The following is a 111932-nucleotide window of genomic DNA, read 5'->3' as shown; positions in this document are numbered from 1 at the left end:
CCATGGCGAGGGAGAGGATCAGCCCGACGACGGTGAGGGCGCGGTGGGTCTTGCGTTCTGAAGCCATGCAGGTGGTTGGGGATGTGGTGTGGACGAGCCGGCGCGGCAAGCGTGACACCGCGCGGCGCCGCTCGTCGAGCCGCGAGGCGCGCGGCGCGCCGCGCGGAGCGCCCGCCTGCCTACGCCGGCATCCGCAGCGCGCGCCGCATCGCGGCCGTGATCTTCTGTCGGACCTCCCCGTAGCCGGCCCACGGGTCCTCCCGCAACGAGGCCAGGCGCTCGGGCAGGCTCCTGAGCGTGAATCGGTCCGAGCGCATCTCGGGGCCGAGCTCATCCCAGGAGAGCGGCGCCGACACCGGCGCCCCCGGCCGGGCGCGCGTCGAGTACGCGGCCACCGACGTCGCGCCCCTCGTGTTGCGCAGGTAGTCGATGAAGATCTTCCCCTTCCGCTGCGCCTTCGACACCGCGATCGTGTACCCCTTCGGATCGTGCCGCGCGATGTCCCCCGCCAGCGCCTTCGTGAAGGCGAGGCACTCGTCCCACCCGCTCGAAGGCGTGAGCGGCACCACGATGTGGAACCCCTTCCCGCCGGTCGTCTTCACGAAGCTCTCGAGGCCGAGCTCGACGAGGCGCTCCCTGAGCAGGAGGGCGGCCGCGATCACGCGCTCCCAGGCCACCGAGGGATCTGGGTCGAGGTCGAACACCACCCGATCCGGCTTCTCCAGCCGCGATGTCGTCGAGTTCCACGTGTGGATCTCCAGGATCCCCATCTGCGCGAGCGACACCAGGGCTTCGGCCGAGTCCGCGACGAGGTACTCGCCCGCCTTCGTCTTCTCCTGGATCGTCACGCGCCGGAGCGCGGACGGCCCCCACACCTTCGCGTGCTTCATGAAGACGCACTCGCTCTCCGCGCCCTCCGGACAGCGCACCAGCGTGAGCGGCCTGCCCTTCACCTGCGGCACCATCCGGCCGGCGACCGACGCGTAGTAAAGCGCGAGCTCGCGCTTCGTGATCCCCTGCGACGGGTACAGCACCCGGTCCGGGTGCGACAGGCGCACCCCCGCGACCGAGGCGCCGTCGCCGTCCTCCGCGTCCCGTGCCTCCCGCGAGCGCGCCCCGGCGCTCTTCCTGGGCGCCGCGCGCTTGTTCGCGCCCCGCGCCGCGCGCCCGCTCGCCCCCGGCGTCGCGCGCTCGCTCGCCTTGGGGGCCGCGCGCTTGTTCGCGCCCCGCGCCGCGCGCCCGCTCGCCCCCGGCGTCGCGCGCTCGCTCGCCTTGGGCGCCGCTGCCTTCGCCTTCTTTCCCTTCTCCCCGACCGGCGCGCTGCTGCACGACGCGCGGACCCAGCCCGGACCGCGGCCGGGCACGTAGGGCGCGTCGACTTGCTTGGACACGATCCCCTTCAGCGACAGCTGGCACCCCTTCTGGACGACCTCCTCCCACGACCCCTCGACGTGATCGCCGTAGCGCAGGGCGCCCCCGCCCTTGCTCGCGTCGCGGAGGAGCCGCTCCAGCGCCTGCTTCCGCGCCGAGAGGGGCGACGCCATGAGATCGTGGCCCTCCAGGTACAGGAGATCGAAGACGAAGTAGACGACCTCGCCCTCCCGGGGCGCGGCCTTGGCGCTGGACGGCGGCGGGGCCGTGGTGCCGTCGCGCCGGAGCACCGCCACCTCGCCGTCGAGCAACGCGCTCGTCAACCCGAGCCCCGCGATCGCCGCGGCGATCTGCTCGAAACGGCCCTTCTGCTCCTTCCCCTTCTCGTCCACGAGCCGCACGCGCCCGTCCTCGACCCAGGCCATGATCCGGCGGCCGTCGACCTGGATCTCGTGCAGCCACCCCTCGCCCTCCGGCGCCCCCCTCGGCTTGCCCTTCGCCTTGCTCGCCGCGAGCCGCTCGGGCAGCTGCGGCCGCACCTTCTGCGGCATCGCCGCCTCGCGCGCGCCCTCCACCCGCCCCGCGACGCGCGCCCAGCCGCCGTCCCCCCGCGCCCCGCGCCCGCCGCCCGCCGCCTTCTTGTTCTTGGTCTCCTTCTCGGCCCGGTTCGAGTGCCACACCCGGTCCTTGGCCGCGGCGATCTCCTCGAGCTGCCGCCCGCTCGCCACGCTCTCGGGCCGGGCGTCCACGACGCTGTACTCCTTCGTCGCGCGCGCCTCCGCGTCGTCCTCCTTGATGAGCAGCCAGCTCCTCCCCTCGTCGTCGTCCCGCCCGCGGGTCTTCACGAGGGTGAAGCCGCCGCGGAGCTTCTCGCCCCGCAGGAGGAACTTCAGCTTTCCGGCGTGATATCCCTTGTGCGGGTTCTCGAGCGGCACCCACGTGCCCCGGTCCCACAGGAGCACTGTCCCACCCCCGTACTGGCCTCGCGGGATGATGCCCTCGAAGTCGCCGTACTCGAGCGGGTGATCCTCGGTGTGCATGGCGAGCCGCTTGACCTCGGGGTCGAGGCTCGGCCCCTTCGGCACCGACCAGCTCTTGAGGACGCCCTCGAGCTCGAGACGGAAATCGTAATGCAGGTGCGAGGCGGCGTGCTTCTGGATGAGGAAGGCCCGCTCCTCGCCCTCGGCGGGCGCGGCGGTGGCCTCTTGTCCCCGCGGCTCGGGTGTGATGGAGAAGTCGCGTTTACGCCAGTACTCGCGCAGTCCCATGCGCTAGGGTTAGCAGAGGCCTGCACCCGCTGCAGCCGAGCTGCTGAGGACGCCGGGGGCTCCGGCCGCACCTCGGGACACGCATTCGAGCGGTCGACGGAGAAAACAAGGAGCATGTCCGGAATGGAACCCCCCTCGAAGGAGGGTAGGTTGATGGCGACCCTCGGGCGACTGCTCGAGCTCCCCGCGGCCGACCTCCGGCAATCGCTGAACCAGGCGAGTGAGCTCCTCGGGAGCGCGCTCGACGCCGAAAAGATCGACATCTTCCTCTTCGATCCCAGCAGGAAGACGCTGTGCGCCGCCGGGACGAGCAACACGCCGATGGGCCGGCTGCAGCAGTCGCTCGGCCTCGATGTCCAGGCGGTGGCCAACGGCGGCTCGATTGTCCAGGTCTTCACGACCGGCGATCCCTACATCACCGGGCACGCGGACCAGACGCCCGGCGAGCTCCCGGGCGTGGTCCACGATCTCGGGGTCCGGTCGCACATCGCGGTCCCGCTCGTCGTCGAGGGCGAGCGGCGAGGGATCGTCTCCGCGCAGTCCGCCCGGCCGGAGTTCTTCACCGAGGAAGATCTCCGCTTCCTGAGCGCGGTGTCGCACTGGATCGGCGCCCTGACGCACCGGGCGGAGCTGGTCGAGCAGGTCACCACGACCGCCGTCGCGCAGGGCCGACGCCAGGCCGCCGAGGAGCTGATCACGGTCGTGGCGCACGATCTGCGGAACCACCTCGGCCCGCTCATGAACCGCCTCGATCTGCTCCACCGGCGCGCCGAGCTCGCCGGCCGGGACGACGACCTGCGCGACCTCGACCGAGCGAGCGACGCGGTCGATCGGCTCGGCCAGCTCGTCTCCGACCTGCTGGACGTCGGGCGCCTCGAGCAGGGGCTGTTCGAGATCGCGCCGGCGCCCGTGGATCTGGTGGCGCTGGCGCAGGACACCGCCAGGGCGCTCGGGTCCCCGAGCGTCGAGGTCCGCGTCGAGGGCCCGCCGGAGCTCGCCGTCGTGGCGGACAAGGCGCGCATCCGGCAGGCGCTGGACAACCTCGTCAGCAACGCGATCAAGCACTCGCCCCGGGGGAAGTGGGTCCTCATCAAGCTCAGCAGCGATCTGCGCGAGGGAAAGGAGCGCGCCCACATCGATGTGGTCGACCACGGCTCCGGCGTGCCGCCGGAGCTCCTCCCGCGGATCTTCGACCGCTTCGTCACCGGCGGGAAGACGCCGGGGATCGGCCTCGGGCTCTACCTGGTCAGCCGGATCGCCGCCGCCCACGGGGCCACGCTGACGGTGAACTCCCCCCTCGGCGAAGGCGCGACGTTCCGGCTCAGCTTGCCCGTGAGCGGACCGCCGGATCACGCGAGAGACGCGTGACCCGGAGGGAGGGGCCACACGCGCGCCGCAGCCGCCTCGCCCGACCGTGCCCTGCGCTGGCCTAGGCGGCCGCGCGGCGCATGGCGGCGCTCTTCGCCCCGGCGCGCAGCCCGATGTCCTTCATGATGCGCGCCGCGAGGCCCGGCGCGATCCGCTGGAGCACGAGCAAGCTGCGGTTGGACGCGCCCGCGAGGAAGCTGCGCCGGTCCCGGCGGAGCGTCTCGACGAGCTGCTCGGCCACCCACTCGGGCGCGAAGATCTGCGGCCCTTCCAGCGGCCAGTCGTCGCCGGCGGCGGTGCTCGTGTGCGGGGGCGCGAACACGGTCACCCGGACGCCGCGCCCCTCGAGCTCGCCGCGCAGCGACTCGGAGAACGCGACGACCGCGGCCTTCGCCGCGGAGTACGCCGCCGCGGCCGGCATGGGCACCCACGCCACCGTCGAGGCGATGTTCACGACCGTGCCCGAGCCCTGCGCCAGCATCGCCGGCAGGACCGCCCGCGTGACGCGCTCCATCCCGAACACGTGCACGTCGAACATCGCGCGCGTGAACGCCCCGTCCGTCGACTCCCAGAGCGACATCTTGCCGCCGTTGCCGGCGTTGTTGATGACGACATCGATCCGGCCGAGCCGCTCCAGGATCGACGCAACCGCCGCCCCGACCGACGCGTCGGAGGTGACATCCATCTCGACGGCCACGGCGCTCCCCCCCTCGCGCGCGATGCGGTCCGCCTCCGCCGACAGCCTGGCCGCCGACCGCGCGGCCAGGACCACGCGCGCGCCCTCGCGGGCGAGCGCCCTCGCGCTCGCGAGCCCGATGCCCGAGGAAGCGCCCGTCACCACGATCACTTTGCCTTTCGGTTCCATCTCCTCTGTCCTCCTCCCTCTGCCGAGAGCTCGCCGCGGGCGCGCTCGATCCACCGGAGCTCCGTGTCGCACCACGCGAGCCCGTGCTCGATGCTCAGCCGCCACAGGTCGCGCTCGCGCGAGGATCGCGCGAGCGCGAAGATCCGCGGGTCCTCCAGCCTCCCCTCGTAATCGCTCTTCGTCGCCTCGAGCTCCCGGGCGTACCTCGCCAGGAGGTCGTCGAGCTTCTTCGGCGGCACCTGCGCCGCGAACACCAGCTTGAGCAAGAGCGGGTGCCGCAGCACCAGCGGCTCGAGCGGCTCCTCGAGCCACGCCTTGAGCGCCGCTCGGCCGGGCTCCGTGAGCGAGTACACCTTCCGGTCGGGCTTGCCGTCCCCAGGCATCGTCGTGACCTCGACGAGCCCCTCGCGCTCCATCGCGTGCAGCTCCCGGTAAATCTGGCTCTGGGTCACGGACCAGAACGAGCGCACCGACCCGTCGAACCGCTGCTTCAGCGTGTAGCCGCTCGTCGGCTCGAGCGAGAGGAAGCCCAGGAGGGCGCCGCGGAGTGACATGACACACTCAACATAAGCCATGAGTGTCATATGTGCAATGTGATTTATGGACGCCCGGGCCGCTCTGGCGCGCCCGCGCGCCGCCCGGTGGCGGCCGGTGGCGCCCGGTGGCGCCCGGTGGCGGCCGCCGCGGGCTCGGCTACACCGCGCGGGTGCTCCGCCGACTCCTCGCCTGGCTCGGTCGCGCGCCCGCGCCCCGGGCGCCCGCGTCCCCCGACCTCGACGGCGTCGCCGGCCCGCCCGAGCCGCCCGAGCCCGAGCCGCCCGGCCCCGACGACGTCGTGGTCATGCCGATCGAGGACGCGATCGACCTGCACACGTTCGCCCCGCGCGACGTCGCCTCGGTCGTCGAGGAGTACCTCCACGAGGCGCAGCGGCGCGGCTTCCGCGAGGTGCGGGTCATCCACGGCCGCGGCAAGGGCGTGCAGCGCCGCGTCGTGCGGGGCGTCCTCGCGCGCCACCCCGCGGTCGAGGGCTTCCGCGACGCGCCGGCCTCGCGCGGCGGGTGGGGCGCGACCGTCGTGTGGCTCAAGCCCGCGGGCAGCGACGCCGCGCCGTGATCCGCCCGCAAGGCCACCTGGAACGGCCAGAGGCTCCCGCGTTAAGATGGCGCGCATGTCGCGTCCCCCCGCCACGCCCGACGACCCGAGCCCGACCAGCATCGCGGCCGCCACCGAGCCCCGCATGAAGGCCGAGGTGCTCGCGGTGCCCCGCCTCGAGCTCTGCGTCGAGCGCGAGGCGGGCAAGCCCGCGAGCCGGACGATGGTGCTCGACGGCGACTTCATCCGCATCGGCTCCCACCAGAGCAACGATCTCGTCCTCGCCGATCGCGCCGTCTCGCGCTTCCACTGCATCCTCGAGCGCGTGAAATCGACGTACCGGCTGACGGACGTCGGCTCGCTCAACGGGACGACCATCGCCGGCGTCCGCGTGCGGGACGCCGACGCCCTGCTGCCCGAGTGTCGCATCGAGCTCGGCGAGTCGGTCGTGCGCATCCGCGACGCCGCCGCCGTCGCCGAGACCGAGCTCGCGCGCGCCGTCAGCTTCGGCGCGCTCCAGGGCGTGTCGGTCCCGATGCGGCGCCTCTTCCCCGTCCTCGATCGCGTGGCGAAGAGCGCGCCCGACGTGCTCATCGAGGGCGAGAACGGCACGGGCAAGGAGGTCATCGCCACCGAGCTCGTCCAGCGCGGCGCCCGCGCCCACAAGCCGCTCGTCATCGTCGATTGCGGCGCCATCTCGCCGAGCCTCATCGAGAGCGAGCTGTTCGGCCACGTGCGCGGCTCCTTCACGGGCGCCTCGCGCGACCGCGCCGGCGCCTTCGAGGAGGCCGACGGCGGCACCGTCTTCCTCGACGAGATCGGCGAGCTGCCGCTGGAGATGCAGCCCAAGCTGCTCCGCGCCCTCGCCTCGCGCGAGGTGCGCCGGCTCGGCGAGAGCCGGGTGCGCAAGGTCGATATCCGGGTGATCGCCGCCACGAACCGGCGCCTCGAGCGCGAGGTGAACAGCGGCCGGTTCCGCGAGGACCTCTATTACCGCCTCTCGGTGCTCACCGTGCGCGTCCCGCCGCTCCGGGAGCGCAAAGAGGACATCGGCCTCCTCGTCCACTGCTTTCTGAACGAGCTCGGCGCCGTCGACAAGGTGCACCTCTTCCCGCCCGACGTCATCGAGGACATGAAGCGCTACGACTGGCCCGGCAACGTGCGAGAGCTGAGGAACTACGTCGAGCGCCGCGTGGTGCTCGGCGAGGGCGCCTCCATGGGGGCGGCGGCGCCGTCGGAGCAGAGCTCCGCGCCCCCGGGCTCCGGGCCGCCGGGCTCCGGGTCCCAGGGCGCCGCGCCGCCGGGCGGCGCGCACGACCTGCCCGCCGCGAACATCGAGATGCCCTTCAAGGAGGCGAAGGAGGCCATCATCGACAGGTTCGAGCGGGACTACCTCGCCGCCCTGCTCGAGTGGTCGAACGGCAACGTGAGCCGCGCCGCGCGCAAGGCGGGGCTCGACCGGATGTACCTCCACCGCCTCCTCCAGCGCCACGGGCTGCGCCGCGCCGCCGCCCTCGACTGAGCGGCGCCGCGCCCGGGGCCGTGCGCGGCCGCGCGCGATCTTGCGCCCGCCCTTGCGATAGGAGAGGGCGCCGCCGCCTCGGCCATGTCACAGTCGCGGCGCAATGGCGCGACCCGTCCGTGTGCGCAACCTCGCAAAATCCCTAAACATTTCTGAAACAGAGATGCTCGTCTGGCTCGCGGAGAACGCGCCCGCGGCGGAAGTCCGTCACCCGGCGGACTTCCTCCCCGCGGAGATCGCGGAGCGCGCGCAGGAGGCGCTCGCCCGATCGCCGGAGCCCGCGCCGGCGCAGGAGCCGGTCGAGCGCCGCTGCGCCGACTGCATGAGGCTCCCCGCGAAGGCGGGGGTCCGCGCGGTGGAGATCGGCACCGACGCAGTTTGCGACATGTGCGGCAGCTCTGCGAACAAGCGGGCGGCGCTCGCGATGATCGAGGCGTTCCGCACGCGGGGGCTCCGGCGGCTGCTCGTGGTCGGCGGGGGGCCGGGCACGGCCGAGGACCTGCGCCGGCTGCTCGCGGGCGAGGTCGACATCCGCATCGTGGACGGCGAGGGCCACCGCAACGCGGCGAAGGCCGACGCCGATCTCCGCTGGGCCGACGTTGTCGCGGTCTGGAGCTCGACCATCCTCTCGCACAAGGTCTCGAAGCTCTACACCGATCGGCGAGACGCGTTCGGCGGCAAGCTCGTCACCGTGCCGAGGCGCGGCGTGGCCGCGCTCTGCATGGCGGTGACCGAAAAGGTGGGCTTGACGACAGGGTAGTCGCCTTTTCCTTCCTTGTCACCGGCGCCCGCTATCCCGCGCCTGCTTCGCCGGTCGCGCCCTCGTCGGGCCAGCTGCTCTTGTGTTCTGCGCTCGACTCCGGATTCAGCGGCTTGCTCCCGTCGAACACGCCGGGGATCGCCTCGTTGCTCGACCCGCCCCCGCGCGGCGTATCCACGGGCCCCGCCCACGCGTCGCCCTCCTCGACGTCCTGGTCGCGGGCCCCTTGCTCCCGCGCGTCCGGGGCGCCCTTGCGCCCCTCGGGCGCCGCCGGCGCTCCCTTCTGCCCCGCTGCGCTCGGGTCGCCCACGGTCCCCTCCGAGAGGCCGCCGTAGCCGGGCGGGCTCGCAGCGGGGCTCTGGGGCGCTCGCCCGTTCATCGTGCGCTCGTCTTGAGCCATGGCGTATCTCCTTTGCGACGAGGTGCAGCAATGGACATGCCACCTTCGGCGCGGAGACGGGCGCGGCGTGGGCGGAGAGGGGCGCGGCGTGGATCGACCGGCGCTCACGCCGGGCGGCTGTTGAGCCGCATGCGGCGGAGGGTGCGCCGCGCGTGGGGCACCCAGCCACGGAAGTGCCAGCGCGCGGACATGGCGAGCCCGCGGACCCACTCGTCGGCGGCGTAGGCCACCCAGACGCCGGCGAGCCCCCAGCCGAGGCGGACGCCGAGCAGCCACGAGAGGCCGACGGCCACGGCGAACATCGAGAAGACGCCGAACCCGACCGGAAAGCGGGCGTCGCCGGCGGCGCGCAGGCCGTTGATCACAACCAGGTTGAGCGTGCGGCCCGGCTCGACAAGGAGGGTGAGCCAGAGCAGCTTGGAGCCGGTGGCGATCACCTCCGGATCGCTCGTGAACAGGCCGAGCAGGCGGGGGCCGAGCAGCGCGGTGGCGAGCACCAGGGTGACGCACACGCCGAACCCGACCGCCAGGCCGCCGCGCACCTGGCGATCGGCGCCGTGCAGCTCGCCCGCGCCGATGTGGTGCCCGACCACGATCTCGGTCCCGAAGCCGATCGCCATGCCGAACAGGAGCAGGAAGTGCACGATCTGCATCGTGTACGTATGCGTGGTGAGCGCCGTCTGCCCCATGTCGGCGACCATGGCGAGGATCATCATGAAGCTGATGCGATAGACCACGTTCTCGCCCGCCCCCGGCAGGCCGATGTGCAGCACCTCGCGGAGCTGCTCGCGGCGAATGCGCCAGAAGTCCTCGAAGGTCGGGCGGATGCCGAGGCGCGCGATCCACAGCTGCCGGTGCATCCAGAAGGAGCACGCGCGCGCGATCACCGCGGCGATCGCGAGCCCGTTCATGCCGAGCCCCGGCCACGCGCCGACACCGAACATGAGCGGCAGGCTGAGCGAGAGCTGCACGACGTACATGACGATGATGAGGCGCAGCGTGTCGCGGCCGTACGTGTGGGCGCGCAGCACCGAGCCCATCGAGAAATTCAGCGCGTCGAAGGCCAGCATCACGCCGACCGCCATCAGGTAAGGCTGCGCGATCGGGAACAGGGACGGCGGCAGGCGCATCAGCTCGAGCAGGGGCCTCGCGCCGACCGCGATGACCGCGCAGCTGGCGAGGCCGAGCCACATGCTGGCCGCGAGCGACGCCCGCGCGACCCGCTCCGCGGCGGCGCGGTCGCGCGCGCCGAGGCACTGAGTGACCACCACGCTCGCGCCGACGCTGACGAAGCGAAAGGTGATCATGAAGGTCAACATGATCTGGTTGGAGAGCCCGTACGCCGCGGCGGCCTCGTCGGACAGGCGGCTGACCAGCCATACGCCGAACACCCCGACGAGCATGTGCAAGAGGTGCTCGCTGAAGATGGGCCAGGTGATCTCGAGCAGGCGGGGGCGAGGAAGAGACGGAGCAGGAATGACCGATTGCAAGGCGCCGCATCCTACTCTGCCGGGCTGCCTCTCGCCATGTCGGAACACGGCTGGGCGAGCGCCGGCCGCCGCGCTGTCGCGCTGCCGCCGAGGGGCGGTCGCCGCGCGATCGCGCGGCGCTGTGGTCCGCGCGAAGGCGGCTGGGTCCGCTGTCGCCTGTCTCCTCACGGTCCGCTCGGGTCGCACCGGCCGAACGGCGCCGGAGGCGCGGGGCGCTGCCGCCGCGCTCTCGCGGCGACGTAAGCGAGAGAGGGCGAGATCGAGGGGAGACGGCGAGGCGTGTCGCCGCTCGCCTTCTTGCAGGGTTATCCCTTCCCGGCTCCCCCTCGCCTCGATTACCCTCGGAATGAGCGGAGCTGGGCGCCCTCGCCCCGCCGCGCCCGGAGGGTTCGAATGGTGAAGCTGCATGACATCGCCGGATGGCTCCTGGCCGCGGCGGCCGTGGCGCCGGCCGTGGCGGCCGGGTGCGCTTGCGGCGATCCGAGCGGGGCGCCCGCGAGCGGCTCCGGCGCCGGCGGCGGCGGGGGCGCGGACCAGGGCGCGGGGAGCGGCCTCGGGGGCGACCCGTTCCCGGGCGGGAGCGGCGTATCCATCGTCGGGAGCGGCGGGTGCGAGGGGCTCGAGTGCCAGAAGATCGCCTGTCCGGGCGGCGGCAAGACCACGGTGAGCGGCACCGTGTATGCGCCTGCGGGCGAGCTCCCGCTGTACAACGTCATCGTGTACGTCCCGAACAGGGAGCTTGATCCGATCGCCGACGGGGCGAGCTGCGAGCCGTGCAACGTGACGCTCTCCGGGGACCCCATCGCGCTCGCGCTGACGGACACGGAGGGGCGGTTCGTGCTGGAGGACGTGCCGGTCGGCGAGGACATCCCGCTCGTCGTCCAGCTCGGCAAATGGCGGCGCCGGATCACGCTGCCGAAGGTCGAGGCGTGCGTCGACAACCCGACCGTCGACGGGGAGGTCCGGCTGCCGCGCAACACGTCGGAGGGCCATCTCCCGAAGATCGCGCTGACGACCGGCGGCGCGGACGTGCTGGAGTGCCTGCTCTACAAGATGGGTATCGACGCGTCGGAGTTCACGCCGGAGACGGGCGACGGGCGGGTGAACCTGTTCGCCGGGCGCGCCATCGAGGGGGACAGCGCGACGAGCCGGTACCGCGACGGGCTGAACGGCGGGGCGGCCTTCTCCCCTGCGCGGGAGTTCTGGGGCTCGCTCGACAACCTGCAGCGATACGACATGGTGATCCTGTCGTGCGAGGGGTCGGCGTTCCTGGCCGACAAGCCCGAGGCGGCGCTGCGGGCGATGTTCGACTACGCGTCGGCGGGAGGTCGCGTGTTCGCCTCGCACTGGCACAACACCTGGCTGCGGCTCGGGCCGGAGCGGTTCCCCGAGACGGCGGACTGGGACGAGGGCAGCGACCCGGACGACGGGCTCCCCGTGATGGTGGACACCACGTTCCCGAAGGGCGCGGCGCTCCGGGACTGGCTCGTCCGCGTGGGGGCGTCGACCGTGCCGGGGCAGATCGAGATCGACGATCCGCAGCACTGGGTCGACTCGGTGAACGAGGAGATCGCGACGCGGTGGCTCTACAACGACGCCGACCCGGCCTTCGACGCGCGGGCGGGGGTCAAGTACTTCACGTTCAACACGCCGATCGGCTCCCCGGAAGAACAGCAATGCGGCCGGTTCGTGTACACGGACATCCACGTGGCGGCGACCGACGTGGCCGGGGCGCCGTTCCCGAGCGGGTGCGAGGACCGCGACGGGGAGATCCATGAGCTGACGGCCCAGGAGAAGGCGCTGCTCTTCATGCTGTTCGACCTGTCGGCGTGCGTCACGCCGGACGACGAGCCGCCGCCGGTGCCTGTCCCGAGGTGACCCGACGTGACGGAGCGCTCGCCGTCGTGGCGAGGTGCTCAGTGGCCAACGTGGGCACCGGTCGGCGGGTGGACCAGGACGGCACAGAGGGCCACGACAGGCGCGCTCGAGGCTTGACATCCCGAGCGCGTTCGTCATCGCTTTCACCAGCGCGATTGACGCTATGCGCATGGATGGGCGGTTGACCAGGGTGGCCGCCCGACCACCGACGAGCGCGCGGTAGCCTGCGCAGATCCTCGAGGGAAAAGCGAGGGAAAGACGGCTCGCGCAGGCCACGGACGCACGGCGACACCGCCCGATTCGCGGGTCCAGCGGACTGGCATGCGTCTTGCGGAAATTTTTAGTTGCCTGCACACCACGGCTCGGGCACATCGACGCCCGTGATGGCCCCGCCTCACACCTCCCCGGTGGCTGACGGCCGCTCGCCCACGAGCGCTTCGCCCGGCAGCATGGTATCATGGCCTACATGCCAAGGCTTAGTTTTCTCTATTAACTTTTACCGCGTAGAGGGCTTGCCACCGGCGCTGAGCTGCCCTTTTAATGCCGCGCCATACGGTTACTTCCCTTGGAGGACATGATGAAGAGCGTTTCGTTTCGCGGTGTGCTTGGCAGGTCGAAGTGGTCATTCGGCCTCGCGGCGGTCGCCCTGCAAGCAGCCGCGCTGATCGGCTGCGGCGACGCGTCGACGGATGATGGCGTGGGCGGCGCCGGCGGCGCCGGCGGCGGCGGCGGGGGGACGACGACCGGGACCACGTCGACCTCGGCCAGCTCGACGACCTCGGTCAGCTCGACGACCTCGGTCAGCTCGACGACCTCGGTCAGCTCCACCACGACGGGGCCCGGGACGACCTCGTCGTCGACGACGAGCACGGGCACCGGGATGGTGCCCACGGACGGAACGCCGGTCGAGCGCCACGGCGTGCTCCGGGTCAAGGACGGCAACATCGTCGGTGAGCACGGGGCCCCGGTCCAGCTCAAAGGCATGAGCCTGTTCTGGAGCCAGTGGAGCAACTACTACAACGCGAACGTCGTCAACTCGATCGCCGACAACTGGAAGGCGACCGTCGTCCGCGCGGCGATGGGCATCGAGAACGAAGGCGGCTACCTCGAAGACGCGGGCGGCCAGAAGGCCAAGGCGAAGGCCATCGCCGACGCGGCGATCGGGAAGGGCATCTACGTGATCCTCGACTGGCACGATCACAACGCGAACAACCACCTCGATCAGGCGAGGAGCTACTTCCGCGAGGTGGCGCAGACCTACAAGAACGTGCCCAACGTGATCTTCGAGGTCTTCAACGAGCCGCTCAACACGCACAACTGGCAGACCGTGAAGTCGTACGCCGAGGCGGTGATCGGCGAGATCCGCGGCCAGGGCGCGAACAACCTCGTCATCGTCGGCTCGCCGAACTGGTCGCAGGACGCGGACATCGCCGCGGACAACCGCATCAACGACCCCAACGTGGCGTACACCCTGCACTTCTACGCCGCGACGCACAAGAACACGCTGCGCGAGAAGGCCCAGCGCGCGATGGACAAGGGCCTGGCGCTGTTCGTGACCGAGTGGGGGACGTGCGACGCCAGCGGCGACGGCGCGCTCGATCTCGGCGAGTCGGGGACCTGGCTCAACTTCCTCGACGCGCACAACATCAGCTGGGCCAACTGGTCGCTGGGCGACAAGGCCGAGGCGTGCTCCGCGCTGAAGCCCAGGGCGAACACCATGGGCAACTGGACCGACAACGACCTCACCGAGTCGGGCAAGTGGGTGAAGGCGAAGATCGCGGAGTGATCCGCGGCCCCGGGCGCTCGCCCCGGGATCATTCGCTGGTTCGCGCCGTGCAATGGCTCAATGACAATGGAAGCGGCCAAGAGCACTGCAGCGCGGACGAGGCTCACCAGGAGACGGCGCGCATCGCTTTGCCCTGACCCTCAGCGAGCGGGGAGCGCGCGCCCGCCGAGCGCGCGTCTCCCCGCATCGCTCACGCGCGCTTCGGCGCCTTCTCCGAGGACAGGGGCCGCCCCGCACAGAAAGGGCACTGGTCGTCCGAGCTCCAGTCGTCGTCCTCGAGGCCGAGCGCCCGGAGCTGCTCGAGCTCCCACGCGCGCGCCTCGGGCGAAAGCGGGGCAGGACAGGTCGAGGCGTGTTCTGTCGGGCGACGCAACATGGACGGTCCCGTTCGGTTGGGCTCCGGAGGGCGGCTCCGGGATCTATCGCGCGCAGCGCTGCAGCGCCCGCGAAATCGGCCGCATCGCGACGAGTTTGTCCATCGTTGAGGCGAACGGAAAAGACCTCTGGAGGACGGTTGAACGGCAAACCGGCAGTTCGACCTGAACCCACAGATGCGCGCTATGGGCGCCCCCCGACTCGCACGGTAGGCCCCCACGGGGGCCGGCGCCCTTCAGCGAGGCCCCCCCGCGCGCAGCCGCTCGGCGACCTCGCGGCGCCGCAGCTTGCCGCTCGTCGTCTTGGGCAGCTCGCCCGGCGGGAGCAGGACGACCTGGTCGACCGTGACCCCGTTCGCCCGCAGCGCCTCGCGCACGCGCTCCGTGAGGCCGGCGTGCTCGGAGGCCTCGGCGCGCGTCTCGGCGACCACGTAGACGGCCTCGGTCTGCCGCTCCTCGAGGAAGAGCCCCACCGCGACCACGCACCCGGCACGGATGCCGTCGACCCGGGACGCGATCTCCTCGATCACCGCGGGGATCATCGTGTGACCGCCCTTGATGATCACCTCCTTCTTCCTGCCGGTGACGAACAGCGTCCCGCGATCGAGGAACCCGAGATCCCCCGTGCGCAGCCAGCCGTCGACGAGCGCCTCGGCGGTCGCCTCGGGCTCGTCGAAATACCCCTCCATCACGGTCTCCGAGCGCACCTCGATCTCCCCCACGGCGCGCTCCGGGACGGGGCTGCGCCCGGCGTCCACGACGCGGATCTCCGTGCGCGGGATCGGCCTGCCGACGCCGACGAGCTCCAGCGACAGCGGCCCCGGCGCGGCCTCCTCGACGCGGCCCTCGCGCTCGAGCAGGCCGCGATCCACCGTGAGCACGCGCGGCGCGGCGAGCAGATCGGGGAAGGTCACGGCGACCGTCGCCTCGGCGAGCCCGTAGACCGGGAAGAACGCCTCGAGGCGGAAGCCGCACGGCGCGAACGCCTCGGCGAAGCGGCGGAGCAAGGCGGGGGCGATCGGCTCGGCGCCGACCATCGCGCACCGCCACGCGCCGAGATCGAGGCCCGCCTCGACGGCGCGGCGGGCGAGCCCGACGCAGATGGCGTAGGCGCTCGGCGGCCCGAGCGAGATGGCGCCCCGGATGCGCGACATCTCCGCGAGCCACGAGAACGGCCGCGTCCGGAACTCGAGCGGCGAGAGCATGTGCACGGGGAAGTCGTTGAAGAGCGGGAAGAGCAGCCCGCCGACGAGCCCCATGTCGTGGTGGAGCGGCAGCCACGACACGCCCCCCGCGCCCTCGCCGCGCACCGGGAGCCGCTGGCTCATCGCGTCGAGGTGCAGCATGAGCCGCTCGTGCGGGATGACCACGCCGCGCGGGTGCCCGGTGCTGCCGCTCGTGAGCTGGATGAGCGCGGGGCCGGGCGCGCGGTCCGGATCGGGCAGCGAGGCGTCGAGCGGCGCGTCGAGCAGCGGCTCGGCGGCGAGCTGCGTGAGGCCGTCCGCGCCGCCCTCGCCCTGCGCGAAGCCGAGCAGCGCCGACGAGACCACGAGCGCGCGGGCGCCGACCCGGGCGGCCGTCCGCCGGAGCTCGCCGAGGAACGCCGCCACGTCGGTGAGCCGGTACGGCACCCCGACCTGGATCGGCACCGCGCCGAGCACCCAGACGCCGAAGAGGCACGGCACCGCCACCTCGACGTCCGTCACGAGCATGAGCACGCGGTCGCCCGGGCGCACGCCCGCCGCGAGCAGCCCCGACGCCGCCGCGCGCGCGCGGCGCCAGTACTCCGCCCACGTCCAGCCGACGAACTCGCCTTGCTGCTTGTGGTAGAAGCCGAACCGATCCGGCGTGGCCTCGGCGCGCGCCCGGAGCAGGCCCGCGACCGTCCGCGCGGCGACTCCACCATTCACGGCGCTCACGGCGCGCGCCCCGGCTCGGGCGAGGGCGCGACGCCGAGGCGCTCGCGGCCGCCGCCCTTCGTCGCCACGATCATGTACTCGAGCGCGGTGCGGCGCGCGAACGAGAGCCGGCCCACGGTCATGTACGTCTGGAGCAGCCGCGAGAAGCCGGGCGCGCGCGCGTCGATCCGGGCGCGGTTCGCGCGCACGTTGTCGATCCACCGGGCGACCGTGTGCACGTACGAGCTCGTGAGGTCCTCGACGCGCCGGACATCGAGGCCGGCCTGCTCGATCATCCCGAGCTCCTCGGCGAGCGAGATCAGGCGGCAGTAGCCGAGCGCCTGGACGAAGATGTACTGCGTGGCGGAGCTCTCCCGGTCGCCGCGGGCGCGCGCCGGGAAATAGCAGTCGGAGATGAGCAGCCTGCCGCCCGGGCGCAGCGCGGCGGCGATCTTCTGGTGGATCCGCTCGCGGTTGTGCATGTGCACGATGCTGCCCACGAAGAGCACCGCGTCGAGCGACTCGGGCTCGAGGTCGACGTCCTCGATATGGGCGAGGTCGATGCGGACCCGCGAGGCGACGCCGGCCCGGTCGGCGCGGCGGAGCGCCTCCTGCCGCTGCTTGTCGCTCAGCGTGACGCCCCGGAAGCTCCCGCCGGTGCGCTCGGCGAGATAGATGAGGTTCGAGCCCCAGCCGCACCCCACGTCGAGGACGCGCTCGCCGGGGTGGATATCGAGCTCGCGGCGGACCCAGTCGTACTTGCGCTCCTGCGCCGCCTCGAGGCTCTCCCCGGGATCGAGGAAGATGCCCGTCGCATAGGCGAGGCGGCTGTCGAGGACCATGGAGAAGATCTCCGGGTCGTTCTGGTAATGGGCGGCGACCTCCCGCCGCTCGTGCTCCCGCTGCTCCTCGGGCGTCCGGCCGGCGGCCTCGCGCTCGGCGCGCGTGCGCGGGGAGATCACGACGCCCCTCCCCGGCCGCCCCGCGCCGCGAGCTGCGCCTCGACGAAGGCGATCACGTCGCCCACCGTGGTGATCTGCGCCTGATCCGGCGCCGCGAAATCGGGCGCCACGATCTGGAATCGCTCTTCCAATGCGACGTTGACCTCGATGAGCGCCAGCGAATCCACGCCGAGGCCGCTCTCGAGCGACAGATCGGGAGTCACGGCATCGACGCTCATCCCACATCGCTCTGCAATGATGGTGCGGACCTCGCGGGCGATCTCCGGATCTCCCCCGCTCGCCGCCTGCGGCTGCTTCTCCAGCGCCGCCTCGCTCTTCTTCATCGCGCTCTCCAGTCCAGGGTTGGGCGCGCGCGACCTTCGATGCGCCGGCGCGAGTGGACTTCCATGCCAGCGCCGGTCACGGCCGGACTGGGCCGTACCATGATCGTCATTCGCCGTCCATGCCCGGACGAGCGCGCTCGCCCGCTGGGACGGCGCGCTGGCGGCGCGGCGGCGCGCCAACGCCAGCGCGCGGCGGGCGTGGCGCGCGCCTGCGACGCCGGCGGCCGCGCCCGCGGCTCCGGCGCGAGCGGCTCAATCGCCGAAATCGCCGAAATCGCCGAGATCGCCGCCGCCGTCGTCGAGCCCGCCGCCGTCATCGCCCCACGGATCGCCGTCGTCCGGCCCGTCACCCTCGTCGCCCGCGCCCTCGTCGCCCGCGCCGTCGTCGCCGCGATCGGCGTCGTTCAAGAGATCGGGATTCGCCGCGGCCTCCTGCGCGGTGCCGAGCGGCATGCCCGCCGGGCTCACGAAGAGCACGTGGGGAGGCGAGAGCATGTGCATGAACGAGGAGATGAGCATCACGTCCAGCACCATGCTGAGCGGGCTCGGAGGGTAATAGACCATGAACGGGTCGTAGCCCGGGTGCGTGGGGCTCGCCGGCTGCGGCCCGGCGGCCGCGCCGTCGCCCGAGGGCGCGTGCACGACGCGCGCCTCGGCGTGGCGCTGCTCCACGCGCGCCTCCGGCATCGCCGCCTTGAGGGCGCCCTCGAGCCGGCCGACGAACGACTCGAACTGCAGCCGCGCCGTCTCGAACAGCGCCGGGTCCTTCGCGAGGGGCTCGACGCGGCGGCGGTAGTCCTCCGCGCCCTCGCCGGCGCGCGGCTCGAGATCGCGCAGGCGCCCGCCCACGGACACGACCCCCGCCGGCTCGTCCTCGGCGTGCTCGGTGCGGGCGCGCGCCTCGATCACGAGGTGCAGCCCCGCCTCCTCGTGCTCGGCGGCGAACTTGAGCTCGGTGAAGCCGCGCCCGAACACGGACGAATGCTCGGACAGCGCGAGGACGAGATCGGGGAGGTCGTCCGGCTTGCCGTCGGTGTCCTGGAAGATGACGGTGTCGTCGATGACCAGCGAGAGCGCGTTGCCGACCCCGAGCTGGACGAGCGCCCGCCGCACCTGGTCGACCACGGCGGTCGCCTCCAGCTCGACGCGCATGCGATCGGTGTCGAGGTCGAGCCTAGCGCCGAAGCCGCGCTTCAGCTTCTCCCAGAGCGTGGGGTCGCGCTGGATGATGCTGCCCTTGAGCGAAACGTGGATCTGTCCGATGAGCCGCATGCGCGCTCCTTAGCACCGGAGCGCCGCCGGAGGGCGGCCGACGCGGGCGCGGCGCCGAGGCGCCGGCCGGGCGCGCTTCGCCGGGGCGCCGCTCGGCGGTCGCGGGCGGGGCTAGCCGAACGTGAGCCGCTGCGCCACGCGCTTGTACGCCTGCTCGACGACGCGGCGCGCGTGGTGGATGGCATTGGAGTGAGGGAACTGCAGCGACGGCGGCTCGCTCTCGTCGGCCTCCGGCGACGCGTCCGCGAGCCGGCGCGCGAGGGCGCCCACGGTGTCGACCTCGAAATCCCTCGAGTTCTCCTTGAGGAAGCGGCAGAGCCCGCGGAGCCGCTCCACGTTGAGCCGGTTCGGGTAGCCGCGGCGCGCCTCCGCCGAGTCGAGGAAGTAGAACTCGAACGAGTGCGTCACCAGCGTGACCTCCTTGACCCCGAGGGCGCGGTAGCGGAGGAGGCAATGCTTGATCTCGTCGAGCGTCACCGCCGTGATCTGGAGGTGCCTGAAGCGCTTCGTCGGCTCGATGAAGTTCGTGACCGGCAGCTCGTACACCCCCTTCTCGGGCGTCTCGAAGAGGCCGAGCCGCGCGCCGGGATACTGCATCTTGCAGTTCTTGTTGAAGTAGCAGGGGTTGTAGTTGCTGCTCAGCACGAGCCCCGCCAGCTTCATCGCCCGCCAGGTGTCGTTGTTCGCGCCGAAGTTGCCGGCGCGGTAGCCGAGCAGCTCGCTCGCCGGGACGCCCGCGCGCACGAGCAGGTCGCGCCCCTCGAGGAGCAGCCGCGCCTGCTCCTCGACCGGGTAGTCGGCGATGTCGTCCGAGACGCGGGCCTCGCCCCGCGTGTGCCAGTCCGCGCGCCGCTGCACCGGGTGCACGTGCAGCTGCACGTCGTGGCCCCGGCTGTGCAGCGCCTGGCACACGTTCGTGAGGCCGTCCATCCCGAAGCTGTACGAGCCGATCGCCTCGACGAAGAACGTCCCCCGCTGACCGTGCGCCTCGAGCTCGCGCATGATGAGCTCGATGCCGAGCGGATCGCGCTGGTTGACGAAGCGGCCCCAGATGCGGAGGTCGTAGCCCATCGCGGGAGATTTGCTGTCGCCCGTGATGCGCTCTTCGGCGCACTCCACGTCCACGGTAATGTATACCCGCGTCCTGCCGTCAGCCATCGCCTGCTCCTCCCTCACCGCGCTTCTGAAGAACCATCGTGATCGTCGGGGCAACGAAGCCCACGTGCATCCCCAGCGGACCGAGCAGCCGGTTCGCCACGGAGAAGGCGAGGAGCCGCGGCCCGGACATGCCCATCTTGGCCTTCAAATCGACGATCAGCCGGCCCCGATCCTGCTGCGAGATGTCCGCATAATCGCCGAACCCGCGCCGGAGCTGCCAGGGAAATACGCTGTAGACCGACGGGCCCGGAAACAAGGGGTGCAGCGGGCGAGGCACGTAGTTCATCAGCGGGCGGCGGCTGTGGAGCTCGACCGGCCAGAGGCGGTTGCTCGTGCCCAGGATCACGATGAACCCCCACGGCCCGAGCACCCGGTCGATCTCGCGCTGGACGGCCGGCAGGCGCTCGGGCGGGATGTACTCGAGCACGCTGTTGCAGGAGACGAGCTCGAACTCCCCGTCCGCGAACGGAAGCGAGGTCGTGTCGGGGACGTGAAGGACGCGCACCTTGTCGGACATCCCATGGCGCTCGACGTTCAGCTGGGTCAGCTCGACGTACGTGGGGTCGACGTCGATCGCCGTCACGTCGGCGCCCAGCGTCGCGAGGACGATCGACGTCCCGCCCAGGTGGCAGCCGAACTCGAGCACCTTCTTGCCCCGGACCGACGTGAAGAGGTCGTCGTAGGCGTGGCGGCTGTGCCGCCACTCCCAGGCGACATAGCCCCCCACGAAGACGTCGTCCGGATCCCAGCCGTGGCGCTGGGCGCACTCGCGGAAGCGGCGGTCGGCGTCTGCGTCCCGGACAGCTGGCGGCGCGTTGACGTTCGGGCTCGGATCGCTCATCGGGAAAGGCTCAAGCGTCAGGCGTACCCCCCGTCTGCGTGGGCGCCCTGTAGATGGCGAACAGGTAGGGGGAAAACCAGGGGTTCGTCTCGCCAGGGACCACCCGGCTGGCGATCGCCCGGAGCGGCGCGACGAGCTTCCAGACGACACGCCGCGCCAAGAGCGGCGCCTCGTCGTCCAGCCAGAAATCGAAGTGGCCGCCCGTGTAACGGGCCTGGACGATCTCGGCGCCGTTGCGGCGGGCGGCGGCCTCGAGGAACGGCAGGTTCATGATGCGGGTGTTGTGGCCGTTCAGGTTCTTGCGGTCGAACAGCCAGTGGAGCGCCTTCTGCCCGCCGGCGAAGTTCGGCATGGCCACGACCACGGTGCCTCCCGGCTTCACCAGCTCGAAGTGCCGATCCACCACCGACCCCGCGTCATCGAAGTGCTCGATGAACCCGAAGGAAGCTACAATATCGAATTTTTCCTCGGGCTTCCAGGAGAAGAAGTCCCCCTTCTCGATCTTGCCGACCTTGACGCCGCGCTTCGTGAGCTCCTGCTCGACGACCGCCGGGTCGCAGGCGAAGTCGAGGCCGTAGGCGGTGTAGCCGAGGCGCCCGCTGAAGTCGGCGAGGATGCGGCCCGGCGCACACCCGATCTCGAGGAACGACAAACCCTCTCCGCGCGGCAGGAAGGGAGCGATGTCGTCGTAGAGCTCGCACCCGCCGCCCATGTCCTCGGCGGCGGCGTTGAGCTTCCAATGGTTCTCCCAGTACTCCTGTGACGTGAGCTTCAACGTCGCCTCCTCGTTGCCGTGACGGAGGGGGCGGCTCCACGGAGAGCCTCCCCGGAGGATCGCATTCGACCCGCCACACCGCGGCTGGTCGCGCTGGTCGAGTTGGTCGAGTTGGTTGAATGCGATCCGCGTGCCATCCAGCGCGACGAATCCTAGAAGACGGGAAGGCCCACACGCAAGCCGGCCCTCCGGCTTCGCCCTGCGCCTCCGGGCCATCGGGCGCGCGGGCCGGCGTCGCGGCGCGCGGGGCGCCGAGGCGTTTTTCCCCGGCGTTCTGCCCCGCGGGCCGCGCCCGCGCCGCCGGCGCTAGGAGGCCGCCACCTTCTGCAGGCGCTCGCGGAGCAGGACCTCGAGCTGGGCGAGCGCCTTCGCGAAGCCGTCGATCCCCTCGCTGAGCTTGTCGCTCGCCATCCGGTCGGCGCCGTGCATCGCGCGGAACGTCGCCTCATCCATCGTGATCTTCTCGATGTGCATGGCGCGCGCCGCTTCCGGGTCGAGCTTCCTCGGCAGCTCGCCGCGCGCGGCGGCGAGCTCGGCGAGCAGCTTCGGCGAGATCGTCAGGAGATCGCAGCCGGCGAGCTCCTTGATCTCGTCGATGTTGCGGAAGCTCGCGCCCATCACCTCGGTCTTGTAGCCGTGCTTCTTGTAGTAGTTGTAGATCTTCGTGACCGAGACGACGCCCGGGTCCTCGGCGGGCGCGTAGCTCGCGCGGCCCGTGTCCTTCAGGTACCAGTCGAGGATGCGGCCGACGAACGGCGAGATGAGCGTCACGCCCGCCTCGGCGCACGCGATCGCCTGGTGCAGCCCGAAGAGCAGCGTGAGGTTGCAGTGGATGCCCTCCTTCTCGAGGACCTCCGCCGCGCGGATGCCCTCCCACGTCGAGGCGATCTTGATGAGCACGCGCTCGCGCGAGACGCCGGCCTCCTCGTAGAGGCGGATGATGCGCCGGCCCTTCTCGATGGTCGCCTGGGTGTCGTAGGAGAGGCGGGCGTCGACCTCGGTCGAGACGCGGCCGGGGATGATCTTCAGGATGCGCAAGCCGAAATCGACGGCGAGCCGGTCGAACGCGAGGCTCACGGCGTCGCCCGGCTCCTTGCTCTGGCCCGCCTCCTTCTGGGCCCACGCGAGCGCGCCGCTCACGATGTCGGTGTACTCGGGCATCTGGGCGGCCGCGGTGATGAGCGACGGGTTCGTCGTCGCGTCTTGCGGGCGGAATTTCTCGATCGAGTTGATGTCGCCGGTGTCGGCGACCACGACGGTGTACGCCTTGAGGCGCTCCAGCAGGTTCTGGTCCATGGCGCCATTGTAGTACGAGCAGCCAGCCAGGACGCTTCAAAGCTTTCGTGGCCTCCGTGCGAAGGGCCTCCGCTGCCGCTGGATGCACGGCCCGCGCTGGCCTATGAACAGCGGCCCGTGGAGCCGCCCCCCAACGCCGCCGCGCAGCCGCCCCCCAACGCCGCCGCGCAGCCGCCCCCCGACGCCGTCGCGCAGCGCGTCCTGTCCGCCTACGACGATCGCTTGGCCGTCCTGCGCGCCGAGGCCGGCGCGCTCGAGCGTCGGTCGAGGACGTTCTCGCTCCTGCGCGGCGTCTCGTTCGTGGCCGCGGCCGTGGCCGGGGGGTACGCGCTCTTCGGCGACGTGCCGCGGTGGGTCGCGTACGCCGCCGGCGCGGTGACCGCGGTGTTCCTCGGGCTGCTCGTGGCGCACGCGCGCCTCGTCACCCGGATGACGGAGCTCGAGCAGCGCATCGGCCTCTACGTGCGCGGCAAGCGGCGCGTCGCCGGCGACTTCGCCGACTTCCCCGAGCGGGGCGAGCGCTTCGCCGCGCCCGACCACGACTACGCGGGCGATCTCGACGTGTTCGGGCAGGCGTCGCTGTTCCAGCTGCTCGACGTGGCCCAGACGGGCGAGGGCGAGGCCACGCTCGCGGCCTGGCTCACCGAGCCCGCCCCGGCGCCCGCCGTGGCGGCGCGGCAGGAGGCGGTGCGCGAGCTCGCCGGCCTCGGCGCGTTCCGGGAGGATCTCGCCGTGGTGGGCATGCAGGCGGGGGCGCGCGGCCGCGAGGCCGGGCCGCTCATCGCGTGGGCCGAGGCGCCCCCGGCGCTGCTCGGCGCCGAGGCGCGCGCCGGCGGCCTGCCGGCGAGCGCGCTGCTGACCGCGGCGAAGGTGCTCGTGCCGCTGACGCTCGCGCTGCTCGCCGCGCCGCAGGTCGTCCCGGCGGAGCAGCTCGGGCTGCTCCGCCACGCCTGGCTCCTGCCGTTCGGGGCCCAGCTGCTCGTGCTGCTCCTCCTGCGGCCCGCGATCGAGCCGATCCTCGCCGCCGCCTCGTCGCGCGAGGCGCCGTTCGCGCGGTACCGGCCGCTCCTCGCGCGCATCGAGCAGCAGGCGTTCTCGTCGGCGCTGCTGAACGAGCTCAAGGCCGAGCTCGCCGGCCCCTCCGGCGCGCTCGCCTCGCGCGAGATGACGGCGCTCGAGACCCGGGTGGGCTACTCGGATCTGCGCCACAGCGGGCTCATCCACCTCATCGCCGACCTCTTCCTGCTCTGGGACGTGTGGTGCGCGCTCGCCCTGGAGCGGTGGAAGCTGCGCGCGGGCCGGCACGTGAAGGCGTGGATGCGGACGCTCGGACACGTCGAGGCGCTCGCGAGCCTCGCGACGTTCGCGCACGAGAACCCCGACTACGCCTACCCCGAGGTGAGCATCGGGGAGCCGCGCTTCGCGGCGACGGGGCTCGGCCACCCGCTCTTGCCGCGCGACCGCCGGGTGACGAACGACGTCTCGCTGGAGGGCGCGGGCGCCGCGCTGCTCGTGACGGGCTCGAACATGTCGGGCAAGAGCACGCTGCTGCGCGCCATCGGGGTGAACGCCGCGCTCGCCCTCGCGGGCGCGCCGGTGTGCGCGTCGTCGCTGTCGCTGTCGCCGGTCCGCGTCCGGACGAGCATGCGGATCAAGGACTCGCTCGAGCAGGGGGTCTCGCACTTCTACGCCGAGCTGACCCGCCTGAAGCGCGTCGTCGACGGCGTGGGCCGCGGCGAGCCGGTGCTGTTCCTGCTCGACGAGATCCTCCACGGCACGAACGCGCGGGAGCGCCAGATCGGGGCCAGGGCGGTGGTGAGGCACCTGGTCGAGCGGGGGGCCATCGGCGCGGTGTCGTCCCACGACATGGGGCTCTCCGTGCTGGAGCAGGAGACCTCGGGCCGCGTGCGCAACATGCACTTCGAGGAGCTCGTGGTCGATGACCGGATGACCTTCGACTACAAGCTGAAGGCCGGCGTCGTGACGAGCGCGAACGCGCTGCGGCTCATGAAGATCGTGGGGATCGACCTCGACTTCTCGGAGGGCGAGCGCGGGCCGGCCGTGGCGGCCGCGTCACCGCCGCCGCCCGCGTCACCGCCGCCGCCCGCGTCACCGCCGCCGCCCGCGTCACCGCCGCCGCCCGCGTCGGAGCGAGCTTCGGCGCCGGAATGAGCGCGACGCGCCGTCCGGGCGGCTCACCCCGCTACGACGCAGCCTGACCCGTGCCCTGCTCGAGCGTCGCGGCGCGCTCCCCGGGGGCGCCTGACGCGGTCGGCGGCGGTGACGCGGCCGCCGCCGCCGGCGCGCCCGCGTCCCTCGCGATCACCTCCCGCGCGAACGCGGCGATCCGCTCGGCGAACCGGCGCGGATCGTCGACGTGCGGGCAGTGGCCGACGCCTTCGGGCTCCTCGATCTCCGCGTGCGGCGGGAGGTGCCGCCGGTAGTACTCGAGGTTGCCGCCCGGCATGAGGCGGTCCGAGCGGCCCCAGATGAGCAGGATCGGCATCGACAGGGACCGCAGCTGCTCGGGCGTGAACGCGTGCTCGCACCGGGCCGAGCTCGTGAAGGAGACGATGGTCTCGCGCGCGAACATCCGCACGATGTCGCCGGCCACCAGCGGGGCGAACCACGGGACGCGGTGGTAGAGCCGCGCGAAGAACGCGTGCGCGTCGGCCCGCGACCGCAGCTTGAAGGCGCCGAGCAGCGCCGCGAGCTCGGCCTGCTCCATGCACGCGCCGGCCGGCGACGCGAGCACCAGCGCGCGCACGCGGTCCGGCGAGCTCAGCGCGTAGCTCACCGCGACCGCGCCGCCGAGGGAGTTGCCGACGACGATGGCCGGCGCGTCGAGCTCGCGGTCGAGCAGCTCGTTCATGGCGGTGGTGAGGCACTCCGGCGTGAACGCCGACGCCGGCGCCGCGCTCCACCCGTGCCCCGGCGCCTCCGCGGCGACGACGCGGCGGGCGTGCCGCCGCAGCCGCTGGAGCACGGGCGCGTACGGGAGCGCCGACGAGCCGATGCCGTGGAGCAGGACCACGGTCGGGAGCGAGCCGGTGCCGGGCGCATCGTAGAGGTGCAGGCGGCAGACCGACGTGTCGACCCAGCGGCTCTGCACCCCGGAGCGGTTCAGCGCCTTCTTGGCGAGGCGCTCGGCGAGCGGGAGGATGCCCATCCGCCGGGCATAGCAGATCGCGAGGGTCTCCGCGCGGACGGAAGCGCGGGCCCGCGCGGCGGGGCTGCTCCGCCGTGCTCCGCCGCGCGGGCCCGATTTCCGTTGAGCGCCAACGAGATCCGCGCCACATCTCCGCCGTGCGCTCGCTGCTCCTCGCTGCCGCCCTCTCCCTGGTCGCGTGCTCGCGCCCCGAGCCGCCGACGCTCAAGCCCGAGGTCGCCGCGGTGACCGCCGTCACCGCCCAGGGCATCGATCTGCGGGTCCAGATCCAGGCGTACAACCCGAACAGCGTCGATCTCTCGACGCGCTCGCTGAAGGCGACCGTGCTGCTCGACGGCAAGATCGACGTCGGCACGGTCACCGTGCCCACGCCGCTCAAGCTGCGGTCGAAGCAGTGGACGCGGATCGACGCGCCGCTCTCGGTGAAATGGCAGGATCTCACCAGCATCGCCGCGCTCGCGGCGCAGGGTCGGGGGGTCCCGTACCAGGTGAACGGCACCGTCGCGATCGGCGGGGAGACGCTCAACGTGGACGTGCCGTTCCGCCTGGCGGGGACGCTCACGCAGGAGCAGCTCGTCACGGTGATCGGGAACTCGCTGCCGGGCCTGCCGCTCCCCGGCCTGCGCTAGGGGCGGCCGTCCCGCGTACGCGGGCTTCAGGTGAGCGGTCCGAAGCGCTTCTCGTAAGCCGCGAGCTTCTCCGCGAGCGCCTGCGCTCGCTCCTCCGCCGCGCGGGCCTGCTCCTCCGCCGTGGGGAGCGTTCGCCCCTCGGCGTCGAGCCACCGGAGCCATTTCCCTTCGCTTCCCAGGTACGAGCCGTCCCGCACACCGAGGCGCAACCCGAGCTGCTGACTGACCAGCTCGCCGCCCGCGCTCGGGTCCATGGGCCTGTAGGCGCGCGAGCCGACGTCGAGCGCGTACCCTTCCAGCAGGTTCTTCATCGGATCGAACAGGAAGTACTCCGGCACGCGCAGCACCTTCGCGTAGATGCGCATCTTCTCCCCGCGGTCGACCGACTCCGTGCTCTCCGACAGGAGCTCGATCACCAGGTCCGGCGTCCTACCGTTCTCCTGCCACACGACCCAGGACTTCCTGTCGCGGCGCACCGTATCGAGCACCACGAAGACGTCCGGCCCGCGGAAGTCGTTCTTCATGGTCTGGAGCTCGCTGAAGTAGATGGCCATGTTGCCGCTGACGTAGACGTCGTCGCGATCCTTCCAGAAGAGATCCAGCGACTCGATGAGCAGCAGCATCTGCTTGCGGTGGCGATCGCTCTCCATGGGCTCGCCGTCGTCGTGGGGGAGCTCGTCCTCTCCGGGCGGCGCGATCGGGACGAGCGAGGTCTCGCTGGCGTACGGCATGGCTTCCTCCGCGCGATCTTACCAGCTTCCCGGAAGGCTGCAGCCGAAGGCGGCTCGACGGCGGACGCGCTCGGCCTGCGTCGGCTTACGCTGGCGACGCGCCGTCGTGCGGAGAACGCGGCGCTCTGTTGTCTCGGGCCCGCAAAGCTTGCAGAATCGCCGCGGAGGAGGCGCCCGTGCCCGTCGACGAGTCCATCCGCTGTCCGTGCTCGCGGTCGCTCGGCGAGCGCTCGCTCACCGCCGGGTAGCGGCCCATGTCCGGCGGCCTGATCTTCCACGACGGCGGCGGCGGGCCCGTCGCGCGCTGCGGGCGCTGCGGCGCGGAGGCGGCGGGGCCGTGCGCGCGCTGCCGTGCGCCCGTGTGCGGCGACTGCTGCGTGCTCACCGAGGGCGGCGCGCGGGTCTGGGCGATCTGCCTCGCGTGCGAGGATCGCGGCGGCCGCTCGCTCCGCCGGGGCTGGGCGATGGTCCTCGGGTGGATCGCGCTGCCGATCGCGGCGCTCGCGCTGCTCGTCGGGTTGCTCGAGTGGCTGCGCAGGTGATGGAGAGAACGGAGGCGTCATGTTCAGCGTGAAGCAGATCGAAGGTGCGATCCCCGCGGTGGAGCTCGTCGACGGCGGCGCCTCGAGCCGCGCCGTGCTCGCCCCGGCCCGCGGCGGGATCCTGACCGAGCTGACCCTCGGCGGGCGCGAGCTGCTCTACCTCGATCGCGCCACCTTCGAGGATCGCAGCGCCAACGTGCGCGGCGGCAACCCCGTGCTCTTCCCTTCCCCGGGCAAGCTCGCCGGCGACGCCTGGTCGTCCTCGGGCGCGCAGGGCCAGATGCGGCAGCACGGCTTCGCTCGCGCCCTGCCCTGGTCGCTCGACGATCGCGGCGCCGCCGCGCCCGACGGCGCCCACGCGCGGCTCGCCCTGCGCTCGAGCGAGGCGACGCGCGCGCAGTACCCCTGGGACTTCCGCGCCGAGCTCACCTACACGCTGCGCGGCAGATCGCTCCGGATCGACATCCGCGTCACCAACGAGACCGGCGAGGGCGCGCCGCCGATGCCCTTCGGGTTCGGGTTCCACCCCTACTTCGCCGTCTCCCAGGCCGACAAGCCCCGGACCTCGATCGAGACGCGGGCGACGCGCGCGTTCGACAACACCACGAAGCAGGAGGTGCCCTTCTCCGGCTTCGACCTGACCCGGCCCGAGGTCGACCTCCACCTGCTCGACCACGGCTCCACCGAGAGCGCGCTCTCGATCGAGGGCCCTCGGGCCGCGCGCATCGCCGTCCGCGGCTCGCCCGAGTTCACCCACTGGGTCGTGTGGACCTTGCAAGGCAAGGACTTCGTGTGTCTCGAGCCCTGGACCTGCCCCGGCAACGCCCTCAACACCGGAGAGCGCCTGATCCACCTGCCGTCGCGAGAGACGCAGGCGCTGTGGATCGAAATCTCTGCCTGAGGCGCAGCGCGCGCGAGGCGGGCCCTCGTGACATGAGGGCTGAAGCGAGGTGCGCACGGGCCGTGTTCGATGCCTGCTTCGCGGTTGACGGCGGGCTGGAAACAGCATGGAATCCAGCCCATGACTTCCAGAACCCACCTTACCGCACATCGTAGCCTTTTTCTCCGCTGCCGTGCGCTGCTCGGGCGGCGGCCGCGATTCCTGCTTTCCGCCTTGCCCGCCGCCGCGCTGGTCGCGACCGTCGCGACGGGCGCCTCGGCGGCGCCGGTCTGGACCGGAGACTTCGAGACGGGCGACCTGTCCCAGTGGAACACCTCGCTCAACGGCGAGCACATCTCGGTGGTGACGTCGCCTGTCCTGCAGGGGACGCGGGCCGGGCAGATCCAGCTCACCAACGACGCCCGCTGGTCCAACGGCATCAAGCGGGTCGAGCTGAACCACAAGCCGGCCGCCGGGCGCACGGCCGAGGGCGCCCAGACGTATTTCGCCTGGAGCTTCTACCTCCCCGAGGCGCTCGCGGCGGACCCGCCGACGCAGATCGGATACTGGGAGTCCGACGGGAGCTACAATCAGATGATGTCCTTCGAGGTCGTGGGACAGAACATCAGCTTCGCCACCCGCAAGCCCGCGAACAAGGTGCACTGGCAGGCGAACGGCGCGGTGACGCCCGGCGTGTGGCACCGCATCGCGCTGCACATCAAGTGGTCGACGAACCCGAGCCAGGGCTCGGTGGACGTGTGGTTCGACGGCGAGCAGGTCGTCACCGCCGGCCAGGCGCAGACCCTCGCCGACGGCAACCCGCACTTCACGCAGCTCGGCCTGCTGCGCAACCCGTCCGAGTTCACGGACAGCCCCATCCTCATCCTCGATGACGCCGTGGAGGGGGACACCCTCGAGGACGTGCGTCCCGCGCTCCCCTCCTCCGGGGAAGGCGGCGCCGGGGGCGCGGGCGGCGGAGGTACCGGCGGGGGCGACAACACCGGCGGCGCGGGCGGCGCGACGAGCGGCAGCGGGGGCGCGGGCGGCGGGACCACGAGCGGCTCGGTCACATCGACGTCCTCGGCCGCGACCTCCGGCGCCGGCACCACCGGCACCGGCGCGGGGACCGGCGGCGCGGACGAGGGCGCCGACGAGGAGGGCGACGAGGGCGGCTGCAGCTTCCGCGCCGCCGGCTCGCCCGCGGCCCCCACGACGCTGGCCCTCGCCGGGCTCGCCGTCGCGCTCGCGTTCGCGCGGCGGCGCGCCCGGCGCTGAGCCGTCGCGAACGGCGCCGCTCGGGCCCCGCGCGGGCGGCGCCGAGCGCATCGTGAGCTCGGCTGGGCCTCACAACAAAATTGATTCATGAATCAATTTTATTAAACCAAACGTTGACGTCGTTGATCCACGGGACATATTAGCTTCGTCCTGTGGCAAAATTTGTCGTTCGATGCCCGAGCTGTGACGGCGAGCTGCGCGCGACGCGGCTCGGCTGCCAGGCGTGCGGAACCAACCTGGACGGCCAGTTCGAGATCCCGGCGCTGCTCCAGCTGTCGCCGGACGATCTCGCCTTCGTGACCGCCTTCGTGCGCTCGTCGGGGAGCCTGAAGGCGATGTCGCAGCTCCTTCAGATCAGCTACCCGACGGTGCGCAACCGGCTCGACGAGATCATCGGCCGGCTGGAAGCGCTGGAGCAGGGCGTTCAGAAGCGCCGGCACGAGATCCTGGATGCGCTCGAGCACGGGCGCCTCTCCGCGAAGGAGGCGGAGGAGGCGCTGAGAAAGGTGGGACTCTGATGAGGATCACGCCCGACGAGAGGGTGCGCGCGCTCGTGCGCGACCACGTGATCGAGCCCGCGGAAGGCGAGCGGCTCCTGGCGACGATGTCGCCGCGGCCCCCCCGGACCGGATGGCGGCTGGCGCTGGACCCGTTCGAGCGCTTCGGCGGGGAGGTCGCGGCTGTGGCAGGGCTCGCGGTCGCCGCGCTGAGCGTCGCCATCACGCGCCTCGGCGTCCGCTTCGACGGCTTCCTCGACCTGCACATGGCGCCGGAGGTCGTCCCGACCACGACCGCGCTCCTCGAGCAGGTCGTCGCGTGGCCCCTGCCCGCCCTGCTCTTCTGGGCGTACGCGCGGCTCCTGCGGTGCCGCGTGCGGTTCGTCGATTTCCTCGGCGTGACCGGGCTCTCGCGCGCGCCGCTCGCGCTCGCGGCGGTCGTGCTCGGCCTGCTCGCCCCTGCGCCGCCAGCGGCGGGCGGGCCGGCGCTCACGCCCGCGGTGGCCGCCTTTGCCGTCCTGGCCGCGCTGTGCCTCGCGTGGTTCCTGACGCTGCTGACCCAGGGCTTCAAGAACGCCTCCGGCCTGCGGGGCGCTCCGCTGATCGCAGGGCTCATCGCCCTCGTGCTCGTCTCGGAGATCGTCTCGAAGGTCGCGCTCGCGCAGCTCGGCTGACTCCATCCGGTCCGCGGCGCACCGCCCGGTTCACGCGGCGCGCGCTCGACGACGCTCGCTCTGCCGCGAGGGCGCACCGGTGCGCCCGGGCGGCGTCGGCTCTCTCCTGCTGCTGGCATCCTGCTGCTGGCATCTCCCCTGCTTCTTCGGAGGATCGTCATGTCATTGCGTTCGAATCACCTGGTCCCGGCGCGCCGCGCCGCGTTCGCTCTCTCGTGTGCGGTCGCGCTCGCGGGGTCGCCCTTCGGCGTGAGCTGCGGCGCCGCAGTGGGTGAGTCGTCCGCCGGCGGCGACGGCGCCCTCCCGGACGAGACGCAGCCGCCCCCGGCGCAGGACACGCCGAACCCGCCGGCGTGTCCGGAGGCGACCAGCGCCGACCTCACCGTCGAGAACGCCTACGGCGCGCTGGCGGGCACGCTCGAGGTGCCGGCCGGGTGCGGGCCGTTCCCCGCGGTGGTGATCCTCCCCGGCTCCGGGCCGACCGATCGGGACGGCAACCAGGCCGCCGCGGGCGTCGCTGCGGACACGTACCGGCTCCTCGCGGAGGGCCTCCGGGACCGGGGAATCGCGTCGATCCGCTACGACAAGGCCGGCATCGGCGGGAGCGCCTCCGCGGCGCCCCGCAGCGAGCAGGAGCTGCGCTTCGAGATGGGCGCCGACGACGCGGTCCTGTGGGTGAAGGCGCTCCGCGACGACGGGCGGTTCGCGACGGTCACGGTGGTCGGCCACAGCGAGGGCTCGCTGCTCGGCATGCTGGCCGCCCAGGCGATCGAGGTCGACGGCTACGTCTCGATCGCCGGCGCGGGCCGGCCCATCGGCGAGGTGCTGCGCGACCAGCTCGCCGGCCTGCCGGACGAGGATCGCGCGAGGGCGTACGAGATCCTGGGCCGGCTCGAGGCGGGCGAGCTCGTGGAGGATGTTCCGCAAACGGAGCTGTTCCTGAGCCTGTTTCGCCCGAGCGTGCAGCCGTACATCATCTCGTGGATGAAGCACGATCCCGCGGTCGAACTCGCGGCCGTGAAGGCGCCGGTCCTCCTGCTGCACGGGACGGCCGATATCCAGGTGGGGGTGCAGGAAGCCGAGCGGCTCGCCGGCGCGCGGCCGGACGCAAGGCTCGTCCTCATCGAGGGGATGAGCCACACGCTCAAGGAGGCGACGCTCTCGAGCGCGTCGCAGCGAGCGGCGTACACCGATCCGAGCCTGCCTGTGGTGCCGCGCGTGCTCGACGAGATCGGGGCGCTCCTCCGCGCGGAGTGACGCCGCGCGCCCGGTCGCTCGGCTATGCGTAATAACGCGCTTCGAGCATGTTTCCGTCCGGATCCTGGAAGTAGAACCAGTGCACGGAGGCGCCGCGCGCGCCGAACGACGGGTCGTTCGCCGTGTGCATCGCCACGCGCGCCGCGCTGAGCCGGGCGGCCAGGGCGTCGAACTCGTCGCGATCCATCGCGAAGCAGACGTGGTTGATGGGCCCGCCGGCGCCGGACGGCCTCGTCTCGCCGGTGGCCTTCCGGACGAACTCGGTGATGGAGACGGGCATCAGGTCGAGGATCGACGTCTCGGAGAGGCGGACGCTCGGAAACGGCGCCTGCCCCGCCCGGAACTCCTCGGCGCGGACGCTGGTGAGGCCGACCACCCGGGTATAAAACTCGAGCGCGCGGAGCGGGTCCTCGACCCACAGGACGACGTGATCGACGTGGAGTGCCATGAGGAGGAGAAGGCTACCGCGGCGGGCCCCGCCCGGGCTACCGTGGGCTCTCGCCATCAGGCACGACCCGGAGGATCTCATGTCGGGTTCACGTTGCACGCGACGCGCCCTCGTCGGGGCGCTCGGTTTCGCCCTCGTCCTGGGGGGCTCCGGCTGCAGCGACGACGCGGCGCGCGCGCCCGGGCAAGCGCAGCCCGGCGCCGGCGGGGCCGGCGGCCAGGGCGGCGAGGAGCAGGAGCCCTCTCCCGCGCCGGCCTACACGATCGCGGCGTTCGAGGAGGTCCGGATCACGAGCGACGCCAGTCAGCCGAACTTCCAGCAGGCGAACGCGGACATCGATCTGCGCGACGGACCGTTCGCGAGCGTGAGGCTCGTCGTGGAGCTGGAGAGCACGTGTTATCCCTTCGAGACGTGGGAGGACAATCCGCCCCCGGAGGGCCAGAGCTGGCCCGCGGACTGCGACGCGTTCGACCGGAACTTCGAGCTGTCCCTGGACGATCCCGTCGATCCTGCGGTGGATCCGCCCGGCATCGAGCTCGTCCGCGCGATCACGCCGTTCGGGGGGCCGCTGCGCCTGGACGTGGACATCACGGACGTGGCGAACGGGCTCCCCGCGGGCCAGCACCGGCTGAGGGTGGTGATCCCGACATGGTCCGACGGGAGCGGTCAGGTGAGCGGCTCGAACGGCGGGTGGAACGTGAGCGCCGTGATCGAGGCGGTGCCCGGGCCGGCGCCGAGGAAGGTGCTGGCGGTGGTCCCGCTGTTCAACGGGTCGCAGACGACCGCGGACGGGCCGGGGCCGCTCGCCGTGGAGGTGCCGGAAGGGACGGTGAGCTCGCGCGTGGAGTACCGGATCACCGGCCACGGCGGCGGCGAGTCCGGGTCGGGGTGCATTGGACCGGCCGAGGAGTTCTGCCGGCGAATACACACCCTCTTCGTGGACGGGAGCGAGCTTGCCCGCATCAGGCCGTGGCGGACCGACTGCGCGGCGCTCTGCACGATCGCGCACCACGGGCCGGAGGACGGCGGGTTCGATTACTGCCTGGAGAACCCGTGCGGAGCGATCGAGAGCGTTCGGGCGCCGCGGGCGAACTGGTGCCCAGGGAGCGAGTCGCCGCCGTTCACGTGGGACGCGGACGCGCTGCGGGTGCCCGGGCAGCACACGCTGGCGTGGGAGATCTCGACGATCGCGGAGGGCGGCTTGTGGCGGGTCTCGGCGACGTACTTCGCGTTCGGCGAGTAGCGGCGCCGCGAGCGGCCGCGCGCGTCGCGCCGGCCTCTCGCGCGCTCCGCCGCGCTACGGCGGCAGCTCCTCGAACTGGGGGAGGCCGTCGGTGATCGGATGCCACGCCGCCTTCGAGCCGACGTAGATGTGATGATCCGGCCGTCGCTCCGGCGCCTCGGAGAGCGCGCCGAGCTGCACGTGAGCGAACGTGTTCCCGCGGACCGTGTCATACAGCGGCGAGAAGCATCGATCGCACAGGCCGCGATACCCCTCCTCGGACTCGTCGGCCTTCAAGAGGTGCTCGCGACCCGCGGAGATTTTGACCTTGTCGATCGCGATCCCGCCGACGGCGGAGCAGGCGGCGCCGGTGCGCCGCCGGCACCTCGAGCAATGACAGTAGAAGGCGTAATCGAACGCATCGTCGACCTCGAAGCGCACGAGGCCGCAATAGCAGCTGCCCGTCAGCATGACTCCTCCACCTCTCTCGATCGCCGCTCCAGGAAGCGCCGCTCCGGCTCCTGCGTCGTGAGCTCGAGCGCGCGACGGTACGCCGCGCGGGCGGCGTCGCGGCGCCCGAGCTTTCGCAAGAGATCCGCGCGCGCCGAATGCAGAAACCGGTAATCGCGGAGCTCGCCGCGCTCGAGGAGCGCGTCCATGAGCGCGAGGCCCGCTTCAGGGCCGCGGTGCTGGCTGATGGCTGCCGCCCGGTTGAGCTCGACGACGGGCGTCCTTTCGGCGATCAGCAGCAGATCGTACAGGCGGACGATCTGGCCCCAGTCCGTCGAGGCGCTGTCCGGCGCGCGGGCGTGCTCGGCGGCAATGGCGGCTTGCAGCGTGTACGTCCCGACAGGGGGGCGGGCCCAGGCGCGGCGCAGGAGGCCGAGCCCCTCCTCGATCTGCGCGCGATTCCAGCGCGTTCGATCCTGGTCGGCGAGCAACACCACGTCACCCGTGATCGAGGCGCGCGCCTCGCGGCGCGCGTCGTGCAAGAGCAGCAAGGCCAGGAGCCCGAGCACGTCCGGCTCGGGCAGGAGCTCGACGAGCATGCGCGCGAGCTCGATCGCCTCGGCGCACAGATCGCCGCGGGTCAGGCGCGCCCCCGAAGACGCCGCATAGCCCTCGTTGAACACGAGATAGATGACGTGCAGGACGACGTCCAGCCGCTCGGGGAGCTCTGCCGCCCCCGGGATCTCGTACGGGATCGCCTCCTCGCGGATCTTCCGCTTCGTGCGCACGATGCGCTGCGCGATCGTCGCCGGCTTGACGAGGAACGCCGACGCGATCTCCTCGGTCGCGAGCCCGCACACCTCGCGCAAGGTGACGGCGACCTGGGCATCGGCGCCGAGCGAGGGGTGGCAGCAGGTGAACACGAGCCGCAAACGATCGTCGTCGATCGCCGGAGCGTCGGTATCGACCTCGCTCTGCATCGATTCCTCCATCTGGCGCGCGAGCTCTCCCTGCAGGCGATCGAACCGCGCGCGCCGGCGCAGGCGGGCCAGGGCCGAGAGCCGGCCGGCCCCGACCAGCCAGGCCCGCGGGTGGTGCGGCAGCCCGTCGCGCGGCCACTGCTCGGCGGCGGCGAGGAAAGCGTCGTGCAGCGCTTCCTCGGCGAGGTCGAAATCCCTGAGCAGGCGGATCAGCGTCGCGAGCACGCGGCGCGACTCCGCCCGGTACAGCGCCCCGAAGTCGATCATGAGCTCGCGCTCTCCGGCGTCGGGATCTCGTAGATGGGGCGCACCTCGATCGTCCCCAGCGCGGCGAGCGGGATGCCCGACGCGATGCGGATTGCCTCGTTCAGGTCGCGCGCGTCGATGAGGATGAAGCCGCCAAGCTGCTCCTTCGTCTCGGCGAAGGGGCCATCCGTCGTCGAGAGCTTGCCGGCCCGAACCCTGACCAGCACGGCGCTGTCGGGCGACTGGAGCGCTTCCGCGGCCACGAGGTGACCGCTGGCGGCCAGCTCCTCGTCGTACGCGAGGGAGCGAGCATCCAGCGTGCGCTTCTCCTCGTCGCTCAACGAGCTCAGCGCTTCAGGCGCGAAATGTACGAGACATACGTACTTCATGGGACCTCCGGCTCTGGGCTGTCTTGGTGGATCGTGCGTCGTCCAGCCCATGGTTGTCCGGCGCGCCCGCCGATCGACAGCGATCGCACGAGCGCTGTTCTTTTTTTGTACCACGGGCCGCCTCGGGCCGGCGCCCGCAGCCGGCGGCCTCTGCGGTCGACCGGGCCGGCCGTCAGCGCCACGGCCGCCGTCGCGCCGGGCGGCGCCCGCATCCGCGGTTCGGCCCGGCGATCGCGGAGCGCGGGCCGCTTCTGCGGAGCCCGTCACAGGGCGGGTCGCGATGGCGGGAGAGCCGGCGCGATGCTTGCAATTGCAAAAGAGCGTGCCTGATCGGAGCCGGGTACGGGTGGGGGATCGGCGGAGGGCGATCCGGCGCGATGCTTGCAAATTGCAAAGGAGCGTGCCTGAGCCGTTCCGATATCAACTCATGTTTGAACCCGTCCTATGGAGAGAATCTTTGTGCGTGATGCGCGCTGGCGACTACAATGCCGTCGCGGCCGGGGATTGACCGGCGAGCACATCTGTGATCAAGAGATCGCTGACAGGGAATCACGAACTCAAACCAGGAAACGGCGGAGCTCGCGGGGCGTCTTTGATTCACTTATTCATCTTGAGCAGAACCCCGTAAAACCGCCGATCTGACATGGAGAACTTAATGCGTACGAATCGCTTACTTGGCTACATCTCCGCTTCGCTTGCATGCAGCCTGCTCGCCTGCGGCGCTGGCTCGAACGGCGATGAGAACAGTGGCACGTTGGGCTCCGCGCTCGTGAGCTCGGATGGCACGATGACGGCGGAGATCACCGTGCCGTCGGACTGGAAGAGCGGGTACTGCGCGAGCGTGACGATCAAGAACACGGGCAGCAGCGCGGCGACCTCCTGGGGGATGGTCATCGGGCTCAACGGCTCGACGTTGAACCACGCGTGGAACACGCGCATCACGCCGTCGGACGGGCAGCTGAGGGCCGTCAACGAGTCGTACAACGGGAGGCTGGACCCGGGCGCCTCGACCATGTGGGGGTTCTGCGGGACCGGCACCGGCAGGCCCACGCTCGTCTCGGTCGACGGCACCGGAGGCCCGGACGTCACCACGAGCACGTCCGTGAGCAGCAGCGTTGGGTCGGGCGGCGCCACAGGGGTCGGCGGCAGCGGCGGCGAGGGCGGCGAGGGCGGCGGCACGACCACCGCGACCACGACGGGCGCCGGCGGCGAGGGCGGCGGCACGACCACCGCGACCACGACGGGCGCCGGCGGCGAGGGCGGCGCTGGCGGCGGCACGACCACCACGACCACGACGGGCGCCGGCGGCGACGGCGGCGGCACGACCACCACGACCACCGCGGGCACCGGCGGCGGCGGCGAGGGCGGCGCTGGCGGCGGCACGACCACCACGACCACGACGGGCACCGGCGGCGACGGCGGCGCTGGCGGCGGCTCCACCACCGCGGGCACCGGCGGCGCACCGCCGCTGGATCCGGCGTGCGGCCCGGATACCGCGACCTTCGCCGATGTGGCGCCCATCCTGGTGAAGAGCTGCGCCAACCAGTTCTGTCACGGCAACCCCACCTCGCCGGCCGGCCGGCTCGACCTCCGCGAGAGCATGGCGGTCGGCGCGCTGGTCAATCAGGACGCCGGCTCGTGCTCCAGCGAGAAGGCGCTCGTCGTGCCGTTCATGCCGAGCAGCAGCTACCTGATGAACAAGCTGAAGGACGTCGACCTGTGCGACCCTGACGAGAGCAGCATGCCCCCGGGCTCGTCGCTGCCCGAGGCCGAGCTCAAGACGATCAACGACTGGATCTGCGCGGGCGCCCCCGACCGCTGATCTCTGCGCGCGCCGGGCTCAACCCGGGTCGGCGCCGACCACCCCAACCCGGGTCGGCGCCCACCTCAACCTGGGTCAGGCTCCGCGGCGCGAGCGACGCTGGTTCCACAGCAGCGCCGTCGCCCGTCATCGCCCTACCCGCGCCGCCCGCCGATCTAGCTCACCTGCTGGCCCGTCCGCCGGGCGGGGATGAACCGGAGCGGCAACGCGATCGGGCCGCGGACCGTCAGCGTGCGGTTGTAGCGGACCTCGTGCGGAACGCGCTCGACCCGCTCGAAGCGCGCCATCACCGCCTCCAGCGCCACCCGCGCCTCCATGCGGGCCAGCGCCGCGCCGATGCAGAAGTGGACGCCGTGCCCGAAATGCAGACCTCCCTGCGAGCCACGGTGCAGGTCGAACCGATCCGGATCCTTGAACCGCGCCTCGTCCCGGTTGGCCGACGCCATGATCGGGAGCACCAGCGCGCCGCGCGGCACGGTCACCCCGGAGAGCACGACGTCCGCGGTGGCGATCCGGGGGAGCGTCTGGACCGGGCCATCGTAGCGGAGCATCTCCTCGACGAAGAGCGAGATCAGGCCGGGCTCGGCGTGCAGCCGCTCCATCATGTCCGGGTGGTCCGCGAGGAACAGGAGCGAATTGCTGAGGAGATGCGTCGTGGTCTCCAGCCCGCCGATCAGGAGCGTGACCAGGAACTCGACGATCTCGGCGTCCGTCAACCGCTGCCCGTCGAGCTCGGCGCGGACGAGATCGCTCACCGTGTCGTCGACCGGCGCGCGGCGCCGCTTCGCGATGACCTCCATCAGGTACCCGGTCAGCTCCGCGAGGGTCGTCTTCACGCGCTGGGCGTCCTCGGGGCTCGGGAGCTCGGGCGTGATCGACACGATGTCGTCGGCCCAGCGCTTGAACCTGGCGTGGAGCGCGTGATCGAGGCCGAGGATCTCGCCGATGGCAAAGGCCGGCAGCGGGTGCGCGAAGGCCTCGACGAAATCGGCCTCCTCCACGAGCCGGTTCGTGAGCTCCGTCGCGACGGCGCGGAGGCGCGGCTCGATCCGCGCCACGGTGGCAGCCCCGAACGCGCGGTGGATCAAGCCGCGCAGCCGCGTGTGCGCCGGCGGATCCATGGCGAGCATCGAGTTGGCGAACGGGTTGTAGCCAACCCAGGGAGGCTGCCACGCCACCTTGAAGCCCTCGGAGGAGAAGAGCCCCGGGTTCTTCATCACGAAGAGCACGTCCTCGTACCGGGTCACCGCCCACATGCCGCCGGGATCGACCTGGCAAACCGGGCTCGTTCGCCGCATCTCGGCATAATAGGGGTGCGGATTCGCACGTAGACCTGGCGCCAACACATCAATCAGAGAACTCATCGCGGCTGCCTCCGGTTCGCCGGTCCAGCGAGGCACGCCCTGGGCTGCCAGCGGGTCGATGGTCGTCCCCCACAGCGACCGAGCGCGTGATCCACGGCACTACGGCACACCACACGTTTGCCATAAAATACGTCTTATACGCAATAGCTCATTCGCGTGTGCGCAGCCGACGAGGCGGCGGGGCCTGCGAGCTCCCCATCGCGGCAGCATGACGAGAGACGATGTATGTCGTTGTAAGGAAGTCCGGCGCCGCTCGTGGTTCGGTCGGCGCGGGTGAGCTCGGCGCATCGCCCGGGCGTAGCAGCGTCGACCCAGGTTGCCGGCGCCGGGCGGCGACCCGACCGCGCTCCCGGAGCGGTCTCCCCCGCGGCCGCGGCTACACCCGCGCCGTCTCCTCGAGCTCCTTGCCGCGCGTCTCGGGCAGGAGCCGCAGGATCAGCGCCAGGGCGATCACCGGGAAGATCGCCGTCGCGGACACCGCAGGTCCCCAGCCCATCCGCTCTGCGGCGACGCCCACGCCGACCGGAGAGAGGATGTAGCCGATCCGGCCGAGCAGGTTGTTGGACCAGGCGAGCGCGTCGCCCCGGAGGTGCGTCGGGAAGAGCTCGGCGTTGTACGCGTTGAGCACGGGCAGCACGCCGCTCGCGCCGAAGATGGCGAAGACCAGCGCGACCGTGAGCCCGGCGCGCGAGCCAAGCGAGTAGGCGCCGAGCACGCCGACCGCCGCCAGCAGATAGATGATCACCGCGCCCGCGCGGCGGCCCATCACGTCGAGCAGCTTGCCCGAGACGAAGATGAGCGGCATCGAGACCAGCGCGGCGAAGGTGATGCTGGCGCCCACCTCGGCGTCGGTGAACCCGCGCTCCCGGAGCGCGAACGTCTTCCAGAACGTCACCGCGTTCTGCGTGCAAACGTACGTCAGGCCCCAGATGAGCGCGAGCTGCAGCATCCGCCCGCGGTACGGCGAGCGCCAGATGCGCATGAACGGCTGCGCGCCCTCCGCCTCCCGCGCGGCGGCCGCCTGCTCGAACCGCGCCGTCTCGCGCAGCCCGCGCCGGGCCACCGCCATGACGAGGAGCGGGATCCCGCCCACGAAATACACGCTGCGCCAGCCGTACGAGGTCGAGAGGAGCAGCGGCACCACCCCGGCGCAGACGATGGAGCCCAGGCTCGAGAACGCCTGGATGACGCCGATCACCATCCCGCGCCGGTCGCTCGGGTACTCCTCGGCCGCGTACACCATGCTGACCGCCCACTCGCCGAGGAGGAAGATGCGCGCGAGGAGCTGGAAGACGGCGAAGACATAGACGTTCGGCGCAAACCCCGTGAGCACGGAGAAGAGCGTGTAGCCCAGGATCGTGATCGTGAGCACCCGCCGCCTGCCCCACTCGTCCGCCTTGCGCACGAGCAGGTACGCGATCATCGTCCCCGCGTTGATGAACCCGACGAGCAGCCCCTCGTGGCGGGCCGCGAGGCCCATCTCCGCGCCGATGTTCGGCAAGATCTGCGTGAGCGCCAGGTAGTCGTAGCCCTCGAAGAACGAGGCCACGCTGAGGAACCAGAACAGCCGCCGCTGGTAGGGCGTGAACGGCGTCTTCCGTTGCGGGGCAGCTGTCGTCATATCACCTCTTCCCTCAGAGCGGGCCCTCGTAGACGCGGTAGCGCCGGTAGACGGAGCACCCGGCCGACTCCACGATGTGCCGCATCGGCGCGTTGTCCTCGTGGATCAACGAGGCCTCGAGCCGGTCGTACCCGGCCGCCCGCAGGCCGTCCACCACGTGCTGCACGAGGAGCGCGTACAGGCCCGTCGACCGGAACGCCGGCACCACGCCGATCAGCTTGAAGCTCGCCGTGCGGACGCGGCGGAGCGCCCAGGCGGCGCGCGCCCACCCGAGCGGCAGGAGCCGCCCGCGCGCCGCCGCGAGCGCCTCGTTCAGGTCGGGGAGGCACACCGCGAACGCCGCGGGCTCGCCGCGCACGGTCGCGATCTGCAAGAGGCGCGGGTTCGAGAGCAGCGCGAACGCGCGCCCCAGGTTCACGAACTCGGCGCGCGACATGGGGACGACCTCCGGTACGCCGCGGTACGCCTCGGTGAAGACCGCGTGGACGATCTCCATGTCGCGCGAGATGCGATGGACCGCCGCGCGGCGCACCTCGAGGCCAGGGATGCTCACCGCCGCGGCCTTCCGGCGCAGCGCCTCGGGGAGCTCCCGGCTGCGCCCAGCGGCGTCGAAGAGCGGGGTGTCGTAGGCGAGCATGTCGTAGCGCTTCGAGAACCCCTCGGCCTCGACGAGCTCGCGGTAATACGGCGGGTGATGGCCGGCGAGCATCGGCGGCCGGGAGCCGTATCCTTCGATGAGCAGCCCGATGTCCTCCACCCGCGTCACGTTGCGCGGGCCCCGCAGCGACGTCGCGCCGAGCGCCCGCGCGCGCTCGCTCACCGCGCCGAAGAGCGCCCGCGCCGCCTCGGGATCGCGCTCGCACTCGAAGAAGCCGAAGAACGCCGTGCGCTCGCCGCTGTGGCGGTCGTGGCGCCCGTCGACGAGGAGCGAGATGCTCCCGACCGTCTCGCGCCCGCGCCGCGCCCGGAACAGGCGGAGGCTCGCCTCGCGGAAGAAGGGGTTCTTCGGGTCGAGCCGCCGGAGGACGAGCGGACGGAAGGGCGGCACGTAGCACGGATCCGCCGCGTGGAGGCGCAGCGGCAGATCGAGGATGTCGGCGAGATCCGCGGCGCTCTTCGCCTCCTCGATCGCGATCGACATCGAGGCGCTCAGTACCCCGCGAGCCGCTTCAACCGGAAATACAGCGGCGTGGGGCTGTTCTCGTGCTTCTCCTTGAGCGGGCCGCACATGAGCGGCAGGTACATCACGCGCCGCTGGCTCGCGTCGCCCGTGGCCGTGGCCTGCGCGACGCGGTGCCAGATCCGGCCGTCGTGGATCGTGAGGTCTCCCGCCTCCGCCTCGAGCGCGTACTCGTCCGGGTCGGGCCTGTGGTCGAGGAAATACGCCTTGCGGGTGATCATCTCGAAGAGGCCCTGGCGGTGCGACGAGGGGATCAGCCGCACGCCGCCCTTGGAGAGGGGGGAGTCGTCGAGATAGAAGCCGACGTTGAGGTAGCGGCGCGGCCGCTCGAGATAGAACACGTCGCGCAGGCTGTCGGTGTGCCAGCCGAGGCGCTGGTACGTCGAGCCCTCCTCGCGGCGATAATGGTTGATCACGAGCCCGTCGCGCTCCCGCTCGGCGATCCGGTAGCCGGGCCCGGCCACATCGAGGATGGCGCCGAAGCGAGGATCGCGCAGGAACGCGCGCAGGCGCTCGCCGAAGAGGGACGCGAACACCATGCGCTGGATGTAGCGCGACCCGTCCTTCCTCGTGCCGAGGATGAGCGGGACGCCGTTGATGTGCGTCCTCCCCTCCCCGACGAGCCGGCGATCGATGGCCTCCACCTCCTCGACGAGCGAGCGCACCGCGTCGCGGCCGGCGAAGCCCCGGAAGCGGATGAAACCGTGGGTGTCGAGGAAGCCTCGCTGCTCGGCCGTGAGCGCGCCGCCGAGCGTGAAGTCCGGGAGCCGGACTCGGCCGTTCGCCGGAGGGAGCCCGGCGGCGGGCTGCGGCTCGCGCGGGGCGGCGGCGGGCTGCGGGGCGCGCGCGGTGTTCATGGGGCGTCTCCTTCCCCGTCACTAGCGCAGCCGGACCGCGGCGGGAACAGCCGTCCCACGCCGACGCGGAATCTGCGCCTCGGCGCACGGTTTGCAGGTTCGTCACCTGCGGTGCCGCCTCACCGCGCCGCTCCCGGCGCTGCGGCCAGCGGTCATGTCGAGTCCGCGCATCGCCCGCGGCGCCGCCGGGCTGCACCACGGGGCTTGTCGACAGCGCCCTGCCGGCGCGGTGGCACCTGCCTTGCAAACCGGCGCCGCGACCGATGAGCGATCCGCCGGGGCCCGTGGTCGAGGAGCAACAGCGCGGTGAACCGCCGATCGCGGCCGTCCGCGGGAGCGCGCGCCGCGCGCGCGGCATCCTCTCGTGGGGCTTGCCGCTCGCGCTGTGCGTCGCGCTCGGCGCGGCGGTCGGGCTCGGCGGCTACACGTTCCTCTACGCGAAGGGCGCCTCGTACCTGCAGAACGATCCTTCGGCGTGCGCCAACTGCCACATCATGAACGAGCAGTTCGACGGGTGGCAGCGCTCCAGTCACCGCGCCGTGGCAGGATGCAATGACTGTCACGCGCCCCACACGTTCCTGGGCAAATATGCCACGAAGGCGTCGAACGGGTTCTGGCACTCCTTCGCCTTCACCACGGGCCGCTTCCCGGACCCGATCCGGATCAAGCCCGGCAATCTGCGCATCACGGAGGAGGCCTGTCGCGGGTGTCACGGCGACGTCGTGCATGCGATCGACAGCGAGCACGGCGGCGCGCCCCGGCTCTCGTGCGTGCGCTGCCATGAATCGGTGGGCCACCTGCACTGAGGCGCGCCCGCCGCTCGAGGGATGGAGACGATGACGGAGCCCAAGGACGAACGATCCACGACCGAGAGCGCGAAGAAGCCGGCGTTCCAGCGCTACCTGCCGCTCCTCACGGTCGCGGCGGCGGCCGCGAGCGCGGGGACCGCGGCGCTGCTCGTGAACATCTTCGAGCACAAGCAGGAGGCGAAGAGCCCGTTCTATCGCGTCGTCGAGCTTGACGACACGATAGAAGACCCCGCGGTCTGGGGGAAGAACTTCCCCATCCAGTACGACGGCTACCGGCGGACGGTCGACCAGAAGCGGACGCGCTACGGCGGGAGCGAGGCCGTGCCGCGCACGCCGACCGAGGCCGATCCGCGCAGCGTGGTCGCGCAGTCGAAGCTCGAGGAGGACGGGCGGCTGAAGACGATGTGGGCCGGATACGCCTTCGCGCGGGACTTCCGCGAGGAGCGCGGGCACGCTTACATGCTCGAGGATCAGGTGTACACCGAGCGGCAGATCGCGACGAAGCAGCCGGGCACCTGCATCCATTGCCACGCGTCCGTGTACGTGCCGTACAAGAAGCTCGGCGGCGGCGACCTCATGCGCGGGTGGGAGGCGATGAACCAGATGCCGTTCCCCGAGGCGCGCAAGCTCGTGACGCACCCGGTGTCGTGCATCGACTGCCACGACCCGGAGTCGATGCAGCTCCGGGTGACGCGGCCCGGGTTCCTCGAGGGCATCCGCGCGCTCAAGGCGTCGATGGGCGAAGAGGGCTACGACGTCAACACGATGGCCACGCGCCAGGAGATGCGCTCGTACGTCTGCGGCCAGTGCCACGTGGAGTATTACTTCAAGGGTCCGGAGAAGCGCCTCGTGTATCCGTGGGCGAAGGGCATCAAGGTCGACGAGATCTACGCCTATTACGAGGAGACGGGCCACGCGGACTGGACGCACGCGGAGTCGGGCGCGAAGGTGCTGAAGGCGCAGCACCCGGAGTTCGAGATGTGGAATCAGGGGGTGCACGCGCGCTCCGGCGTCGCCTGCGCGGACTGCCACATGCCGTACCAGCGGGTGGGGGCGGCGAAGGTCAGCGATCACCACATCCAGAGCCCGCTCCTCAACATCAACCGTGCGTGCCAGACGTGCCACAAGTGGCCCGAGGACGAGCTCCGGCAGCGCGTGGAGACGATCCAGGGGCGCCACGCCGAGGCGCGCGATCGCGCGATGGACGCCGTGACCGAGCTGATCGGCGACATCCGGCGCGCGAAGGAGGCGGGCGCGGCGGACGAGGCGCTCGCGGAGGCGCGCGCGGCGCAGCGGAAGTGCCAGTTCTTCGTCGACTTCGCCGAGGCCGAGAACTCGTCCGGCTTCCACGCGCCCCAGGAGGCGATGCGGATCCTGGCGTCCGCCATCGACACCTGCCGTCGCGGTCAGCTCGCGCTGCGCGACGGTCCCAATCCGCCGAGCGGCCTCGTCGAGCCCCCTGCGAACTGACGAGCTGGGCCGTGACTCCGCAGCTGCGGCGGAGCGTTCCTGTGTCCCTCCCTGCATTTGACTCGATTCAAATGAGGATCTCATCGCGAGATAGTTCTTGGAACTTTCGGATGAGATCCGTAGGGTGGCCCCGAAAGGGGAAGACGCCATGGCAACACGCCGCAACCGCTCCAGCGCCGCCGCCGCTGGATGCGCTGTCTTTGCGCTGATCTCGGCGTCGTGCGCGTCCGGAGATCCGGGCGCGCCGGCAGCGGAGACGATCCACGTCTCGCACGTGGAGAAGGACACCGTCAGCACGTTCCTGAACCGGCTCGCGACGGAGACTGGCCAGGTCGTCGTCACCCGCGCCGCCGCCCCCGGCGCCTGGCAGAGCGCCCCGCTGACGCAAGATCACGAGTCGTCGCTGCACCTCGTCGAAGGGCCCCTGCCCGCCGCGCCCCTGCCGGGCGAACGCGCGCGCGTCGGCGGGATCGCCGTGGTCGCCATCCCCGCTGGCCACGAGCCCCACGGCTGGCTCGGGTCGCACCGCTACCACACCGAGCCGATCGCCGAGACCGAAGTGGCCCTGTCGGGCGCGCGCGGCCGACAGGCAGCCCCCGCTCCGGCGGGGAGGCGCGCGGCGCTCGAGGGCGACGCCGCCGACGTCCGCATCGACGCCGAGTTCCTCGAGGCGCGGCTCAAAGAGCTCTCCGGCGCCGTGCCCGTGACCCTCGGCGGCCGGACGGTCACCCTCCGCGAGCGCGGCTCCGAGAGCGGGCGATCCCTCGCCCGCGCCTGGCTGCGCCAGCAGTACGAGGCGCTGGGGTTCACCGTGCAAGAGCACCCCTATCGAAGCGGCTGGAGCCAGGGCGTCAACGTGACGGCGGACAAGCCCGGGGCCGATCCGTCGCGCGTCCTCATCCTCTCGGCCCACTACGACTCGGTCAGCAACGCCGGCGCCGACGACGACGGCTCCGGCGTCGTGTCGTCGCTCGCCATCGCCCGCGCGCTCAAGGACGCGCGCCTGAGCATCGGCCTCCGCGTCGTCGCCTTCGATCAAGAAGAGACCGGCCTCCTCGGCTCGAAGGCCTACGCGAGCATGCTCGACCGGAACGGGCAGCTCGACCAGGTGGTCGGCGTCCTGGATCTCGAGATGACCGGATACGACTCCAACGACGACGGGCGTTATCACGTCATCCACTGCAACGAGAACACGTCGTCCGAGCTCGGCGCCCTGGTCGAGGCGGCCGCGACGCGCGGCGAGCTCGGCCTGAGCCGGGTCGACGCGTGCACGAACCGCAGCGATCACGCGGCGTTCTGGCGCTACGGCACGCCCTCCGTGGCCGTGTCGCAGAACTTCTTCGGCGACGACGGCAACCCCTGCTACCACGCGCGCTGCGACACGGTAGCTCAGCTCAACTGGGACTACATGCGGCGGCTGACCCAGGCCGTCGCGCTCGCCGCCGCCGATCTCCTGATCGAGTGACGCGCGACGCCCGCGCGACCGCCGCGCGGCGGACGAGCGACCCCGGGTCGCCGCCGGCCCCCTGGCGCGCCGATTGCTGGTCGCCGCGGATCACCGCCAGCACCGGCGCGCGACGAGGAGCCCAGCGGACCCATGCGGAAGCTCGCGATCGGCTATCACGCCTCCCACGAACAGCTCGCCCCCTCGGCCCTGCTCCGGCACGTGCGCCACGCCGAACAGGCCGGGTTCGCGGCGGCCATGTGCTCGGACCACTTCCACCCATGGAGTGAACGACAGGGCGAGAGCGGCTTTGCGTGGGCGTGGCTCGGCGCGGCGCTCGAGGCCACGTCGCTGTCGTTCGGGACGGTGTGCGCCCCCGGATACCGCTACCACCCGGCGGTGATCGCGCAGGCGGCCGCCACGCTGGCCGAGATGTACCCGGGCCGCTTCTGGCTCTCCATCGGGAGCGGGGAGGCGTTGAACGAGCATATCACCGGGGAGAAGTGGCCCGATCACGCCGAGCGGACCGCGCGCCTGGAGGAGTGCGCCGAGATCCTCCGCGCCCTGTGGCGCGGCGAGACCGTGACGCACCGGGGCCGCGTCGTCGTGGAGGGCGCGAAGCTCTACACGCGGCCAGCGGCGCCGCCGCTCCTCCTCGGCGCGGCGATCTCGCCGGCCACCGCGGCGCGGGTGGGCCGGTGGGCCGACGGGCTGATCACCGTCTCGCAGGCCAACGAGCAGATGCGCGAGGTGGTGCGCCGCTTCCGCGAGGGCGGCGGCGAGGGCAAGCCCATGGTGCTGCAAACGAAGATCGCCTACGACGCCGACGAGGGGACCGCGCTCCGCGAGGCCCACGAGCAATGGCGGACCAACGTGCTCCCGCCGAGGCTCCTCGCGAGCCTGATGGCGCCCGAGCATTTCGACGCGGCGGCCTCCTTCGTGCGACCCGAGGACGTGGCCGCGCAGGTGCGCGTCTCCTCCGACGTCGCCCAACACGCCGCGTGGCTGCGCGAGGACGCGGAGCTCGGCTTCGACACCATCTACGTGCACAACGTGGCCCTGGATCAACAGGCCTTCATCGACGCCTTCGGCGCGCGCGTGCTCCCGGCCTTGTCCAGGTAGCGGCGCGGCGAGCTCAGCCCCACGACGCGCTGGCGGCGGGCCGCTCCCGCCGGCGCGACACGAGGCGATCTGCCTCACGTGGCGCGGATCTGCGCGGCGCGCGGAGCTGGAACTGAGCGCCCGTCTGTGATTTCAGTGGATCACGATGAGAGTCCAGGCAGGCGACGTCCGGCTGTTCTTCGAGGTGGAAGGGGCGAAGCTCGTCCCCGACGGGCCCGCGATGCGCGAGCGCCCCACGGTGATCCTGCTGCACGGCGGGCCCGGCGTCGATCACACCGATTTTCGGCCCTTCGGCTCCGCGCTCGCCGACATGGCGCAGGTCGTCTACCTCGACCACCGCGGCTGCGGGCGCAGCGATCGCAGCGGGCCAGAGCGGTGGAACCTCGCGACGTGGGCGGACGACGTGCGGGCGTTCTGCGACGCGCTGGAGATCCAGCGGCCCGTGGTGCTGGGAAACTCGTTCGGCGGCATGGTGGCCCAGGCGTACGCGGCGCGGTATCCCGATCACCCCGGCAAGCTCATCCTGACGAGCACGACCGCGAAGCTGCGCCTCGATCGCATGCTGCCGGTGTTCGAGCGGCTCGGGGGCGCGCGGGCGGCGGACATCGCCCGGCGGTTCTTCGCGGACCCGATGCCCAATTTTCACGACTATATCCGCGTGTGCTTCCCGCTCTACCGACAGACGCCGGAGGAGGAGGGGGCGCTCCAGGGCGCCGTCATCCACCTCGACGTCGGCGGCTACTTCGTCGGGGGCGAGATGCAGACCTACGACCTGCGCGCGGATCTCGCGCGCGTCCGGTGCCCTACCCTCGTGCTGTCCGGCGATCTCGACCCGTTCGCGACCAGCGCGGACGCGCGCGAGCTCGTGGCGGCGCTGCCCGGGGAGCTCGTCCAGGCGAGGCATTTCCCCCACGCCGGGCACGCCGTGCTCGCCGACGCGCGCGCGGAAGCGCTCGCGGCGATCCGAGCGTTCCTGGGCGCGACCTGAGCGACCCGGGCGCGATCGCACGCGCCAGGAAACAGCGCCCCGCGAGCGCCGGGGGGCGGGAGGTCGTCGCTCGTTCCTCCCACCTCCCCGCCTTCCTGCTCGACCGACTGCCATCGTCCGGCAGGGCAAAAAAAACAGAGCGCCTGCTCGACGGCGGGGGGGGGGAAGCCGTCACAGGCGCTCTGCTCTGTCCACACTAGCAGGATGCGGGCCAAGTCCGTCCATGCGAGTTTCGCGGGATCCTGCTCGCGGACGGCGCTCTCTGTCTTTCACTCCTGAGATCGGCGCTTGCAAACCTGGCAGCTCGGCGGCTCCCGGAGAGGGCGCGGCCCCACGGCGTTACCGGGCGCGTGACGCGTCGGTGCGGGCGCGCGCCGCGGGGGCGCCCGGCCGGCTCGCGTAGAGGACGAGGTGCTCGTAGGCGATGGTCGCCCCGGCCAGCGCGGTGATCCCCGCGGTGTCGTAGGCGGGCGCGACCTCGACGACATCCGCGCCGACGATGTCCACGCCCGCGAGCCCGCGCAGGATCTCGATGGCGGTCGCGGTGCTGAGCCCACCGCAGACGGGCGTGCCGGTGCCCGGCGCGAAGCTGGGATCGAGGCAGTCCACGTCGAACGTGACATAGACCTTGCGCCCCTCGACCAGCTCCCGGACACGCTGGACCACGGCCGCGGCGCCGTTCCGGTGCACCCAGGGCGCGTCGAGGATCTGGAATCCGTGCGTGTCCGGATTGAAGGTGCGAATCCCGATCTGCGCCGAGCGGGCCGGATCGACGATGCCCTCTCGCGCGGCGTGGAGGAACATCGTGCCGTGATCGATCCTCCCGTCGTCGTCGCCGACGCTCCACGTGTCCGAGTGGGCGTCGAAGTGGATCAGCGAGAGCGTGCCGTGCTGCTTGGCGACCGCCCTCAGCGCGGGGAGCGTGACGAAGTGGTCGCCGCCGATCGACAGCGGCGCGGCCCCGGCGCGGAGGATCCCCGCGATGTGGGCCTCGATCGCTGAAGGCACCTCGATCGGCCTGCCGAAATCCCACTGGCAGTCGCCGTAATCGACGATCGCCAGCTGATCGAGCGGGCTGACCGCGGCGCCGTAAGGGCGGCCTTCGAACGAGAGCAGGGCCGACGCCTCCCGCACGGCGCGCGGACCGAAGCGCGCGCCGGGCCGGTTCGTCGTCGCCGTGTCGAGCGGTAGCCCCGTCACCGCGACGTCCACGCCCGTCAGATCGCGCGAGTACTTCCGGCGCAGGAACGACAGCGCGCCCGCGAAGGTCAGCTCGAACGACGCGCCGACGAGGCCCTCGGCCGTAAATGCATGATCGCCGCGCATGCTATTCCCCATCTCCACCCGCTCTCACCCCCCCGAGGGACCATCGCCGAGAGATACCATGCGCCGCGCGGCAAACCACGGCATCTTCGCCGGCGGCGCCCGGCAGCGCGGCCCCGTCCGCCCGGTCACCCTCCCGCCCGGGTGAGCTGGCGGATGGCGGCGGCGAGCGACTGGAAGATGGCGATATCGCGCAGCTCGATACCGAGGCTGACCATGCGCTGCGCCATCGTGGGCCCCACGCCGACGAGGCTCACGCGGGCGCCGAGCAGCCGCGTGGCCTGCGCCGTCTGCACCAGGGCCGCCGCGGTCGCCTCGTCGACGAGCGGCACGCCGGTCAGGTCGAGCAGCACCCAGCGCGCGCGCTCTCGCGCGACGCCCGAGAGCACGGCCTCGAGGATCTGCTGCGCCCTCGCCGCGTCGATGGCGCCGATCAGCGAGATGAGCAGCACCCCGGGCAAGAGGGGGATGACGGGACAGCCGAGCTCCCGCACCGTGCTCGCGAGCGCGCGCTCGCGCTCGAAGGCGGCGGCCAGCATGTCGCGCTCCTCCTGCAGCGCGGTCTCGATTTCGTGGCGCTCGAACGTCGCGACGAGGAGCGACACCCACATGGCCAGCGGCTGGAGGTTGTCCGCGAAGCTCTCGGTGTGCAGCCCGCCGAGCACCAGCGTGCCCCAGTCGCGCCGCGCGGTCGCGATCGGGATCATCACGCAATGGCCGCCCGCCTCGTCGGGCTTCGCGGCGTCGAGCAGCTCGGGCGGCGGAAACTGGCCGGCCGGGACGCGGCGCCCCACGAGCGCGGCCACGGCCGGATCGTCGGTGTACACGCTGTCGATGACGACCGCTCGCCCGCCCGGACCCGGGTCGTCGGCCCAGAGCGCGAGGCACCCGACGCGCACGGAGGTCTGCCGCAGCCACGCGAGGCGCTCGTCGGCCCGCGCCTGCTTCGAGGCGAGGAGCCTGCTCATCTCCATGTTGGCGCGGATCAGCCGCTCGAGGCTCTGCACGCTGCTCCGCTCCGACGCCACGACGGCCCGCTGCTGCGCGAGGCGCACGCGGCCGAGGAAGGCCTGCGCTCGCCGCACCGCGCCCGGATCCGGCGCGCCGGCGAGCTGCCGCGCGGCGGCCTCCTCGACCAGCGTCACCGCCGCGAGGAGGACCTCGATCCTGCCGCTGTGCGCGACCGCGGGGGCGAAGGCGCGCTCGAGCGTCCCCACGTCCGGGAGCTCCGCCCCGGCGAGCGCCGCGCCGAGGCCGCGCGCGATCACCTCGGCCTCGGGCCAGACCAGGAAGCGCTGCGACGGCGCCGGCCCCTCGACCAGGCGGCTCAGCTGCCGGGACAGCCCGCGCCGCCAGTCGCCGCCCGCGTCGTCGAGCTCCAGCGCGGGCGGCGCGGCGTCCCACGCGGCGCTGCCGCACGAGCGCCGCACCACCAGCTCGGCCGAGCCGCGGGTCACGGGCTCCGGCGGCGGGATGCCGCGGATGAGGTCGACGATCCGCTCGACGGCGATCCTCCCGAGCAGCGCGGGGTCCTGCCGCATCGTGGTGAGCGGCGGGTCGCAGTGCTGGGCGACGCTGACGTCGTCGAACCCCACCACCGCGATGTCCTCGGGCACGCGGTAGCCGTGCGCCTGGATCGCGTGGATGGCGCCCATCGCCATCTCGTCGTTTCCCGCCACGAGCGCGGTGCAGAACTTGCCGTCGCGCTCGAGGAACTCCCGCAGTCGGCGCTCGGTGTAGAACATGGTGCACTCGTGGAACTCGGAGAGCAGGTTGAGCTCCGCCGAGAGCCCGCGCGCCCTCATCGCCTCATCGAACGCCTTGCCCCGCTCGACGAAGTCGTCCGACGTCGATTTGCCGATGTAGGCGATCCGGCGATGGCCGAGGCCGACGAGGTGGTCGACGAGCCGGTGAATCGAGTCGTGGTTCTCCGCCCGGACGATCGGGTACCCCGGGCCGAACGGGGGCGCGCAGAAGATGACGGCCGGCTTCCCGTCGGAGAGCAGCTCCTCGAGGCCGTCGATGGTGTACATCGAGATCCAGCCGACCACCCGGTCGAGGCCCAGCCCGCGCGCTCGGACCGCCGCAGGAGCCCCGTAGATCATGAGGAGCTCGTAGCCGCGCTCCCGCGCCGCGCGGTGCATGCCGGCGAACACCATGGCGTTGAAGGAGTTGTCGAAGAAGACCGACGCGAGCCCGATCACGTTCCGTGTGCGCTGGTCGACAGGCCTCGTGCTCATCCCGGTCGTGTCCTCCCCCGCATCCAGCGGGAGAGCGTATCACCGACCTCGACGAAATGATTGGGCAACTTCGACGCCGGCGACAGGGACCCCTCGTTCCGGCGCGGTCCTCCCCCGTGCGCGCATGTAGAACATCGTGGACGGCCCTACCAGAGCGGTGGATATCACCGAGGCTCCTCCGCGACGCGGGGGCGCACGCCGGCCGAGGCTCGTTGTTTGTGGGGAGCCCCACGCAGGGCGCGAGACCGGGCGGAGGAGCTCGTCGCGGCGGGGCGCGCCCTCACGCCTCAGGGGGCGTGGCCGACAGGGAGCTCCGGGCCGATGCAGCCGCACCCGCACGCGTTGGTGAAGAGCCTCTCCGGCGGCGAGCACGCGAAGTCGAGGAGCATGCACTCTTCCGGATCGTGAGAGACGTAGAAGACGTTCGTGGTCCCCGGCTCCGGACAGACGACCGTCTCAGGGCTAATGCAGCCGCACCCGCACTCGTCGTAAAAGAGCGTCTGTCCCTCCGCACAGACGAAGTCGATGAGGTGGCACTCCTCGATGTCGTGCGACACGTAGCGGACGCCCGGATCGCTCGGGTCCGGGCAGGTCGCCGGCTCGGGGTCGATGCAGCCGCACCCGCACTCGCCGCCGAAGTACTCCTCCGGCGGCGAGCAAGCGAAGTCGATGAGCGTGCACTCCACCGGATCATGAGAGACATAGCGGACGCCCGGATCGCGCGGATCAGGGCAGGACGCCGGCTCCGGGCCGATGCAGCCGCACCCGCACTCGCCGCCGAAGTACTCCTCCGGCGGCGAGCAGGCGAAGTCGATGAGCGTGCACTCCACCGGATCGTGAGAGACATAGCGGACGCCGGGATCCGCCGGATCAGGGCAGCTCCCGCCGCCGCCGGGCGAGGGGCCGCCGCCGGGCGAGGGGCCGCACCCGAGCTGTCCGACGATCGAAGAGGCCGCAAGGAACAACAAGGCATAAACTCGCATGTTCGTCTCCGTATCTTTCTTCAAGAGGGTTGATCCGTGGAGATGCACCTCCCCTTCGAGGCCCGCCTCGAGCCCCGGGAGGAGATGAGCGTTCAAGCCGGCTCAGGGAGCGTCGCCGACGAAGAGCGTCACCGCCCTCCGGGAGACCTCCGGTGAAGACACCTCGATCAGCAGCACCTCCTCGCGCGCCTCGTCCTCGACCGGCTGGAGCACCACGCGGAGGTCGGCCACCTCCCCGGCCTCGAGGACCACCGGCGCCGTCGCGCCCTCGAGGAGGTACCCGGGCGCCGGCGCGCGCAGGGCGATCGCGTCGATCGCGAGCGGCGCGGCGCAGGTGTGCACGAGCGGGAGGGTCCGGGTGGACACGGCGCCGACGGCGGTCTCGGGCAAGGCGAGCTCCGGCTCGACCCGGAAGCAGTCGGCCAGCGGCCGGGGCGCGGGCTCGAGGACGCCGCTCCGCGCGACGAGGTCCGCCGGCGCGGAGCGGGCCGCGCCGCGCCGCGCCTGGAGGCGCAGCTCGTGCCCGCGGATGGCGTCGATCTGGAGCGCGAAGCTCCCGTCCTCCTCGACCGGCGCGACCACGGGCGCCACGGCCCGGTCGAGGTTCACCGCCCAGACGAGATCGGCGCCCTCCACGCTCCCGGGCCCGCCGGTGACATCCATCAGCGCGCCGTCGCACTCGTCGCACATCGCGCCGACGACGTCCCCCGCGAGCGCAGGCGCGGAGGGCGGCTCCGGGATCGGGTTCACCCCGCACCCGGCGACGCACGCAACGAGAAGAACCGCGAGCCAGCGCATCAAGCCACCATCCTGTCGAACGGTGTCCTGTTCAACCGCCGTGCCAGCGCGCCCCGCGGCGGTTCCCGGGCATCGCGGCTCCCTGTCTGTACCATTCTGTACCATGATGTACCGATGGTACAGGGTGGCCTTGCGCCAGGCGCGATGGTCGACGGCCGCTACGAGGTCGTGCGCGCGCTCGGGCGCGGCGGGCTCGGCTCGGTGGTCGAGGCGCGCGACCGGCTCTTCGAGCGCGACGTCGCGCTGAAGGCGCTGCGCTTCGACTCCGCGGGCGCGGCCGAGGCGTTCCGGCGGGAGTTCTCGCTGCTCTCGGCGTGCGCTCACCCGCGCCTGCCGCGCGCGTACGACTTCGCCCGGACGACGCGCGGGGGCGCGCCGCTCACGTACGCCACGACGGAGCTCATCCGGGGCCGGACGCTCGCCGAGCACGCGCGGGGGCGCGCCCTTCCCGCGGCCCTGCCCGTCCTGCTCGACGCGCTCGACGCGCTCGGGTGGCTCCACGGCGCGGGCATCGTCCACGGCGACTTCAAGCCCGAGAACGTCCTCGTGCGGGACGACGGCGCGGGCGTGCTCATCGATCTCAGCGCGGCGCGGAGGATGCGCGCCGAGGCGGGAGACCTCTCGGGCACGGCGCGGTTCTTCGCGCCGGAGCTCCTCCGGGGGGCCCCGCCGAGCGCGCGCTCGGATCTCTTCGCCGTGGGGCGGACGCTCGAGGCCCTGTTCCCGCTCCTCGCCGGGGCGCCGCCCGCCGCCCTGCGCCGCCTCGCCGAGCGGCTCACCGCGGAGGACCCGGCCAGCCGGCCCTCCGGCGTCGACGAGGTGCTGGAGGCCCTCTCCGCCGGCGGGGCGCCGCGGCGCGCGCCCGCCGTCGTGAGCGAGCCGGGCGAGATCGTCGGCCGGGGGCGCGAGGTCGAGGCGTTCGGCGCGGCGCTCGCGGCGCTGCTGCGCGGCGAGCGCGGGCCGCGCGCCGTGGTGATCACGGGCGAGGAGGGCGCCGGCAAGTCGCGGCTGTTCCGCGAGCTCAAGTGGCGCGCGCAGCTCAGCGCGCCGGTCTTCGAGGGCGCGCCCCGCGGCGAGGATCCGCTCCGCGCGCTGCTGCTCCGCGCGCTCGGCCGCGCCGCGCTCCCGGCCGGCGTCGACGCGCTGCTCGGCGCCCGCGGCGAGCTCGCGGGCGGGCGCGGGCGCCCCGGCGACGCCGCGGGCGCGCCCGAGAGCCCGCGCGGCCCGCTCGCGAGCGACGCGCCGCACCGGCCGCTCGTGCTCGCCATCGACGACGCCGATCGGCTGCGGCCGCACGACCGGGCGTTGCTCGAGGCGCTCGTGCGATCGGCCGCGTCGACCGACGCCCTCCTCTGGCTCATCGCCTCCGCCGAGCGGCTCGACGTGGGCGGCGGCGCGGTCGTCGAGCTCCCGCTCGGCCCGCTCGGCGAGGCGGCGGTCCGGGTGTGGACGGCGCCCCTGGCCACGGCGGCGCGCGTGTCGGATCTCCTCCGCGCGAGCGGGGGCCGCCCGCGCGCGCTCAAGGAGCTCTGCGCCGCGCTCGGGCAGCGCAGGCTGAGCGAGGCGGAGCTCGATCGCTTCGTGACCACGATGACCACGCCGGAGCTCTTTCGCCGGCGCGTGGCCGCGCTCGCCCCCGAGGAGGCGCGCGCCCTCGCCGCGCTCGCCGTGGCGGATCCGCTCGGGCCCGAGGCCGCCGCGGCGCTCGGCGTGGGGCGCGCGGCGCTCGACGCGCTCGAGGCGGCGGGGCTCGCGCGGCTCGACGGCGAGGGGTTCCGCCTCGGCCAGCCCGGGCAGGCGCGGGCGCTCCTGGCCGCGCTCGACGCGGGCGTCGTGCGCGAGGTCGCGGCGGCGATGGCGGCCCACCTCGCCGGCGAGGGCGAGGCGGCGCTCGCCCCGGCGCTCCGCAGCCAGCGCGCCGCGGACCGGGCGAGGGCGCTCGTCTTCGCGGGCGACCACGAGGCCGCGCGGCGGGCGCTCGGCGCGTCCGAGCCGATGTTCGAGTGGGCGCCGCGCGCCTGGGTGCGCGCGGCGGACGCCGCCTGCGCGGTGCAGCCGGCGCCGCGGACGCTCGTGGCCGCAGCGTCCGCGCTCGAGGCGGCCGGCGATCCGAGGCGCGCGCTGTCGCTGCTCGCCCGGGCGAGGCGCGCGCGGCCGCCGCGCGACGTCGTCGCCGAGCTCTCGTACCGGGCGGCGCGCTGCGACGAGAAGCTCGGCAAGGTCGAGCGGGCGCTCGGGCGGCTCGAGCGCGCGCGGGCGCTCGAGCCCGGGCCCGCGGGCGGGCGGCTCGCGAGCCTCTCGGCGCGCTGCCTGCTGCGCCTCGGCCGCTACGACGAGGCGCGGCGCGAGGCGCAGGGCGCGCTCGCGGCGGCCGACGGCGGCGGCGACCTCGCGGCGGGCCGCGCCGACGCCTCGGCCGCGGCGGAGCTCGCCGAGACGCTGGGCCTCGCGCTCGGCTACCTCGGCGACCAGCAGGGCGCCCTCCAGAGCCTCGCGCGCGCCGTCGCGCTGCGGCCCGCGTCGGACTCGCCCCGCGCCCGCGCCCGCACGCTCAGCTACCACGCGCTCCACGCCTACCGCGCCGGGGACGCGGCCCTCGCGGCGCGCGGGTTCCAGGAGGCGCTCGACCTGGCCGAGGCGGAAGGCCTCGGCGACCTGCTCGCGACCGCCGCGCTGAACCTGGGGACGGCGCGGCACCAGCTCGGCGACTGGGGCGCGGCGCTGCGCTGCTACGAGCGCGGGCTGCGGGCGGCGATCGCCTTCGCCAAGGAGCGGACCGAGGCCACCCTGCGCTTCAACCTGGCCAAGATCCACGCGGACGTCGGCCTGCTCGACCGGGCCGAGCTCGGCCTCGCGCGCCTGCGCGCGCCCGAGGGCGCGAAGGTCCCCGAGGAGATCGCCGCGGCGGCGCTCGGGCTCGCCGCGGAGATCGCGGCGGCGCGCGGCGCGCTCGGCGAGGCGGCGCGGCTGCTCGACGAGGCCCGCGCGGGCCACGCGGCGCGCGGCTCGAAGCGCGAGGCGTGCGAGGCGACCCTCCACGCCGCCGAGGTCGCGCTCGCGGCGCGCGACAGCGCCGCGGCCGGCGCCCGGCTGGCCGAGGCCGCGGCGCTGCTCCGGGAGATCGACGCGGCGGACCTCGCGCTGCGCCACGCGACGGCGGGCGCGGAGCTCGCGCTCTCCCTCGGCGACCCGGGCGCGGCCCTGGAGCAGGTGCAGCGGGGCGCGGGCCTCGTGGCGCAGGTCGCGCAGCTCGAGCTCCACGCGAAGCACGAGGAGGTGTCCGCCGAGGCGCTCCGCCAGCGGTCGGCGACGGCGCTGGCCGAGCGGCACCGCACGGCCGCGATCGAGTGCTGGGAGCGCATCGGGAGCACGCTCCCGGCGGAGCTCGCCGAGGTCTTCTGGCGGCACCCCCGGCGGGCCGCGCTCCGCGGCGGTCCCGCGCGGCCGGCGGCCCGCATGGAGCTCGTGATGAAGCTCCTCGAGATCAACCGGCGCCTGAGCTCGACGCTCGACGCCGAGGAGGTGCTCCGCCTCGCCATGGACGCGGCCATCGAGCTGACCGGCGCCGAGCGGGGGTTCGTGATCCTCACGTCGCGCGATCCACGCGATCCGCACGATCCGCGCGATTCACCAGATTCCCCCGGACGGCAGGGGAAGGTCAGGCTCGAGGTCGCGGTCGCGCGGAACCTCGATCGCGAGCGCGTCGGCAAGAGCCAGCTCAAGTTCAGCCACGGGATCGCCAAGCGGGTGGTCGAGCGCGGCGAGGCGGTGCTCACGGTCGACGCGCTGGCCGACGCGCGGTTCCACGGGAGCGCGTCGGTGCACGCCCTGCGGCTCCGGTCGATCGTGTGCGTGCCGATCCGCGCGCACGGCGCGGTGCTCGGCGCCGTCTACCTCGACAACCGGTTCCAGCGCGGCAAGTTCGCGGAGGGCGACGCGGATCTGCTCGGCGCCTTCGCGGACCAGATCGCGGTCGCGCTGCACAACGGCCGGCTGATGGCCGAGCTCAGGGAGCGCACCCGGGCCCTCGAGGAGGAGCAGCGCCGGGTCGCGGAGCTCATGCGCTCGCAGGCGGACGAGATCGAGCGGCTCTCGCACGAGCTCGAGCGGACCCGCGCGGACGCGCGCCGCGACTTCCCGGAGATCGCGGGGAGGAGCGCCCCGATGCGCGCCGTGCTCGCGCTCTGCGAGCGCGTGGCGGAGAGCGACGTGACGGTGACGGTGACGGGCGAGAGCGGCACCGGCAAGGAGCTCGTCGCGCGCGCCATCCACGCGGGCGGACCACGGCGGGGCGGGCCGTTCGTGGCGGTCAACTGCGCCGCGCTGCCCGAGGCGCTGCTCGAGTCGGAGCTCTTCGGCCACGTGAAGGGCGCCTTCACCGGCGCCGTCCGGGACCACGGCGGCCTGTTCCAGTCGGCGCGGGGCGGCACGCTGTTCCTCGACGAGCTCGGGGAGACGCCGGTCGGCGTGCAGGCGAAGCTGCTCCGCGCGCTCCAGGAGCGCTCGATCCGCCCGGTGGGGTCGGACCGGAGCGTCCCCGTCGCCGACGTGCGGGTCGTCTGCGCGACGAACCGGGATCTGCGGGAGGAGGTCGCGCAGGGGCGGTTTCGCGAGGATCTCTACTACCGGGTCAGCGTCATCGAGATCCGCCTGCCGCCGCTCCGCGAGCGCCCGGACGACATCCCGGCGATCGCGCAGGCGATCGTCGAGAAGCTCTCGGCGCGCCAGGGCCGCCCGGCCTTCCGGCTGTCGCGGGGCGCGCTCCGGCGGCTCATGTCGTACGGCTGGCCCGGCAACGTGAGGCAGCTCGAGAACGTCCTCTCGCGCGCGTGCGTGCTCGCGCCGGGCCCGGAGATCGGCCCCGCCGACATCCAGCTGCCGGCGGCTGCGCCCGCGCCGCGGGCCCGGTCGCGCGCGGACTACCGCGGCGCCGAGGCGGAGCGGATCCGCGCCGCGCTCGATCTCGCCCGCTGGAACGTGTGCGAGGTGTCGCGGAGCCTCGGGATCCCGAGGACGACGCTGTACCGGAAGCTCGCCCAGTACGGGCTCTTGCGGAAGGAGTGAGCGCTGGAGCGCGAGCTACGGCGAGCCGATCCCGGATTCGACGGCGAGCCAGGCACTGTACATCCGTTCATTCATCTGCTAGCCGACAGGCATGCGCTCCCGCAAGGCCGCCGCCGCCGTCGTCGTCGAAGACCTGCCGCTCGACGAGGAACCCGTCGACGCGATCCCGCCCGACGACACCGCGGCGGACGAGGCGTTCTCCGCCGCGGGAGGGACGCCCTCGCTCGAGCGGATCTGCGTCGATTGCGGCAGCAGCGGCGGCGCGCACGACGGCTGCGCGCACCGCGAGCGCGCCCGCTTCCACGCGCCGACGCGCGCGGCGCTCGAGCTCGTGGCGCGCCTGCGCCGGGCCGCCGCCGAGCACCGCGCCGCCGCCCGCGCCCTCCGGGCCCTGGTCACCGCCGAGCACGCGCGCGGCCGCGCCGAGATCGAGCGGGAAGAGCCGGAGCCGCTCGCGCCCCCGCAGCCCGCCGCCGCGCCGGAGCCGCCCCCGCCCGCCGCGCCGGAGCCGGACGACGCTCCGCCGGCGCTCTGCCCGCGCTGCGCCGAGCCGATCGAAGCAGCGCCGGCCGAGCCGGAGGCGCCGCAGCGCCGGCCGAAGCGCAAGGGGCGGGTGCCCCTCGAGCAGCAGGCATTCCCGTTCACGGGCGACGCCGAGCAACGATCGCCGCACGGCGCCTGAGCCCCGGCCGGCGCGCGCCGCGGGCACAGCGCAAGAGAGCTCGCAGTCATCTCGAATACCGGCGCGACGGCACACAGCACCTTTCGCGATCGGAGGACCGGGAAGTTGACCGGTAAGCCGACGAACTGACACGCTCCCACCGCGCGCGCCGCCGGGCGTCAGGACGCGCGCGTTCCGTGCTACACGGTCCTGTCGATGACAGCGACGCGGCGGGATGCCGGAGCTCTGGACCACCGAGGATTCTGCCACCATGTCGCTCGATAGAGCCATCGGCCTCACGTGCCACGACATCTGGGGGACGTATTTCTGCGAGGTGCTCGGAGGTATCCAGTCGGCGGCAGGGCACTCTGGATATCGCGTGATCGCCGTCAAATCGCCGCCGCGAGACGTTCACAGGCTCAAGCTCGCGCGCGACCAGATCGACGGGTGGATCGCCCTGATCGAGCCGGCGGACATCGAGCTCTTCCTCGACGACGGCCGGCCGGTCGTGACCCTCAGCGCGCGCTCGGCCGACGGGCGCTGCCCGTACGTCTTGCCCGACAATCACGGCGGCGCCCTGGCGGCCGTGCGCCACCTCATCGATCACGGGCACAGGCGGATCGCCTTCGCGGGCCACATGGCGCACGAGGATATCCGGCAGCGCTTCCAGGCCTACCGGGACGCGCTCGACGAGCGCGCGATTCCGTTCGACCCCGCCCTCGTCGTCGAGCTCCCGAACAACGAGCGGGCCGGCGGGCGGTTCGCCGCGCAACGCCTCTTCGAATCGGGCGTGTCCTGCACCGCGATGTTCATGGCCACCGACCAGGGGGCGCTCGGGATCATCGACGCGCTCGCCGAGGCAGGCCTCCGCGTCCCCGAGGACCTCGCCATCGTCGGATTCGACGACATCGAGGCGGCCCGGTACGCCTCGCCGCCCCTGACGACGGTCCGCCAGCGGTTCGACTGGATCGGCAGGACGGCCGCCCAGCTGCTCATCGATCGCCTCGCCGGACGGGAGGTCCCGAGCGCGGGGCACATCGCGCCGACGCTCCTCGTCGTGCGCCGCTCCTGCGGCTGCTCCCCCGCGCCGGCCGAGCGCGAGGCGGCCGCGCCGGCCGACGGCGACGCGGCCCAGGCCGACGCGCTCGCCCGGGAGCTGGTCGCCCTCGCGACCTTCTCGTCGGCGCCCGACCGGAGCGCGCCGCCGACCGAGTCGTGGCCCGGGGTGACGGACGTGGTCCGCGGGCTCGAGGCGGCCGCCCAGGGAAAGCCCGGCCCCGCGCCGGCGGCGCTGGAGCGGGCGTGGCGCGAGGCCGCGGAGCAGATGCCCCATATCGATCTGCTCCTCGCCATGATCGACCGCCTGGAACGAGCGGGCCAGTCCATGCTCCGCGGCGCGGAGGACGCCGCGGCCCAGCGGCGCGTCACGGCGTACATCCGGAGGGCGCGCCACGACATGATGCAGGGCCGGGTGGCGATCGAGACGGCCCGCGCCGATTACCTGAACAGCCTCCTCGACATCAACCTCGTTGTCCGGGAGACGCTCTTGGAGCACGCGGACAACGGCGGGAGCAAGCTGAGCTGGCTCTCCGCGGTGCAGATGAGCTGGGGCTGCCTCGCCGTGTGGGAAGAGCCGGGAGACGAGGGGCCCACGCTGCGGATCGTCGAGAGCTCCTGCCCCGGCATGGAGGCCGCCGCGCCGGCGGCGGGCACGCGCGTCGCGGCGGCGGAGTTCCCGCGCGGCGACTGGCTGCCTGCAGCCGTTCAATACGACGGCGACCACGTCCTCCGGCTCATCCCGCTCCGCAGCCAGGGCGAGGACCGCGGCGTCCTGGCCATCTGCGCTCCGGTGAGCAGCCCGCTCGGGCTGGATCACCGGGACATGGACATGTGGGTCGCGATGCTGACCGCGGCGTTCGAGCGCGCCTCGCTGATCGAATCGCTGATCGAGCAGGAGAAGCGGTCGCGCGCCGCCTACGAGCGCGAGCGCGCCCTCGCCGACGCCGTGCGCCGGCTCGGGTGCCCGGTCATCCCGCTCGACGAGGGGGTGCTGCTCGTGCCGCTCGTCGGGGCCATCGATCCGGAGCGCGCGAGCCACGTGCTCGAGGTGGTGCTCGCGGAGCTCAGCCGCCAGGAAGCCGAGGTGTTGCTGATGGATATCACCGGCGTGCCCTTCGCCGACATGCAGGTCGCGGCGTCGCTGACGAAGACGGCCCGCGCCGCCGTCCTGCTCGGCGCCGAGGTCATCGTCGTGGGGATGCGGCCGCAGGTCGCGCAGGAGTTCACCCAGCTCGGCATCGACCTCGCGGGGATGACGCTTTATCCGACCCTCGGCAGCGCGCTCTCGTCGCTGCGCCGCAGGCGACAGCCGCTCATCGGGCCGCGGCCGCCCCGCGCCTGAGCCGCCGCCGGCGGGGCCCGGCAAAAGCCGGCGCTCCCCGGAAAGGGTCGCCAGCGCGAGATTGGGCCGACCTCGCCTTGCATGCGTCCACATTGCCGTTGACCTGATCGCGCCGGGTGGACGACGCTGCGCCCGGGAGGAAGAGGAAGCCATGTCGACCCTGGTACGTCTGTCCGCCGCGACGGCGTTCGCGGCCGTCGCGATGCACGTCGGCGTGCTCGTCACCAGCACCAGCGGGTGCGGAGGCGACGAGTGCGACGAGGAGCCCATCGGGTGCAGCACCGTCGAGGACTGCCCTCGCTGGGTGGTCCGGTGCAACGGCGGGTTCGCCGCGATCGCTGGGCAGTGCACCGAGGCCGGCTGTTGCCGGCGCGCCGTCGACGTGTGCTTGGAAGTGTGCGACTCGTTCGAGCAAAAGGTCTCGAGCTGCTCCCAGTACGATTGAGGCCCCGCCGCTCCTCTACCCCTCCACGGCCGGCCCCGCGCCGCCGGCCCCCGGGTCGCGCTCGTCTTCGCCGGGAGCGCGGCGCGCCGCGCGCGGCTTGCTCTTGCTGACGCCCACCCGCCGCACGAACGAGAGGAACTGCCCGAGCGTGGGCGAGGCGTCGTCGGCCCGCCACGCGAGCAGGAGGTCCGTGACCGGCGCGCCCACGATCGGCCGCAGCGCGAGCCCCCCGCGCCGGATGTTCTTGATGGATTCCGGCAGGATCGAGACGCCGAAGCCCGCCGCCACGAGGCTCAGGATGTCGAGGTGCAGCGCCTCCTGCACGACGCGCGGCGTGAAGCCCGCCTCGCGGCACAGCCCCACCACGAGGTCGAAGAAGGCCGATCCGCGCTGGCGCGGGAACACGACGAACGGCTCGTGCGACAGGAGCTCGAGCGGGATGCGCCTGCGCCCGGCGAGCGGGTGATCCGCCGGCAGGGCGACGAGGAGCGGCTCGCGCCGGACGCACTCGGAGGCGAGCCGCGGGTCGTTGAGCGGCGCCCTCACGAAGCCGACGTCGATGCGCCCGTCCTTGAGCGCGTCGATCTGCTCCTGCGGCGGCATCTCGCGCAGCGCGAGCTCCACCGACGGGAAATCGGTGCGGAAGGCGCGGACCAGCTCGGTGATGCCGCTGTAGGCGAGCGACGACAGGTACCCGACCACGAGGCGCCCGGTCTCGCCGACGCTCGCGCGCCTCGCCTCGTGCACCGCGAGGTCGAGCGCGTCGAAGACCCGCCGCACGTGGGCCAGGAAGACCGCGCCCGCGGGCGTCAGCTCGACGCGCCGCCGCGACCTGTCGAAGAGCGAGAACCCGAGCTCGGACTCGAGATCCTGGATCTGCCGGCTCAGCGGGGGCTGGGCGATGCCGAGCCGCTGCGCCGCGCGGCCGAAATGCCGCTCCTCGGCGACGGCCGTGAAGTACCGGAGGTGGCGCAGGTCCATACCTTGAAGGTATCGTCTGATACGAAATAATAGATTGGACGAACGTCAGGGGCACCCTAAATGCGGAGCCTGCCCTCCGGCGGCCCCGTCCGGGGCGCCCGGGAGGGGGACGGGAATTCGCCGCCCATGTGGCTCGTCCGGATCGCGCTGCAACGCACGTACACGTTCATCGTGATGTCGATGCTCATCGTCATCCTGGGCGTGTTCACCATCACCCGGATGCCGACGGACATCTTCCCCGACATCGACATCCCGGTCCTGTCCGTCATCTTCAACTACGGCGGCCTCCCCCCCGAGGAGATGGAGAAGCGCATCGTCAACAACTACGAGCGCTTCCTGACGACCACAGTCAACGACATCGAGCACATCGAGAGCCAGTCGCTCACCGGCATCTCGATCATCAAGATCTTCCTCCAGCCGGGCGCCAGCATCGAGGCCGCCACCGCGCAGGTGACGGCGGTCTCGCAGACCGCCATCCGCATGATGCCGCCCGGCATCAGCCCGCCGCTCGTCATCCGTTACAGCGCCTCCAGCGTGCCCATCCTGCAGGCCGCGCTGGAGAGCGAGTCGCTGAGCGAGCAGCAGCTCTTCGATTACGCGGTCAACTTCATCCGCGCCGACATCGCCACGATCCGGGGCACGCAGATCCCCTGGCCTTACGGCGGCAAGCAGCGCCAGATCATGGTCGACATCGACCCGCAGCGCCTCTTCGCGTGGGGGCTGTCGCCGCGCGACGTGAACGCCGCCCTCGGCCTGCAGAACGTCATCCTGCCCTCCGGCACGGCGAAGATGGGGGAGAACGAGTACCCCGTCATCATGAACAGCAGCCCCGAGGCGTTCGAGGAGCTCGGGAAGCTGCCGCTCAGGACCGTGAACGGGAGGACCGTCTACCTCCGCGACGTCGCGAGCGTGCGCGACGGGAACGCGCCGCAGACGAACATGGTGCACGTCGAGGGCAAGCGCAGCGTGCTCCTCAGCATCCTCAAGAACGGGAGCGCGAGCACGCTCGACGTCACGTCGCGCATCCACGCGATGCTGCCGAGCACGCTGGAGAAGCTCCCGAAGGAGCTCAAGGTCTCGCTGCTCTTCGATCAGTCGGTGTTCGTCCGCGCGGCGGTCGACGGGGTCGTGCACGAGGCGCTCATCGCCGCGGGGCTCACCGCGCTGATGATCCTCCTGTTCCTCGGGAGCTGGCGCAGCACGCTCATCGTCGTCATCAGCATCCCGCTCTCGATCCTCGTCTCGATCATCGCGCTCCACGCCCTCGGCCACACGCTCAACGTGATGACGCTCGGCGGGATGGCGCTCGCGGTCGGCATCCTCGTCGACGACGCGACCGTGGCCATCGAGAACATCCACAGGAATCTCGGGCAGCGGAAGCCGTTCATCCGCGCGATCATCGACGGCGCGCAGGAGATCGCCGTCCCGGCGCTCGTCTCGACGCTCTGCATCTGCATCGTCTTCGTGCCGGTGGCGTTCATCACCGGCGCCGCGAAGTCGCTCTTCGTGCCGATGGCCATGGCGGTCGTCTTCGCCATGCTCATGTCGTACTTCCTGTCGCGGACGCTCGTCCCGACCCTCGTGCGCCTCTTGCTCGAGCGCGAGGCCGCGGAGCACGCCCACGGCCCGGAGGGGACGGCGAAGCCGAAGAGCCTGTTCGGGCGCGTCTTCGCCGCGTTCAACCGCGCCTTCGACCGGCTGCGGGCGGCCTACGGGGGCTGGCTCGCCTGGGCGCTCGCGCACCGCGCCGCGTTCGTGGGCGCGTTCCTCGCCTTCGTCGCCGCCTCGGTCGCGCTGATCCCGCTCCTCGGCCGCGACTTCTTCCCGAGCGTCGACGCCGGGCTCATCAAGCTCCACGTGCGCGGCGCGCCGGGCACCCGCCTCGAGGAGAGCGAGCGCCACTTCGCGCAGATCCAGGAGACCATCCGCCAGGTGATCCCGCCGGGCGAGATCCGCACGATGCTCGACACCATCGGGATCCCGGCGAGCGGCATCAACCTGTCGCTGAGCGAGGGCGCGCAGATCTCCTCGGCCGACGGGCAGATCTTCATCGCGCTCGAGGAGCACCACCAGCCGACCGCCGGCTACGTGCGCAAGCTCCGCGACAAGCTGAACGCGGCGTACCCCGACACGACGTTCTTCTTCCTCGCCCCCGACATCTCGACGCAGGTCCTGAACTTCGGCCTCGCCGCGCCCATCAACGTCCAGGTCGTGGGCCCGATCGGCAAGGAGGACGAGACCTACGCGGTCGCGCGGCGGATCAAAGGCCGCATGGAGCGGATCCCCGGCGCGGTGGACGTGCACCTCGCGCAGGTGCCGGCGCGGCCGCAGCTCCGCATCGACGTCGACCGCACCATGGCCGACCAGATGGGGCTCAGCCAGCGCGACGTCGCGAGCGACGTCCTCGTCTCGCTCTCGTCGAGCGGGCAGACGTCGCCGACCTACTGGCTCGACAAGCGCGGCGTGCAGTACCTCGTCGCCGTGCAGACGCCCCAGTACGCGATCGGCTCGATCGACGACCTGAACGCGACGCCGCTGTCGACCGGCGACAGCCGGCCCCAGCTCCTGTCGAACGTCGCCTCGCTGTCGCGCTCGACCGGGCCGGCGAACATCACCCACTACAACGTCGCGCGGACCTTCGACGTGCAGGCGAACGTCGACGGCACCGACCTCGGCTCGGTCGCGGGCGCGGTCTCGCGCGTGATCGACGAGCTCAGGCCCGAGCTGCCGCGCGGGACGAAGGTGACCGTCAAGGGGCAGGCGGAGAGCATGGACTCGTCGTTCTCCGGCCTCGGCTACGGGCTGCTCTTCGCGGTCGTGCTCGTGTACCTGCTGATGGTCGTGAACTTCCAGTCGTGGCTCGACCCGCTCATCATCCTGATGGCGCTCCCGGGCGCGGTGGCCGGCATCGCGTGGATGCTCTTCGTGACGCACACGACGCTGAGCGTACCCGCGCTCATGGGCTCGATCATGTGCGTCGGCGTCGCCACGGCGAACAGCATCCTCGTCGTGACGTTCGCGAACGACCAGCGCAAGCTGGGCCGCGACGCCCCCACCGCGGCGCTCGCCGCGGGCATGACGCGCCTCCGGCCGGTGCTCATGACCGCGCTCGCGATGATCTTCGGCATGCTGCCGATGTCGCTCGGCCTCGGCGAGGGCGGCGAGCAGAACGCGCCGCTCGGCCGCGCCGTCATCGGCGGCCTGCTCGTCGCCACGCTGAGCACGCTCTTCTTCGTGCCGGTGATGTACAGCCTCCTCCGGAGCAAGGCTCCGGCCCGAGACCCGCTCGCTGAGGACCTATGAGCTCCCCCGAACGCCCCGCCCAGACGCCGCCCCCGGGCCCCCCCGCCGACGATCTCGGCTTCGATCTGCCGCCGCCCGCCGCGATGACGCGCACGCGCGGCCTCGCCCTCGGCGTGGGCCTCGCCGTCGCGCTCGGGGCGGCGTTCGCCGCGGCGTACCTGCCCCGCCGGAGCGCCCGCGCCGCGCTCGAGGAGGGCGTGCGGGCCGCCGAGGGCGCCGCGCCGCGCGTCGTGGTCGTCTCGCCGCAGCCGGTGTCGAGCGACCGGGCGCTCGTCCTGCCGGGGAGCATCCAGCCGCTCGAGGAGACGGTCGTCTACCCGCGCGTGAGCGGCTACGTGCGGAAGTGGAGCGCCGACATCGGCGACAAGGTCGAGGAGGGGCAGGTCCTCGCCGAGATCGACACGCCCGAGCTCGATCAGGAGCTCGCGCAGGCCCGCGCGCAGCTCGTGCAGGCGAACGCCGGCCTCGTGCAGGCCCAGGCGAACCGCGACCTGTCGCGATCGAGCGTGCAGCGCTACCAGCAGCTCGTCCCCGCGGGCGTGGCGCCGCAGGAGGAGCTCGAGCAGCGGCAGGGCCAGGCGCACGTCGCCGAGGCGAGCGTCACCGTGGCGCAGGCGGCGATCGCCGCGCAGCAGGCGAACATCCAGCGCATCCTGGATCTCAAGAAGTTCGCGAAGATCGCCGCGCCGTTCGCGGGGACGGTCACCTCGCGGACGATCGACCGCGGGGCGCTGGTCACGGCGGGCAACGGGACGCCGCTCTTCCGGATCGCGGCGACCGACCCGGTGCGCGTCTTCGTGGGCGTCCCGCAGGACGTGGCGCCCAGCGTGCGGATCGACGCGCCGGCGAAGGTCACGGTGCGCGAGTTCGCGGGGCAGCCGTTCCAGGGCACGATCGCGCGCACGGCCGGCGCGCTCGACGCGGCGACGCGGACGATGAACACCGAGGTGCGGGTGCCGAACCCCGACGGGCGGCTCCTCGCGGGCATGTACGCCGAGGTCGCGCTGACCCTGCCCACGCCGCACCGCGTGCTCGAGATCCCGGCGACGGCGCTCTACAACGACGCCAAGGGGCTCCGCGTGGCCGTCGTGGATCCCGGGGGCAAGATCCGCTTCGCGCCGATCACGGTCGAGCGCGACACGGGCGCGACGATCCACGTGTCGACGGGGCTCGACGGGAGCGAGCGGATCGTGAAGCTCGCGAGCGCGGAGCTGACCGACGGGATGGCGGTCGAGGTCCTCAAGTGACCGGCCGCCGCCGCCCCCGGGCGCCTCGGCGGCTCTTCCGCCAGGGCCGCTGTCGACGCCGGCGCTAGTCTTCGAAATACGCCGGGATGTCGATGAACTCTTGCGTGAACAGCGCCCTGAAGAACTCGGTGTCCGTGCCGGGCGCGAGCTCGAGATACCGGGTGTACTCCAGCACCGTCTGATTGCCGCACTGGGTGAGATCCCCGAGCGCGTAGTACTGCTCCATGCCGAACGCCGGATCCAGGAGGCGGACGAGGATCTGGTGGTGCGCCTCGGAGCGGTAGATGATCTCCTCGTGGAGCGTGACGCCCCCCGAGGTGAACTGGTACGCCGAGGGGATCGTCTCCGGGCCTCCGCCGTTCAGCCACAGGAACGTCGGCGCCACGTCGGGCAGGACCGCCTCCACGAACCACTCGATGTCGCGGAGCACGGGCCAGACCTCGCTGATGGGCGCGTCGATCAGCACCCGCTGGTAGCTCAGATACTGATCCTGTCCGATGCTCTGGAACAGGAACACGCTCTGGTCGTCGCAGCTCGCGCTGGACGCCACGCCGACGTCGTCGCCGAGCGGGCCTTCGGTCGCGGCCGCGCTGCCCGTATAAAGCAGCGCCGCCAGGCAGCCCGCGAAGAAAGTCGACAAACTCGTGGTGATCCTCATGGTAAGTCACCTCTCTTTACAATCGGGAGATGGCGATTCGTGCGCTGGCGTGGCGCCTGCGGCGTCACGTGCGCACTCCGGTCTCGCATGGCCCTCGCGTTCGCGAGCGCTCACAGCGCTCACCGGCCAATTGAAGCAGCCTAGCAAATGGGGCCTTATCCGTCGAGCGGAGACGGACGCGATCCCTCGCCTACAACGTTTGTACATGCGAGCGCGCGCTTCAATCACGTCTCATGTCTCACCTCTCACCTCACCCGATGTGGCGGGGCGATGAAGTGCCTCGGGGTCCGCGTGATGGCCGCCGGATTCGACCGTCGATGGCTCACGTCGGCTCACGTCCTGGCGCAGCGCGGCGTGGCCCTGAGCGGCATCATCCCCTACAGCACCTCGCAGGCGGGCATCGCCGCCGCGATGAGCGCGAGATAGCCGCCCTCGAACGCGCGGCGCTCCGGAAGTTCACGCTCCCGAGCGCTCCACGAAACCTGCGCCCGCCTACGGTGGCGCCATGACGCGCATGGAGCTGGTGGAGCAGATCGTCGCAGCGAAGCTGGAGCGCAAGCTGACCTGGAGCAAGGGCGACCGCGTGCGCGTGGTGATGCACGGCAAATTCCTCCCCTACCGCAAGTGGTAGCGGCAGGGGCGCGCCGGGGCGGCGCCGTCACTGGACCGGTGTCGTCGCGAACGGGTTGAGCTGGTTCGTATACAGGTCCTCGGCCTTGATCTGGCCCGGCTTCAGCTCGCCGTCCTTCACCAGCCAGTCGATCCAGACCTGGTATTCCTTGGACGACAGGAGCCCTCCCTTGCCGGCGACGCCCATGCTGGTCCAGTACTTCACCGCGGACGCGTCCTCGTTGCGGCCCCGCCGCTCGATGATGCGCGTGAGGCGGGCCACCACCTCCTCGCGCGGGGTGCTCCGCGCCCACTCGACGGCGCGCCCCACGGCCTCCACGAACTTGCGGGCGCTGTTCGGGCTCTCCTCGAGGAAGCGCTTCCTCAGCACGTAGCTGCCGGCGGTGAACTCGCCGAACAGCTCGTGATCCGAGAACAGCGCCCGGATGCCGCCGCGCTCGAGCGCCTTGTCGCGCAGGATGTCGCCGAGGACCGCGACGTCGACCTGCTTCTGCCGGAGCGCCTGCTCCGCGCTCACGGGCGGCAGCACCACCAGCGTGACCTGCGCGATCTCGGCGCCCGTCAGCCCGCTGCGCGACAGGTACTCCTTCAGCATGAACTCGTGGTGCGCGCCCAGCGTGTTCATCGCGACCTTCTTGCCCAGGAGGTCGCGCGGCGACCGGATGGCGCTGTCCTCGGTCACGTAGAAGCCGCTCCAGCGCTTCGCGTCGACCCCGTAGCCGCCCACCACCGCCCGGAGCGGCGCCCCGGCGGCGATCAGCTTGATCACCGCGCCGTTGAACGCCTGCCCGAAATCGGTGTCGCCGGTGACCACCGTCTGGATGTCCTGCGGCCCGCTGATCGTGTTGCCGACGTAGCTGAGCTTGAGCGGGGCGAGGTACCCGAGGTCCTCTGCCAGCTCGGGCACCGAGACCACGCCGGCGAACCCCTGATGGCGCAGCTCCAGCACCTCGTAGTCGCCCGCGGCCCTGTCGCCCTGGCCGCCGCCCGGCTCGGCCTTCGAGCAGGCCGCGAGCGAGAGCGCGGCAGAGAGCGCCGCCACGAACGCGCGGCGGGTTACGGTGAACGGAGCAGGCGGTTCGAGTTCGCGCATGGGTGCAAGGCCTCTGTGTGCGCCGTGGGCCGGCGTGTGATCTGGATCGCCCCTCTCCTGCGGGGACATCGTCGACGGCGCGCGCCGTACCTCTCGGCTGACGCTGATCACGCTTACTCGGCGGCCGCCGGCTCGGTCGGGGCGGGGTGCACCGCGGCCACGGCGCTCGACGTCCTGCGCGCCAGCGCGACGAGCAGCCCGAAGAGCACGGACAGGAGCAGGAACATCGACTGGAGCCCGAGGCTCTTGCCCACGAGGCCGCCCACGGTGCTGCCGAACAGGCCTCCCGACGGGCCCACGAGGGCGTGCAAACCGGCCACCTTCCCCCGCCCCACGCGCGCGCCGATGCGGGCGATGCGGGTGAGGTTCGCGATCTGCAAGAGGCCGAGCCCGAGGCCGAGGATCAGGCCGCCGGCGCGGAGCAGGTCGAGCTCGCCCGAGAGGCCGAGCAAAAAGAGCGCGATCGGGACGAGGACGAGGCTCGTGAGGTAGATGCGCTCGTGCCCCACCCGGCCGACCAGGCCGCCCAGCGCGAACAGCGCGAAGATGTAGGTCACGCCCTGCCACGCGAGCAGCCCCGAGGCCTCGGCCGCCGTCAGGTCGGCGACGGCGACGCCGATCGGGATGATGAAGAACATGAAGAACGAGTTGACCGACTGGGCCGCGAACTCGATCATGCACACGCCGCGCAGCTCGACGTCCTGCGCGAGCAGGCCGAGATCGGACCGGACGCCGGAGAGGCGGAGCTCCCTCCGGGGGGTGGACCGCGCCGCATAACGACCGAAGACGATCGGCGACATGAAGACCGTGACGAGGAAGCTCGCCCCGATGAGCCAGTAGGTGCCCTGAAAGCCCAGGGCCTTGGTGAGCGCGGCCGCGAGCATGGGGCCCAGCAGGAACATGCCGACCATATGGGTAGCGCGGTACCAGCCGGCCTTGCCCTCGCCCACCGTCTCGAGCTGCTGCATGAACACGGTGCTCAGCGAGACGAAGCGCATCGGCATGAAGAAGCTGATCGCCGTCGTGCAGACCAGCAGGAACACCGGAGACGGGACCGCCGGCAAGGCCATGTAGAGCGTCCCCGCAACGAGGCTCCCCAGCACGAACAGCCGCGAGGGCCCGAGGTGATCGACGAGCAGCCCGATCGGGATGCTCATGAGCAGCACCCCGACGCTCTGCGATCCGGCGATGAGCCCGAGCAGCGCCTCGTTCGCCTTGAGATCCAGCGCGTAGAGCGTCGTGGTCACCTTGGCGACGCCGACGCTGATGCCCATGACCGAGGACAGCGCCGCGAACACCAGAAGAAAGCGGTTCTTGTCGATGAAGGAACGCAGCTTGACCTCGTGGACGGCGCGAATCACGCCCGTTGATCCGCGCCAGCGATCGGCGGCCGTCACCGCGTGTCCGCGGTGCCCGCGATCGTCGGAGACCGTCAGCAACGAGCAACGCCCGTGCCGCGCCGCCGCGCGCCGCTCGGCGAGGCCGGCCGCGCGCGCGCTGCTGCCCCGGCAGCAACCGGTGGTGATCCGCTGCTCCGGCGCCAGCAGGACCACGCCGTCGCGCGCCCGATCGGCCGCCCGCGACGGCGGGCGCCCGCGCCGGCGCGGCGGTATGCTGGCGCCATGGCCGCCGCCGCTCCCCCCGACGAGCCCGCCTTTCACGAGCCCGCCCTCGGGCCGGTGCCGCTCCGGGATCTCGGCCTCACCATCGCGGGAACGCGCCTCGAGGCGATCATCGCGGAGTTCACGGCGGAGCTCGAGCTCGCCGGGCTCCGCCGGGTCCGCCCGCGATTCTACCTCTCCACGGAGTGGGGAGTCCCGTTCAACACGATCTCGATCGGCATCCCGTTCTACCTGGCGAGGCCCGACCTGACGGCGCTCCACGGCGCGCGCACGGGGCATGTCGAGGGCGTCTCCCGGGCGGATTGCCTGCGTTACCTCCGCCACGAGATGGGGCACGTCGTCAATTACGCGTATCGACTGTACGGCGAGCCGGAGTGGGTGGAGCGCTTCGGCCCGATCGACGCGCCCTACCACGAGGGCTACCGGCCGATCCCGTTCAGCCGCCGGCATGTCGTCCACCTGCCCGGCTGGTACGCGCAGAAGCACCCGGACGAGGACTGGGCAGAGACGTTCGCCGTCTGGATGACGCCCGGGCGCGCGTGGCGGGTCGAGTACGCCGACTGGCCCGAGGCGCTCGCCAAGCTGGAGTACTGCGATCGCGCCATGGCCGCGCTGCGCGAGCGCGACCCGGTCGTGACCGACGACGCGCTCGACGAGGACGTCGCCGAGCTCGGCACGTCGCTCGACGAGTATTACGGCGCGGCGCTCCCCGGCGACGGCGAGCTGCCGCGGGGCTTCGACGGCGCGCTGCGGGCGATCTTCGACGAGCTCGACGCGCCGGACGAGGCGGGCGCGGAGCGGCCGGCCGCGGCGCTCATCCTGGACATGGAGCGGGAGCTCGTCGCCAGCGTCTACCGCTCGACCGGCCATTTCCCCGAGGCGACGCGGCCGCTCGTGCGCCACCTCGCCGGCCGCGCGGGCGAGCTCGGGCTCGCGTACCGCGCCGCGAACGAGCGGACGGCGGTGATCGCCTTCGCGGCGCTGGTCACGGCGCTCGCGATGAACCACGTGCGCACCGGCAGCTACTTCGCGTAGCGCTGCGTCGCGAGGTCGACGATCCGCTGGACGAGCGCGTCGTACCCGATGCCGGCCGCGGCGGCGGCCATGGCGAACTCCCCCGAGGCCTCGAGGTAGCAGCTCGCGTTGACCTCGATCACGTAGATGTCGCCGGCCTCGGTGAGCCGGAGATCGACACGGCCGTAGTCCTTCACGCGGAGCGCCCGGTAGGCGTCGAGCGAGACCTTCTGGAGCCTCGCCCGGAGCTCGTCGGAGAGCTCCGCGACGACGGCCTTCGTGCCCTTGTACTCGGCGCTCTGCTCGTCGAACTTCGCCTTCTGATCGAGGATGTGCGGCCGCCCCTCCGGGAAGCCGGTGAAATCGATCTCGATCGGCGGGAGCGCCGTGGGCTGCGCGTTGCCGAGGATCCCGACGTAGAGCTCCCGCCCCTCGATGAACTCCTCGGCGAGGGCCGAGTCGTCGCACTCCTCGTGGATGGCGAGGACCCGCTTCATGAGGGATCGGGCGTCGTGGACGAGTCCGTTCCTGTCGATGCCGATCGACGCGTCCATGCGGAGCGGCTTGACGAACAGGGGCATGTGCAGGTTGCCCCCGGTCTCGAAATCCGCGTCCTTGGAGAAGACGGCGAACTTTGGATAGAGGATGCCCTCGAAGGCGAGGATCTTCTTGGAGAGGCCTTTGTCCTGCGCGAGCGAGAGCTCCGCGGGGCCGGCGCCCGTGTAGCGGAGGCCGAGCATGTCGAGCAGGCCGACCACGGAGACGTCGCCGAGCACGTTGTCGCCGAACATCTCCATGAGGTTGAAGACGAGATCGGGGCGGGCGCGCGAGAGGGCGGAGACGAGCCGCGCGACGTCGCCGTGCTCGGCGATGACCGACACCTCGTGTCCGCCGTTCCTGAGCGCCCGGGCGACCTGCTCGACCACAACATCCGGCTTCTGGTCCGGGGCCTCGATGTACGTGAGAACGACGATGTTCATGGCAGGGCTCGGCGCCGCGTCGACGCGCTCGACGCCGTCGACGCACTCGACGTCGTCGATGCACTCGACGTCGTTGACGCCGTCGACGCATGAGCATGAAGCGAGCCAGGCTCGATCTGCGGAGAGAACGAGAGGAAACCGCCCCTCGCCGGCGCCTCACCCGCGTGGCGCAACGTCGCAGAGGGGCGATTTGCCGCTCTGGAGCGGAGGCTCTACCGACCTCCGCAGTTCGAAGATCCTCATCGGGGCCTGGCCGCGGTAGAATCGCGAACAGCATGGACGTGAGCCAGCTCATCGAGCGCGCGGCGGCAGCGCCGTCGTTGCTCCTCGCGACGGACTTCGACGGGACCATCTCCGAGATCGCCGCGGTGTCGGGCGGGGCGGTCGCGGAGCGGGGCGCCATCGAGGCGCTCCAGGCGCTCTCCGGCGCGCCGGGGACGACGGTGGCGCTCGTGTCGGGCAGGACGATCCACGACCTCGCGGCGCGCACGGCGGCGCTCGAACCGGCGTGGCGCGTCGGCGAGCACGGGGCCGAGATCGCGGCGCCGGGCGGGGCGCTCGTGTACGAGGCGGAGGCGCCGGCCGAGGCGCTCGACGCGCTGGAGCGGGACGCGGAGGAGATCGCGCGGCGCGTCCCCGCGTTCTGGGTCCAGCGCAAGCGGTGCTCGATCGCGCTCCACTGGCGGCTCGTCTCGGCGGAGGCTCGGCCGGCGGCGTTCGACGCCATCGAGGCGTGGTCGGGCGCGGCGCGGCGGAAGGGGCTCGTGGTCATGAAGGGGCGCAGCATCCACGAGGCCAGGGACGCCGCGCACGACAAGGGCGGCGCCCTGGCCTTCCTGCTGGCGCGGCTGCCGCCGGGGACGCTCGTGGTCTACGCGGGCGACGACACGACCGACGAGCCGGCGATCGCCTACGCGCGAGCGAACGGGGGCGTGGGGGTGTACATCGCCTCCGCCGAGCGGCCGGACGCCGGGGTCGAGCCCGACCTGACGCTCGGCGACCCCGGGGCGTGGATCGCCCTGCTCAAGGAGCTCGCGGCGCGGCGCCGCGGCCTGGCGAGCGCGGCGCTGCGCCCGGCGTGACGGAGCCGCCGCGCGGCGTCGCTCCAGGGGAGGCGCCCGGGCCGGATCGTGTAGGCTCGCGGGCATGCCCATCACGCGACTCACGAAGCCCGATTCGAAGTTTCGCCTCGAGGACGTCTCGACGGACCCGCCCCGCGACGCGACGAAGCAGGAGGCGGCCGAGCGGCTCCACGAGCTCGGCAAGGAGCTGCTCGAGCTCCAGGAGCTCATGTGGGGCGCGCGGACGCACAGCGTGCTCATCGTGCTCCAGGGCCGCGACGCGGCCGGCAAGGACGGCGCGATCAAGAACGTCGTCGGCGCGCTGAACCCGCGCGGCGTGAGCGTGAGCTCGTTCGGCGTGCCGACGAAGGAGGAGCGGGAGCACGATTTCCTGTGGCGGATTCACCGGCACGCGCCCCGCGCGGGGGAGTTCGCCATCTTCAACCGCTCTCATTACGAGGACGTGCTCGTCGTGCGCGTGCACGACCTGGCGCCCAAGTCGCTGTGGGGCGAGCGCTACGACCACATCAACGATTTCGAGGAGCTGCTCGCCGAGCACGGGACCATCGTGATCAAGTTCTTCTTGCACATCAGCAAGAAGGAGCAGGAAAAGCGGCTCCTGGAGCGCGAGGAGAACCCCTCGACCGCCTGGAAGCTCAACGTGAACGACTGGAAGGAGCGGGAGGTCTGGGACGAGTACACGGAGGCCTACGAGGACGTCTTCCGGCGCTGCTCCTCGCGGTACGCGCCCTGGTGCGTCGTCCCGGCCGACGCGAAGTGGTACAGGAACCTCGTCGTCGCCGAGGCCGTGGCCGAGGCGATGCGGGAATACCGCGACGACTGGCTGAAGACGCTCGAGCGGAACGGTAAGGAGGGCCGCGAGGCGCTCGAGGAGTACCGCAGATCGAAGGGCGTGCGGCACAAGGGGTGAGCGGGCAGCTCAGGACGACGCACGGGGCCCGCCCACGTCGTGGGGGAGCGCGAGCGGCCGGCGCCTGAACCACGGTATCGTGCGCCGGCCCACGCCCTCCCAGGCCGCGACATCGGAATAGGCGTGCGTCATCGTCGCGCCGATGAGGAGGTTTGCGACGTTGACGGCCATCTGCAAGAGCCTGGACCGGATCAGCAGGTGGGCCTCGGCGCGCGGGCAGTTCTTCTTCAGCCACTCGGTCATCTGGTCGCGAAAATCGGTGTCCATCCTGGGCGACTCGAGCGCGTCCACCATGTAGATGCACCGCTGGAATTGCCGGATCTGCCGCTCGCCGTCCTCGATGACGTGGGGCGCAAACTCTCCGATCTGGAGATCGCGACAGACGTAGAGCATCAGGCCCTTGCCGAGCTCGTAGCTCCGCATGACGCCGCGGTAGTCGACGTAAAGCCAGCTCTGCTCCTCGATTCTCTGCTTTTTCATGGGGCACCGCCCGTCCCCGCGTACGCGCGGAACCGGCCCACCGCGCCAGTGTAGGCGTTGGATGAGGCTGCGTCATGGACGTTGGCGGCCCGGGGCGCGGGCAGGATGCGTGGCGCTCGGCCGTGGCGAGCCGAGCAGCGCCCTCGCCACGGGCCGTGAACCAGCCGCCTGCGGGTCTGCGGAGGGATCTGCCGAGCTCGCCCGTCACGCGCGGCTGACCCCGAGCGCCGATGGCGTACGGCGCTCTGTTCCCGCGGCGCGGTGGCGCTCCCGGCAGCAGCGGCCGCGCTCGGCGCTCGCGCGGCACGGGGGCGGCTGCCGCACGCGCGCGCCTCTCCGAGGTCACCGCGGCGACCACGCTCGGCGAGCCTCCCTCGGCAAGGCTCTGCCCTCACCTGCGGGACTTTGCATTCCCGAGCAAGACGTTGCCCTCCTCGGCGGGGCTCGAACGGGCGAGCTGGTCACGGCGGCCCGTCACCTCCGCCCCTGGCTCTCCCGCGACGTCCAGCGGTGAGCCCCGCCGATCCAAGCGGTTCCCCGGCCGTTTCACCGCCGCCATCGCCGTGCGTGAGCCACGGCGCCGGGCCGATCCTCGCGGCCCTGCATGCACGCCTGGCACGCCGCTCCTCCAGCGGCACGGCGCTTGATTGGGCTTCTGCGCGGGCGGAACGTCGGTAGGGGTGAAGCGGCGGGCCTCAGTCCGCACGAGGCGCCTTCCGACCTGTCCGTGACCGAGCAGGACGACCTGCGTCGAACGAAGGAGAGAATGAGATGAACACAGACACCAGCGGATTCGATCTCGAGATGATCACACCTGACGACCCCACCGAGCTGGAGGTGAGGGAGGTCTCGTTGTGTTGTCGTTGCTGCTACGGCCGCGTGAGCGACGAGTGACATGAGCGGCAGGGAGGCGCGCCCCCTGCCGCCGGCGCCCAGGCAGCGCTCGCTGCGCTGCCTGGGCGCCTCCTTTTCCCTGCGCGCGAGGATCTGCTCATGAGTGCGAAGCCGAGATTCGACCTGCCGCGCATCGGCGTTGGGCTCGCCTACCGGCCCTGGTTCGTGCGCGGGCTCAAAGAACACCGCGATCGTATCGACTGGATCGAGATCTGCGCGGACCACTACATCGACCGGACAGAGGGGCGGGTCGCGCGCGCCGTCGAGCTGAGCCAGCGTCTCCCCATAGCGCCCCATGGCCTCGAGCTCTCCATCGGCACCGACGCGCCGCTCGACGTGGATTACTGCCGCGACGTCGCGCGCCTCGCGAAGGCGGTCCGCGCCCCCTGGTACAGCGATCACCTCTGCTTCACGCAGGTCTCCCAGATCGAGCTCGGCCAGCTCACGCCGATCGCGTTCTCCGAGCCCGCCGCGGCGCGCTGCGCGGCCAAGGCACGGCAGTTCCAGGACATGCTCGGGGTCCCGTTGCTCCTCGAGAACATCGCCTATTACCTGGCGATCCCCGGGGGCACCATGACAGAGGCGGATTTCATCAGCAAGGTCGTGAACGACGCCGATTGCGGCATCTTGCTCGATCTCACGAACCTGTACATCAACGCCCAGAACCTCCACTATGATCCGTATGAGTTCATCGACCGCATCCCGCTCGAGCGCGTCGTGCAAGTCCACCTTGCCGGCGGAGCTTACGAAGAGGGGATGTGGATCGACACGCACAGCCACCCGGTCGACAGGCACCCCGAGGTCTGGGACCTGCTCGACTATCTCTGCCGGAGAGCGCCCGTGCGCGGCATCCTCATCGAGCGCGACGCGAATCCGCCGGAGAAATTCGACGAGATCCTGGAAGAGGTCGAGCACGCGAGGGCCGTCTGGGCGTGAGGCGAGGCTCGCGCAGCCGCTGGGTGGACGATGGATCGTGCCATGAATGACGTGACAGAGGGGCGGGCGATGGATACGGACCAATCGGCGTTTCAGACGGCGTTCGCGCGGCTGCTCACCGATCCCGAGGCGTTCGAGCGGTTTTACGACGACCCGGCGCGCTTCGCCGAGGAGAGCGCGCTGAGCCCCGGACAGCTGTCCGCGCTCCAGTCCCTCGACAAGGACCGGCTGCGCTGGATCGCGGGTTCGCTGAGCGTCAAGCGCTTCTTCCTCGTCGAGACGTACTTCCCCGCCACGTTCGCGCTGCTCCGGCGCCGCAAGGCGTTGTCGAAGGTGCAGCGGAGCCTCATCGCGACCCACCGCCCGATCAAGTCCGAAAGGCTGATTCGCGCGTTTCGCGACGCCCTCTGGTTCGCCGAGATCGTCGAGCGGCAGCTCGACCGAGGGGAGCTCGATATCCCCTACCTCACCGACGTGATGCGCTGCGAGCGCGCCGAGTTCATGCTGTGGTCCGACGCCGCGAGCGCCGCGAGCGCGGACGATTTCAGGTCGCGGAACGCGTCGAGGCCGAGCGTCACCGACGAGGAGCTGCTCGACGGCGCCGTGCGCGCGGGCCGGCACGTCGAGCTGCACGAGCTCTCGTGCGACGTCTTGCCGTTCATCCAGGCGCTCGTCGATGGCAAGGCGCCGCTCGATCCGGAGCCCGCGCCGACGCTGATCCTGTTCGGGAGGATCGCGGTGGCCGATCGCGTCCAGAAGGCGCGCGTCGGGCGGTTGATCAAGTCGTTCCTGACCCGCGCCGGCGGCGGAAGGCCCACCCGGGAGATCCTCGCGGAGATCCTCGGACCCGAGGCCGATCCCGCCGCGCGGGCCGCCGCCGAGCGAGATTGCTGCCGAGCGCTGCAGAAGCTCTACGCGCTGAACTTCGTGACGATCGAGGAGAGCGCCGGGCCGAGCGCGCGTCGACGATCTCTCGGCTAGCTCCCGCCTGCGAGCGCCTCGAACCAGGCGCGCAGCGGCCGTGTGCCGCGCGCGGGCGCGACCGAGTCGGACGTCATGACGGCCGCCGCGAACTCCAGCAGATCCGACAGCCGCGGATGGATGCCCTCGAGCAGCACGCTCGTGGACCGGAGCACCCCCGCGGGGACGTGCACGATGAGCCCCTTCTTGCCGACCGCGTCGAACGCCAGGCGCATCACCTCGTCGCGCGTCATGACGTCGGGCCCGCCCACGGGCACCACGTCAGGCCCCCCGGCGAGCACCTCGGCGAGCGCCTCGGCGACGTCCGCGGGGTGCACCGGGTTGGTCCTCGCGAGGCCGTCGCCGGGCACCGTGCCGACGCCGGCGCGGGCCATCGCGATCATGTCGTTCAACGCGGAGTAGATGCCGGTCGGGCGCACGAACGAGAACGAGAGGCCGGAGGCGCGAATGCGCTCCTCCATCTGGAGATGGGCGGCCAGATAGCGGGTGTGGGCATAGCCGGGGCCAGGGTGCGCGGAGAGGTAGACGAAGCGCTTCACCCCGGCCCGCTTCGCCGCCTCGAGCAGGTGCGTGTTCGCCACCACGTCGACGTCGTAATAGCTCCTGCGCTCGCGCAGCGTCATCGAGACATTCGCGCCGAGACACGACACGACCGTATCGACGCCATCGAGCGCGCCGGTCACGGCCCCGGGCTCCGCCGCGTCGGCGACGACGACCTCCGAGGCGAGACCGCGGAGGCCCGCGGCGTTGCCCTCGGCGCGAGAGAGCGTGCGCACGAAGTGACCCTGGCCGCGGAGCAAGCGCAAGAGCTCGGAGCCGACCGCGCCCGTGGCGCCGGCGAGGAGGATCCGCTGCACAGTCATCGGGTCACCCGTTCCTTTCGAGCGCGGCGCCCGGGAGCGCCCCGCCCCTCGCCCGCGCGGCCGCGCAGCGACACAAGCCTTGCCAGCATGTCGGCGTCGATGTCAAGGATCGCGCGAGCTGCCGCGGACGGGCGGGTGGTGCTGCACTTTGTCCCAAAGTGCAGCACCCGTGCTCAAAGTGCAGCACCTTGCGCAAGCGAAGTGCAGCACTCACGACCCCTCCGGGGGATCGAACAGGGACAGCTGGACCGGGCTGCGAGGCGGCTCGGAAGGAGGCGGAGGAACGGCCTGGACCGGCGGGACCGGCGCAGGCGGAGGAGGCTCGGAACGGCGCGACGAGCGCTTCAACGCGGGCGTCGGCTCGGTCACGAGGCGCAGGAAGCCCCGGTTGTTCGGGAGCGGCCTCGCAGGCGCGGAGGGCTAGCGATGAGTGAGCGGCTTCCCCTCGGGGGCGGCGGCCTCCTCCTCGGCCAGGAGCGTCTTCAGGAGTTCGTCCAGCGTCCCACACGTGCTCGGTGATGCCGGCCTGCATGGCGGGCGTGACGCGCAGAGTGCGCACGACGCGGCACAGGTTGTAGGCCACGTAGTTGAGCGCCACGGCAGCGCGGTGGTGGTCGGCCTTCTTCGAGAAGGCCAGGCACAGCCGCCGCATCCGCCCGTTGGTGTGGCGCGTGGAGCCGTTCAGGCGCTCGACGTAGGCCGTCGATGCCTTGGCCGGGTCGGGCGCGCCGTAGACCACGGACTTCGTGATGAACGGGTCGCGCGGCGGCTCGTACCGGTGGTCGTCGCGCCGGCCACGGCTGCCGGAGTGGTAGTTCTTCACCGTCTCCATGTAGTCGATGCTCGTCCCAAAGAACGCGCCGACGGCGGGGGTGTACGGAACGAACCCGTCGCTGGTCAGCTGCGGCATGACCATCATGCGGGCCCGCAGGTCAGCGATGAAGGCGTCCGTCGTCGCCTGGTCGCGCTTGCCGACACGCCAGGAGATGACCATGCGGCTCGTCGCATCGACGGCCACGAAGGTGTACGCCTCGCCCACGTCGGGCGGGTCGGCCTCGGTCACGCGAGACTGCTTCTTCTGCACGAAGGACCAGATCTCGTCCACCTGGACCAGGCTGCACTGCACGTCGCGCACGAGGCGGTCGTGCAGGCGCACCGCACCTGCACCCAGCGCCAGCAGGAGACGCGTGATGGTGCGGTGGTTGACCTCGATCATGCGCTCGACGCGCGGATGCTGTTGCCATCCAGCAGGGCAGCCAGAACGCGCACGCGCTTCTCCGCCGGGAGCACGTTCGCCACGGGACCGTTGCCTTTCTCCGGCGGAGGGCCCACGATCCGGTCTGCCAGAACGTCGGGCGGGTCGCTCCGCACGGCTTCTGCCGCCTCGCTTCTGGGTCGCGATCGGAGGCGGGCGTTTTCGTCTAAGGTCCTCCGATTATAGCGATTTTGCCGAGAAAAACCGCTCGGAATGGCGCGAAAGAGGGGGCGCTAGGACAGCTGGTGTCATAGCGGCAAGGCTACATTGTGCTCCAGCGGGGCTGATGAGCGCGGTGCGTCTCATCACCGATGGCTCTGTGACCGTCGGACGGTCTGGAGCGGGCTACGGCAGATCGCTGCAGGAGAAGCGCCTACACTGATCGCTATTCAAGCAAGCCATTCCGTCCAGACCATAAGAAGAATGCACGCACGTCTGAGATCCCTCCGGATATGGTTTTATGGTAGGCTTGCAGTAAGCCCGCCTGTCCTCGACGATGCCATCGTAAGCAAACGACCATCTCGTCGTGCTCAATGATGCGTCGCACTTGGAGCAGGCTCTGCTTCGGCTCACCCAGCCGTCTGGGTACCAAGTGCCATCAATGATACAGCCAGGGCCAGGAGCTGCGCACGCGGCAACTTGCCCATCGCAGACTACGTATCCAGGATGGGCCGAACACGTCACCACCGAATCTGGGCAGCTTACCGCAATCCCATTCCACGTGGGGAGAGGGCAATCTGATTTGCAGAACAGTGATTCTTGCTGTACGAAACCGACTAGACCATCGGTCGAGTCGCCACCTATCGACGCACTCTCTGCCACGCAGCCAGCTATCACAAAGATGAGAGCGAACAATCGCTTCATGCCTAACTCCTCGGTAATACCTGCAGATGCGACGATTTTTCGTCCCAGCAGGCGCGCCCACCTGGAGGCAACCGGGGTTCGGCGTCAATCAGCGGTCACGTGGCAGCGTACGGGTATGCAACGTCCCGGGCGGTCATGCCTGGCTCCGTCTCTGGTGGCTCTGCGCCGTCGACTCCCGCTACGCCGCCGGCGCCCCCCTGCCGCCGCCCGCGCAGGTGCCGCGCAGTATGGTGCAGTTGAGCTTGTTCAGCGGACCCGATATAGTCGCGCGAACCCTGCACGTACAGCTTGTTTATGCAACTCACAATTCGACGCACTGGGTGCGGTGGCATGCTTCACGCACTTGTCTCACAACATGTTACCTTCAGCCGACGGCGACCAGGAAGCGCGACAGTGCATCCAAATCGTGCTCCCAGAAAATCGTTACCCCTTGCCTGTCTTGCGCTTGGACCAAGCAGCCCAAATCAAATACGCCGTCTAGCACGACGGCGGTGATGACCTGGCCAGCGCCGAAGTGCGCGCGCCAGGTTTCAGCTTTTCCACCGGTCTCGCGATTCAGCCGCTTCCACCCATTCTTTGGCCCGATGGACACCTTGCACTCTATAGCGAGTAAACGGCCATCACGAAGACGCACAGGCACGTCACATTTCGCGCTGCCGAGTCGCCGCTCTGGGCTGTAGGAACCGCGGGGCAGATCGTCGATGAAAGCAATGCGAGCGCTTGACAAGTCGCGGAAGTATCCTGCCGCAGCAAGGACCGACGCGACAGCGGCTTCCTGTCGCTTGGAAACATCTCCACGAGCCCCCGTCCCAACGCGCTGAGCTGCGAGCAGAACTACGGTCGAAAGTACAGCCGCGTACGCTTCCATTCTTGTTGGTTCGCGGTCTTCGCGTACCCATGGGAATCGCACGGGATCGACTACTGGCGCGATCACCTCGGCCGCATCGTCGGCGTACTGTGATCGCACGGTCTTGGACTTCGGACTACCAACGAGCGTCCAGAAATTCTCCTCTGACAACACAGGGGCACATACGTACCGAAGCAGTTGCCAAACGTCCGGATCGTTCCGAAAGACGGCGCCGTCTATGCGCCGCAAGTTGTTCGTGGCTCTCAGCACCGCTTCTACTTGCGGGCGAAGCTCTTCGCAGGCAGCGACAACTGCGTCAGCGCCCTCGGCGCGCCATCGCGCCCTGAACGCCGCCTCTCGCAGGTCACGCGCTACCTTGAGCTGCTCGCGCGTGTGTACCGGCGGTGCGACCAGTGCAGCCGGCGCCATTACGATGCTTTCAACGCCAGATATCGGACTCGCGAAGCCGCGTTAGCACGATGGTCCGCTGCGGCACCGCGGATTCTGCGGCTGAAATAGGCCGGCCACTCTGGCGATTCTGGCGTGATCTTGGATTGCCCCTGTTTGAGAGCCTCTATAAGCGTCGTCCCCAGGGCCTTAGCCATGTCTGTTTGCACTGCGTTGCCACTCAGTCTGAATTTGGCCTCGCGGGGCCCCTCGAACACCCACTCGTCGGGGAAGCCCTGCAGTGCTGCGCACTCGCGCCACGTGAGCCGACGCATGCTCTCGCCGTCTGGCTTCACCCAGTCCGGTGTCGAAGCTGCACGAATCGTTCTAGACGGCAAGGAAAGATCGGCAAGGAAGCTATCCTGCCGATAACCCCAGTGCCCCCCTGGGCGTTGATGTTCGACAGTGCCACCCGTACGAATACCGGTCCCCGGTTCCAGAGCCATCAACTCCGCGGCACGCTTGCCGCACGGCACTACGACGTCAGCAGGATCCGGTTTTGGGCGACGAGCCAGAAACTCGCCCAACGAGACCCACGGCTTCCGGAATAATCCACTGACCTCGTCGTGCGTAGGCTCCGGGAAGCTAGGCAAGTGGTGGTCGGCCGTAGCCATCATAACGAGCCGAACGCGTCGCTGCGCAGCGCCATAATCCGCTGCGTTCATCAGCGCCCAATTGACGGCGTATCCGAGGTTTTCCCACTCCGCCTGGATTATTTGGATGGCCTCGCCATGTTGCCCTTTGGGACCGACGGCAGTCAGCAGTCCGCGAACGTTCTCCATCAATACGTAACGCGGTTTCAGTTCATCGGCCAAGCGCAGCATCTGGGCAATAAGCAACCCGCGGGCGTCCTTGAAGCCTCGCTGCAGTCCCGCAGAACTCCATGGCTGACAGGGCGGGCCGCCAGCGAGTAGAGAGGGGCGCCAGGTCGACTTTGCTCCTGCTGGACGAAGGTCGGCGCCACGCAGGTCGCGAACGTCAGCTTCGAGGATGCGCGTACCATCGAGATATCTTCTTGTCGGGCTTCCCTCGATGGGAATCCGGGCACTTTGGCTCGCGCGCAGGCTGGCGACAGCGGCTGTGTCGATGTCGCAGGCGGTTTCAATATGCCAGCCTGCACGCTCCAACCCGATATCCAGGCCTCCAGCGCCGCTGAAGACGGAAATCACTGTAGGGAGCGCGCTCATAATTTACAGATTTGCAGGCATGCCCCGGATCACGGCTGCACGTCTGTACACCCATAGTAGCCAGCGCTCCGAGTTGTCAAGCTCGACGAGCGCTCGGCCTCGTTTGTCGTGAGCATAGCCCGTGCAAAGCGGACGGAGGGTGGTGGTCTTTCACAAGCGGGCGGCGTGTCCGCGCACCGTCCAACTCAAGCGCGCGGAGCCGCCCATGCACAAATTGTGCCAAACGATCGCTCGGTCGCCCGGTTACAGCACGAACAGGAACGGCCGTCGTGGCTGGTCGCGACGCCGCGCCACGATTTTCTTCAGCGCCGCCGCCGCTTGCTCTGCATCGGTGTGCTCCCAAATGCGAACGACGGTCCAGCCAGCTTCAAGGAGAGCAGCGTTGGTTTGACGATCGCGCGCACGATTTCTCGCGATCTTGCTGCTCCACCAGCCAGAATTCGTGTTCGACGAGCGTTTGTGAAGGTCGCAGCCGTGCCAGAAGCAACCATCAACAAAAACGACCACTCTGGCCGAAGCAAAAACGATATCCGCCTCTCTTCGCGGCAGCAAGCGAACGTGGGTACGGTATCGCAATCCGCGCCGATGTAGCGCTCTTCGCAGCCGCAGTTCACACGCGGTGTTGTGGCGCGCTTGTGCCTGCATACGTGCGCGGACACGTGGGGATGAGGCCTTCGGCACGCTCTGGCCGCCGACTATCTGCGACTCGGAATTTTGCCGTTCAGTCGCCATGCGCAACGGACGACGTATGTCGTGGTATGTGTCGGGCGTCAATTGTCGCTCACCCCACTCGACGATACGGATCTGGCCTAGTCGAATGGGGCTCCGCCCGACAGACAAGATGGACGACCTCGTCGCCTCCTTCGGTCACCTGCGCCATCACGGCGATCTCGTGCAGCACCTCGCCGGGCGTGCGGTTCTCGAGCTGGGCTACTCGCCGTCGCGCATGTACAGCCGGATCAGCGCGTCCAGCCCCTGGATCGCGCCGAGCGCCTGCTGGAAGGCCCGGCGGTCGGCCTTGGTCTTGGCCTTCAGGTGGAGGTCAAGTACGGCCGCCAGCAAGCACTCCCACTTTTATGGGCGCGTCGGGAGGGGGTCGAGAGCCGGGGTCCCTTCGGCGACGACGGTCAGGTCGCCCTCGGTCAGGAGGGGCGACTTCTGGGCGGGCTTGCTCATCGGCGCCACTTCTTGAGCCGCCAGCCCAGCGCCTCCCTGGCGATCCTGAGCCGGCTCGAGGCCGTCGATGGATTCATCCCGCGCCGTCGGGCGTACGCAACGAGGCTCTCCGGGTCGTCCATGGAGAGCAGCGCCTCGCGTTGCCAGTCCGGCAGGTCTGCCAGCGCCTCCAGAACCTCGCGCGCCTCGATCTGGGCGTGGAGGTCGATGCCGACCGGCTCGCGGAGCCTGCCGATAGGCTGCGCGTGAAGCACCGCCCGCCGTACCCACGCGCTGTGCAGGTAGTGTCCCGTCTTGCGCCACGCGATGCCGTACAGCACGCGCGGAGCGCCTTGCGGGCGTCCTGCCCGGGATCGGGCCGGTACATGCCGCGCTTCACCGAGCGCGACGCGCCGAGGAGGACGTCCTGCGCAACGTCGTCGCGGTCGCGCGCAGCTACGCCGCTGGAGATAAGCACGGCGACGATGACGCCGCGCTCGGCAAGGATCGCCTGCATCGTCGGTCGCCTCCTGGGATGTCGCGTGGCAGGCGGGCGGCGAGCCCCCTCCCGCGGGCGGCTCATCCGGACCTCCCGCATACCGGGCACCGGTCGGCCGCCACGGGCGGGCTCAGCAGGCGCTCCACGGTCGTCTCAGCGGCGCGGGCGGCCAGCAGGACCAGCGCAGGCGAGCCTCGGCCGATACCGCAGGCGACGCCGGCCAGCGTGCGGACGTGGACGCCGCCCATCGCGGCGGAGATGGCACGCCAGCTGCCCAGCCTGGTCTTCAGCCCGCGCAGGGCCGCGCGGAGCCGCCGGGTCTCGTCGGCGGTCAGGGAGAGGGATCGGCTTCGATGGTACGAGCGGCGTGTGGGTACACGTCCGCCTTGCCCACCGTCGGGTGGGATCAGGCACAACTGCATCGTCGGACCTCGTGTGAGCGGGGTTCGGCCACGCAGCCCGGAGCGCGCCAACGCTCGCGGGCTGCACTACTTCCGGCCGAACTTAGTCCGTCACGGCGAGGCCGGAGTCAAAGTGCAGCACTCAGAACCAAAGTGCAGCACTACCCGCCGCCCGCGCCCGCCGCGACTCCACAGCGGGCTCAGGTCATCCGCCTGACCATCCGGGTGTGCGGAATGCCTGCCTCGTCGAAGATCGGCCCCTCCTCGACGAAGCCGAGCTTGCGATAGAACGGCGCGGCGGCGACCTGGGCGTTCAAGACCAGCGCGCGCGCGCCCTGCGCGGCGGCGACGCGGATCGCCTCCTCGAGCAGCCGCCGCCCGAGGCCGGTGCCGCGAAGATCCTTCCTGACGGCGACGCGGCCGACCTTGAGGGCGTCCCCGTACGGCACGATCCGCATCGTCGCGACGACCTCGTCGCCGTCCAGGACCACGAAATGCTGCGCGCCCTCGTCGAGCTCGTCGACCTCGATGTCCGCGGGCACGGCCTGCTCGACGACGAAGACCTCGTACCGCAGGCGGAGCGCGCCGACGTAGAGCGGCGAGTCGCTGCGGATCGGGAGGATCTCGCCGGCCATCAGGCGCTCTCCAGGGCCGCGGAGGGAGCCCGGCCCGCAAGGCCCGCGCGCGCCGCGGCGGCCGCCCCGGCGATGATGGCGAGGGCGGCGCGCTGCGCTGCCCACAGGAGGCCTCGTTGCTCGATGCTCATCGTCCTATCCATGAATCCTGCACGTCGAGGCCCGGCCCCGCGCCCGGCCGTGCCGGATTCGTGCGCTGTCGCCGGCGCCGCGTCCACCGGATTCAGCACGCGCTGGAGCTGCTCTGCTCGGACGAGCTAGCCTGATCCCACCGTGAAGATCATGACCTTCAACATCCTCTCCGGCGGCGAGGATCGCTTCGAGGCGATCCTCACGATCGTCGCCGCCGCGCGCCCGGACCTGCTCGTCCTCCAGGAGTGCGTCGGCTGGGAGGACGGCGCCCGGCTCCGGGCCGTCGCCGAGGCGGTCGGCGCGCCCCCGGGCGAGCGGCACGCCGTGCTCGGGAGCGCCAACCCGCGGCCGAGCGGCCGGCGGAACCACGTGGCCGTCGTCAGCCGGGCGCCGCTCGTGAAGGCGCGCGTGCACGCGCCCGAGGTGCTGGCCCACTGCCTCGTCGAGCTCGAGCTCGACCTCGCCGGCGAGCCGCTGCTCGTGCTCGGCACCCACCTCAACGCCGGCAGCGAGGACCGCCGGCTCGCCGAGGCGCGCTGGCTGCTCTCCCTCGTGCCGCCCGCCCGGTTCGCCGCGGGCCTCTGGGCGCTCGCCGGCGACCTCAACGCGATCTCGCGCCGCGACCCCTACCCCGCAGACCTCGACGCGCGCCTCGCGGCCGCGGGCATCGAGAAGTACGGGAGCCCGCCGCGATTCGACACGATGGACACCCTCGAGGCGTTCGGCTGGACCGACGCGCTGCGCCTCCGGCCGCGCTCCCCGCGCTGGGCCACCGCGCTGCGCGGCCGCGCCGGCGCGCAGGTCGAGACGCGGACCGACTACGTGCTGCTCTCACCGCGGCTCTCCGGCCGGCTCGCGCTCGCCGACGTCATCGACGTCGGCGCCGCGTCCGACCACCACGCGGTCGTCGCCGAGATCGCCTGACGCCGCCGGGCGCGCGCGATCCACGCGCCCTCTCGTCCGCGCACGGCAATGGCGGAGCACGGTTCGAGCAGGGCGCGGACCTGCGCGCCGCGCGCCCGTGCGACCCGATTGAATCCGAACAACACCACTGCAAGATCACAGGCACGCTCGCCGTCGCTCGCGCGAGACCAGCGGCCGACGAGGTTGAATCGGCCTGGCCTCGCGTGACAGACCCGGAGCGGTCCGCTAGGCCATCACTTCGGCCCGCGCCATGGATTCACCCTACGGCCTGCACGCTGGCACCCTCATCGGCGGCGATTTCGAGGTGGTGCGCCCCCTCGGCTCGGGCGGCATGGGCAGCGTGTATCTGTGCCGCCAGCACAGCACCGCGCGCGAGCGCGCCGTGAAGGTCATGCACCCGGTGCGCGCCACCGACCCCGAGGAGCGCCGCCGCTTCGAGCGGGAGGCGCGGGCGCCTGGGCTCATCGGGTCGCCGCACATCGTCGAGGTGCTCATCGCCGGCGTCGACGCGGCGTCGGGCCTGCCCTACCTCGCGATGGAGCTGCTCCACGGCGAGACCCTCTCGGCGCGCGTCGAGCGGAGCGGCCCGCTCCCGGTCGCCGAGGCGCGCCGCGTCCTCGAGCAGCTCGGGCGCGCGCTCGAGGCCGCGCACGACGCGGGCATCGTCCACCGCGATCTCAAGCCCGAGAACGTCTTCCTCGAAGAGGCCGAGGGCGGCGCCGCGCCGCGGGTCAAGCTCCTCGACTTCGGCATCGCCAAGGTCATCGCCGACGCGCGCACCTCGACGACGGGCGCCCTGGGCACGCCGCTCTGGATGGCCCCCGAGCAGGCCCACGTGAGCTACGCGGCGCTCCCCCAGAGCGACGTCTGGGCGTACGGGCTCGTCGCGTTCTTCGCGCTCGCCGGCCAGCTCTTCTGGCGGGGCCGAGAGCTCCCGGCGCTGCTGCGCGAGGTCCTGATCGAGCCCATCCCCGCCGCGAGCCGGCGCGCGGCCGAGCTCGGGCTGCCGACCCTCCCCGCCGGGTTCGACGTATGGTTTTCTCGCTGCGTCGAGCGCGACCCGTTCGCCCGGTTCACGAGCGCCGCCTCCATGTGGCCCGCCCTCGAGCGCCTCCTCGACGCCGCCGCGCTCGAGGCGCCGGCGGGGGCCGCGGCGTCCCTCGCCGCGGAGGCGCGGCGCCGCGGGTCGTCGTCGCCGCCGGCCGCGTCCGCCGCCGACGTCGGCGCCGAGGAGAGGCCCGCGCCAGTCGACGCGTACGGCAGCACGATCACGTTCCCCGGCCTCCGGGACCGCGACGAGCGGACCATGGAGGCGGCCGAAGGCGAGGCGACGGGCGATCGCCGCGGCGGCGGCGAGGCCCCCGCGGCGGCGCCCGGCGAGCCCCGCGCCGCGGGAGCGCCGCGCCTGGAGGCGCCGCGGGCGGACGCGCAGCGGCCGAGGAGCGCGAGCTCCGTCCCGCCGCCGACGCCTGTCGAGGTCCGGCCGCCCGGCAGCGCCGCGATGCCGCGCGTCCGGGGCGGCGGCGGGACGGAACGGCCGCTCGTCCACGCGCTGGACGGCGATCACTGCATCGCCACCTGGAACGGCATCCTCTTCCAGATCTGGCGCGAGCGCACCACCGAAGCGGCGGTGCGCGGGGTCCGCCGCGTCCTGCGCGAGCACGGCGGCCAGCTCCAGGCGACGCTGGTCATCCTCGAGGAGCACACCATCCCGGCGGGGACGGAGGTCCGGAGCTCGCTGGCGGAGCTCTCGAGGGAGCTCGCGGCCCACGGGATGTGCGCCGCGCTGGTGTTCGAAGACCACGGCTTCCGGGCGTCGCTGATGCGCAACGTGGCCATCGAGTTCATCCTGCTGAGCCGCACGCGGCTCCGTTACGAGGTGTTCAGCGCCATGAAGGACGCCTTCGCCTGGCTCATGCGCAACCGCCCGCGGCTCGACTGGCTCAGGGAGCTGCCGGACGTCACCGAGGCGCTCCGCCGCGAGGCGGCGGCGCGCGGGGCGCGGGCGGCGTCGACCTCCCTGCGGTGAGCCCGGGCGCGGCGGCTTAGGGCGCGAGGAGCCGCGCGCCGGGCGCGCTTCGCGACCCAGCGCGCGCCGCCTTTCCGCTACGCTCTCCGCGCGATCGATCGCAGGAGGAGGAGACAGCGTGGTGGAGCAGCCGAGCATGGACCGCGCGTTCGGGGATGAGACGGTGGATCGGCGCGACCGCCTGCTCGCGGCGCTGCTCCGCGGGCCGGACGCCTTCGTGCTCCTCCGCTGCGACGCGGACGTGGCGGAGCTCGTCGCCGGGGCGGCGCCCGTCCGGCTCCTGCTCGTCAGGGCGGCCGACGACGCCTCGGCCGACGAGATCCGCGCCCGGATCGAGCCCCTGGTGAAGGCGGTGCGCCCCGGCGGGCCGCCCGCGCACTTCGTCGTGGTGGGCGGCGGCGCCGCCGCCGGCCGGGCCGCGCTCGCCAAGGCGGCGCCGCTCGTGCAGCCCGTGCGGATGGGCTTCCACCACCTCGACGCGGCGGGCGCGCTCGCGCGCGTGAAGGGGCCCGCCCTGCCGGCCCTCGATGAGGCCCACGGGCGCCTCGCCGAGGTGGGCCCGCTCGGCCCCGACGGGATCGCCCGGGCGCTCGAGGAGGGGCAGGCGCTGGCGCAGCAGGAGCGCGCGATCGTCGACAGGCTGACGGGCAGCCGCAGCGTCACGACGACGCTCGTGATCGCGTGCGCCGCGCTCCTCGCCGTGAGCTACCTCTTCGGCTCGGGCACCCACGAGGCGGCGCTCTGGCGCATGGGCGCGAACAGCGGCGAGGCGGTGCGCCGCGGCGAGCTCTACCGGCTCCTCGCGTCGGCCTTCCTGCACGCCGACCCGATCCACCTGTTCGTCAACATGCTGGCGCTCTGGTCGTTCGGCCCGATGCTCGAGGCGCTCCTCGGCCCGCGGCGGTTTCTCCTGCTCTACGCGGCGTCGGCGCTGGGCGGGTCGGTCGCGAGCGCGATGCTGGAGGAGCGGTGGAGCGTCGGCGCGTCGGGCGCGATCTGGGGCCTCATGATGGCGGGCATCGGCGTCGCGCTGCGGCCCCACGGGCTCCTGCCCCCGGCGATGATCGCGCAGATGCGCAGCCGCGCGTGGTGGCCGCTGGGGCTGAACCTCGTCTACAGCTTCCAGCCCGGCGTCGACCTGCTCGCGCACCTCGGCGGCGGCGTCGTCGGCTTCGCGCTCGTCGTCACGGTGCTGCCCCGCGGCCTCCTGCCGGTCGAGCAGCGCGCGCGCGCGGCGGACGCGGAGCCGAGGCCGCGCCCCCTCCTCACGGCGGCGGCCGCCCTCGCGGCCGCGGCGATGGCGGCGTCCGTGGCGGTGGCGCTCGTCGCCGGCCGCCCGTGGGCGCTCGGCGCGCCGCCGGCGCTGACGCGCGTCGCGGTCGCGGACACGGGCGTCGCGCTCGACCTGCCGGAGACGCTCGCGAAGGTCACGGCCGTGGAGGACCTGAACGGCATCCCCTTCCACACGTACGGGCGGCTGCCCCAGACGCCGGTCGTCTTCCAGATCGCCGTCTTCCCGCTGGACGGCGAGGTGCCGCCCGATCAGGTCGACGCGCTCCTCGAGCAGGAGCGCAAGACGCTCGACGAGCACCGGCCGGCGAACACCGTCAAGAAGGGCCCGGCGGAGCGCGTCGATCTGGGCGGGCGACCCGCGGTGAGCGTCAGGAACGAGCTCAAGAACGGGGTGCAGATGGTGAGCTACATCGTCGTGCTCGGGGGCCGGGAGGTGGTCCTCCAGGCCTACTCGACGATGAATCGGCCGGTGTCCTGGGCCGGAATCGAGGACAAGGTGGCGGCGACGATCGCGCTCCAATGAAGCGCGGCGACCCGCCGCCGGCGGCGCCCGCGGCGAGCGGGCGACCCGGCGGAGGCCTCCCCTCGCCCGCGGGTAGTGGTCAAATTTGAACATGAAGGCGGGAAGGCGGGAAGAAAACATGAATGATCTTCCCACCTTCATGTGGACTCTTCCCGGGCAAAGTTGACCACTACCCGCCCGCGACGAACGCGCCTGGCCGGACGCGCAGCGGCGACCTACCTTGCTCGCCATGACGAAGAAGCTCCGTGTCGATGTCTGGTCCGACATCGCGTGCCCGTGGTGCTACGTCGGCAAGCGCCGGCTCGAGGCCGCGCTCGCCAGGTTCCCGCACCGGGATGCCGTCGAGGTCGTCTGGCGCGCGTTCGAGCTGGACCCCGCGGCGAAGCGCGTCCTCGGCGCGGAGGTCTCCTACGCCGAGCGGCTCGCGAGGAAGTACGGCGCGTCGGTCGCCAAGGCCGAGGCGATGATCCGGCAGATGACCGAGGTGGCCGCGGCGGACGGGCTCGATTTCCACTTCGAGAAGGTCCGGCCCGGCAACACCTTCGACGCGCACCGCGTGCTGCACCTCGCGGCCGAGCGCGGCGCGCAGGGCGCGGTGAAGGAGCGGCTGCTCCGGGCCTACATGACCGAGGGCGAGGCGATCGGCGAGCCGGAGGTGCTCGCGCGCCTCGCCGGCGAGGCGGGGCTCGACCCGGTCGAGGTCCGCGAGGCGCTCGCGGGCGACGCCTTCGCGGCCGAGGTGCGGGCCGACGAGGCCGAGGCGCGGGCGATCGGCGTCACGGGCGTCCCCTTCTTCGCCTTCGGCGGGCGGTACGGCGTCTCCGGCGCGCAGCCGGCGGAGGCGCTCCTCGGCGTGCTCCAGCGGACGTGGGACGAGGCGGCCGGCGAGCCCGACGCGTCCGACCCGATGCTCGCCGAGGGGGCGGCCTGCGGCCCGGACGGGTGCGCGTGAGCCGCCGGGCGTGATAGAGAGCTCCGCGGCGAATGGCGATTCAATGGTATCCCGGCCACATGACCAAGGCTCGGCGCCTGATCGCCGAGTCGATGCCGTCGCAGGACGTCATCATCGAGGTGCTCGACGCCCGCATGCCGCGGGCCAGCGAGAACCCCGTCGTGGCCGAGCTGCGCGGCCAGAAGCCGTGCATCAAGGTGCTGAACAAGAGCGATCTGGCGGACCCGGCCGTCACGACGGCGTGGCTGCGCCACCTCGAGGCGGAGCACCCGGCGCCCGGTGAGGCGCCGCCGGGGGGCAAGGTGCTCGCGATCGCGATCTCCGCGACCCAGTCGTCCGAGGCGCGGCGCCGGATCCCGGAGCTCTGCAAGCGCCTCGTGCCCCCCAAGAACGGCCCGGGCAAGGTGGTGCGGGCGATGATCGTGGGGATCCCCAACGTCGGCAAGTCGACGCTCATCAACACGCTCATGGAGCGCAAGGTGGCCAAGGTCGGCGACGAGCCCGCGGTCACCAAGAGCCAGCAGCTCGTCACCTTGAAGAGCGGCATGGCCATCTCGGACAACCCGGGCATCCTGTGGCCGAAGATCGACGACGAGGCGGCCTCGTTCCGCCTGGCCGTGGGCGGGGCGATCCCGGACACGGCCATCGACTACCAGAGCGTCGCCCTCTTCGCGGCGGGGTACTTCCTGCGGCGGTATCCCGAGCTCCTCGTCGCCCGCTACAAGCTGAAGGAGCTGCCGGAGACGGCCTCCGCGCTGATCGAGGAGATCGGCCGCCGCCGCGGCTGCCTGCGGAGCGGCGGCGCGGTGGACCTGCACAAGGCGTCGGACATCCTGGTCCACGACTTCCGCGCCGGGCGCCTCGGGCGCATCAGCCTGGAAGAGCCGCCGGGGCTGGAGCCGCCGTCGGGCATCGAGGAGAGCGCCTGAGCGGCGGCGCCGCGCTTCTTCAGCCGCGGCGCCGCGCTACGCCGCCCGCCCCGCCGCGACCTGCTTCGCCTGGACGATGGCGCTGGCGAACCAGAGATACTCGTCCAGGAACCGCGCGGTCGACTTCGCGATCGGCTCGCTCTTCACCTCGAGCGCCTCGTCGAACGCGTTGTGGACCTCCGAGACGAGCAGCTTCGTGGGCATCGCGAACGCCCCGAGGCTCAGGACGACGTGCTGCAGCTGGGTCGACGCGTTGATGCCGCCGAGCTTCCCCGCGGAGACCGCGGCCACGCCGATCGGCTTCCGGTTGAACTCCTCCCAGAAGTAGTCGAGCGCGTTCTTCAGCACGCCCGAGAAGCTCCCGTGGTACTCCGGCGTCACGAACACGAGCCCGTCCGCCGCGCGGAGGCGCGCGCTCAGGGCCTGGACCCGCGCCTCCACCTGCGCGCTCCGGGTGGCGTGCCCCTCCAGGATCGGCAGCGGGTCGTCGGCCAGGTCGATCAGATCGGCCGCGACGCCGCGCTCCTTCAGCGCCTTCTCCAGGTGCAGCGCGACCTTGTGCGACTGCCTTCCGACCCTCGTGCTGCCAAGCAAAATGCCTATCTTCATGGCGGCTCCTCCAGCCAGGAACATGCCCTCAGGGTAAGCTGGCGTGTCCATTCCGTCAGCTGACCCTCCAACGCGTTGGACAGTGTCCAATCCGTCGTCCAGGCGCGCCCTCGCGCCCTCGTGGACGGCCGGCGCCGTTCACGGACCGCGCGGCGCGGGTGGACATGGCGGAGAAGGGCGCGTGCACGGAGCGTCGCCCGGGGAAAGCCGCGCGTGGTAGGCTCGCCGGTCGACGCGAACGGCTAGGTTCTTCGACCGGCGACCGCCGGCGCCGCTACCATGCCCGCCGCGACGGCCGCCTCTCGGCGCCGCCGCTCACCCCATCCCCCGACGAGGACCTCACTCCATGGCCGGAAGCAGCCTGCTCGCCCTGATCGACGACATCGCCACCGTGCTGGACGACGTGGCCGTGCTGACCAAGGTGGCCGCCAAGAAGACCGCCGGCGTGCTGGGCGACGACCTGGCGCTGAACGCCCAGCAGGTGACCGGCGTCACCGCCGACCGCGAGCTGCCGGTCGTGCTGGCCGTGGCCAAGGGCTCGCTGATCAACAAGGCCATCCTGGTGCCGGCGGCGCTCGCGATCAGCGCCCTCGTGCCCGTGGCCATCACCCCCCTGCTGATGCTCGGCGGCGCCTTCCTCTGCTACGAGGGGTTCGAGAAGGTCGCGCACAAGCTGCTGCACGCCGAGCACGAGGAGGAGGCCCGCCACGCCGAGCGCGTGCACGCGCTCTCCGACCCGAAGATCGACCTCGTGGAGTTCGAGAAGGAGAAGATCAAGGGCGCGGTGCGCACCGACTTCATCCTGTCGGCCGAGATCATCGCGATCACGCTGGGCACCGTGGCGGACTCGAAGTTCGGCACGCAGGTCGCCGTGCTGGCCGGCATCGCCCTGATCATGACGGTCGGCGTCTATGGCCTCGTCGCCGGCATCGTCAAGCTCGACGACGCGGGCCTCCACCTGAGCCGCCAGGGCGACGCGTTCCAGCAGTCGCTCGGCCGCGGCATCCTGAGGGCGGCGCCCTGGTTGATGAAGGGCCTCTCCGTCGCCGGCACCGCGGCGATGTTCCTGGTCGGCGGCGGCATCTTGACGCACGGCGTGCCGTGGCTCCATCACCACATCGAGGACATGACCCGCGGCGTCGGCCCCGTGCTCGGCGCGGTGGTGCCGTCGCTGGCCAACGCGGTCGTCGGCATCGTGGCCGGCGCGGTGGTGCTGGGCGTCGTCACCGCGGTGAAGCGGGCGCTGGGCCGCGACGCGCACGAGCCCTGATCCCGCCCCGCGAGGGCGCCCGGCTCCTCGTCGCCGCCGCGCGAAGAAAGGCGCGCCGCGCGGGTCAGCCCTGTCCCGGCCGCACCAGGGCCGCGAGCAGCCGGTCGAGGGCCGCGGCCGGGTCGGCGCCGAGGCCGGCGTGGACGCGCGAGGGCTGGACGATGGTGCTGGCCGGGGACACCACCCAGCCGAAGCGCTCGGCCTGGGGGAGCCCGGCGACGTAACCGCACGCCGGATCGCCGGCGCAGACGCGGCGGATGAAGTCGAGGTGGCCGCGGACCGCCTCGAGGTCGAGCGCGGGCCAGAGGGCGAGCAGGCGCCGCTCGTCGGGCTCGCTCCGCGCCTCGAGGAAGCCCCGCGCGCGGCAGAAGAGGACCACCCCGACGTTGACGCGCTCGCCGCGCTCCACGCGCGGGACGACGCGCAGCACGGCGTAGTCGAAGGCGTCCGCGGCGTCGCGCGCGCGGGGCGGGCTACCGTCGGGTGCGGGCACCGAGCGCCTCCTCGACGAAGCCCCGCGGCGACGCGAGGCGGTGGGTGAGGTACGCGGCGTACTTGGCGCGCCGCGCATCGACGCTCGGCACGGCCGAGGGCGCCGGAGCGTCGCCCTCGGCGAGGCTGGTGAACGCCGACGCGCGCCGCTCTCCGACCAGCCGGACCGGCGGCTCCGGCTCGACGAGCCACGCGTCCGGGATCGCGGCGACGATCTCCGCGATCCGCGCGGGGGTGAGGCGCGCGGTGAGCGCGGCGTCGGCGGCGGCGATGTCGCGGGCGAACGGGAGCAGCGCGTGGTTCTTGATGAGGGGGAACCGGTCGGGCGCGTCGGCGAGCGGATCGGTCGTGTCGGTCCAGGCGTGGTGGACGTAGAGCGCGGCGCCGTGGTCGATGAGCCAGAGGCGGCGGTGCCACAGGAGCAGGTTCGGGTTCTTGGGGGTCCGGTCGACGTTGCTCACGAAGGCGTCGAACCAGACGACGGCCGACGCGAGCGCCGGGTCGAGCTCCGGGCCGACGAGCGGCTGGAACGCGAGCGACCCGGGCAGGTAGTCGAGCGCGAGGTTCAGGCCGGCGCTCGCCGAGAGCAGGTCCGAGAGCTCCGGGTCCGGCTCGGCGCGCCCGAACTCCGGATCGAGCTCCATGAAGACGATCTCCGGCACGGGCAGGCCGAGCGCGCGCCCGATCTCCCCCGCGACGAGCTCCGCGATGAGCGCCTTCGGGCCCTGGCCGGCGCCGCGGAATTTCAGCACGTAGAGGCCGTCGTCGTCGGCTTCGACGAGGGCCGGCAGCGACCCGCCCTCGCGGAGCGGGGTCACGTAGCGGGTCGTGTGGACGGTTCGGATCATACGGACCTCGGCGTCGCGGCGGACAGCGCCCCTCGGGCCAGGCGGCGGTAGTTGACGACATCTCGGCGCTCTGTGCCAGCGCGTCGCGCTCTCTTTGGGCGAACGGCTGCGGCTGGCCTCCGCTGGCGCGGCGCTCTCCGCAGCAGCGGTGTGCCGGCATGAGCCTTGCCGAGCTGCCGCGGTCGCCCCGCGCGACGGCGGTCGAGCCGGGGGCGCGGAGGGCGGCCAGAAGAAAGGGATCTCATGCATTCACGCATCTGGCTCATCGGGCTCGTCCTCCCTGCCGTCCTCGCCGCCTCGAGCTGTGCGGACGACGAACCTGGCACAGGTGGCACAAGCCCCGGCGCCGGCGCGACCGGCGGAGATGGCGGCGCCGGCGCGACCGGCGGAGATGGCGGCGCCGGCGCGACCGGCGGAGATGGCGGCGCCGGCGCGACCGGCGGAGATGGCGGCAACGACACACCGACAGCGTGCCGCAGCAGCGCGGAGTGCAGCCCGCCGCTCCCGAACGGCGAGTGCATCTCCTTTGCGGATCCGTGCTTCAACGCGGGAAACAACTTCTTCCCGCTGTGTTTCGAGGGCGCCTGCCAGGGCGACCAGCGCTGCTTCCAGTGCGCTCCGCAGGGGCCGGGTGTCTGCATATCGCCGTGCGCCGGGGACGCGGATTGCCCGGCGGGCAGCGCCTGCGACGAGGGCCAGCGCTGCGTCCCGAGCGCCTGCGCGTCCGACGAGGATTGCCCGGCCAACTTCACGTGCGATCTCGATGCGGGCCAGTGCGCGCGGAAGAGCTGCGCCGCCGACACCGACTGCGCTGGCTACTGCGTCGACAGGGTTTGCAGGGACGCGCTCGGCACGTGCGAAGTCTGAGAGCGCTCGCTGCGGACAGGCCGCCTCTCGCTCGCGAGACGACGCCGCGGCCTGCACCCGGCAGCTGGGGCGCAGCCACGTCGGTCGCATCGGTCACATCCGTTGCGTGAAACGGAGCAGCTCGGTGGAGCCGGGTCGCGCCGGAACGCGCGCCCGCGACAATCGATCGAAGTCGGGCCGGGCGCCCGCTCCGCGCAGGAGCGCGGGAGCGGGCGCCGCAGACCCTGCTGGCTCACTCGCCGAGGAAATCCAGCCGCGAGCCAAACACGGCCTGGTAGTCGCCGAGCAGGAACCCCTGCAGATCGGTCGTGAACTCGAACGGACCGATCACGTGAACGACCTCGCCGCTCGCGCCGCCGGCGCCGCCCTCGCCGCTCGTGCCGCCGACGCCGCCAGCGCCGCCGTCGCCGGTCGTGCCGCCAGCGCCGCCCTCGCCGGTCGTGCCGCCGATGCCGCCAGCGCCGCCGTCGCCGGTCGTGCCGCCAGCGCCGCCCTCGCCGCTCATGCCGCCGACGCCGCCGGCGCCACCGTCGCCGCTCGTGCCGCCAGCGCCGCCCTCGCCGCTCATGCCGCCGACGCCGCCGTCGCCGCTCGTGCCGCCAGCGCCGCCCTCGCCGCTCATGCCGCCGACGCCACCAGCGCCGCCTTCACCGCTCGTGCCGCCGGCGCCGCCCGTGCCGCCACCGGCGCCGCCCTCACCGCCCGTGCCGACGGGCCTCGTGACGGTGATGGAGTCGACATAGACCACGGTCGGGTTGGCCCAGGGCCCCGTGGTGCCCGCATCGACCTTGATGCCGATGCGCTGCACCTGGGTCTTGTCGAACGCCTCGGCACCTGCAACGGCGGCGGCGGCATCGACGTCGATGGTGAGCTCCGTCCAGTCGCCCAGCGCGCTGAGGTCCGTCCACCCCCAGGGGACGCCGACCCAGCCCTGGGCCCCCCCGTTCTGCACGTACGTCTGCACGCCACCGCCGGTGCCGGCGTGAACCTTCACGCGGTACGTGACCGTCGCGCCGGTCAGGTCGATGAGCCCCGGGAAGTCGAACTGGAACAGCGTCCCCGTGCTCGCCTCGGTGAGGGGCACGGCCAGCCGAGCGCAACCCGAGCAGCTCTCTTCCGGCCCAGGACCGATGTCCGGAGCGGCGCCCCCGCCGCCTTCGTTCGTGCCGCCTTGGCCGCCCTCGCCGCCCTCGCCGCCTTGGCCGCCCTCGCCGCCTTGGCCGCCCTCGCCGCCTTGGCCGCCCTCGCCGCCCTCGCCGCCGGACCCCGTCGTAGTCGAGCTCGCGCTCGTCGAGCTCCCCGACGTGGTCGTGCTCGACGAGGTGCCCCCGCCGGCGCCGCCGTTGCCGCCGTCGCCATCGTCGCCGCAGCCCGTGATGACGAACGCGCCGAACAGCAATCCACACATCGCCAAAGAAAGAACTGATCTCATCGCATCCTCTCTATCTATACCCATGAGGGGCCACGCGGCTGAGATCGCTGTTCTACGTACCTGCTCTGGCCGTACCCGAGCTCGCTCCGAACCCGCCGCGCGGGCGCGACGTTATCCCGAAGCCGGAATTTTCTCAACGGCGTATGTGGACATTTCCGAACCGCAGCGCTCGGCGCGCCGAACGAGCCTCGATCGTCGGCCGCGCCCCCAGCGCGGGAGTTCGCTGGAGCACCGGCGCAGAAACACAAGGCAGGAGCACGGACCGGACGCAGCGCGGCGCTTTTTCGGCGACGGCGTCAGGGGCGACGAGCGCTCAGGCCTGCTCGACGTTCTGCATCGGACCGCCGGCGGGGCCGGCCCCGACATCGACGGCCCCGGCGAGCCCGGCAGTAGGCGCGGAGAAGGCGCCGCGCTGGGCGGCGGGCTGGCCGGGCGGCGCCGCGCCGATGTCCCCGCCGACCACGCCGAGCTCCGCGTCGAGCGCGGCGTCCCGCTGCGCCTCGCGCTCCCGATCGCGCGAGACGACGACCTCCGCGACCGTACCGACGAGCGTGCCGATCACCGAGCCGGCGACGGCCCCGGGCGGGCCGGCGATCGCGCCCACCGCCGCGCCCGCCGCGGCCCCCGCGAGGGCCCCCGCAGCGGCCTTCGCGAGGCCGGAGGCGTGCGGCGGGACGCCCGCGGGCAACGGCGCATCGCCCCGGCGGCGCGCCTCACGATCGTTCTCGACAGCATCCATCGCGGTATCGTGCATGGCAATCACCCTCGCGGAGACCGAAGCCTCCCGCTGCGCGGGGGCGGCTCACGGTAGTTCCGTCATCTTGGTTCGTCAGTTCCTCGGTCCTCCCGGATCAAAGCACGCACCGTGCCGCCGGGAGCCGCGCGCGGCGCCGCGCGCCCCTGCGCCTCCGCGGCGCGCCGCGCGGCGCGCGCGTGGCGCATTTCGCCCCAGCGAGCGCGTCGAGGCGCAGAGCGCGGCGCCCGCTCGAGGCCGCCCGGCGAGAATGGGATTCGGCTGGAAGGCGATCCGGTCGACGTCGCGAGGGAGGGTTCACCCGATCCGACGGATCGATGCTTCAGCGCGCCTCGCGCGCTTCCGTGGTGAGGAGCAGCGGACGCCGCGGGGCTGGCCCGGGCTCAGTCGGCAAGGTGGAGCAGCGTCGAGCCGTCCACGGGCATGTAATTGCCGATCACCATCGGCTCCACGCTGGTCGTGAACTCGAACGGACCGACCACGTGAATCACCTCTCCGCTGGAGCCGCCTTCGCCGCCCGTGCCGCCTTCGCCGCCCGCGCCGCCGGCCCCGCCTTCGCCGCCCGCGCCGCCGGCCCCGCCTTCGCCGCCCGCGCCGCCCGCAGCGCCCGTGCCGCCTTCGCCGCCCGTGCCGCCGGCGCCAGCCGTGCCGCCTTCGCCGCCCGCGCCGCCGGTGCCGGCCGTGCCGCCCGCGCCCCCGGTGCCGGCCGTGCCGCCCTCGCCGCCCGCGCCGCCGGTCCCGGCCGTGCCGCCTTCGCCGCCGGTCCCGGCCGTGCCGCCCGCGCCCCCGGTGCCGGCCGCGCCGCCCTCACCGCTGGTGCCCCCCGCGCCGCCTTCGCCGCCCGCGCCGCCGGTGCCGCCCGCGCCGCTGGTGCCTCCCGCGCCGCCGACGCCGCTCGCGCCGCCCTCGCCGACCGCGCCGCCCTCGCCGAACTCGTCGCGCGTGCCCCAGGCGCCGCGCGCAGCGCTCGTGCTCCCGCCCTTCGTGACCGTGATGGAATCGACGTAGATGACGGTCGGGTTGGCCCAGGGGCCCGTGTTGCCCGCCGTGACCTGAAGCCCGATCAACTTGACCTGGGTGCGATTGAAGGCAGGAGACGCCGGGGCCAAGGCGTCGACATCGATCGTGAGGTCCGTCCACTCTCCCAGACCGGCGACCGGATTCCATGTATAGCCGACGTTCGCCCAGAAGAGCTCACCCCCGTTTTGCACGAACGGCTGCAGGCCGCCGTGGGTGCCGGTGTGGGCCTTCACGCGGAACGTGACGACGGCGCCCGTCAGGTCGATCGCCTCGTCGAACCCGATGAAGAACTGCGTCGCTTGCCCCGCGCTCCTGAACGGCACGGAGAGCCGCGCGCAACCAGGGCAGCTCTCGCTCGGGTCGGTGGTCCCGCCGCCGCCCTCTCCACCGCCGCCGCCGGAACCCCCCGTGCCCGTCGGGCTGCCGTTCCCGCCGGTCAACGTCGACGACGTGCTGGAGCCAGAGGGGCTCCCGCCGGCGCCGCCGCCGCCCGAGCCGTCATCGCCGCAACCCGTCGTGGCGAACGCACCGACCAGCAAACCGGTGACCGCCAAAGAATGAACGGTTCTCATTCAAGCCCCTCCTTGCCTTGAGCCTACGAGGCTGCGTGGCGAAGCCGCCGTTCGCCTTCGCGGCCATCACCGCACCCGAGCTCCTTCGCGGCCATCACCGCACCCGAGCTCCTCCGAGCCAGCCCCACACCCGGCGAGCGTATCTGGTGCCGAGCGCTTTCTCAACAGCACGGACGGCCCAATCCGTCGTCGAGAACACAGCGCGATCGCGATCGCCGACGCTGGATCCGCTGCGGGGGCGACAGCCACATCAGACCACCTGCGGAGTCGAGCCCGGAGCGCAGCGCGCCTGCCGGCGCCGGCGGTCGAGCGATCAGGGCTGCTTCACCGTGGCGCGATCGCGCCGAGTCGAGGGCGGCGCCGTTCACGGGCCCCGCGCGGCGCGGGCTCAGCGCCCGCCCGAGGAGGGCGCCGCGGTGGGGTCGAGTAGCATCATGGCGATGGCGATGACATAGAACGAGAGGCCCACCAGCAGGAACGCGATGGCGACGCGGTAGATGGAGGTCTTGCGGTCGCGGTAGGCGAGCGAGACGAGGAGCCAGCCGCGCATGTCGTGGCCGGGCTGCTGGGTGAGCCAGCGGATGTGCTGGACCCCCCAGACGATCAGGGTCGCGGAGAGCAGCACGGTCGCCACGCCAGCGATGATCAGCCCCTGCGCGGCGCGGCTGGTGCCGGCGATGAGGCGCCCCGAGAAGCCGGTCGTGGTGATGACGATGCCGCACAGGCCGATGAGCACCTGGGCGCGGTTATGGAGGACGGTGAACTGCCGCTCCAGGATCCCGTGCACGACCTCCCAGGACTCGGCGCCGACGAGCTTGATGAACCGGTCCGCCTCTTCCTCGCGCGCGACGTTCTTCATGACCGACGCCGTAGCACTCCGGCGCCCGCGCCTCATGCCGTCGCGCCGTCCATTCTGAGTATTCCACCATACCAGCCCAGCGCCGGCCGGCGATCGCGGCGCAACCATTGCGCGACGCGGGCACGACCGGGCCTTGCACCCCGGCGAGCGGGCTGGTTAACCTCGGCGGAAATGACCTTGGAGGTCGGGCTGGTCAACGAAATCTGCGCCATGGGCTGGGTCGACCGGCTCTATATCGCCGTGTGGCGAGGAAACGGCGTCACCGAGGCCCACACGTTCTATCGAGAGATGAAGGCCGGTATCGCGCGCTTCGGGTGGGGAATCGGCCACCTCGCCGTCATCGAGCCTGGCACCCCGCTGCCGCCGCCGGACATACGAAAGATCATCGTGCAGGTCTTCGATGAGGTTCCCGGCGCGGTGGGCGGCGTGTCCGTCGCGTGCGAGGGGCAGGGCTTCTTCGGGTCCGCCGTGCGCAGCGTGGCGACCGGGCTCATGATGCTGGCCAAGACGCCCGTCCCGTTCCGGCTCAGCGGGAGCGTGGTCGATTCGGCGGAGTTCCTGTCGACGCGCGTGGCCGCAGGCGCGACGCCGCTCGAGCCGGCGGCGGTCGTCAGCGCGGTCCAGGAGCTGAGGCACCGGATGCGCATGAGGGACGCCAAGTCGGCTTGATCCGCGCCCGGGCGCGGGGCGGCGCGCCGCTCACGGCTGCTGCGGGCGCGCCGCGCGGGCGCGGAACAGGCAGAACGCCGCGATGGTGAGCGCCGCCATGAGCGCGCCGGAGACCCACAGCACGGGGCGGTGACCATAGCGATCGACGCCCATCCCGACGACGGGCGCGAGCAGCACGAAGGCGAGGCGGAACAGGAAGCTGCGGAGCGAGACGCAGCTCGCGCGATCGCCGTCGGGCGCGAGCCGCTGCTCTTCGTGGTGGAGCAGCGGCATGTGGAGGCCGCGCACGAACGTGAGCAGGAAGTAGAACGCGAACCCGAGCGCGTGATGGGAGATCGCGAGGCCGAGGTACCCGGCCGCCACCAGGGCGACGCACGCGAGCAGCGTCCCCGTCATGCCGAGGCGGCGCCCGGCGCGCTCGCTCAGCATCGCGCCGAGCGCGGTGGTGAAGCTGGCGACGGACCACATGGGGCCTATCCACGTGACCTCGGCGCCGGACTCGGTGGCGTACAGGGCCATGAGCCAGGTGGGCAGATACGACGCGAGCGCGAGCGCGACGCCGAGCAGCAGCACCGCGCGGAGGTCCGCGCGCTCGAGCAGCGCGTCGCGCACGATGGAGCGCATGCGGCCGAGGTGATCTTCGACCTTGGGCTGGGCGCGCTGGGTCTCGCCGAACCGGAGGGCGATGCCGAGGGCGAGCACCCACGCCGCGACCTCGATCACGAACGGCAGGCGAGACCAGCGCGCGTACAGGAAGCCGGCGACGAGGGCGGCGCTGCCCGAGGCGACCTGGGAGATGGAGCGCATGCGGCCGTACCAGCGGGCGAACTCGTGCTCTTTGCCCTGCTCGCGGAGCGAGTCGTAGAGCAGCGCGGAGTCGGCGCCCGAGATGAGCGAGAACCCGACGCCGAGCACGAGCTCGGCGAGGATCACCGACCAGAGCGCGGGCGCGATCGCGTAGAGGGACCAGCCGAGCAGGACGCTGGAGGAGCCGAGCACGAGGGCGCGTCGATGGCCGAGGCGGTCGGCGATGTAGCCGGAGGGGAACTCGAAGAGCGCGATGCTCAGGTTGAACGAGGCCTGCACGGTCATCATCGTGGCCACGCTCATGCCGATGTCCCTGGTCCAGAACAGCGGGAAGATGGCCGCCGGGAACATCAACGAATGCACGCCGTAGTAGGCGCAGATGAGCCAGGGGTTCCGCTGGACGGACGACATGACGGGAGGGGGGCGAGCTTACGACGCCGAGGCGCCCCGCGCGAGGCGGGTGTTCGTCGCGCGGCGCGGAGGCGTGGCTCCTCGCGCCTGCGCGGCTCGTGCCAGCACGAAAGAATGGCTCGGGCGTCCGACGTCGCGGGCCTGCGCGGAGCGCGCTATGCCGCGCGGCCGTATTTCACGTCGTACCTCAGGAGCTGCGCGCTGTTCGCGTACGGCTTCGAGTTGACCAGCGCCAGAGCGACCTTCCTGGTGCTGCCGCCGAAGAGGCGGACCCCGTGGCCGAGGACGATGGGATTCAGCTTGAGGACGAGCTGATCGATGAGCGCGTGATCCAGGAGGAAGCCGGCGAAGGCGCCGCCCCCGCAAAGGTAGATGTCCGCGCCGGGAGACGCCTTCAGCCCCTCGATGACGGCGACCTCGTCGCGATCGACGACCTGGACCTCGGCGCCCTCATCGAAGCGCAGCGTCCGCGAGAAGATGTGGTGCTCCATGTGCGGGTACGCCCGCTTGCCCGGGACGAGCCCGAAGGGATAACCCCACTCGTACGTCCTCTTCCCCATCAGGACGGTGTCATAGCCCTTCAGGCGCTCGACGTACTCGGCGACGTGCTCTCCCTCCATCAGGAAACCGTCGACCGAGCCGTCCTCATGCGAGATGAAACCGTCGAGCGACACCGCGACGTCGTAAACAATCTTTCTCATTCGATCCTCCTCGTTCTCGGAACCAACCTGCAGCGCGGACGAGCGCGTTCGTCCGCAGGCGCTGGTGGGACAGCGCCCTCACGGCACCACGGGCGTAGCTCCATCGCCGCGAAGAGGGCAACGGGTGGCTCGCCGCGAACGGCCGTACGACAGAGAGATGGCTTCAGGGAGGAGCGATCATCATGGACGCGTGTCAGGCGTCGGTGGCGACCCTAGCATGCACCCGCTCGCTTGCCCAGGGGTTCGAGCCCCGACGATTCTTACGCTCGCCCGCATCGTAACGCTCGCCCGCGTCGTACCCCGAGCGCCGTCGCGCCCCCAACGCACGAGAGCGCCCGTACGCCAGCGCACAACGCATGGCGTGGACTTGACCACGGCTGGCCGCGTCGGGCCCCCCGTTGCCCTGCTGGTGATGCGCTGGTAGCGTCTTCGGCACAGGAAGGAGAAGATAGCATGAGGAGCGATGTGAACCGGTGCTGGCGCCTTGCCTCGCGTCCCGTCGGCCTGCTCAAAGACAGCGATTTCACGTTCAGGGAGGAGCCCGTCCCGGAGCCGAAGGCGGACGGGGACATCCTTGTCCGTACACTTTACCTGTCGGTCGATCCCACGCAGCGGATATGGCTCGCTCGCGACTCGTACATGCCGGCGGTCCCGATCGGCGACGTCGTCCGCGCCGGCGGCGTCGGCAAGGTCGTGCGCTCGAACAGCCCCGACTTCGCGCCGGGCGACCTCGTCCAGGGCCTCCTCGGCTGGCAGGACTACGCGCTCTTGACAGCCGGAAAGCGAGATCTGCTCCCGGCCTCGAAGCTGCCGCCCGGCATACCGCCCGAGCTCGCGCTCAGCGTCTTCGGCGTCACCGGGCTGACCGCCTATTTCGGTCTGCTCCACATCGGCCGCGTCAAGGAGGGGGAGACCGTCGTCGTCTCGGGCGCCGCCGGCGCGACCGGGATGATGGCGGGTCAGATCGCGAAGGCGAAGGGCTGCCGCGCGATCGGGATCGCGGGCGGCCCCGAGAAGTGCGCGTGGATCACGGGGGAGCTCGGCTTCGACGCCGCCATCGACTACCGCTCGGAGGACGTCGCCGCCCGGCTCCGGGAGCTCTGCCCCTCCGGCATCGACGTCTACTTCGACAACGTGGGCGGCGCGATCCTGGACGCGGCGCTCGCAGAGCTCGCGATGCGCGGGCGCGTCGTGCTCTGCGGCGCCATCGGCGATTACACCGAGTCTGAGCAGCCGCCCGGGCCGAAGAACTACATCAACCTGCTGATGCGGCGCGGCCGGATGGAAGGGTTCATCGTCACCGACTTCCTCGGCCAGATGAACGAGGCGATCTCCGACCTCGCCGGCTGGGTGAGCTCGGGCAAGATCAAGAATCGCGTGGACGTGCAGGAGGGCCTCGAGAAGGCGCCCGCGACGCTGAATCGCCTGTTCACCAGCGCCAACACGGGCAAGCAGCTCCTCAAGGTCGCCGATCCGTGAGCGCGCCTCGAGCGAGCGCCGGCCGCGCTAGAACTCGGTCCCGATCACGTACCTGAGCTGCCCAGTCTTCAGCGAGATCACGTAGACCGCCGTCCACGTGGCGAAGAAGACGTCGTTCGCCGACACCGAGATCCCGGACGAGACCTGCGACTTCTTGTGGACCTGCACGTCCCACAGCCGCTTGCCGGTGGCGCCGTCGAAGCAGGCGAGGCGCGTCCCCTGGCTGTGATCGTTCATGTCGTAAGGGACGACCAGGAGCCCGCCCTCGTAGGCCGCCTCCTCGGTCCCCATCGCCCTCGTGGTGAGCGGATCGACGCCGGGCACCACGTCCTTCCAGAGGACCTTCTTCTTGTCGACCGCGGCCACCATCCTGACCTGGCTGCCCTTGCTGCGGCGGCCGAGCATGAACCGCGGCCCGGGGCCGCTCGGGACGAGCGCGTGGTGCGCCGACATGCCCTCGATGGCGTGCAGCTCGGGCAACCCGAGCTCGTCGAAGTCGGACCAGCCGACGAGCCGATAGCCGGGCGCCTCGTCGGCGTTCGAGCTCGGGGCCGGCTTGCACCCCGCGCCCTTCGCGAGCTCGCGCCGCCTTCCGCTCGCCGGCTCCAGGCCGTGCTTCGCGTCGTCGACCGTCTCGACGACGATCACGCCGTCGCCCTGACACACCCGCCTCGGCTTCTCGCCGAGCGACGCCGACCACGACGGGGCCCCGGTGCGCAGATCGTACGCCTGCGCCTTGCCCAGGCCGTCGATCGAGATCACCCGATCGAAGACGACCGCGCGCCGCGCCTCGTGGCCGGCCGCGTCCTTGGCGAGGGCCCCCGTCTTCCACAGCTGCTTGCCGTCGCGCCCGTCGAAGGCGGCGATCCACTCCTCCCCGGCCGGGACGCCGCTCTTGCCGATCACATCCGGCGCCCCGTCGCCGTTGACGTCGGCGAGCATCGGCCGGTCCTTGAAGTGCACGCTGGGCCCGATGCCAAGGACGGGCCGCGCCCCGGACGCCCCGGACGCCCCGGGCGCGGGCTGCGTGACGAGGGCGGCGACCGCGCCGGCCACGCCCATGGCGACGACCGCCCCCATCACGGCGAACACCGCGACGCCGGAGGACGGCGGCGCGACCCGGACGACGTGCATGCCCTGCGGGACCGGCGCGGTGGTCGGCTTCCTGCCGCGATCGATCAGCGACCGGGCGCCGCAGTACTGGCAGGTGGCGAAGTCCATCGCCGGCTGAACCGGCAGCGGGGCGCCGCATCGCGGGCATCGGGTGTCGACGATCCTTGCCATCGTTCCACTCTACACGAGCTCCGCGGCCTATTTCTTCTCCCGCGCGCCCCCGCGCCCGCCCGAGCCCGCACCCGGCCCGCGCTGGCCCGGCGGCCCGCGCTCCAGGAGGGCCGCGCGCGTGAGCCCCTTCCCGCCGAAGCGCTCGGCCACCTCGGCCACGACGCCCTCGAGCCGCCGGCGGCGCTCGGAGGCGACCGGGAACAGGCTCAGGGTCGCGCCGGCGGTCTCGCCCGTCAGATCGCCCGCGGCGACGCCGACGAGCCGCACCGGCCGCGACAGGTCGAACCGCGAGAGCAGCCCCCGCGCAGAGGCGTAGATCGAGTCCGTGTCCGCCACCGGCTCGGGCAGCTTCGTCTGCCGCGTGCTCCGCGTGAAATCCGAGTACTTGAGCTTCACCGCCACCGCGCGGCACGACAGGCCCGCCTTGAGCAGGCGCCGCGCCACGCGGCCCGACAGCTCGAGCAACCACTGCTCGATCGGCTCCCTGCCCCGGAGATCTTCCTCGACCGTCTCCTCCGCGCCGATCGACTCCGCGACGCGGCCCGGGACCACCGCGCGGTCGTCGACGCCGGCCGCGAGCAGGCGCACGTGCTGGCCCCACGCCGGGCCGAGGAGCTCGGAGAGGCGCGGCGCCGGGCAGCGCGCGAGGTCGCCGATGGTCGCGAGCCCCGCCGCGCGGAGGCGCTCGGCGGCGCGCGGGCCCACGCCCCACATGCGCTCGAGCGGCAGCGGCGCGAGGAACGCGGCGACGCCCTCGGGAACCACGACGAGGCCGTCGGGCTTCTGCAGATCGCTCGCGATCTTCGCGGCGAACTTGCACGGCGCGACCCCGGCCGAGGCGGTGAGCCCGAGCTCGCCCTGGATGGCGCGCTTGATCTGCGCCGCGATCGCGGCGCCGTCGCCGAAGAGCGCGCGGCTCGCGGTCACGTCGAGGAAGGCCTCGTCGAGCGACAGCCCCTCGACGAGCGGGGTGAAGCGGCGGAAGATCGCGAAGACCTGCGCGCTCACCTCGGCGTAGCGGGCGTGCCGCGGCGGCACGACGATCGCCTGCGGGCAGCGGCGGAGCGCCTCGACCATCGGCATCGCCGAGCGGGCGCCGGAGGGGCGCGCCTCGTAGGAGGCGGCCGCCACGACGCCGCGCCGCGAGGCGCCGCCGACGAGGACCGGGCGGCCCCGCAGCGACGGGTCGTCGAGCTGCTCGACCGACGCGAAGAACGCGTCCATGTCGATGTGGAGGATCTGGCGCATCGCGGGGGAGCGATCGCACCCCGGGAGCGCGCCGGGATCAACCGGCCGCGACGCGCCGGCGCCTGCCCGGGCGATCTCCCCGGCGGCCGCGCCGGCTCACTCGAGCGACTGGAAGAAGCGCCAGGCTCGCCCGCCCGCGCCGGACGGCACGGAGTGGCCGCCGGGGTGCGTGCAGTACACGAGCGGCAGGCCCTCGTTGCAGCCCTGGTACTCGACGCACGCGTTGCCGAAGGTCGCCGACGGCATCGAGGTCGCCTCGCAGCCGTTCCGGGTGCGCCAGAAGTCGCGGGTGGATTGTCCCAGCGCGGGGGTCACGGTCCCGTCGGTGTCGCCTTGCGTTTGAATCACCGCGTGCGCGGCGCTCGCGTCGCCGCAATTGGGCTGGGAGCCGTTGGGGCCCCACCCGGCGACCGGAGCGAGCCCGCGGAACACGGAGGAGCGCTCGCAGCCGAGCGTGTTCGTCATGAAGCCACCCTGGCTGAACCCGACCGCGAAGACGCGCTTCGTATCGACGCAGTAGTTCGACTTGGCGTGCTCGACCATGGCATCGAAGAACGCGAGGTCGGCGTCGAGGCGCGCCCGATTGGCGTTCGGCGGCGGACCGCCCCAGTTCGAGTCCGCGTCGCCCCACTGCGATTGGGTGCTCGGAGGCGTGGACCGCCCGTTCGCCGGCAGCCCCTGCGGGTAGATGAGCAGCGCCTGGTCGTCGGTCTCCTGGATGAGCTGGAACCCGCTGCCGTCGTGCGCGGCCCACACGTTGTTCATGTTCAGGCCGTGGATGCCGAAGACCAGCGGCAGCGGCTTGCTCGGGTCGTAGTTCTCCGGCACGTACATCAGGAAGTAGCGCGTCACGCCGCCGACCATCAACGTCTGCTGCGCGCGAGGATCGGGGCGCGTCGCCTCCTTGCCGCAGCCCGCCGACCCGCCGGGGGTGGCGCCGCCCGAGCCGCCGCCGCCGGCCGACTCGCCGCCCGTGCCGCTGGAGGTGCCCGCGCCCCCGCTCCCCCCGTCCCCTCCGCCCGACGTCGCGCCCGAGGACGTCGCTCCCGAGGACGTCGCGCCCGTGGACGTCGCTCCCGTGGACGTCGCTCCCGTGGTGGAGCCGCCGCTCGTGGCGGCGCTAGAAGACCCGGAAGGGCCGGGATCGACGGGATCCGACTCCGACGAGCACGCGGACAGCCCCATCGCCACGCCCACGGAGAAAAGAACGCTCACGCCCAGTGCAGATCGACTCATCGAGACATCACCTCTCTAACGGACCGCAGATCGCCGGGGCCCGGACGATCACGGGTCGTCCGCCACGCTCCCGCGGCTGGTTGATGCAGACATCGTGCGCCGGGCGCACCGGGCCAGGCAGGGATCTCAATACGTCGAGAACAGGCTCCAGAGGAACTTGGGCGCGAACGCGGGCCAGCCGTGATTGGTGCCGCTGTAGTTCGGGTCTTTGTGCTGGCACCAGTAGACCGGATAGTCCTCGTCGCAACCCTGGTACATGACGCAGTTCGAGCGCTCGTCCGTGTACCCTTCGACGGGCACCGTGCTCGCTTCGCAGTGGTTCAGCTTGGTATAGAAGTCGCGCGTCTTCGGGCCGTTCTCCGTCCCGACCACCGAGTCGTTCGCTCCGTGGATGACGACCGACGTGACCTGTCCGGTGCACCGTCGGGTGCCGGCGTCGAGCGGATAGTCCCGTACGTTCTTGGTAGCGCACGGGCCCACCGCGCGCAGCTTGTCCGCGTGCTCGCAGCCCAGGATGCTCGAGAAGTCGCCGCCCGAGCTCTCGCCCGCCGCGAACACGCGGGCCTCGTCGATGCAGAAGTTGTTCGTGATCTGTTCGTAGAACGGCTCGAAGAAGGAGACGTCGTTCGCCCCCCAGCCCGAGTTCGAGTTGGCCGGATGCGGGTAAACGCGGATCCAGGCCTCCTTGGGGCCGGTCGCCTCGAAGCCCGCGTTCTGCTCTGCCCAGTTGATCGGGTTGTTCGTCGGGTTGAACATGATCATCGCCGGATACGGCTTGCTGGCGTCGTAGCCGGTCGGCAGCTTCACGTAGTACTGGTGACCCGAGACGGTGAGCGGGCTCTGCGCGCTGCCCGTCTGCGGGTTCGCCTTGTTACAGCCGGCGCTCGGCCGCGGGGGGACCTTGCCGTCCGTCGACCCGCCCGAGCCGCCGTCTCCCGGCGAGCCGC

At 71.9% G+C, this 111932-nt stretch carries 102 protein-coding genes and 1 pseudogene (2 of these 103 only partly in view); 45 read left to right on the top strand and 58 right to left on the bottom strand.

The window, feature by feature from the left end; translation table 11 throughout:
• Together WMF26_RS09675 and ligD are read right to left on the bottom strand one after the other, a co-directional pair.
• Nucleotides 1–67, bottom strand: the beginning of a protein-coding gene (locus WMF26_RS09675; protein ID WP_438000078.1) for an MDR family MFS transporter. The gene continues 1421 nt to the left of window position 1, outside the view; the window shows 67 of its 1488 coding nt (coding positions 1–67); its start codon is at nt 65–67; the stop codon falls past the left edge of the window.
• Between the two features lie 112 nt (nt 68–179).
• Nucleotides 180–2639: a non-homologous end-joining DNA ligase gene (gene ligD, locus WMF26_RS09670; RefSeq protein ID WP_438000077.1), complete on the bottom strand. Its 2460-nt coding sequence runs from the start codon at nt 2637–2639 to the stop codon at nt 180–182.
• A gap of 153 nt (nt 2640–2792) precedes the next feature.
• Here ligD and WMF26_RS09665 point away from each other — a divergent pair, with 153 nt between their 5' ends.
• Entirely contained in the window at nt 2793–4007 is a 1215-nt protein-coding gene (locus WMF26_RS09665) for an ATP-binding protein (RefSeq protein ID WP_438000076.1), read from the top strand.
• 61 nt (nt 4008–4068) lie between these two features.
• Here WMF26_RS09665 and WMF26_RS09660 read toward each other — a convergent pair whose 3' ends face one another.
• Together WMF26_RS09660 and WMF26_RS09655 are read right to left on the bottom strand one after the other, a co-directional pair.
• On the bottom strand, nt 4069–4872 hold the full coding sequence (locus tag WMF26_RS09660) for an SDR family NAD(P)-dependent oxidoreductase (protein WP_437336873.1): 804 nt from the start codon (nt 4870–4872) through the stop codon (nt 4069–4071).
• Entirely contained in the window at nt 4851–5426 is a 576-nt protein-coding gene (locus WMF26_RS09655; RefSeq protein ID WP_438000075.1) for a PadR family transcriptional regulator, read from the bottom strand. Before WMF26_RS09655 ends, WMF26_RS09660 begins: the two co-directional genes overlap by 22 nt.
• Nucleotides 5427–5458: 32 nt before the next feature.
• Between WMF26_RS09655 and WMF26_RS09650 the strand changes: the two genes are divergently transcribed.
• The 3 genes from WMF26_RS09650 to WMF26_RS09640 all read left to right on the top strand — a co-directional run bounded on the left by WMF26_RS09650 (nt 5459) and on the right by WMF26_RS09640 (nt 8247).
• Nucleotides 5459–5986: a Smr/MutS family protein gene (locus tag WMF26_RS09650; RefSeq protein WP_438000074.1), complete on the top strand. Its 528-nt coding sequence runs from the start codon at nt 5459–5461 to the stop codon at nt 5984–5986.
• Nucleotides 5987–6041: 55 nt separating this feature from the next.
• Nucleotides 6042–7487, top strand: coding sequence for a sigma 54-interacting transcriptional regulator (locus WMF26_RS09645; RefSeq protein ID WP_438000073.1), 1446 nt, complete (start codon nt 6042–6044; stop codon nt 7485–7487).
• Nucleotides 7488–7650: 163 nt separating this feature from the next.
• Nucleotides 7651–8247 carry a hypothetical protein gene (locus WMF26_RS09640; protein ID WP_438000072.1) on the top strand — a complete coding sequence of 199 codons (597 nt, stop codon included), beginning with the start codon at nt 7651–7653 and terminating at the stop codon, nt 8245–8247.
• Nucleotides 8248–8278: 31 nt separating this feature from the next.
• Here WMF26_RS09640 and WMF26_RS09635 read toward each other — a convergent pair whose 3' ends face one another.
• Nucleotides 8279–8647, bottom strand: a complete 369-nt coding sequence (locus tag WMF26_RS09635) for a hypothetical protein (RefSeq protein WP_438000071.1) — start codon at nt 8645–8647, stop codon at nt 8279–8281.
• 104 nt (nt 8648–8751) lie between these two features.
• Nucleotides 8752–10137: an MATE family efflux transporter gene (locus WMF26_RS09630; protein WP_437945820.1), complete on the bottom strand. Its 1386-nt coding sequence runs from the start codon at nt 10135–10137 to the stop codon at nt 8752–8754.
• Nucleotides 10138–10530: 393 nt separating this feature from the next.
• Here WMF26_RS09630 and WMF26_RS09625 point away from each other — a divergent pair, with 393 nt between their 5' ends.
• On the top strand, nt 10531–12015 hold the full coding sequence (locus WMF26_RS09625; RefSeq protein ID WP_438000070.1) for a carboxypeptidase regulatory-like domain-containing protein: 1485 nt from the start codon (nt 10531–10533) through the stop codon (nt 12013–12015).
• A gap of 537 nt (nt 12016–12552) precedes the next feature.
• On the opposite strand, the gene WMF26_RS09620 is transcribed toward WMF26_RS09625, so the two are convergent.
• Nucleotides 12553–12906 (bottom strand): hypothetical protein, encoded by a 354-nt coding sequence (locus tag WMF26_RS09620; RefSeq protein WP_438000069.1) that lies wholly within the window; start codon nt 12904–12906, stop codon nt 12553–12555.
• Here WMF26_RS09620 and WMF26_RS09615 point away from each other — a divergent pair.
• Entirely contained in the window at nt 12896–13801 is a 906-nt protein-coding gene (locus WMF26_RS09615; protein WP_438000068.1) for a glycoside hydrolase family 5 protein, read from the top strand. The genes WMF26_RS09620 and WMF26_RS09615 overlap by 11 nt on opposite strands.
• A 190-nt stretch (nt 13802–13991) precedes the next feature.
• Here WMF26_RS09615 and WMF26_RS09610 read toward each other — a convergent pair whose 3' ends face one another.
• The 9 genes from WMF26_RS09610 to WMF26_RS09570 all read right to left on the bottom strand — a co-directional run bounded on the left by WMF26_RS09610 (nt 13992) and on the right by WMF26_RS09570 (nt 22700).
• Nucleotides 13992–14177 (bottom strand): hypothetical protein, encoded by a 186-nt coding sequence (locus WMF26_RS09610; protein ID WP_437945816.1) that lies wholly within the window; start codon nt 14175–14177, stop codon nt 13992–13994.
• A 234-nt stretch (nt 14178–14411) separates the two neighbouring features.
• Nucleotides 14412–16094 (bottom strand): AMP-binding protein, encoded by a 1683-nt coding sequence (locus WMF26_RS09605; RefSeq protein ID WP_438000067.1) that lies wholly within the window; start codon nt 16092–16094, stop codon nt 14412–14414.
• Entirely contained in the window at nt 16091–17035 is a 945-nt protein-coding gene (locus WMF26_RS09600; protein WP_061625707.1) for an SAM-dependent methyltransferase, read from the bottom strand. The genes WMF26_RS09605 and WMF26_RS09600 overlap by 4 nt, the downstream gene beginning before the upstream one ends.
• Nucleotides 17032–17358 (bottom strand): acyl carrier protein, encoded by a 327-nt coding sequence (locus WMF26_RS09595; protein ID WP_061625706.1) that lies wholly within the window; start codon nt 17356–17358, stop codon nt 17032–17034. The genes WMF26_RS09600 and WMF26_RS09595 overlap by 4 nt, the downstream gene beginning before the upstream one ends.
• A 252-nt stretch (nt 17359–17610) precedes the next feature.
• The gene (locus tag WMF26_RS09590; RefSeq protein WP_438000066.1) at nt 17611–18630 is read right to left on the bottom strand and encodes a hypothetical protein; all 1020 of its coding nucleotides are present in this window, start codon (nt 18628–18630) and stop codon (nt 17611–17613) included.
• A gap of 111 nt (nt 18631–18741) precedes the next feature.
• Nucleotides 18742–19788 carry a polysaccharide deacetylase family protein gene (locus tag WMF26_RS09585; protein ID WP_437939768.1) on the bottom strand — a complete coding sequence of 349 codons (1047 nt, stop codon included), beginning with the start codon at nt 19786–19788 and terminating at the stop codon, nt 18742–18744.
• On the bottom strand, nt 19781–20629 hold the full coding sequence (locus tag WMF26_RS09580; RefSeq protein ID WP_437336861.1) for a class I SAM-dependent methyltransferase: 849 nt from the start codon (nt 20627–20629) through the stop codon (nt 19781–19783). Before WMF26_RS09580 ends, WMF26_RS09585 begins: the two co-directional genes overlap by 8 nt.
• Before the next feature lie 10 nt (nt 20630–20639).
• Nucleotides 20640–21404 carry a class I SAM-dependent methyltransferase gene (locus tag WMF26_RS09575; protein ID WP_438000065.1) on the bottom strand — a complete coding sequence of 255 codons (765 nt, stop codon included), beginning with the start codon at nt 21402–21404 and terminating at the stop codon, nt 20640–20642.
• Nucleotides 21405–21710: 306 nt separating this feature from the next.
• Entirely contained in the window at nt 21711–22700 is a 990-nt protein-coding gene (locus tag WMF26_RS09570; RefSeq protein WP_438000064.1) for a transaldolase, read from the bottom strand.
• A gap of 117 nt (nt 22701–22817) precedes the next feature.
• Here WMF26_RS09570 and WMF26_RS09565 point away from each other — a divergent pair, with 117 nt between their 5' ends.
• Nucleotides 22818–24872, top strand: coding sequence for a MutS family DNA mismatch repair protein (locus tag WMF26_RS09565; RefSeq protein WP_438000063.1), 2055 nt, complete (start codon nt 22818–22820; stop codon nt 24870–24872).
• A 31-nt stretch (nt 24873–24903) separates the two neighbouring features.
• On the opposite strand, the gene WMF26_RS09560 is transcribed toward WMF26_RS09565, so the two are convergent.
• The gene (locus tag WMF26_RS09560) at nt 24904–25869 is read right to left on the bottom strand and encodes an alpha/beta fold hydrolase (protein ID WP_438000062.1); all 966 of its coding nucleotides are present in this window, start codon (nt 25867–25869) and stop codon (nt 24904–24906) included.
• A gap of 137 nt (nt 25870–26006) precedes the next feature.
• Here WMF26_RS09560 and WMF26_RS09555 point away from each other — a divergent pair, with 137 nt between their 5' ends.
• The gene (locus WMF26_RS09555; protein WP_437572357.1) at nt 26007–26498 is read left to right on the top strand and encodes an LEA type 2 family protein; all 492 of its coding nucleotides are present in this window, start codon (nt 26007–26009) and stop codon (nt 26496–26498) included.
• A 26-nt stretch (nt 26499–26524) separates the two neighbouring features.
• Here the strand turns inward: WMF26_RS09555 and WMF26_RS09550 are convergent, their stop codons facing one another.
• Nucleotides 26525–27229 (bottom strand): Uma2 family endonuclease, encoded by a 705-nt coding sequence (locus WMF26_RS09550; RefSeq protein WP_438000061.1) that lies wholly within the window; start codon nt 27227–27229, stop codon nt 26525–26527.
• Nucleotides 27230–27483: 254 nt separating this feature from the next.
• Here WMF26_RS09550 and WMF26_RS09545 point away from each other — a divergent pair, with 254 nt between their 5' ends.
• The 6 genes from WMF26_RS09545 to WMF26_RS09520 all read left to right on the top strand — a co-directional run bounded on the left by WMF26_RS09545 (nt 27484) and on the right by WMF26_RS09520 (nt 32354).
• Nucleotides 27484–27771: a hypothetical protein gene (locus tag WMF26_RS09545; RefSeq protein ID WP_020733898.1), complete on the top strand. Its 288-nt coding sequence runs from the start codon at nt 27484–27486 to the stop codon at nt 27769–27771.
• 19 nt (nt 27772–27790) lie between these two features.
• Nucleotides 27791–28672, top strand: a complete 882-nt coding sequence (locus WMF26_RS09540) for a galactose mutarotase (protein ID WP_438000060.1) — start codon at nt 27791–27793, stop codon at nt 28670–28672.
• A gap of 213 nt (nt 28673–28885) precedes the next feature.
• Nucleotides 28886–29926 carry a polysaccharide lyase gene (locus tag WMF26_RS09535; protein ID WP_437945807.1) on the top strand — a complete coding sequence of 347 codons (1041 nt, stop codon included), beginning with the start codon at nt 28886–28888 and terminating at the stop codon, nt 29924–29926.
• 152 nt (nt 29927–30078) lie between these two features.
• A complete protein-coding gene (locus tag WMF26_RS09530; RefSeq protein ID WP_061621987.1) occupies nt 30079–30444 on the top strand; it encodes a DUF2089 domain-containing protein in 366 nt (121 codons plus the stop codon).
• Nucleotides 30444–31097, top strand: a complete 654-nt coding sequence (locus WMF26_RS09525) for a YIP1 family protein (RefSeq protein ID WP_438000059.1) — start codon at nt 30444–30446, stop codon at nt 31095–31097. The genes WMF26_RS09530 and WMF26_RS09525 overlap by 1 nt, the downstream gene beginning before the upstream one ends.
• A 159-nt stretch (nt 31098–31256) precedes the next feature.
• The gene (locus WMF26_RS09520; RefSeq protein WP_438000058.1) at nt 31257–32354 is read left to right on the top strand and encodes an alpha/beta hydrolase; all 1098 of its coding nucleotides are present in this window, start codon (nt 31257–31259) and stop codon (nt 32352–32354) included.
• Nucleotides 32355–32376: 22 nt separating this feature from the next.
• On the opposite strand, the gene WMF26_RS09515 is transcribed toward WMF26_RS09520, so the two are convergent.
• A complete protein-coding gene (locus WMF26_RS09515; protein WP_061621990.1) occupies nt 32377–32802 on the bottom strand; it encodes a VOC family protein in 426 nt (141 codons plus the stop codon).
• 79 nt (nt 32803–32881) lie between these two features.
• On the opposite strand from WMF26_RS09515, the gene WMF26_RS09510 reads away from it, so the two are divergent.
• Nucleotides 32882–34045, top strand: a complete 1164-nt coding sequence (locus WMF26_RS09510; RefSeq protein WP_438000057.1) for a peptide-N-glycosidase F-related protein — start codon at nt 32882–32884, stop codon at nt 34043–34045.
• Nucleotides 34046–34099: 54 nt separating this feature from the next.
• Here the strand turns inward: WMF26_RS09510 and WMF26_RS09505 are convergent, their stop codons facing one another.
• From WMF26_RS09505 to WMF26_RS09495, 3 genes are read right to left on the bottom strand one after another with little or no spacing between them, the layout of a single operon-like run.
• The gene (locus WMF26_RS09505; protein WP_438000056.1) at nt 34100–34495 is read right to left on the bottom strand and encodes a GFA family protein; all 396 of its coding nucleotides are present in this window, start codon (nt 34493–34495) and stop codon (nt 34100–34102) included.
• On the bottom strand, nt 34489–35721 hold the full coding sequence (locus tag WMF26_RS09500; RefSeq protein WP_438000055.1) for an RNA polymerase sigma factor: 1233 nt from the start codon (nt 35719–35721) through the stop codon (nt 34489–34491). Before WMF26_RS09500 ends, WMF26_RS09505 begins: the two co-directional genes overlap by 7 nt.
• Nucleotides 35718–36089 (bottom strand): YciI family protein, encoded by a 372-nt coding sequence (locus WMF26_RS09495; RefSeq protein ID WP_438000054.1) that lies wholly within the window; start codon nt 36087–36089, stop codon nt 35718–35720. The genes WMF26_RS09500 and WMF26_RS09495 overlap by 4 nt, the downstream gene beginning before the upstream one ends.
• A gap of 787 nt (nt 36090–36876) precedes the next feature.
• Between WMF26_RS09495 and WMF26_RS09490 the strand changes: the two genes are divergently transcribed.
• Nucleotides 36877–37911, top strand: a complete 1035-nt coding sequence (locus tag WMF26_RS09490) for a cellulose binding domain-containing protein (RefSeq protein ID WP_438000053.1) — start codon at nt 36877–36879, stop codon at nt 37909–37911.
• A gap of 155 nt (nt 37912–38066) precedes the next feature.
• On the opposite strand, the gene WMF26_RS09485 is transcribed toward WMF26_RS09490, so the two are convergent.
• The 4 genes from WMF26_RS09485 to WMF26_RS09470 form a co-directional block, all read right to left on the bottom strand.
• Nucleotides 38067–39209 (bottom strand): cytochrome P450, encoded by a 1143-nt coding sequence (locus tag WMF26_RS09485; protein ID WP_438000052.1) that lies wholly within the window; start codon nt 39207–39209, stop codon nt 38067–38069.
• Nucleotides 39210–39651: 442 nt separating this feature from the next.
• Entirely contained in the window at nt 39652–40896 is a 1245-nt protein-coding gene (locus WMF26_RS09480; protein WP_437336845.1) for an MFS transporter, read from the bottom strand.
• Between the two features lie 13 nt (nt 40897–40909).
• A complete protein-coding gene (locus WMF26_RS09475; RefSeq protein ID WP_438000051.1) occupies nt 40910–42037 on the bottom strand; it encodes a hypothetical protein in 1128 nt (375 codons plus the stop codon).
• Between the two features lie 8 nt (nt 42038–42045).
• Entirely contained in the window at nt 42046–42933 is an 888-nt protein-coding gene (locus tag WMF26_RS09470; RefSeq protein ID WP_438000050.1) for a phytanoyl-CoA dioxygenase family protein, read from the bottom strand.
• A 263-nt stretch (nt 42934–43196) separates the two neighbouring features.
• Here WMF26_RS09470 and nrfH point away from each other — a divergent pair, with 263 nt between their 5' ends.
• From nrfH to WMF26_RS09445, 5 genes are all read left to right on the top strand, one after another.
• A complete protein-coding gene (gene nrfH / locus WMF26_RS09465; RefSeq protein WP_437945794.1) occupies nt 43197–43739 on the top strand; it encodes a cytochrome c nitrite reductase small subunit in 543 nt (180 codons plus the stop codon).
• 30 nt (nt 43740–43769) lie between these two features.
• Entirely contained in the window at nt 43770–45212 is a 1443-nt protein-coding gene (locus WMF26_RS09460; RefSeq protein ID WP_438000049.1) for an ammonia-forming cytochrome c nitrite reductase subunit c552, read from the top strand.
• A gap of 148 nt (nt 45213–45360) precedes the next feature.
• Complete coding sequence (locus WMF26_RS09455; RefSeq protein WP_438000048.1) at nt 45361–46677, top strand: M28 family metallopeptidase; 1317 nt, start codon at nt 45361–45363, stop codon at nt 46675–46677.
• Between the two features lie 132 nt (nt 46678–46809).
• The gene (locus WMF26_RS09450) at nt 46810–47778 is read left to right on the top strand and encodes a TIGR03885 family FMN-dependent LLM class oxidoreductase (protein WP_438000047.1); all 969 of its coding nucleotides are present in this window, start codon (nt 46810–46812) and stop codon (nt 47776–47778) included.
• Between the two features lie 145 nt (nt 47779–47923).
• Complete coding sequence (locus tag WMF26_RS09445; RefSeq protein WP_438000046.1) at nt 47924–48766, top strand: alpha/beta fold hydrolase; 843 nt, start codon at nt 47924–47926, stop codon at nt 48764–48766.
• A gap of 339 nt (nt 48767–49105) precedes the next feature.
• Here WMF26_RS09445 and speB read toward each other — a convergent pair whose 3' ends face one another.
• The 4 genes from speB to WMF26_RS09425 form a co-directional block, all read right to left on the bottom strand.
• Nucleotides 49106–50104 carry an agmatinase gene (gene speB, locus WMF26_RS09440; protein ID WP_438000045.1) on the bottom strand — a complete coding sequence of 333 codons (999 nt, stop codon included), beginning with the start codon at nt 50102–50104 and terminating at the stop codon, nt 49106–49108.
• A 113-nt stretch (nt 50105–50217) separates the two neighbouring features.
• Nucleotides 50218–52329, bottom strand: coding sequence for a substrate-binding domain-containing protein (locus WMF26_RS09435; RefSeq protein ID WP_438000044.1), 2112 nt, complete (start codon nt 52327–52329; stop codon nt 50218–50220).
• A gap of 287 nt (nt 52330–52616) precedes the next feature.
• Nucleotides 52617–53408: a hypothetical protein gene (locus WMF26_RS09430; protein WP_438000043.1), complete on the bottom strand. Its 792-nt coding sequence runs from the start codon at nt 53406–53408 to the stop codon at nt 52617–52619.
• Nucleotides 53409–53414: 6 nt separating this feature from the next.
• Nucleotides 53415–54110, bottom strand: coding sequence for a hypothetical protein (locus WMF26_RS09425; protein ID WP_438000042.1), 696 nt, complete (start codon nt 54108–54110; stop codon nt 53415–53417).
• A gap of 114 nt (nt 54111–54224) precedes the next feature.
• Here WMF26_RS09425 and WMF26_RS09420 point away from each other — a divergent pair, with 114 nt between their 5' ends.
• The 4 genes from WMF26_RS09420 (at nt 54225) to WMF26_RS09405 (ending at nt 62681) form a co-directional block, all read left to right on the top strand.
• The gene (locus WMF26_RS09420) at nt 54225–59174 is read left to right on the top strand and encodes a sigma 54-interacting transcriptional regulator (RefSeq protein WP_438000041.1); all 4950 of its coding nucleotides are present in this window, start codon (nt 54225–54227) and stop codon (nt 59172–59174) included.
• 91 nt (nt 59175–59265) lie between these two features.
• Complete coding sequence (locus WMF26_RS09415) at nt 59266–59856, top strand: hypothetical protein (protein ID WP_438000040.1); 591 nt, start codon at nt 59266–59268, stop codon at nt 59854–59856.
• Between the two features lie 250 nt (nt 59857–60106).
• A complete protein-coding gene (locus WMF26_RS09410; protein ID WP_438000039.1) occupies nt 60107–62236 on the top strand; it encodes a substrate-binding domain-containing protein in 2130 nt (709 codons plus the stop codon).
• 151 nt (nt 62237–62387) lie between these two features.
• Nucleotides 62388–62681, top strand: coding sequence for a hypothetical protein (locus WMF26_RS09405; protein WP_061622860.1), 294 nt, complete (start codon nt 62388–62390; stop codon nt 62679–62681).
• Between the two features lie 15 nt (nt 62682–62696).
• Here the strand turns inward: WMF26_RS09405 and WMF26_RS09400 are convergent, their stop codons facing one another.
• Entirely contained in the window at nt 62697–63662 is a 966-nt protein-coding gene (locus WMF26_RS09400) for a LysR substrate-binding domain-containing protein (protein ID WP_438000038.1), read from the bottom strand.
• 126 nt (nt 63663–63788) lie between these two features.
• On the opposite strand from WMF26_RS09400, the gene WMF26_RS09395 reads away from it, so the two are divergent.
• Together WMF26_RS09395 and WMF26_RS09390 are read left to right on the top strand one after the other, a co-directional pair.
• The gene (locus WMF26_RS09395) at nt 63789–66965 is read left to right on the top strand and encodes an efflux RND transporter permease subunit (RefSeq protein ID WP_438000037.1); all 3177 of its coding nucleotides are present in this window, start codon (nt 63789–63791) and stop codon (nt 66963–66965) included.
• Complete coding sequence (locus WMF26_RS09390; protein WP_438000036.1) at nt 66962–68212, top strand: efflux RND transporter periplasmic adaptor subunit; 1251 nt, start codon at nt 66962–66964, stop codon at nt 68210–68212. Before WMF26_RS09395 ends, WMF26_RS09390 begins: the two co-directional genes overlap by 4 nt.
• 64 nt (nt 68213–68276) lie before the next feature.
• Here WMF26_RS09390 and WMF26_RS09385 read toward each other — a convergent pair whose 3' ends face one another.
• Entirely contained in the window at nt 68277–68852 is a 576-nt protein-coding gene (locus tag WMF26_RS09385) for a hypothetical protein (RefSeq protein ID WP_438000035.1), read from the bottom strand.
• Nucleotides 68853–69140: 288 nt separating this feature from the next.
• Between WMF26_RS09385 and WMF26_RS09380 the strand changes: the two genes are divergently transcribed.
• A complete protein-coding gene (locus WMF26_RS09380; protein WP_437945779.1) occupies nt 69141–69296 on the top strand; it encodes a hypothetical protein in 156 nt (51 codons plus the stop codon).
• Between the two features lie 79 nt (nt 69297–69375).
• A complete protein-coding gene (locus WMF26_RS09375; RefSeq protein WP_438000034.1) occupies nt 69376–69501 on the top strand; it encodes a hypothetical protein in 126 nt (41 codons plus the stop codon).
• Nucleotides 69502–69528: 27 nt separating this feature from the next.
• Here the strand turns inward: WMF26_RS09375 and WMF26_RS09370 are convergent, their stop codons facing one another.
• Together WMF26_RS09370 and WMF26_RS09365 are read right to left on the bottom strand one after the other, a co-directional pair.
• Nucleotides 69529–70593, bottom strand: a complete 1065-nt coding sequence (locus tag WMF26_RS09370) for an ABC transporter substrate-binding protein (RefSeq protein ID WP_438000033.1) — start codon at nt 70591–70593, stop codon at nt 69529–69531.
• Nucleotides 70594–70706: 113 nt separating this feature from the next.
• The gene (locus WMF26_RS09365; RefSeq protein WP_438000032.1) at nt 70707–71954 is read right to left on the bottom strand and encodes an MFS transporter; all 1248 of its coding nucleotides are present in this window, start codon (nt 71952–71954) and stop codon (nt 70707–70709) included.
• 261 nt (nt 71955–72215) lie between these two features.
• On the opposite strand from WMF26_RS09365, the gene WMF26_RS09360 reads away from it, so the two are divergent.
• A complete protein-coding gene (locus WMF26_RS09360; RefSeq protein WP_438000031.1) occupies nt 72216–73250 on the top strand; it encodes a putative zinc-binding metallopeptidase in 1035 nt (344 codons plus the stop codon).
• Here WMF26_RS09360 and WMF26_RS09355 read toward each other — a convergent pair.
• Nucleotides 73238–74209 (bottom strand): D-alanine--D-alanine ligase family protein, encoded by a 972-nt coding sequence (locus WMF26_RS09355; protein WP_438000030.1) that lies wholly within the window; start codon nt 74207–74209, stop codon nt 73238–73240. The genes WMF26_RS09360 and WMF26_RS09355 overlap by 13 nt on opposite strands.
• Before the next feature lie 275 nt (nt 74210–74484).
• On the opposite strand from WMF26_RS09355, the gene otsB reads away from it, so the two are divergent.
• Both otsB and WMF26_RS09345 read left to right on the top strand, forming a co-directional pair.
• A complete protein-coding gene (gene otsB, locus WMF26_RS09350; protein WP_438000029.1) occupies nt 74485–75291 on the top strand; it encodes a trehalose-phosphatase in 807 nt (268 codons plus the stop codon).
• Nucleotides 75292–75355: 64 nt separating this feature from the next.
• Entirely contained in the window at nt 75356–76201 is an 846-nt protein-coding gene (locus tag WMF26_RS09345; protein ID WP_438000028.1) for a PPK2 family polyphosphate kinase, read from the top strand.
• 9 nt (nt 76202–76210) lie between these two features.
• Here the strand turns inward: WMF26_RS09345 and WMF26_RS09340 are convergent, their stop codons facing one another.
• Nucleotides 76211–76681 carry a hypothetical protein gene (locus tag WMF26_RS09340; RefSeq protein WP_438000027.1) on the bottom strand — a complete coding sequence of 157 codons (471 nt, stop codon included), beginning with the start codon at nt 76679–76681 and terminating at the stop codon, nt 76211–76213.
• 771 nt (nt 76682–77452) lie between these two features.
• On the opposite strand from WMF26_RS09340, the gene WMF26_RS09335 reads away from it, so the two are divergent.
• The 3 genes from WMF26_RS09335 (at nt 77453) to WMF26_RS09325 (ending at nt 79492) form a co-directional block, all read left to right on the top strand.
• A complete protein-coding gene (locus tag WMF26_RS09335; RefSeq protein ID WP_437336817.1) occupies nt 77453–77575 on the top strand; it encodes a hypothetical protein in 123 nt (40 codons plus the stop codon).
• A gap of 99 nt (nt 77576–77674) precedes the next feature.
• Nucleotides 77675–78511, top strand: a complete 837-nt coding sequence (locus WMF26_RS09330) for a DUF692 domain-containing protein (protein WP_438000026.1) — start codon at nt 77675–77677, stop codon at nt 78509–78511.
• Between the two features lie 42 nt (nt 78512–78553).
• Nucleotides 78554–79492: a hypothetical protein gene (locus WMF26_RS09325; RefSeq protein WP_438000025.1), complete on the top strand. Its 939-nt coding sequence runs from the start codon at nt 78554–78556 to the stop codon at nt 79490–79492.
• On the opposite strand, the gene WMF26_RS09320 is transcribed toward WMF26_RS09325, so the two are convergent.
• From WMF26_RS09320 to WMF26_RS09280, 9 genes and pseudogenes are all read right to left on the bottom strand, one after another.
• Complete coding sequence (locus tag WMF26_RS09320; RefSeq protein ID WP_438000024.1) at nt 79489–80355, bottom strand: SDR family oxidoreductase; 867 nt, start codon at nt 80353–80355, stop codon at nt 79489–79491. The genes WMF26_RS09325 and WMF26_RS09320 overlap by 4 nt on opposite strands.
• 210 nt (nt 80356–80565) lie before the next feature.
• Nucleotides 80566–81654, bottom strand: a pseudogene (locus WMF26_RS09315) (transposase).
• Between the two features lie 1184 nt (nt 81655–82838).
• Nucleotides 82839–83750, bottom strand: coding sequence for a XamI family restriction endonuclease (locus WMF26_RS09310; RefSeq protein ID WP_438000023.1), 912 nt, complete (start codon nt 83748–83750; stop codon nt 82839–82841).
• Nucleotides 83750–84937, bottom strand: coding sequence for a DNA cytosine methyltransferase (locus WMF26_RS09305; RefSeq protein ID WP_438000022.1), 1188 nt, complete (start codon nt 84935–84937; stop codon nt 83750–83752). Before WMF26_RS09305 ends, WMF26_RS09310 begins: the two co-directional genes overlap by 1 nt.
• 261 nt (nt 84938–85198) lie before the next feature.
• Nucleotides 85199–85687 (bottom strand): DNA mismatch endonuclease Vsr, encoded by a 489-nt coding sequence (vsr, locus tag WMF26_RS09300; RefSeq protein ID WP_438000021.1) that lies wholly within the window; start codon nt 85685–85687, stop codon nt 85199–85201.
• A 198-nt stretch (nt 85688–85885) separates the two neighbouring features.
• Complete coding sequence (locus WMF26_RS09295; protein WP_438000020.1) at nt 85886–86017, bottom strand: hypothetical protein; 132 nt, start codon at nt 86015–86017, stop codon at nt 85886–85888.
• A gap of 110 nt (nt 86018–86127) precedes the next feature.
• A complete protein-coding gene (locus WMF26_RS09290; RefSeq protein ID WP_438000019.1) occupies nt 86128–86451 on the bottom strand; it encodes a hypothetical protein in 324 nt (107 codons plus the stop codon).
• A 759-nt stretch (nt 86452–87210) separates the two neighbouring features.
• Nucleotides 87211–87645: a GNAT family N-acetyltransferase gene (locus tag WMF26_RS09285; RefSeq protein ID WP_061622845.1), complete on the bottom strand. Its 435-nt coding sequence runs from the start codon at nt 87643–87645 to the stop codon at nt 87211–87213.
• Nucleotides 87645–87776, bottom strand: a complete 132-nt coding sequence (locus WMF26_RS09280; RefSeq protein ID WP_438000018.1) for a hypothetical protein — start codon at nt 87774–87776, stop codon at nt 87645–87647. The genes WMF26_RS09285 and WMF26_RS09280 overlap by 1 nt, the downstream gene beginning before the upstream one ends.
• A gap of 151 nt (nt 87777–87927) precedes the next feature.
• Here WMF26_RS09280 and WMF26_RS09275 point away from each other — a divergent pair, with 151 nt between their 5' ends.
• The 5 genes from WMF26_RS09275 to ylqF all read left to right on the top strand — a co-directional run bounded on the left by WMF26_RS09275 (nt 87928) and on the right by ylqF (nt 94427).
• Nucleotides 87928–88701 carry an endonuclease/exonuclease/phosphatase family protein gene (locus WMF26_RS09275; RefSeq protein WP_438002393.1) on the top strand — a complete coding sequence of 258 codons (774 nt, stop codon included), beginning with the start codon at nt 87928–87930 and terminating at the stop codon, nt 88699–88701.
• Between the two features lie 250 nt (nt 88702–88951).
• Nucleotides 88952–90730: a serine/threonine-protein kinase gene (locus WMF26_RS09270; protein WP_438000017.1), complete on the top strand. Its 1779-nt coding sequence runs from the start codon at nt 88952–88954 to the stop codon at nt 90728–90730.
• Between the two features lie 136 nt (nt 90731–90866).
• Nucleotides 90867–92546 (top strand): rhomboid family intramembrane serine protease, encoded by a 1680-nt coding sequence (locus WMF26_RS09265; protein ID WP_438000016.1) that lies wholly within the window; start codon nt 90867–90869, stop codon nt 92544–92546.
• Between the two features lie 229 nt (nt 92547–92775).
• Nucleotides 92776–93498 (top strand): DsbA family oxidoreductase, encoded by a 723-nt coding sequence (locus tag WMF26_RS09260; protein ID WP_438000015.1) that lies wholly within the window; start codon nt 92776–92778, stop codon nt 93496–93498.
• 32 nt (nt 93499–93530) lie between these two features.
• Nucleotides 93531–94427, top strand: a complete 897-nt coding sequence (gene ylqF / locus WMF26_RS09255) for a ribosome biogenesis GTPase YlqF (RefSeq protein WP_437945763.1) — start codon at nt 93531–93533, stop codon at nt 94425–94427.
• A gap of 36 nt (nt 94428–94463) precedes the next feature.
• On the opposite strand, the gene WMF26_RS09250 is transcribed toward ylqF, so the two are convergent.
• The gene (locus WMF26_RS09250) at nt 94464–95036 is read right to left on the bottom strand and encodes an NADPH-dependent FMN reductase (protein WP_437945762.1); all 573 of its coding nucleotides are present in this window, start codon (nt 95034–95036) and stop codon (nt 94464–94466) included.
• A gap of 346 nt (nt 95037–95382) precedes the next feature.
• Between WMF26_RS09250 and WMF26_RS09245 the strand changes: the two genes are divergently transcribed.
• Nucleotides 95383–96306 carry a DUF808 domain-containing protein gene (locus WMF26_RS09245; protein WP_061623752.1) on the top strand — a complete coding sequence of 308 codons (924 nt, stop codon included), beginning with the start codon at nt 95383–95385 and terminating at the stop codon, nt 96304–96306.
• A gap of 64 nt (nt 96307–96370) precedes the next feature.
• On the opposite strand, the gene WMF26_RS09240 is transcribed toward WMF26_RS09245, so the two are convergent.
• Nucleotides 96371–96799, bottom strand: a complete 429-nt coding sequence (locus WMF26_RS09240; protein WP_437336806.1) for a DUF3037 domain-containing protein — start codon at nt 96797–96799, stop codon at nt 96371–96373.
• Complete coding sequence (locus WMF26_RS09235) at nt 96780–97646, bottom strand: HipA family kinase (protein WP_438000014.1); 867 nt, start codon at nt 97644–97646, stop codon at nt 96780–96782. Before WMF26_RS09235 ends, WMF26_RS09240 begins: the two co-directional genes overlap by 20 nt.
• Nucleotides 97647–97889: 243 nt before the next feature.
• Here WMF26_RS09235 and WMF26_RS09230 point away from each other — a divergent pair, with 243 nt between their 5' ends.
• Entirely contained in the window at nt 97890–98513 is a 624-nt protein-coding gene (locus tag WMF26_RS09230) for a hypothetical protein (RefSeq protein WP_438000013.1), read from the top strand.
• A gap of 232 nt (nt 98514–98745) precedes the next feature.
• Here the strand turns inward: WMF26_RS09230 and WMF26_RS09225 are convergent, their stop codons facing one another.
• The 4 genes from WMF26_RS09225 to WMF26_RS09210 all read right to left on the bottom strand — a co-directional run bounded on the left by WMF26_RS09225 (nt 98746) and on the right by WMF26_RS09210 (nt 103150).
• On the bottom strand, nt 98746–99945 hold the full coding sequence (locus WMF26_RS09225; protein ID WP_438000012.1) for a hypothetical protein: 1200 nt from the start codon (nt 99943–99945) through the stop codon (nt 98746–98748).
• Nucleotides 99946–100258: 313 nt separating this feature from the next.
• Complete coding sequence (locus tag WMF26_RS09220; RefSeq protein WP_438000011.1) at nt 100259–100699, bottom strand: hypothetical protein; 441 nt, start codon at nt 100697–100699, stop codon at nt 100259–100261.
• A 383-nt stretch (nt 100700–101082) separates the two neighbouring features.
• Nucleotides 101083–102291: a hypothetical protein gene (locus WMF26_RS09215; RefSeq protein WP_438000010.1), complete on the bottom strand. Its 1209-nt coding sequence runs from the start codon at nt 102289–102291 to the stop codon at nt 101083–101085.
• Nucleotides 102292–102679: 388 nt separating this feature from the next.
• Nucleotides 102680–103150 carry a hypothetical protein gene (locus tag WMF26_RS09210; RefSeq protein WP_438000009.1) on the bottom strand — a complete coding sequence of 157 codons (471 nt, stop codon included), beginning with the start codon at nt 103148–103150 and terminating at the stop codon, nt 102680–102682.
• Between the two features lie 171 nt (nt 103151–103321).
• Here WMF26_RS09210 and WMF26_RS09205 point away from each other — a divergent pair, with 171 nt between their 5' ends.
• The gene (locus WMF26_RS09205) at nt 103322–103819 is read left to right on the top strand and encodes a hypothetical protein (RefSeq protein ID WP_438000008.1); all 498 of its coding nucleotides are present in this window, start codon (nt 103322–103324) and stop codon (nt 103817–103819) included.
• A gap of 30 nt (nt 103820–103849) precedes the next feature.
• Here WMF26_RS09205 and WMF26_RS09200 read toward each other — a convergent pair whose 3' ends face one another.
• The gene (locus tag WMF26_RS09200) at nt 103850–105037 is read right to left on the bottom strand and encodes an MFS transporter (protein ID WP_438000007.1); all 1188 of its coding nucleotides are present in this window, start codon (nt 105035–105037) and stop codon (nt 103850–103852) included.
• 155 nt (nt 105038–105192) lie between these two features.
• Nucleotides 105193–105738 (bottom strand): dihydrofolate reductase family protein, encoded by a 546-nt coding sequence (locus WMF26_RS09195; protein ID WP_437945752.1) that lies wholly within the window; start codon nt 105736–105738, stop codon nt 105193–105195.
• Between the two features lie 453 nt (nt 105739–106191).
• Here WMF26_RS09195 and WMF26_RS09190 point away from each other — a divergent pair, with 453 nt between their 5' ends.
• Nucleotides 106192–107217 (top strand): NADP-dependent oxidoreductase, encoded by a 1026-nt coding sequence (locus WMF26_RS09190; RefSeq protein ID WP_438000006.1) that lies wholly within the window; start codon nt 106192–106194, stop codon nt 107215–107217.
• A gap of 27 nt (nt 107218–107244) precedes the next feature.
• Here WMF26_RS09190 and WMF26_RS09185 read toward each other — a convergent pair whose 3' ends face one another.
• From WMF26_RS09185 to WMF26_RS09175, 3 genes are all read right to left on the bottom strand, one after another.
• A complete protein-coding gene (locus WMF26_RS09185; RefSeq protein ID WP_438000005.1) occupies nt 107245–108438 on the bottom strand; it encodes an outer membrane protein assembly factor BamB family protein in 1194 nt (397 codons plus the stop codon).
• A gap of 90 nt (nt 108439–108528) precedes the next feature.
• Complete coding sequence (locus WMF26_RS09180; protein ID WP_438000004.1) at nt 108529–109749, bottom strand: DNA polymerase IV; 1221 nt, start codon at nt 109747–109749, stop codon at nt 108529–108531.
• Between the two features lie 96 nt (nt 109750–109845).
• Nucleotides 109846–110613, bottom strand: a complete 768-nt coding sequence (locus WMF26_RS09175) for an alpha/beta hydrolase family esterase (protein ID WP_438000003.1) — start codon at nt 110611–110613, stop codon at nt 109846–109848.
• Between the two features lie 40 nt (nt 110614–110653).
• Between WMF26_RS09175 and WMF26_RS09170 the strand changes: the two genes are divergently transcribed.
• On the top strand, nt 110654–111004 hold the full coding sequence (locus WMF26_RS09170; protein WP_438000002.1) for a hypothetical protein: 351 nt from the start codon (nt 110654–110656) through the stop codon (nt 111002–111004).
• Between the two features lie 107 nt (nt 111005–111111).
• On the opposite strand, the gene WMF26_RS09165 is transcribed toward WMF26_RS09170, so the two are convergent.
• Nucleotides 111112–111932, bottom strand: the 3' portion of a protein-coding gene (locus WMF26_RS09165; RefSeq protein ID WP_438000001.1) for an alpha/beta hydrolase family esterase. Its footprint extends 250 nt past the window's final position; 821 of the gene's 1071 nt are visible here — the last part of the coding sequence; its start codon lies off the right edge, out of view — the gene reads right to left on this strand; its stop codon occupies nt 111112–111114.

This window comes from Sorangium sp. So ce185, from assembly GCF_051526825.1.
In the GTDB taxonomy this organism is placed as follows: Bacteria; Myxococcota_A; Polyangia; order Polyangiales; family Polyangiaceae; genus Sorangium; species Sorangium cellulosum_D.
Note: the sequence above shows the minus strand (reverse complement) of the source record. Positions and strands in the feature narration are given on the sequence as shown.

Bases quoted from the DNA above. Each gene is read 5' to 3' on its own strand.
- ligD (WP_438000077.1), bottom strand. From the start codon at position 2,639: ATGGGACTGCGCGAGTACTGGCGTAAACGCGACTTCTCCATCACACCC.
- WMF26_RS09665 (WP_438000076.1), top strand. From the start codon at position 2,793: ATGGCGACCCTCGGGCGACTGCTCGAGCTCCCCGCGGCCGACCTCCGG.
- WMF26_RS09660 (WP_437336873.1), bottom strand. From the start codon at position 4,872: ATGGAACCGAAAGGCAAAGTGATCGTGGTGACGGGCGCTTCCTCGGGC.
- WMF26_RS09655 (WP_438000075.1), bottom strand. From the start codon at position 5,426: ATGTCACTCCGCGGCGCCCTCCTGGGCTTCCTCTCGCTCGAGCCGACG.
- WMF26_RS09645 (WP_438000073.1), top strand. From the start codon at position 6,042: ATGTCGCGTCCCCCCGCCACGCCCGACGACCCGAGCCCGACCAGCATC.
- WMF26_RS09640 (WP_438000072.1), top strand. From the start codon at position 7,651: ATGCTCGTCTGGCTCGCGGAGAACGCGCCCGCGGCGGAAGTCCGTCAC.
- WMF26_RS09635 (WP_438000071.1), bottom strand. From the start codon at position 8,647: ATGGCTCAAGACGAGCGCACGATGAACGGGCGAGCGCCCCAGAGCCCC.
- WMF26_RS09625 (WP_438000070.1), top strand. From the start codon at position 10,531: ATGGTGAAGCTGCATGACATCGCCGGATGGCTCCTGGCCGCGGCGGCC.
- WMF26_RS09615 (WP_438000068.1), top strand. From the start codon at position 12,896: ATGGTGCCCACGGACGGAACGCCGGTCGAGCGCCACGGCGTGCTCCGG.
- WMF26_RS09610 (WP_437945816.1), bottom strand. From the start codon at position 14,177: ATGTTGCGTCGCCCGACAGAACACGCCTCGACCTGTCCTGCCCCGCTT.
- WMF26_RS09595 (WP_061625706.1), bottom strand. From the start codon at position 17,358: ATGAAGAAGAGCGAGGCGGCGCTGGAGAAGCAGCCGCAGGCGGCGAGC.
- WMF26_RS09590 (WP_438000066.1), bottom strand. From the start codon at position 18,630: ATGCGGCTCATCGGACAGATCCACGTTTCGCTCAAGGGCAGCATCATC.
- WMF26_RS09585 (WP_437939768.1), bottom strand. From the start codon at position 19,788: ATGGCTGACGGCAGGACGCGGGTATACATTACCGTGGACGTGGAGTGC.
- WMF26_RS09580 (WP_437336861.1), bottom strand. From the start codon at position 20,629: ATGAGCGATCCGAGCCCGAACGTCAACGCGCCGCCAGCTGTCCGGGAC.
- WMF26_RS09570 (WP_438000064.1), bottom strand. From the start codon at position 22,700: ATGGACCAGAACCTGCTGGAGCGCCTCAAGGCGTACACCGTCGTGGTC.
- WMF26_RS09560 (WP_438000062.1), bottom strand. From the start codon at position 25,869: ATGGGCATCCTCCCGCTCGCCGAGCGCCTCGCCAAGAAGGCGCTGAAC.
- WMF26_RS09550 (WP_438000061.1), bottom strand. From the start codon at position 27,229: ATGCCGTACGCCAGCGAGACCTCGCTCGTCCCGATCGCGCCGCCCGGA.
- WMF26_RS09545 (WP_020733898.1), top strand. From the start codon at position 27,484: ATGTCCGGCGGCCTGATCTTCCACGACGGCGGCGGCGGGCCCGTCGCG.
- WMF26_RS09540 (WP_438000060.1), top strand. From the start codon at position 27,791: ATGTTCAGCGTGAAGCAGATCGAAGGTGCGATCCCCGCGGTGGAGCTC.
- WMF26_RS09525 (WP_438000059.1), top strand. From the start codon at position 30,444: ATGAGGATCACGCCCGACGAGAGGGTGCGCGCGCTCGTGCGCGACCAC.
- WMF26_RS09520 (WP_438000058.1), top strand. From the start codon at position 31,257: ATGTCATTGCGTTCGAATCACCTGGTCCCGGCGCGCCGCGCCGCGTTC.
- WMF26_RS09515 (WP_061621990.1), bottom strand. From the start codon at position 32,802: ATGGCACTCCACGTCGATCACGTCGTCCTGTGGGTCGAGGACCCGCTC.
- WMF26_RS09510 (WP_438000057.1), top strand. From the start codon at position 32,882: ATGTCGGGTTCACGTTGCACGCGACGCGCCCTCGTCGGGGCGCTCGGT.
- WMF26_RS09505 (WP_438000056.1), bottom strand. From the start codon at position 34,495: ATGCTGACGGGCAGCTGCTATTGCGGCCTCGTGCGCTTCGAGGTCGAC.
- WMF26_RS09500 (WP_438000055.1), bottom strand. From the start codon at position 35,721: ATGATCGACTTCGGGGCGCTGTACCGGGCGGAGTCGCGCCGCGTGCTC.
- WMF26_RS09495 (WP_438000054.1), bottom strand. From the start codon at position 36,089: ATGAAGTACGTATGTCTCGTACATTTCGCGCCTGAAGCGCTGAGCTCG.
- WMF26_RS09490 (WP_438000053.1), top strand. From the start codon at position 36,877: ATGACGGCGGAGATCACCGTGCCGTCGGACTGGAAGAGCGGGTACTGC.
- WMF26_RS09485 (WP_438000052.1), bottom strand. From the start codon at position 39,209: ATGCGGCGAACGAGCCCGGTTTGCCAGGTCGATCCCGGCGGCATGTGG.
- WMF26_RS09480 (WP_437336845.1), bottom strand. From the start codon at position 40,896: ATGACGACAGCTGCCCCGCAACGGAAGACGCCGTTCACGCCCTACCAG.
- WMF26_RS09475 (WP_438000051.1), bottom strand. From the start codon at position 42,037: ATGTCGATCGCGATCGAGGAGGCGAAGAGCGCCGCGGATCTCGCCGAC.
- WMF26_RS09470 (WP_438000050.1), bottom strand. From the start codon at position 42,933: ATGAACACCGCGCGCGCCCCGCAGCCCGCCGCCGCCCCGCGCGAGCCG.
- nrfH (WP_437945794.1), top strand. From the start codon at position 43,197: ATGAGCGATCCGCCGGGGCCCGTGGTCGAGGAGCAACAGCGCGGTGAA.
- WMF26_RS09460 (WP_438000049.1), top strand. From the start codon at position 43,770: ATGACGGAGCCCAAGGACGAACGATCCACGACCGAGAGCGCGAAGAAG.
- WMF26_RS09455 (WP_438000048.1), top strand. From the start codon at position 45,361: ATGGCAACACGCCGCAACCGCTCCAGCGCCGCCGCCGCTGGATGCGCT.
- WMF26_RS09450 (WP_438000047.1), top strand. From the start codon at position 46,810: ATGCGGAAGCTCGCGATCGGCTATCACGCCTCCCACGAACAGCTCGCC.
- WMF26_RS09445 (WP_438000046.1), top strand. From the start codon at position 47,924: ATGAGAGTCCAGGCAGGCGACGTCCGGCTGTTCTTCGAGGTGGAAGGG.
- speB (WP_438000045.1), bottom strand. From the start codon at position 50,104: ATGGGGAATAGCATGCGCGGCGATCATGCATTTACGGCCGAGGGCCTC.
- WMF26_RS09435 (WP_438000044.1), bottom strand. From the start codon at position 52,329: ATGAGCACGAGGCCTGTCGACCAGCGCACACGGAACGTGATCGGGCTC.
- WMF26_RS09425 (WP_438000042.1), bottom strand. From the start codon at position 54,110: ATGCGCTGGCTCGCGGTTCTTCTCGTTGCGTGCGTCGCCGGGTGCGGG.
- WMF26_RS09420 (WP_438000041.1), top strand. From the start codon at position 54,225: ATGGTACAGGGTGGCCTTGCGCCAGGCGCGATGGTCGACGGCCGCTAC.
- WMF26_RS09415 (WP_438000040.1), top strand. From the start codon at position 59,266: ATGCGCTCCCGCAAGGCCGCCGCCGCCGTCGTCGTCGAAGACCTGCCG.
- WMF26_RS09410 (WP_438000039.1), top strand. From the start codon at position 60,107: ATGTCGCTCGATAGAGCCATCGGCCTCACGTGCCACGACATCTGGGGG.
- WMF26_RS09405 (WP_061622860.1), top strand. From the start codon at position 62,388: ATGTCGACCCTGGTACGTCTGTCCGCCGCGACGGCGTTCGCGGCCGTC.
- WMF26_RS09400 (WP_438000038.1), bottom strand. From the start codon at position 63,662: ATGGACCTGCGCCACCTCCGGTACTTCACGGCCGTCGCCGAGGAGCGG.
- WMF26_RS09395 (WP_438000037.1), top strand. From the start codon at position 63,789: ATGTGGCTCGTCCGGATCGCGCTGCAACGCACGTACACGTTCATCGTG.
- WMF26_RS09390 (WP_438000036.1), top strand. From the start codon at position 66,962: ATGAGCTCCCCCGAACGCCCCGCCCAGACGCCGCCCCCGGGCCCCCCC.
- WMF26_RS09380 (WP_437945779.1), top strand. From the start codon at position 69,141: ATGAAGTGCCTCGGGGTCCGCGTGATGGCCGCCGGATTCGACCGTCGA.
- WMF26_RS09375 (WP_438000034.1), top strand. From the start codon at position 69,376: ATGACGCGCATGGAGCTGGTGGAGCAGATCGTCGCAGCGAAGCTGGAG.
- WMF26_RS09370 (WP_438000033.1), bottom strand. From the start codon at position 70,593: ATGCGCGAACTCGAACCGCCTGCTCCGTTCACCGTAACCCGCCGCGCG.
- WMF26_RS09360 (WP_438000031.1), top strand. From the start codon at position 72,216: ATGGCCGCCGCCGCTCCCCCCGACGAGCCCGCCTTTCACGAGCCCGCC.
- WMF26_RS09355 (WP_438000030.1), bottom strand. From the start codon at position 74,209: ATGAACATCGTCGTTCTCACGTACATCGAGGCCCCGGACCAGAAGCCG.
- otsB (WP_438000029.1), top strand. From the start codon at position 74,485: ATGGACGTGAGCCAGCTCATCGAGCGCGCGGCGGCAGCGCCGTCGTTG.
- WMF26_RS09345 (WP_438000028.1), top strand. From the start codon at position 75,356: ATGCCCATCACGCGACTCACGAAGCCCGATTCGAAGTTTCGCCTCGAG.
- WMF26_RS09340 (WP_438000027.1), bottom strand. From the start codon at position 76,681: ATGAAAAAGCAGAGAATCGAGGAGCAGAGCTGGCTTTACGTCGACTAC.
- WMF26_RS09335 (WP_437336817.1), top strand. From the start codon at position 77,453: ATGAACACAGACACCAGCGGATTCGATCTCGAGATGATCACACCTGAC.
- WMF26_RS09330 (WP_438000026.1), top strand. From the start codon at position 77,675: ATGAGTGCGAAGCCGAGATTCGACCTGCCGCGCATCGGCGTTGGGCTC.
- WMF26_RS09325 (WP_438000025.1), top strand. From the start codon at position 78,554: ATGAATGACGTGACAGAGGGGCGGGCGATGGATACGGACCAATCGGCG.
- WMF26_RS09320 (WP_438000024.1), bottom strand. From the start codon at position 80,355: ATGACTGTGCAGCGGATCCTCCTCGCCGGCGCCACGGGCGCGGTCGGC.
- WMF26_RS09310 (WP_438000023.1), bottom strand. From the start codon at position 83,750: ATGGCGCCGGCTGCACTGGTCGCACCGCCGGTACACACGCGCGAGCAG.
- vsr (WP_438000021.1), bottom strand. From the start codon at position 85,687: ATGGCGACTGAACGGCAAAATTCCGAGTCGCAGATAGTCGGCGGCCAG.
- WMF26_RS09285 (WP_061622845.1), bottom strand. From the start codon at position 87,645: ATGGCCGGCGAGATCCTCCCGATCCGCAGCGACTCGCCGCTCTACGTC.
- WMF26_RS09280 (WP_438000018.1), bottom strand. From the start codon at position 87,776: ATGAGCATCGAGCAACGAGGCCTCCTGTGGGCAGCGCAGCGCGCCGCC.
- WMF26_RS09275 (WP_438002393.1), top strand. From the start codon at position 87,928: ATGACCTTCAACATCCTCTCCGGCGGCGAGGATCGCTTCGAGGCGATC.
- WMF26_RS09270 (WP_438000017.1), top strand. From the start codon at position 88,952: ATGGATTCACCCTACGGCCTGCACGCTGGCACCCTCATCGGCGGCGAT.
- WMF26_RS09265 (WP_438000016.1), top strand. From the start codon at position 90,867: ATGGACCGCGCGTTCGGGGATGAGACGGTGGATCGGCGCGACCGCCTG.
- WMF26_RS09260 (WP_438000015.1), top strand. From the start codon at position 92,776: ATGACGAAGAAGCTCCGTGTCGATGTCTGGTCCGACATCGCGTGCCCG.
- ylqF (WP_437945763.1), top strand. From the start codon at position 93,531: ATGGCGATTCAATGGTATCCCGGCCACATGACCAAGGCTCGGCGCCTG.
- WMF26_RS09250 (WP_437945762.1), bottom strand. From the start codon at position 95,036: ATGAAGATAGGCATTTTGCTTGGCAGCACGAGGGTCGGAAGGCAGTCG.
- WMF26_RS09245 (WP_061623752.1), top strand. From the start codon at position 95,383: ATGGCCGGAAGCAGCCTGCTCGCCCTGATCGACGACATCGCCACCGTG.
- WMF26_RS09235 (WP_438000014.1), bottom strand. From the start codon at position 97,646: ATGATCCGAACCGTCCACACGACCCGCTACGTGACCCCGCTCCGCGAG.
- WMF26_RS09230 (WP_438000013.1), top strand. From the start codon at position 97,890: ATGCATTCACGCATCTGGCTCATCGGGCTCGTCCTCCCTGCCGTCCTC.
- WMF26_RS09225 (WP_438000012.1), bottom strand. From the start codon at position 99,945: ATGAGATCAGTTCTTTCTTTGGCGATGTGTGGATTGCTGTTCGGCGCG.
- WMF26_RS09220 (WP_438000011.1), bottom strand. From the start codon at position 100,699: ATGCACGATACCGCGATGGATGCTGTCGAGAACGATCGTGAGGCGCGC.
- WMF26_RS09215 (WP_438000010.1), bottom strand. From the start codon at position 102,291: ATGAGAACCGTTCATTCTTTGGCGGTCACCGGTTTGCTGGTCGGTGCG.
- WMF26_RS09210 (WP_438000009.1), bottom strand. From the start codon at position 103,150: ATGAAGAACGTCGCGCGCGAGGAAGAGGCGGACCGGTTCATCAAGCTC.
- WMF26_RS09205 (WP_438000008.1), top strand. From the start codon at position 103,322: ATGACCTTGGAGGTCGGGCTGGTCAACGAAATCTGCGCCATGGGCTGG.
- WMF26_RS09200 (WP_438000007.1), bottom strand. From the start codon at position 105,037: ATGTCGTCCGTCCAGCGGAACCCCTGGCTCATCTGCGCCTACTACGGC.
- WMF26_RS09195 (WP_437945752.1), bottom strand. From the start codon at position 105,738: ATGAGAAAGATTGTTTACGACGTCGCGGTGTCGCTCGACGGTTTCATC.
- WMF26_RS09190 (WP_438000006.1), top strand. From the start codon at position 106,192: ATGAGGAGCGATGTGAACCGGTGCTGGCGCCTTGCCTCGCGTCCCGTC.
- WMF26_RS09185 (WP_438000005.1), bottom strand. From the start codon at position 108,438: ATGGACTTCGCCACCTGCCAGTACTGCGGCGCCCGGTCGCTGATCGAT.
- WMF26_RS09180 (WP_438000004.1), bottom strand. From the start codon at position 109,749: ATGCGCCAGATCCTCCACATCGACATGGACGCGTTCTTCGCGTCGGTC.
- WMF26_RS09175 (WP_438000003.1), bottom strand. From the start codon at position 110,613: ATGGTCGGCGGCGTGACGCGCTACTTCCTGATGTACGTGCCGGAGAAC.